This is a genomic window from Streptomyces sp. NPDC003038, from assembly GCF_040611115.1.
Taxonomy (GTDB): Bacteria; Actinomycetota; Actinomycetes; order Streptomycetales; family Streptomycetaceae; genus Streptomyces.
Window position 1 is genome coordinate 1 of sequence record NZ_JBEXNN010000021.1, and the last position, 110735, is coordinate 110735.

General features: G+C 71.4%; 109 protein-coding genes and 1 pseudogene (1 of these 110 running past the window's edge). 48 read left to right on the plus strand and 62 right to left on the minus strand.

All coding sequences use genetic code 11. The features are described from left to right. Positions 1–105 precede the first annotated feature (105 nt). Positions 106–624 carry a DUF4245 domain-containing protein gene (locus ABZX75_RS23755; RefSeq protein ID WP_355413907.1) on the minus strand — a complete coding sequence of 173 codons (519 nt, stop codon included), beginning with the start codon at positions 622–624 and terminating at the stop codon, positions 106–108. Positions 625–861: 237 nt separating this feature from the next. Here ABZX75_RS23755 and glpX point away from each other — a divergent pair, with 237 nt between their 5' ends. Continuing rightward, on the plus strand, positions 862–1893 hold the full coding sequence (glpX, locus tag ABZX75_RS23760; protein WP_355413709.1) for a class II fructose-bisphosphatase: 1032 nt from the start codon (positions 862–864) through the stop codon (positions 1891–1893). A 222-nt stretch (positions 1894–2115) separates the two neighbouring features. On the opposite strand, the gene ABZX75_RS23765 is transcribed toward glpX, so the two are convergent. Both ABZX75_RS23765 and ABZX75_RS23770 read right to left on the minus strand, forming a co-directional pair. Next, positions 2116–2451: a WhiB family transcriptional regulator gene (locus ABZX75_RS23765; RefSeq protein WP_355413909.1), complete on the minus strand. Its 336-nt coding sequence runs from the start codon at positions 2449–2451 to the stop codon at positions 2116–2118. A 196-nt stretch (positions 2452–2647) separates the two neighbouring features. After that, positions 2648–3325 carry a DUF1707 domain-containing protein gene (locus ABZX75_RS23770; protein WP_355413911.1) on the minus strand — a complete coding sequence of 226 codons (678 nt, stop codon included), beginning with the start codon at positions 3323–3325 and terminating at the stop codon, positions 2648–2650. A gap of 201 nt (positions 3326–3526) precedes the next feature. Here ABZX75_RS23770 and ABZX75_RS23775 point away from each other — a divergent pair, with 201 nt between their 5' ends. Further along, entirely contained in the window at positions 3527–5215 is a 1689-nt protein-coding gene (locus ABZX75_RS23775) for a fumarate hydratase (RefSeq protein WP_355413711.1), read from the plus strand. A 206-nt stretch (positions 5216–5421) separates the two neighbouring features. Beyond that, the gene (locus ABZX75_RS23780) at positions 5422–6195 is read left to right on the plus strand and encodes a glycerophosphodiester phosphodiesterase family protein (protein ID WP_355413713.1); all 774 of its coding nucleotides are present in this window, start codon (positions 5422–5424) and stop codon (positions 6193–6195) included. 76 nt (positions 6196–6271) lie between these two features. Here ABZX75_RS23780 and ABZX75_RS23785 read toward each other — a convergent pair whose 3' ends face one another. Beyond that, complete coding sequence (locus ABZX75_RS23785; protein ID WP_355413715.1) at positions 6272–7798, minus strand: ricin-type beta-trefoil lectin domain protein; 1527 nt, start codon at positions 7796–7798, stop codon at positions 6272–6274. A gap of 107 nt (positions 7799–7905) precedes the next feature. Between ABZX75_RS23785 and ABZX75_RS23790 the strand changes: the two genes are divergently transcribed. From ABZX75_RS23790 to ABZX75_RS23800, 3 genes are all read left to right on the plus strand, one after another. Next, positions 7906–9309 (plus strand): class II fumarate hydratase, encoded by a 1404-nt coding sequence (locus ABZX75_RS23790; protein ID WP_355413717.1) that lies wholly within the window; start codon positions 7906–7908, stop codon positions 9307–9309. A 112-nt stretch (positions 9310–9421) separates the two neighbouring features. After that, positions 9422–10180, plus strand: coding sequence for a DUF402 domain-containing protein (locus ABZX75_RS23795; RefSeq protein WP_355413719.1), 759 nt, complete (start codon positions 9422–9424; stop codon positions 10178–10180). A 536-nt stretch (positions 10181–10716) separates the two neighbouring features. Further along, positions 10717–12918: a SpoIIE family protein phosphatase gene (locus ABZX75_RS23800; protein ID WP_355413913.1), complete on the plus strand. Its 2202-nt coding sequence runs from the start codon at positions 10717–10719 to the stop codon at positions 12916–12918. 78 nt (positions 12919–12996) lie between these two features. Here ABZX75_RS23800 and ABZX75_RS23805 read toward each other — a convergent pair whose 3' ends face one another. Further along, a complete protein-coding gene (locus tag ABZX75_RS23805; RefSeq protein WP_355413721.1) occupies positions 12997–15270 on the minus strand; it encodes a transglycosylase domain-containing protein in 2274 nt (757 codons plus the stop codon). Between the two features lie 231 nt (positions 15271–15501). On the opposite strand from ABZX75_RS23805, the gene ABZX75_RS23810 reads away from it, so the two are divergent. Beyond that, positions 15502–16425, plus strand: a complete 924-nt coding sequence (locus ABZX75_RS23810) for an SPFH domain-containing protein (RefSeq protein WP_355413723.1) — start codon at positions 15502–15504, stop codon at positions 16423–16425. Next, entirely contained in the window at positions 16422–16655 is a 234-nt protein-coding gene (locus ABZX75_RS23815) for a hypothetical protein (RefSeq protein ID WP_355413725.1), read from the plus strand. Before ABZX75_RS23810 ends, ABZX75_RS23815 begins: the two co-directional genes overlap by 4 nt. Positions 16656–16856: 201 nt before the next feature. Here the strand turns inward: ABZX75_RS23815 and ABZX75_RS23820 are convergent, their stop codons facing one another. Together ABZX75_RS23820 and ABZX75_RS23825 are read right to left on the minus strand one after the other, a co-directional pair. Next, positions 16857–17816 (minus strand): hypothetical protein, encoded by a 960-nt coding sequence (locus ABZX75_RS23820; protein WP_355413727.1) that lies wholly within the window; start codon positions 17814–17816, stop codon positions 16857–16859. 311 nt (positions 17817–18127) lie between these two features. Then, positions 18128–18466, minus strand: coding sequence for a hypothetical protein (locus ABZX75_RS23825; protein ID WP_355413729.1), 339 nt, complete (start codon positions 18464–18466; stop codon positions 18128–18130). Positions 18467–18923: 457 nt separating this feature from the next. Between ABZX75_RS23825 and ABZX75_RS23830 the strand changes: the two genes are divergently transcribed. The 4 genes from ABZX75_RS23830 to ABZX75_RS23845 all read left to right on the plus strand — a co-directional run bounded on the left by ABZX75_RS23830 (position 18924) and on the right by ABZX75_RS23845 (position 22968). After that, positions 18924–19187 (plus strand): hypothetical protein, encoded by a 264-nt coding sequence (locus tag ABZX75_RS23830; protein ID WP_355413731.1) that lies wholly within the window; start codon positions 18924–18926, stop codon positions 19185–19187. A 228-nt stretch (positions 19188–19415) separates the two neighbouring features. Next, complete coding sequence (locus tag ABZX75_RS23835) at positions 19416–19940, plus strand: PadR family transcriptional regulator (protein WP_355413733.1); 525 nt, start codon at positions 19416–19418, stop codon at positions 19938–19940. After that, complete coding sequence (locus ABZX75_RS23840; protein ID WP_355413735.1) at positions 19937–20623, plus strand: ABC transporter ATP-binding protein; 687 nt, start codon at positions 19937–19939, stop codon at positions 20621–20623. Before ABZX75_RS23835 ends, ABZX75_RS23840 begins: the two co-directional genes overlap by 4 nt. Next, a complete protein-coding gene (locus ABZX75_RS23845) occupies positions 20620–22968 on the plus strand; it encodes an FtsX-like permease family protein (protein ID WP_355413737.1) in 2349 nt (782 codons plus the stop codon). Before ABZX75_RS23840 ends, ABZX75_RS23845 begins: the two co-directional genes overlap by 4 nt. Before the next feature lie 39 nt (positions 22969–23007). Here the strand turns inward: ABZX75_RS23845 and ABZX75_RS23850 are convergent, their stop codons facing one another. After that, the gene (locus ABZX75_RS23850; protein WP_355413739.1) at positions 23008–23982 is read right to left on the minus strand and encodes a hydrogen peroxide-inducible genes activator; all 975 of its coding nucleotides are present in this window, start codon (positions 23980–23982) and stop codon (positions 23008–23010) included. Positions 23983–24117: 135 nt separating this feature from the next. Between ABZX75_RS23850 and ABZX75_RS23855 the strand changes: the two genes are divergently transcribed. Next, entirely contained in the window at positions 24118–24672 is a 555-nt protein-coding gene (locus tag ABZX75_RS23855; protein WP_355413741.1) for a peroxiredoxin, read from the plus strand. A 2-nt stretch (positions 24673–24674) separates the two neighbouring features. After that, a complete protein-coding gene (locus tag ABZX75_RS23860) occupies positions 24675–25211 on the plus strand; it encodes an alkyl hydroperoxide reductase (protein ID WP_355413743.1) in 537 nt (178 codons plus the stop codon). A 104-nt stretch (positions 25212–25315) separates the two neighbouring features. Here the strand turns inward: ABZX75_RS23860 and ABZX75_RS23865 are convergent, their stop codons facing one another. The 5 genes from ABZX75_RS23865 to ABZX75_RS23885 form a co-directional block, all read right to left on the minus strand. Then, complete coding sequence (locus ABZX75_RS23865) at positions 25316–26044, minus strand: hypothetical protein (protein ID WP_355413745.1); 729 nt, start codon at positions 26042–26044, stop codon at positions 25316–25318. Continuing rightward, positions 26041–27417, minus strand: coding sequence for an AI-2E family transporter (locus ABZX75_RS23870; RefSeq protein WP_355413747.1), 1377 nt, complete (start codon positions 27415–27417; stop codon positions 26041–26043). Before ABZX75_RS23870 ends, ABZX75_RS23865 begins: the two co-directional genes overlap by 4 nt. A 124-nt stretch (positions 27418–27541) precedes the next feature. Beyond that, the gene (locus ABZX75_RS23875) at positions 27542–28270 is read right to left on the minus strand and encodes a transglycosylase SLT domain-containing protein (RefSeq protein WP_355413749.1); all 729 of its coding nucleotides are present in this window, start codon (positions 28268–28270) and stop codon (positions 27542–27544) included. Positions 28271–28678: 408 nt separating this feature from the next. Then, positions 28679–29995, minus strand: a complete 1317-nt coding sequence (locus tag ABZX75_RS23880; RefSeq protein ID WP_355413751.1) for a PhoH family protein — start codon at positions 29993–29995, stop codon at positions 28679–28681. A gap of 320 nt (positions 29996–30315) precedes the next feature. Further along, positions 30316–31077 (minus strand): isoprenyl transferase, encoded by a 762-nt coding sequence (locus tag ABZX75_RS23885; protein ID WP_355413753.1) that lies wholly within the window; start codon positions 31075–31077, stop codon positions 30316–30318. Between the two features lie 126 nt (positions 31078–31203). Here ABZX75_RS23885 and mgrA point away from each other — a divergent pair, with 126 nt between their 5' ends. Then, positions 31204–32241, plus strand: a complete 1038-nt coding sequence (gene mgrA / locus ABZX75_RS23890) for an L-glyceraldehyde 3-phosphate reductase (protein ID WP_355413755.1) — start codon at positions 31204–31206, stop codon at positions 32239–32241. Positions 32242–32389: 148 nt separating this feature from the next. On the opposite strand, the gene ABZX75_RS23895 is transcribed toward mgrA, so the two are convergent. Continuing rightward, positions 32390–32641, minus strand: a complete 252-nt coding sequence (locus ABZX75_RS23895; protein ID WP_355413757.1) for a hypothetical protein — start codon at positions 32639–32641, stop codon at positions 32390–32392. Between ABZX75_RS23895 and ABZX75_RS23900 the strand changes: the two genes are divergently transcribed. The 3 genes from ABZX75_RS23900 to ABZX75_RS23910 all read left to right on the plus strand — a co-directional run bounded on the left by ABZX75_RS23900 (position 32640) and on the right by ABZX75_RS23910 (position 35410). Continuing rightward, complete coding sequence (locus tag ABZX75_RS23900) at positions 32640–33086, plus strand: DUF192 domain-containing protein (RefSeq protein WP_355413759.1); 447 nt, start codon at positions 32640–32642, stop codon at positions 33084–33086. The two genes, ABZX75_RS23895 and ABZX75_RS23900, sit on opposite strands and share 2 nt — an antisense overlap. 59 nt (positions 33087–33145) lie before the next feature. Further along, the gene (locus tag ABZX75_RS23905) at positions 33146–33763 is read left to right on the plus strand and encodes an SMI1/KNR4 family protein (RefSeq protein WP_355413761.1); all 618 of its coding nucleotides are present in this window, start codon (positions 33146–33148) and stop codon (positions 33761–33763) included. Positions 33764–34141: 378 nt separating this feature from the next. Further along, positions 34142–35410 (plus strand): extracellular solute-binding protein, encoded by a 1269-nt coding sequence (locus tag ABZX75_RS23910; protein ID WP_355413915.1) that lies wholly within the window; start codon positions 34142–34144, stop codon positions 35408–35410. Positions 35411–35692: 282 nt separating this feature from the next. Here the strand turns inward: ABZX75_RS23910 and ABZX75_RS23915 are convergent, their stop codons facing one another. From ABZX75_RS23915 to ABZX75_RS23930, 4 genes are all read right to left on the minus strand, one after another. After that, positions 35693–36319 (minus strand): hypothetical protein, encoded by a 627-nt coding sequence (locus tag ABZX75_RS23915; protein WP_355413763.1) that lies wholly within the window; start codon positions 36317–36319, stop codon positions 35693–35695. Between the two features lie 229 nt (positions 36320–36548). Next, entirely contained in the window at positions 36549–36872 is a 324-nt protein-coding gene (locus ABZX75_RS23920) for a nuclear transport factor 2 family protein (RefSeq protein WP_355413765.1), read from the minus strand. Positions 36873–36970: 98 nt separating this feature from the next. Beyond that, the gene (locus ABZX75_RS23925; RefSeq protein ID WP_355413767.1) at positions 36971–37852 is read right to left on the minus strand and encodes a polysaccharide deacetylase family protein; all 882 of its coding nucleotides are present in this window, start codon (positions 37850–37852) and stop codon (positions 36971–36973) included. Between the two features lie 258 nt (positions 37853–38110). Then, positions 38111–39724 carry an MDR family MFS transporter gene (locus tag ABZX75_RS23930; RefSeq protein WP_355413769.1) on the minus strand — a complete coding sequence of 538 codons (1614 nt, stop codon included), beginning with the start codon at positions 39722–39724 and terminating at the stop codon, positions 38111–38113. 135 nt (positions 39725–39859) lie between these two features. Between ABZX75_RS23930 and ABZX75_RS23935 the strand changes: the two genes are divergently transcribed. Further along, positions 39860–40438 (plus strand): helix-turn-helix domain-containing protein, encoded by a 579-nt coding sequence (locus tag ABZX75_RS23935; RefSeq protein WP_355413771.1) that lies wholly within the window; start codon positions 39860–39862, stop codon positions 40436–40438. A 42-nt stretch (positions 40439–40480) separates the two neighbouring features. Here the strand turns inward: ABZX75_RS23935 and ABZX75_RS23940 are convergent, their stop codons facing one another. Continuing rightward, complete coding sequence (locus tag ABZX75_RS23940) at positions 40481–40948, minus strand: nuclear transport factor 2 family protein (RefSeq protein ID WP_355413773.1); 468 nt, start codon at positions 40946–40948, stop codon at positions 40481–40483. Between the two features lie 96 nt (positions 40949–41044). On the opposite strand from ABZX75_RS23940, the gene ABZX75_RS23945 reads away from it, so the two are divergent. Continuing rightward, the gene (locus ABZX75_RS23945; protein WP_355413775.1) at positions 41045–41596 is read left to right on the plus strand and encodes a TetR/AcrR family transcriptional regulator; all 552 of its coding nucleotides are present in this window, start codon (positions 41045–41047) and stop codon (positions 41594–41596) included. Here ABZX75_RS23945 and ABZX75_RS23950 read toward each other — a convergent pair. The 14 genes from ABZX75_RS23950 to ABZX75_RS24015 all read right to left on the minus strand — a co-directional run bounded on the left by ABZX75_RS23950 (position 41571) and on the right by ABZX75_RS24015 (position 52782). Continuing rightward, entirely contained in the window at positions 41571–42206 is a 636-nt protein-coding gene (locus ABZX75_RS23950; RefSeq protein ID WP_355413777.1) for an OmpA family protein, read from the minus strand. The genes ABZX75_RS23945 and ABZX75_RS23950 overlap by 26 nt on opposite strands. Positions 42207–42210: 4 nt before the next feature. After that, positions 42211–42783, minus strand: coding sequence for a hypothetical protein (locus tag ABZX75_RS23955; RefSeq protein WP_355413779.1), 573 nt, complete (start codon positions 42781–42783; stop codon positions 42211–42213). A gap of 46 nt (positions 42784–42829) precedes the next feature. After that, the gene (locus tag ABZX75_RS23960) at positions 42830–43429 is read right to left on the minus strand and encodes a pilus assembly protein TadG-related protein (protein WP_355413781.1); all 600 of its coding nucleotides are present in this window, start codon (positions 43427–43429) and stop codon (positions 42830–42832) included. Further along, entirely contained in the window at positions 43426–43626 is a 201-nt protein-coding gene (locus ABZX75_RS23965) for a hypothetical protein (protein ID WP_355413783.1), read from the minus strand. Before ABZX75_RS23965 ends, ABZX75_RS23960 begins: the two co-directional genes overlap by 4 nt. A gap of 110 nt (positions 43627–43736) precedes the next feature. Next, a complete protein-coding gene (locus ABZX75_RS23970) occupies positions 43737–44420 on the minus strand; it encodes a response regulator transcription factor (RefSeq protein ID WP_355413785.1) in 684 nt (227 codons plus the stop codon). After that, complete coding sequence (locus ABZX75_RS23975; protein WP_355413787.1) at positions 44420–45727, minus strand: histidine kinase; 1308 nt, start codon at positions 45725–45727, stop codon at positions 44420–44422. The genes ABZX75_RS23970 and ABZX75_RS23975 overlap by 1 nt, the downstream gene beginning before the upstream one ends. Before the next feature lie 3 nt (positions 45728–45730). Next, positions 45731–46621: a DUF5936 domain-containing protein gene (locus ABZX75_RS23980; protein ID WP_355413919.1), complete on the minus strand. Its 891-nt coding sequence runs from the start codon at positions 46619–46621 to the stop codon at positions 45731–45733. A 16-nt stretch (positions 46622–46637) separates the two neighbouring features. Then, entirely contained in the window at positions 46638–47576 is a 939-nt protein-coding gene (locus tag ABZX75_RS23985) for a type II secretion system F family protein (protein ID WP_355413789.1), read from the minus strand. Beyond that, positions 47573–48919, minus strand: coding sequence for a CpaF family protein (locus ABZX75_RS23990; RefSeq protein ID WP_355413791.1), 1347 nt, complete (start codon positions 48917–48919; stop codon positions 47573–47575). Before ABZX75_RS23990 ends, ABZX75_RS23985 begins: the two co-directional genes overlap by 4 nt. Further along, positions 48916–49290: a TadE/TadG family type IV pilus assembly protein gene (locus tag ABZX75_RS23995; RefSeq protein WP_355413793.1), complete on the minus strand. Its 375-nt coding sequence runs from the start codon at positions 49288–49290 to the stop codon at positions 48916–48918. The genes ABZX75_RS23990 and ABZX75_RS23995 overlap by 4 nt, the downstream gene beginning before the upstream one ends. A 1-nt stretch (position 49291) precedes the next feature. After that, positions 49292–49708 carry a TadE/TadG family type IV pilus assembly protein gene (locus ABZX75_RS24000; RefSeq protein WP_355413795.1) on the minus strand — a complete coding sequence of 139 codons (417 nt, stop codon included), beginning with the start codon at positions 49706–49708 and terminating at the stop codon, positions 49292–49294. A 3-nt stretch (positions 49709–49711) separates the two neighbouring features. Continuing rightward, on the minus strand, positions 49712–51004 hold the full coding sequence (locus tag ABZX75_RS24005) for an AAA family ATPase (RefSeq protein WP_355413797.1): 1293 nt from the start codon (positions 51002–51004) through the stop codon (positions 49712–49714). 7 nt (positions 51005–51011) lie between these two features. After that, positions 51012–51713, minus strand: a complete 702-nt coding sequence (cpaB, locus tag ABZX75_RS24010; protein WP_355413799.1) for a Flp pilus assembly protein CpaB — start codon at positions 51711–51713, stop codon at positions 51012–51014. A gap of 52 nt (positions 51714–51765) precedes the next feature. Continuing rightward, positions 51766–52782 carry a hypothetical protein gene (locus ABZX75_RS24015; protein ID WP_355413801.1) on the minus strand — a complete coding sequence of 339 codons (1017 nt, stop codon included), beginning with the start codon at positions 52780–52782 and terminating at the stop codon, positions 51766–51768. A 460-nt stretch (positions 52783–53242) separates the two neighbouring features. On the opposite strand from ABZX75_RS24015, the gene ABZX75_RS24020 reads away from it, so the two are divergent. Both ABZX75_RS24020 and ABZX75_RS24025 read left to right on the plus strand, forming a co-directional pair. Beyond that, entirely contained in the window at positions 53243–54943 is a 1701-nt protein-coding gene (locus ABZX75_RS24020) for a glycoside hydrolase family 18 protein (RefSeq protein WP_355413803.1), read from the plus strand. Between the two features lie 125 nt (positions 54944–55068). Beyond that, positions 55069–56406, plus strand: a complete 1338-nt coding sequence (locus tag ABZX75_RS24025) for a M14 family metallopeptidase (RefSeq protein WP_355413805.1) — start codon at positions 55069–55071, stop codon at positions 56404–56406. A gap of 113 nt (positions 56407–56519) precedes the next feature. Here the strand turns inward: ABZX75_RS24025 and ABZX75_RS24030 are convergent, their stop codons facing one another. Both ABZX75_RS24030 and ABZX75_RS24035 read right to left on the minus strand, forming a co-directional pair. Beyond that, positions 56520–56957, minus strand: a complete 438-nt coding sequence (locus ABZX75_RS24030) for a RidA family protein (protein WP_355413807.1) — start codon at positions 56955–56957, stop codon at positions 56520–56522. Further along, a complete protein-coding gene (locus ABZX75_RS24035) occupies positions 56954–57712 on the minus strand; it encodes an IclR family transcriptional regulator (RefSeq protein ID WP_355413809.1) in 759 nt (252 codons plus the stop codon). The genes ABZX75_RS24030 and ABZX75_RS24035 overlap by 4 nt, the downstream gene beginning before the upstream one ends. Before the next feature lie 297 nt (positions 57713–58009). Here ABZX75_RS24035 and ABZX75_RS24040 point away from each other — a divergent pair, with 297 nt between their 5' ends. Genes ABZX75_RS24040 through ABZX75_RS24050 form a run of 3 tightly spaced genes read left to right on the plus strand, consistent with a single transcriptional unit; the run spans position 58010 to position 61939 of the window. Then, complete coding sequence (locus ABZX75_RS24040; protein ID WP_355413811.1) at positions 58010–59293, plus strand: amino acid deaminase; 1284 nt, start codon at positions 58010–58012, stop codon at positions 59291–59293. A 31-nt stretch (positions 59294–59324) separates the two neighbouring features. Further along, positions 59325–60914: a D-aminoacylase gene (locus tag ABZX75_RS24045; RefSeq protein WP_355413813.1), complete on the plus strand. Its 1590-nt coding sequence runs from the start codon at positions 59325–59327 to the stop codon at positions 60912–60914. 17 nt (positions 60915–60931) lie between these two features. Beyond that, on the plus strand, positions 60932–61939 hold the full coding sequence (locus ABZX75_RS24050; protein ID WP_355413921.1) for a YdcF family protein: 1008 nt from the start codon (positions 60932–60934) through the stop codon (positions 61937–61939). A gap of 95 nt (positions 61940–62034) precedes the next feature. Here ABZX75_RS24050 and ABZX75_RS24055 read toward each other — a convergent pair whose 3' ends face one another. After that, positions 62035–63378 (minus strand): carbohydrate-binding protein, encoded by a 1344-nt coding sequence (locus tag ABZX75_RS24055; RefSeq protein ID WP_355413815.1) that lies wholly within the window; start codon positions 63376–63378, stop codon positions 62035–62037. Between the two features lie 191 nt (positions 63379–63569). Here ABZX75_RS24055 and ABZX75_RS24060 point away from each other — a divergent pair, with 191 nt between their 5' ends. Further along, a complete protein-coding gene (locus ABZX75_RS24060; protein ID WP_355413817.1) occupies positions 63570–63755 on the plus strand; it encodes a hypothetical protein in 186 nt (61 codons plus the stop codon). 105 nt (positions 63756–63860) lie between these two features. Here ABZX75_RS24060 and ABZX75_RS24065 read toward each other — a convergent pair whose 3' ends face one another. Beyond that, on the minus strand, positions 63861–64922 hold the full coding sequence (locus ABZX75_RS24065) for a LysR family transcriptional regulator (RefSeq protein ID WP_355413819.1): 1062 nt from the start codon (positions 64920–64922) through the stop codon (positions 63861–63863). A gap of 107 nt (positions 64923–65029) precedes the next feature. On the opposite strand from ABZX75_RS24065, the gene ABZX75_RS24070 reads away from it, so the two are divergent. After that, on the plus strand, positions 65030–65506 hold the full coding sequence (locus ABZX75_RS24070; RefSeq protein ID WP_355413821.1) for a nitroreductase/quinone reductase family protein: 477 nt from the start codon (positions 65030–65032) through the stop codon (positions 65504–65506). Here ABZX75_RS24070 and ABZX75_RS24075 read toward each other — a convergent pair. From ABZX75_RS24075 to ABZX75_RS24085, 3 genes are all read right to left on the minus strand, one after another. Next, positions 65503–65856: a hypothetical protein gene (locus tag ABZX75_RS24075; protein WP_355413823.1), complete on the minus strand. Its 354-nt coding sequence runs from the start codon at positions 65854–65856 to the stop codon at positions 65503–65505. The genes ABZX75_RS24070 and ABZX75_RS24075 overlap by 4 nt on opposite strands. Positions 65857–66019: 163 nt before the next feature. Then, entirely contained in the window at positions 66020–66253 is a 234-nt protein-coding gene (locus ABZX75_RS24080; protein WP_355413825.1) for a hypothetical protein, read from the minus strand. Between the two features lie 29 nt (positions 66254–66282). After that, entirely contained in the window at positions 66283–66426 is a 144-nt protein-coding gene (locus ABZX75_RS24085) for a hypothetical protein (RefSeq protein ID WP_355413827.1), read from the minus strand. 371 nt (positions 66427–66797) lie between these two features. Here ABZX75_RS24085 and ABZX75_RS24090 point away from each other — a divergent pair, with 371 nt between their 5' ends. Further along, positions 66798–68009, plus strand: a complete 1212-nt coding sequence (locus tag ABZX75_RS24090; protein WP_355413829.1) for a pyridoxal phosphate-dependent aminotransferase — start codon at positions 66798–66800, stop codon at positions 68007–68009. Between the two features lie 88 nt (positions 68010–68097). Next, the gene (locus ABZX75_RS24095; protein WP_355413831.1) at positions 68098–68490 is read left to right on the plus strand and encodes a hypothetical protein; all 393 of its coding nucleotides are present in this window, start codon (positions 68098–68100) and stop codon (positions 68488–68490) included. Positions 68491–68658: 168 nt separating this feature from the next. Here ABZX75_RS24095 and ABZX75_RS24100 read toward each other — a convergent pair whose 3' ends face one another. Further along, entirely contained in the window at positions 68659–69081 is a 423-nt protein-coding gene (locus tag ABZX75_RS24100) for a hypothetical protein (protein WP_355413833.1), read from the minus strand. A gap of 260 nt (positions 69082–69341) precedes the next feature. Continuing rightward, positions 69342–71177: a phosphoenolpyruvate carboxykinase (GTP) gene (locus tag ABZX75_RS24105; RefSeq protein ID WP_355413835.1), complete on the minus strand. Its 1836-nt coding sequence runs from the start codon at positions 71175–71177 to the stop codon at positions 69342–69344. Between the two features lie 313 nt (positions 71178–71490). Between ABZX75_RS24105 and ABZX75_RS24110 the strand changes: the two genes are divergently transcribed. Next, entirely contained in the window at positions 71491–72108 is a 618-nt protein-coding gene (locus ABZX75_RS24110) for a hemolysin III family protein (RefSeq protein ID WP_355413923.1), read from the plus strand. 59 nt (positions 72109–72167) lie between these two features. On the opposite strand, the gene ABZX75_RS24115 is transcribed toward ABZX75_RS24110, so the two are convergent. Beyond that, positions 72168–74219 (minus strand): thioredoxin domain-containing protein, encoded by a 2052-nt coding sequence (locus tag ABZX75_RS24115; RefSeq protein WP_355413837.1) that lies wholly within the window; start codon positions 74217–74219, stop codon positions 72168–72170. Positions 74220–74553: 334 nt separating this feature from the next. Here ABZX75_RS24115 and ABZX75_RS24120 point away from each other — a divergent pair, with 334 nt between their 5' ends. After that, positions 74554–75120, plus strand: a complete 567-nt coding sequence (locus ABZX75_RS24120; RefSeq protein ID WP_355413839.1) for a Uma2 family endonuclease — start codon at positions 74554–74556, stop codon at positions 75118–75120. A gap of 171 nt (positions 75121–75291) precedes the next feature. Next, positions 75292–78639, plus strand: coding sequence for a tetratricopeptide repeat protein (locus ABZX75_RS24125; protein ID WP_355413841.1), 3348 nt, complete (start codon positions 75292–75294; stop codon positions 78637–78639). Positions 78640–78761: 122 nt separating this feature from the next. Here ABZX75_RS24125 and ABZX75_RS24130 read toward each other — a convergent pair whose 3' ends face one another. Together ABZX75_RS24130 and mca are read right to left on the minus strand one after the other, a co-directional pair. Next, positions 78762–78983 (minus strand): hypothetical protein, encoded by a 222-nt coding sequence (locus ABZX75_RS24130; protein WP_355413843.1) that lies wholly within the window; start codon positions 78981–78983, stop codon positions 78762–78764. A gap of 2 nt (positions 78984–78985) precedes the next feature. Further along, positions 78986–79867: a mycothiol conjugate amidase Mca gene (mca, locus tag ABZX75_RS24135; RefSeq protein WP_355413845.1), complete on the minus strand. Its 882-nt coding sequence runs from the start codon at positions 79865–79867 to the stop codon at positions 78986–78988. 119 nt (positions 79868–79986) lie between these two features. On the opposite strand from mca, the gene ABZX75_RS24140 reads away from it, so the two are divergent. Both ABZX75_RS24140 and greA read left to right on the plus strand, forming a co-directional pair. After that, positions 79987–80391: a DUF4307 domain-containing protein gene (locus tag ABZX75_RS24140; protein WP_355413847.1), complete on the plus strand. Its 405-nt coding sequence runs from the start codon at positions 79987–79989 to the stop codon at positions 80389–80391. A gap of 236 nt (positions 80392–80627) precedes the next feature. After that, positions 80628–81125, plus strand: a complete 498-nt coding sequence (greA, locus tag ABZX75_RS24145; protein ID WP_355413849.1) for a transcription elongation factor GreA — start codon at positions 80628–80630, stop codon at positions 81123–81125. 72 nt (positions 81126–81197) lie between these two features. Here greA and ABZX75_RS24150 read toward each other — a convergent pair whose 3' ends face one another. The 3 genes from ABZX75_RS24150 to ilvA form a co-directional block, all read right to left on the minus strand. Beyond that, positions 81198–82055, minus strand: coding sequence for an ABC transporter permease (locus ABZX75_RS24150; protein ID WP_355413851.1), 858 nt, complete (start codon positions 82053–82055; stop codon positions 81198–81200). After that, complete coding sequence (locus ABZX75_RS24155) at positions 82052–83095, minus strand: ATP-binding cassette domain-containing protein (protein ID WP_355413853.1); 1044 nt, start codon at positions 83093–83095, stop codon at positions 82052–82054. Before ABZX75_RS24155 ends, ABZX75_RS24150 begins: the two co-directional genes overlap by 4 nt. Before the next feature lie 132 nt (positions 83096–83227). After that, entirely contained in the window at positions 83228–84460 is a 1233-nt protein-coding gene (ilvA, locus tag ABZX75_RS24160) for a threonine ammonia-lyase (protein WP_355413855.1), read from the minus strand. Positions 84461–84653: 193 nt separating this feature from the next. Between ilvA and ABZX75_RS24165 the strand changes: the two genes are divergently transcribed. From ABZX75_RS24165 to ABZX75_RS24175, 3 genes are all read left to right on the plus strand, one after another. Further along, positions 84654–85175 carry a MarR family transcriptional regulator gene (locus tag ABZX75_RS24165; RefSeq protein ID WP_355413857.1) on the plus strand — a complete coding sequence of 174 codons (522 nt, stop codon included), beginning with the start codon at positions 84654–84656 and terminating at the stop codon, positions 85173–85175. Between the two features lie 99 nt (positions 85176–85274). Then, the gene (locus tag ABZX75_RS24170; protein WP_355413859.1) at positions 85275–85712 is read left to right on the plus strand and encodes a sigma factor-like helix-turn-helix DNA-binding protein; all 438 of its coding nucleotides are present in this window, start codon (positions 85275–85277) and stop codon (positions 85710–85712) included. Further along, a complete protein-coding gene (locus tag ABZX75_RS24175; protein WP_355413861.1) occupies positions 85709–85963 on the plus strand; it encodes a hypothetical protein in 255 nt (84 codons plus the stop codon). Before ABZX75_RS24170 ends, ABZX75_RS24175 begins: the two co-directional genes overlap by 4 nt. Before the next feature lie 164 nt (positions 85964–86127). Here ABZX75_RS24175 and ABZX75_RS24180 read toward each other — a convergent pair whose 3' ends face one another. Then, the gene (locus ABZX75_RS24180) at positions 86128–87285 is read right to left on the minus strand and encodes a cystathionine gamma-synthase (RefSeq protein WP_355413863.1); all 1158 of its coding nucleotides are present in this window, start codon (positions 87283–87285) and stop codon (positions 86128–86130) included. 69 nt (positions 87286–87354) lie between these two features. Here ABZX75_RS24180 and ABZX75_RS24185 point away from each other — a divergent pair, with 69 nt between their 5' ends. Then, positions 87355–88461, plus strand: a complete 1107-nt coding sequence (locus ABZX75_RS24185) for a hypothetical protein (RefSeq protein ID WP_355413865.1) — start codon at positions 87355–87357, stop codon at positions 88459–88461. 110 nt (positions 88462–88571) lie between these two features. Continuing rightward, a complete protein-coding gene (gene msrA, locus ABZX75_RS24190) occupies positions 88572–89234 on the plus strand; it encodes a peptide-methionine (S)-S-oxide reductase MsrA (RefSeq protein ID WP_355413867.1) in 663 nt (220 codons plus the stop codon). A gap of 59 nt (positions 89235–89293) precedes the next feature. Here the strand turns inward: msrA and ABZX75_RS24195 are convergent. From ABZX75_RS24195 to ABZX75_RS24205, 3 genes and pseudogenes are all read right to left on the minus strand, one after another. Next, positions 89294–89413: pseudogene (locus ABZX75_RS24195) on the minus strand (alcohol dehydrogenase); the annotation flags it as partial. Positions 89414–89542: 129 nt separating this feature from the next. Next, the gene (locus ABZX75_RS24200) at positions 89543–90814 is read right to left on the minus strand and encodes an Ig-like domain-containing protein (protein ID WP_355413869.1); all 1272 of its coding nucleotides are present in this window, start codon (positions 90812–90814) and stop codon (positions 89543–89545) included. 132 nt (positions 90815–90946) lie between these two features. Then, on the minus strand, positions 90947–91249 hold the full coding sequence (locus ABZX75_RS24205; protein WP_355413871.1) for a hypothetical protein: 303 nt from the start codon (positions 91247–91249) through the stop codon (positions 90947–90949). A 154-nt stretch (positions 91250–91403) separates the two neighbouring features. Here ABZX75_RS24205 and ABZX75_RS24210 point away from each other — a divergent pair, with 154 nt between their 5' ends. Next, positions 91404–91688: a hypothetical protein gene (locus ABZX75_RS24210; protein ID WP_355413873.1), complete on the plus strand. Its 285-nt coding sequence runs from the start codon at positions 91404–91406 to the stop codon at positions 91686–91688. A gap of 68 nt (positions 91689–91756) precedes the next feature. Here ABZX75_RS24210 and hutH read toward each other — a convergent pair whose 3' ends face one another. The 5 genes from hutH to ABZX75_RS24235 all read right to left on the minus strand — a co-directional run bounded on the left by hutH (position 91757) and on the right by ABZX75_RS24235 (position 97859). Beyond that, on the minus strand, positions 91757–93298 hold the full coding sequence (gene hutH / locus ABZX75_RS24215; protein WP_355413925.1) for a histidine ammonia-lyase: 1542 nt from the start codon (positions 93296–93298) through the stop codon (positions 91757–91759). A gap of 205 nt (positions 93299–93503) precedes the next feature. After that, complete coding sequence (locus ABZX75_RS24220; RefSeq protein ID WP_355413875.1) at positions 93504–94619, minus strand: GGDEF domain-containing protein; 1116 nt, start codon at positions 94617–94619, stop codon at positions 93504–93506. A gap of 207 nt (positions 94620–94826) precedes the next feature. After that, positions 94827–95633, minus strand: coding sequence for an enoyl-CoA hydratase-related protein (locus ABZX75_RS24225; protein ID WP_355413877.1), 807 nt, complete (start codon positions 95631–95633; stop codon positions 94827–94829). Between the two features lie 23 nt (positions 95634–95656). Further along, positions 95657–96751 (minus strand): adenylate/guanylate cyclase domain-containing protein, encoded by a 1095-nt coding sequence (locus ABZX75_RS24230; protein WP_355413927.1) that lies wholly within the window; start codon positions 96749–96751, stop codon positions 95657–95659. A 241-nt stretch (positions 96752–96992) separates the two neighbouring features. Further along, entirely contained in the window at positions 96993–97859 is an 867-nt protein-coding gene (locus ABZX75_RS24235; protein WP_355413879.1) for a biotin--[acetyl-CoA-carboxylase] ligase, read from the minus strand. Positions 97860–97990: 131 nt separating this feature from the next. On the opposite strand from ABZX75_RS24235, the gene ABZX75_RS24240 reads away from it, so the two are divergent. The 4 genes from ABZX75_RS24240 (at position 97991) to ABZX75_RS24255 (ending at position 100696) form a co-directional block, all read left to right on the plus strand. Further along, a complete protein-coding gene (locus tag ABZX75_RS24240; protein ID WP_355413881.1) occupies positions 97991–99577 on the plus strand; it encodes an acyl-CoA carboxylase subunit beta in 1587 nt (528 codons plus the stop codon). Positions 99578–99595: 18 nt separating this feature from the next. Further along, entirely contained in the window at positions 99596–99805 is a 210-nt protein-coding gene (locus ABZX75_RS24245) for an acyl-CoA carboxylase epsilon subunit (protein WP_355413883.1), read from the plus strand. A 92-nt stretch (positions 99806–99897) separates the two neighbouring features. Further along, positions 99898–100032 (plus strand): hypothetical protein, encoded by a 135-nt coding sequence (locus tag ABZX75_RS24250; RefSeq protein WP_355413885.1) that lies wholly within the window; start codon positions 99898–99900, stop codon positions 100030–100032. Between the two features lie 43 nt (positions 100033–100075). After that, positions 100076–100696, plus strand: coding sequence for a nucleoside triphosphate pyrophosphatase (locus tag ABZX75_RS24255; protein WP_355413887.1), 621 nt, complete (start codon positions 100076–100078; stop codon positions 100694–100696). Here the strand turns inward: ABZX75_RS24255 and ABZX75_RS24260 are convergent. Then, positions 100677–101189: a hypothetical protein gene (locus ABZX75_RS24260; RefSeq protein WP_355413889.1), complete on the minus strand. Its 513-nt coding sequence runs from the start codon at positions 101187–101189 to the stop codon at positions 100677–100679. The two genes, ABZX75_RS24255 and ABZX75_RS24260, sit on opposite strands and share 20 nt — an antisense overlap. A gap of 380 nt (positions 101190–101569) precedes the next feature. Here ABZX75_RS24260 and ABZX75_RS24265 point away from each other — a divergent pair, with 380 nt between their 5' ends. Then, entirely contained in the window at positions 101570–103330 is a 1761-nt protein-coding gene (locus ABZX75_RS24265) for a biotin carboxylase N-terminal domain-containing protein (protein ID WP_355413891.1), read from the plus strand. A 163-nt stretch (positions 103331–103493) separates the two neighbouring features. Here the strand turns inward: ABZX75_RS24265 and ABZX75_RS24270 are convergent, their stop codons facing one another. Next, the gene (locus tag ABZX75_RS24270) at positions 103494–104444 is read right to left on the minus strand and encodes a DeoR/GlpR family DNA-binding transcription regulator (protein WP_355413893.1); all 951 of its coding nucleotides are present in this window, start codon (positions 104442–104444) and stop codon (positions 103494–103496) included. A gap of 175 nt (positions 104445–104619) precedes the next feature. Then, positions 104620–106059, minus strand: a complete 1440-nt coding sequence (locus ABZX75_RS24275; protein ID WP_355413895.1) for an NAD(P)H-quinone dehydrogenase — start codon at positions 106057–106059, stop codon at positions 104620–104622. 173 nt (positions 106060–106232) lie between these two features. Between ABZX75_RS24275 and ABZX75_RS24280 the strand changes: the two genes are divergently transcribed. From ABZX75_RS24280 to ABZX75_RS24290, 3 genes are all read left to right on the plus strand, one after another. Beyond that, positions 106233–106670, plus strand: coding sequence for a gamma-glutamylcyclotransferase (locus tag ABZX75_RS24280; protein WP_267012594.1), 438 nt, complete (start codon positions 106233–106235; stop codon positions 106668–106670). A 132-nt stretch (positions 106671–106802) separates the two neighbouring features. Then, positions 106803–107609, plus strand: a complete 807-nt coding sequence (locus ABZX75_RS24285; RefSeq protein ID WP_355413897.1) for a purine-nucleoside phosphorylase — start codon at positions 106803–106805, stop codon at positions 107607–107609. Between the two features lie 47 nt (positions 107610–107656). After that, the gene (locus ABZX75_RS24290; protein WP_355413899.1) at positions 107657–109312 is read left to right on the plus strand and encodes a phospho-sugar mutase; all 1656 of its coding nucleotides are present in this window, start codon (positions 107657–107659) and stop codon (positions 109310–109312) included. Positions 109313–109573: 261 nt separating this feature from the next. On the opposite strand, the gene ABZX75_RS24295 is transcribed toward ABZX75_RS24290, so the two are convergent. Both ABZX75_RS24295 and ABZX75_RS24300 read right to left on the minus strand, forming a co-directional pair. Further along, on the minus strand, positions 109574–110185 hold the full coding sequence (locus ABZX75_RS24295; RefSeq protein WP_355413901.1) for a hypothetical protein: 612 nt from the start codon (positions 110183–110185) through the stop codon (positions 109574–109576). Next, positions 110172–110735 carry the end of a HAMP domain-containing sensor histidine kinase gene (locus ABZX75_RS24300; protein WP_355413903.1) on the minus strand. It continues 921 nt past the right edge of the window, so 564 of the gene's 1485 nt are visible here — the last part of the coding sequence; its start codon lies beyond the right edge, outside the window — the gene reads right to left on this strand; the stop codon is at positions 110172–110174. Before ABZX75_RS24300 ends, ABZX75_RS24295 begins: the two co-directional genes overlap by 14 nt.

The following is a 110735-nucleotide window of genomic DNA, read 5'->3' on the forward strand; positions in this document are numbered from 1 at the left end:
CCGGGCGTTGGGGCGCCCCCCCCCACACCCCCCGTCCCGCCCGGGGCGCCCGGCCGCCCGCCCCCCCCCCCGCACGGCCCGTTACGCATGGTGAGGCGACGAGTGCTAGCCGCCCTGCTTGAACTCCAGCGCCGCCGCCATCGCGCCCAGCTGCTCGAAGGACGCCGTCCCGGTCACCACGGTGACGTGACCCTGTTCCTGCCGGACGAGGGCGTCGTACTTCTCGCCGTCCCAGCGCTCCCAGGTCAGCTCGCCGATCTGCTCCGTCTGCCCGGTGGCCTTCGCCTGCCGGGTGACCTTGCCGATGTACTTCGCCGAGACGTCGCTGGACTGCTCCACCGCCACGTACTGCTGCTGCGGGTCGAGGAAGCCCAGGTGCCAGGCGTTGGCGTTCTTGCGCTCGTACGTCACCGAGGTCGCCCGCCACTCCGCCGGAAGTCCTGCGGGCGCGGCCACCGGGTACGGCGCCGCGCGCCGGGCGGTGATCGTCTCGACGCGGTAGTCGACCGTGCGCGTCGGATCGGCCTTCTCGTCATGGGGGACGAAGAGGTAGATCCCCGCCACGACGACGCCGATCACCGCCAGCGACCGGACCATGTCCCAGACCGTCTGCTTGCCTTTCATACCTGCCACGGGACCATCGTCGCGCATCAGCGGGGGGCGATCATTCCCGGGGTCGTCGCAGGGGTCGGCGCGGCGCCCCCGCACCCGCCCCCCGAGAGCCGCAAGATGTCCGCTCAGGCCAATCGACTGACCGATATTCCGCTCATACGTGACCCGCCCTGCTCAATTTATCGACGTACCGATAGAGTTCAAGCACCCTCACTTCCCGGCCGTCGCCGTACAGAAAGGTGCGCTCCGATGACCGAGCACAACCTGCCGCCCCAGCTCGAAGTCTCTCCCGAAGCCCCCGACCGCAACCTCGCCATGGAACTCGTCCGTGTCACGGAGGCCGCAGCCATGGCCGCGGGCCGGTGGGTCGGACGCGGCGACAAGATCGGCGCGGACGGCGCCGCGGTCAACGCGATGCGGACCCTGATCTCCACCGTCTCGATGAACGGCGTCGTCGTCATCGGCGAGGGGGAGAAGGACGAAGCCCCCATGCTCTTCAACGGCGAGCGGGTCGGCGACGGCACCGGTGCCGAGGTCGACATCGCCGTGGACCCGATCGACGGCACCACCCTGAACGCCAAGGGCATGCCGAACGCGATCGCCGTACTGGCGGCCGCCGACCGCGGCACCATGTTCGACCCGTCCGCGGTCTTCTACATGGACAAGCTCGTCACCGGTCCCGAGGCCGCCGACTTCGTGGACATCAACGCCCCCGTCTCGGTCAACATCCGCCGGGTCGCCAAGGCCAAGAGCATGGCCGTCGAGGACGTCACGGTCGTCATCCTGGACCGCCCCCGCCACGAGGGCATCGTCAAGGAGATCCGCGAGACCGGCGCGCGCATCAAGTTCATCTCGGACGGCGACGTCGCGGGCTCGGTCATGGCCGTGCGTGAGGGCACCGGCGTGGACCTGCTCCTCGGCATCGGCGGCACCCCCGAGGGCATCATCTCGGCCTGCGCCATCAAGTGCCTCGGCGGCACGATCCAGGGCAAGCTGTGGCCGAAGGACGACGCCGAGCGCGGTCGCGCCCTCGACGCCGGCCACGACCTGGACCGCGTCCTGACCACGCACGACCTGGTGTCCGGCGAGAACGTCTTCTTCGTCGCCACCGGCATCACGGACGGCGAGCTGCTGCGCGGCGTCCACTACCGCTCGGAGACCGCGACGACGTCCTCGCTGGTCATGCGCTCGAAGTCGGGCACGATCCGGCAGATCGACTCGACCCACCGCCTGGCGAAGCTCCGCGCCTACAGCGCGATCGACTTCGACCGCGCCCAGTAGAGCGGGCGGGCGGCAGAACAGAGGGGCGGTCCCCGCGTGCGGCGGGGACCGCCCCTCTGGCGTTCTTCCTACGGGACTTCCCTTGGGGACTTCCTTCGGGGCGTCTTACGAGGGCTCGCGCGTACGGGCCGAGGGCGCGGGCCCTGGCCCGTACGGTGACCCCGCAGGCCCGGGCTCAGCCCGCCCGGGATCAGCCCGCCCGGGATCAGCCCAGCCCCGGGCTCAGCCCGCGGCCGCTATCGGCTCGGCTCCCGGGCCCTGGCGCAGCTCCGCCGACCTGCGCCGCATCCGCGCCAGCACCACCCGGCGCTCGGCCGCGGTGAGCCCGCCCCACACCCCGTAAGGCTCCGGCTGGAGCAGCGCGTGCTCGCGGCAGGCGACCATCACCGGGCAGCGGGCGCAGACGCGCTTGGCGGCCTCCTCGCGGGAGAGACGGGCCGCGGTCGGCTCCTTCGAGGGCGCGAAGAAGAGCCCCGCCTCGTCGCGGCGGCACACCGCCTCCGCATGCCATGGGCCGTCTTCCACCCTGGCCGGCACCCGTGGCTTCGGCACGGCCAGCGCGCGCCCCTGAAGGCTCTGGACGGCGGCGACCTGCAGGGACTGATGCGGCGGATGCGGCACGGTCTACTCCTGACGACGTATACGCGAGCGAGAGACGATGCACCTGTCCCTACCCGCTGTGCGCGCCCCTATGCGCCCCGTGCCACCGGGCGGGAGGTTCGACCGAAATACGACGGGGGCCGTGGCCGGAGGGCTACCCTTCCCCGCGCTTGCGCAGCTGGAGGGCCAGATCGACCAGCCGCGCGCCGCGCTTGGGCCGCGCCTCGATGTTGCCGAGCAGCGAGAAGCCACGGACGATCACGACCGGAGCCTGCGGATCGGTCTCCGCGCGGCCCTCGCCGCCCACCTCGAAGTTTCCGAGGACTCCGCTGCCGTAGCCGCGGAGCGTGACGTTCTCCGGGACCACCACCTCGACGTTCCCCAGGACGCAGGTCACGGTGATCTCCGTGACCTGCTGCTCGAAGACCGCTTCCGTGAGGTCGATGGTGATGTCGCCCATGACCGAGACCGCACGGGTCTGCGCCCCCGGCCGCCAGCGGCCCTTGCGGGCGGAGCTGCTGCACACGGCGACCACGGTCTCGGTGGGGCCGACGGCCGCGGCGGGCGCACCCGGGGCGGCCACGGGGTACTCGTCCCAGGCGCGGGCGCCGCCGGGCGCGGGCAGGTCGCGCACCAGCACGTCCAGCTCGCCGACCGTCTTGAGGGCGTACAGCGAGTCCAGGCGCTCGGAGTGCTCCTGGGCGGTGAGCCGGCCCTCGGCCAGGGCGTCACCGAGGGTCTGGACGATCCGGTCCCGGTCGGCGTCGGAGGCACGCAGTCCGGCGGGCGGGGCTGCGGGCGCGGGCGCGGCAGCCGGCACGGGCGCCGGCACGGGCGCGGCTGCGGGAGGCTGCGCGGGGGCGGTGGGGTGCTTTTCCAGGTCCACGCCACCCAGCATAGCGAGACACGATAGATCGCGATACTGCTGAGTGAGCCTTACCTCACAGACACGCACGCGCCGGGAGGTCCTACGCTGGTGGACTGCGCTGCCAATTGGTCGTCAGCGCTGTCTGCCGAGTGAGGAATGGCCCCCATGTCCCTTAGCCCCCGCCCCCCCGGCCCGGCGTTCGCGTACACCGACCTGCTGCCCCTGGGCGAGGACACCACCCCCTACCGGCTGGTGACCGCCGAGGGCGTGTCCACCTTCGAGGCGGACGGCCGTACGTTCCTCAAGGTGGAGCCGGAGGCGCTGCGCAAGCTCGCCGAAGAGGCCATCCACGACATCCAGCACTTCCTGCGTCCCGCGCACCTCGCGCAGCTGCGCCGCATCATCGACGACCCCGAGGCCTCCTCGAACGACAAGTTCGTCGCGCTGGACCTGCTGAAGAACGCGAACATCGCGGCGGCCGGCGTCCTGCCGATGTGTCAGGACACGGGTACGGCGATCGTGATGGGCAAGCGCGGTCAGAACGTGCTGACCTCGGGCGGCGACGAGGCGGCCCTGTCGCGCGGCATCTTCGACGCGTACACGCGGCTGAATCTGCGCTACTCGCAGATGGCTCCCCTCACCATGTGGGAGGAGAAGAACACCGGCTCCAACCTGCCCGCGCAGATCGAGCTGTACGCGACCGACGGCGGCGCCTACAAGTTCCTCTTCATGGCCAAGGGCGGCGGCTCGGCCAACAAGTCCTTCCTCTACCAGGAGACCAAGGCGGTCCTCAACGAGGCCTCCATGATGAAGTTCCTGGAGGAGAAGATCCGCTCGCTCGGTACGGCGGCCTGCCCGCCCTACCACCTCGCGATCGTGGTCGGCGGCACCTCCGCCGAGCACGCGCTGAAGACCGCGAAGTACGCCTCGGCCCACTACCTGGACGAGCTGCCGACGGAGGGCTCCGCCCTGGGCCACGGCTTCCGCGATCTCGACCTCGAGCAGCAGGTCTTCGAGCTGACGCAGAAGATCGGCATCGGCGCCCAGTTCGGCGGCAAGTACTTCTGCCACGACGTCCGCGTCGTGCGCCTGCCGCGCCACGGCGCGTCCCTTCCGGTCGCGATCGCCGTGTCCTGCTCGGCGGACCGCCAGGCCACCGCGAAGATCACCGCCGAGGGCGTCTTCCTGGAGCAGCTGGAGACGGACCCGGCGCGCTTCCTGCCGGAGACCACGGACGCGCACCTGGCCGAGGCCTCCGACGTCGTCTCCATCGACCTGAACCAGCCGATGGACGACATCCTCGCCACGCTCACCAAGCACCCGGTCAAGACCCGCCTCTCGCTGACCGGCCCGCTGGTCGTGGCGCGCGACATCGCGCACGCCAAGATCAAGGAGCGGCTGGACGCGGGCGAGGGCATGCCGCAGTACCTCAAGGACCACCCGGTCTACTACGCCGGTCCCGCCAAGACCCCCGAGGGCTACGCTTCGGGCTCCTTCGGCCCCACCACGGCCGGCCGGATGGACTCGTACGTCGAGCAGTTCCAGGCGGCGGGCGGCTCCAAGGTCATGCTGGCCAAGGGCAACCGCTCGCAGCAGGTGACGGACGCGTGCGGCTCGCACGGCGGCTTCTACCTCGGCTCGATCGGCGGCCCGGCCGCGCGTCTCGCCCAGGACTGCATCAAGAAGGTCGAGGTCCTGGAGTACGAGGAACTCGGCATGGAGGCGGTCTGGAAGATCGAGGTCGAGGACTTCCCGGCCTTCATCGTCGTTGACGACAAGGGCAACGACTTCTTCCAGAACCCGGCCCCGGAGCCGACCTTCACCCACATCCCGGTGCGCGGTCCCGGCCTCTGACGCTCTTTCCCCGAGGGCCTCTCTCCCCTTCGGGAGAGGGGCCCTTGCTCATGTCCACGGTCTCCGCCGAGGGCGGCCTCAAGGCCACCGTCGTCGGCTCCGGCACGGCGTCGCCCCGTCCTGCCCGGCAGGGCGTCCGCATCCGGTTAACGTCGGGGTCACAGCCCCCTGCCTGTGTGTTCACCCCGGTTCGCAAGGATTCCCGTATGGCAGCGACGACGCCCTCCCTCCGCACCGCCCGCGCCACGCGCGTGGTCGCGCATCGCGGGGCCTCCGACGAGCATCCCGAGCACACCCTCGCCGCCTATCGGCAGGCCATCGCCGACGGGGCCGACGCCCTCGAATGCGACGTACGGCTCACCGCCGACCACCGGCTCGTATGCGTGCACGACCGGCGCGTGGACCGGACCTCCGACGGGCGGGGCCTGGTCTCGGCGATGACCTACGAGGAGCTGTCCGCCCTCGACTTCGGGGCGTGGAAGGGGGCCGCGCACGCCGGCTCCCGGGTGCTGCTCTTCGAGGATCTGCTCCGGGAGGCGCTGGCCGCGCCCCGGCCGGTGGGGCTCGCCGTCGAGACCAAGCACCCGACGCGTGCGGGCGGCCGCCTGGAGGCCGAACTGGTGCGGATGCTCCGGCAGTACGGGCTGGCCGACGGCTCCACCGGCCGCGTCGAGGTGATGAGCTTCTCGCGGGGCGCCCTGACCCGCATGCACCGGCTCGCGCCCGGCCTGCCCGCGGTGTACCTGATGGAGCGCAGGATCAGGCCCGTACGCCCGCCCTACGCCGGCCACGCGGGCCCGGGCATCGACCTCGTACGCGGGGACCCGCGGCTGGTGGCCCGGCTGAAGGCGAAGGGGCTGGCCGTACGGGTGTGGACCGTGGACGAGCCGGAGGACGTCGAGCTGTGTCTGCGCCTCGGCGTGGACACGATCATCACCAACCGGCCGCGCGCGGTGCGCGAGCAGCTCGACGCGAGGTGACATGGAGACACCCGGCCGGGGTGCGCCGGCCGGGTGTGGGGGGTCTGGGTGTGGTGGTCCGGTGGGAAAGGGGCGGTTACACGAAGCGCTGGTTCGCGGATCCGTTGCAGGTCTGCAGGCGCAGCGGGTCGTGGGCGGCGGCGACCGTCAGGCACATGCCCGGTGCGGCTGCGGGGCGGAGGGTGGCGCCGTCGCGGACGAACCGCTGGTTCGCGCCGCCGTGGCAGTTGTAGAGGATCAGGCCGGTGCCGTTGCCGTAGGCGGCGCCGGGGGCGTCGAGGCAGCGGTCATGGGTCAGCTCGATGTGGACGGACTTGCGGGCGGCGTCGTACCACCAGCCCTGGTTGCGGCCGCCGTGGCAGTCCCAGCCCACGACCTTGGTGCCATGGGCGCTGGAGCCGCCGAAGGAGTCCAGGCAGTTGCCGGTCGCCTCGTTCTTCAGGGGCCTGTACAGGTCGTCCCAGGCCCCGGCCTGCAGGACGGGGGTGCCGGTGCTCGCCGGGTCGGCGCAGGAGGCCTCGCGCAGGCCGGAGTCGTAGAGCTGGGTCAGGCACGCCGCGAACGCCCCGTGGCCCCGGGAGTTGGGGTGGAACGACTGGCGCGCGGTGTTCTCGTCCCACGGGAAGTGGTCCGCGAGGTCCAGGTAGAGACCGCGGGCCCAGGCGTCCTCCATGCACACCTCGTGGCCGTGGAACAGCCGCGAGTTGTCCAGGTAGAGGGCGCCGGAGTTGCGGGCGGCCTGGCGCATGCCCTTCTCGAAGGCGGGCACCGCGTAGTCGCGGCCCCAGCGGGCGTCGGAGTCGTAGCCGGCGCAGCCGCCGGGCAGCTTGCCGGGGAAGTTCGGGTTGTCGTAGAAGTCGGGGCCGATGGGGCTGGGGTAGCCCATCACGACCAGCTTGTAGTCGGAGTCGGCGTAGCCGGCGCCGCGCATGACGGTCTTGAGGTCCGCGACGGTGGATTCCACCTTGGGCCTGAGGCCGTCGACGCGGGCCTGCCAGCCGGGGGCGTACTTGGGCTCGCAGGCGCCCTGGCTGAGCACCCAGCGGGTCACGCAGTCCGTCATGACCGGGCCGAACTGCAGGTCGTCGTTGGCCCCGGCGACCAGCAGCACCATCTTGATCCTGGTGTTGCGGGCCTTGATCGCGAGGCTGTCGCTCTGCACCAGCTCGTCGGCGTACTGCTTGGTGCCGCCTATCTTGATGTTGCCGCTGTACGCGCCGGAGCAGGCTACGTTGAAGGTCAGGTCGGCCTGGATGCCGGTGCGGTGGATCGCCGTGTCCGGCGAGCGGTGGCACTGGTTGGTGGGCGTATTGGTCGCGGGGTCGTAGGTGCCGACGCCCTCGCCCGAAATCTCGCTGTCGCCCAGCGAGATCAGGCCCGTCTTGCGTTCGTTCAGTGGACGGATGGCCGCATCACCGTAGATCTTGGTGGCCTCCGCGGCGCGGATCGCCTCCAGCTCTGGCGAGAGGGGGGTGACGGCGCCGGCGGGGGTGGCCGCCTGGGCCATGGGGGTGATGGCGGTGACGCCCCCGAGGGCGGCCGCGAACGCCGCGACCGCGGCGAAGGTAGATCTGAGCCCGGGCTTCGTACGTGCACGTGCCATGAACGCCTCCCCGATGTCTGTGTTACCCCCGGTATTTACTGGCCGGTAAGGGACTTGGGAACACTTCGAACAAGACAATTGCTCAACTTTTAGAGGAGGCCATGAAAATGACGGAAGATCAGCAGGCCGACGCCTACCGCGTCGAGCACGACTCCATGGGCGAGGTACGCGTCCCCGCGCACGCCAAATGGCGGGCTCAGACCCAGCGCGCGGTGGAGAACTTCCCCATCTCGGGGCAGCGGTTGGAGGACGCCCACATCCAGGCGCTGGCCCGGATCAAGGCCGCGGCCGCCGTGGTCAACGCGCGCCTCGGCGTGGTGGACCAGGACATCGCCGACGCCATCCGGTCCGCCGCCGACGAGGTGGCCGAGGGCCGCTGGTACGAACACTTCCCGGTGGACGTCTTCCAGACCGGTTCCGGGACCTCCTCCAACATGAACGCCAACGAGGTCATCGCCACCCTGGCCACCGAGCGCCTGGGGCGCCCGGTCCACCCCAACGACCACGTCAACGCCTCGCAGAGTTCCAACGACGTCTTCCCCTCCTCCATCCACATCGCCGCCACCGCCGCCGTCACCGGCGAGCTGATCCCGGCCCTGGAGCACCTCGCCGGCGCGATGGAGCGCAAGGCCGCCGAGTTCCAGCAGGTCGTCAAGGCCGGGCGGACCCACCTGATGGACGCCACCCCGGTCACCCTGGGCCAGGAGTTCGGCGGGTACGCGGTCCAGCTCCGCTACGGCGTCGAGCGGCTGCGGGCGGCCCTGCCCCGCCTCGCCGAACTGCCGTTGGGCGGCACCGCGGTGGGCACCGGGATCAACACCCCGCCCGGTTTCTCCGCCGCCGTCATCGCCGAGGTGGCCGCCACCACCGGCCTGCCGCTGACCGAGGCCCGCAACCACTTCGAGGCCCAGGGGGCACGGGACGCGCTGGTGGAGACGTCGGGCATGCTCCGTACCGTCGCCGTCTCGCTCACCAAGATCTCCAACGACCTGCGCTGGATGGCCTCCGGTCCGCGCACCGGATTGGCCGAAATCAATCTCCCCGATCTCCAGCCGGGGTCCTCGATCATGCCCGGGAAGGTCAATCCGGTCGTGCCGGAGGCCGTCCTGATGGTCGCCGCCCAGGTGATGGGGAACGACGCCGCCGTCGCGGTGGCGGGAGCGGCCGGTAATTTCGAACTCAACGTGATGCTCCCGGTGATGGCCAGGAACCTCCTGGAATCGATCCGGCTGCTCGGCAACGCGAGTCGCCTGCTCGCCGACCGCACGGTCGACGGAATCACCGCCAACACGGCGCGGGCCAGGCAGTACGCGGAATCCTCACCCTCCGTGGTGACCCCGCTGAACCGCTACATCGGCTACGAGGAGGCGGCCAAGGTCGCCAAGAAGGCCCTCGCGGAGCAGAAGACGATCCGGGAGGTCGTGCTGGAGTCGGGTTACGTCGACCGCGGCGACCTCACCCTGGAGCAGCTGGACGAGGCCCTGGACGTGCTGCGCATGACGCGCCCCTGAAACTCCCCCCGCGCGGCGCCCCCAGGGTCCGGATTCGGTCGATTACCGTCCCCCGACGCCTCCGTGACCTGCACCGCAGCGGGCGCGAGGGCCCCCGCCCTAAGATCTGCGCATGACAGGTACCTTCAGGCCAGCGGGGGGCGGCGCGGCGCGGGGCGAGGCACGGGGTGACGTGCGGGGCGAGGCACGGACCACCGTGCGGGGCAAGGCGCGGGCCGTGCGCTGGGCGCCCGGGGAGCAGATCCTCTGGCGCTACCGCGACCACGCCCCGGCGGCGAAGGGCCAGGTGCACATCTGCCGTCCGGTGACCGTGGTGCAGGACACCGCCGAGCTGCTGGCCGTGTGGATGGCCCCCGGTACCGAATGCGTCAAACCGGTCCTCGTGGACGGCACCCCCGTGCACGCGGAACCGCTCGCCACCCGCTACACCGCGCCGCGGACCACCGTACGGTCGCGCTGGTTCGGCACCGGTGTGCTGAAGCTGGCCCGGCCCGGGGACCCGTGGTCGGTGTGGCTGTTCTGGGAGCGCGGCTGGCGGTTCAAGAACTGGTACGTGAATCTGGAGGAGCCGCGTGCCCGCTGGGCGGGCGGGGTCGACTCCGAGGACCACTTCCTGGACATCGCCGTGCATCCCGACCGCAGCTGGAAGTGGCTGGACGAGGACGAGTTCGCGCAGGCCCAGCGCTCCGGTCTGATGGACCGGGAGCAGGCGCGGCGGGTGCAGGCCGCCGGGCGGGCGGCGGTCGATGTGATCAAGGCCTGGGGGGCGCCGTTCTCCGACGGGTGGCAGGACTGGCGGCCGGATCCGGCCTGGACGGTTCCGGTCCTGCCGGAGGACTGGGACCGCACCCCGGCGCATATGACGTCATGAGACCCTTGATGTGCCCCCGGGGTTCAAACGTAGGATCGTCCTCCGCGAGGTCGCGCGCCCGAAGTGGTGCGCTCGGGCCGTAGATCCGTAAGTGTCGTGCCGTATGCGGGACTTGACCGGAGGTCAACCCAGAACGAGGTAACGAGGGGGAAGCGGTATCGCGGGCGATGGTGCCCCGGCCGCTGAGCGGGTATACCGCGACTGACCGAGTTGTGTGCAGCGCACATCGAGCGCAAACGGACGGAATTCCACGCGTGACGGAGTACCCCACCTCCCAGGAGGGCCCGCAGCCTGCCGCGGCCGCCGCGACACCGGCACCGGGCGGCTCCGAGCTGCCCTCCGGTTCCGGCCCGGCCCGCGCCGACCTGGCCCGCGCCGACCTGGCCCGTGCCGCGGCCCTCGCCGCCTCCGGCGCGGGTACGGACGAGCCCGGCCACGGCAAGGCCCCCGTCCCGGCCGTCGAGGCCACCCGCCCCGGCATCCCGGCGGCCCGCAGCCGTGACGCCGCCGCGCTGGGCGCGGACCCGGCGGTACGGGTGACCGTGGAGGCCTCCCGCCGGCCCGGGTCCGGACTCGGCGCACAGGACCGGGCCGCCGGGACGGGAGCCTCCGGAGCCGAGGCCGTGCGCAGCGCCGGCGAGCCCGCCGGCACCCAGGGCGCGGGCACCGCACCCTTCGACCGCGAACCCTCCGGCCACGAACCCTCCGGCGCCGCACCGTCCGGCCCCGCCGAGGATGCCGCCGGCGCTCGCGGTGCGCAGGGCCGCGACGCCGAGGCCGCACGCGCCGCCGCCGCGGGAAGCGCGCGGGAGCCCGACGGGCAGGCCGGCACCCTCCCCGGGCCCGCGCGCGGCCCGCAGGGCTCCGCCGGCCAGGAGCAGGAGTACGTACTCTCCGCCGCGGCCGGGCGCCACGGCGGCGGGACCGGGATACCGGTCGCCACGACCGGGGACACCGTCGCGCGCCGCGAAGGCGACCGGCTGCGCTTCGTCGGCGCCGCCACCCGCCGCATCGCCCGCGGCATCGACCTCGACGAGATCGTGCTCGGCCTGTGCCGGGCCACCGTGCCGACGTTTTCCGACGCCATCCTCGTGTATCTCCGGGACCCGCTCCCGGTCGGTGACGAGCGCCCCGTCGGCCCGGTCGTTTTAAGGCTCCGCCGGACCGACCGGCTCCGGCCGATCGACGATCTCACCGACAGCGGCGGCACCACCAGCGCGGGCACGGACCCCGCCGGGGCCGCGGGGGCCACCGGCGAGCTGGATTTCAGCCAGTTGCCGCTGGTCGGCCCGCAAGGTGACCTGCCCGCAGCCGAGTTGTGCGAGATCCGGCCCGGCGGCGCGCTCGCCGAGGTGCTGCGCGGCGTACGGCCCGTCTTCGGGTCCTCCCCCGGCGCCAAGGCCGCGCTGCCGGAGCTGCTGGGCGCGGACCATCCCCTTCCGCGCGGCCAGCGGGCCATCCTCGCGCCGCTGCGCGGGCGCCGCCGCGTGATCGGAGCGGCCGTCTTCCTGCGCAGCCCGGAGCGTCCCGCCTTCGAGCAGAACGACCTCCTGGTCGCCGCCCAGCTGGCCACCCACACGGCGCTCGGCATCGACAAGGCGGTCCTGTACGGCCGCGAGGCGTACATCGCCGACGAACTCCAGCGCACCATGCTGCCCGACAGCCTCCCGCAGCCCACCGGGGTGCGCCTCGCCTCCCGCTACCTGCCCGCCGCCGAGACGGCACGGGTCGGCGGCGACTGGTACGACGCGATACCGCTGCCCGGCAGCCGGGTCGCGCTCGTCGTCGGCGACGTCATGGGCCACTCCATGACCTCCGCCGCGATCATGGGCCAGCTCCGCACCACCGCGCAGACCCTGGCCCAGCTCGACCTCCCGCCGGCCGAGGTGCTGCACCACCTGGACGAGCAGGCCCAACGGCTCGGCTCCGACCGCATGGCCACCTGCCTCTACGCCGTCTACGACCCCGTCTCACACCGGATCACCATCGCCAACGCCGGCCACCCGCCGCCGGTACTGCTGCACCTGGGCGGCCGCGCCGAGGTGTTGCGCGTGCCGCCCGGCGCCCCCATCGGCGTCGGCGGCGTGGACTTCGAGGCCGTGGAGCTGGACGCGCCCGCCGGGGCCACCCTGCTGCTCTACACGGACGGGCTGGTGGAATCCCGCCTGCGCGACGTGTGGACCGGCATCGAGCAGCTCCGCGAGCGGCTGGCCACCACCGCCCAGCTGACCGGCCTGGACCATCCGCCGCCGCTGGAGGCCCTCTGCGACGACGTCCTGGACATGCTGGGGCCGGGCGACCGCGACGACGACATCGCGCTGCTCGCGGCCCGCTTCGAGGGGATCGCGCCCAGTGACGTGGCGTACTGGTTCCTGGACCCGGAGGAGACGGCTCCGGGACGGGCCCGCCGGTTCGCCCGCCGCGCCCTGACCCGGTGGGGTCTGGAGGAGCTCAGTGACTCCCTGGAGCTACTGGTCAGCGAGGTCGTGACGAACGCCGTCCGGTACGCGGAGCGGCCCGTGACCCTGCGCCTGCTGCGGACGGACGTGCTGCGCTGCGAGGTCGGCGACGACTCCCCGCAACTGCCCCGCCAGCGCCGGGCCCGGGACACCGACGAGGGCGGCCGTGGCCTGTTCCTGGTCAACCGGATGGCCCGCCGCTGGGGCGCCACCCGTCTGAGCAGCGGAAAGGTGGTCTGGTTCGAGCTCGCCTTGCCGGGGGCGCACGAGCGGCGTTGACACGCCGGGACCACGCACGACAGAGCGCCGCCCCGCAGTGTGAACACTGCGGGGCGGCGCTCTGTCCGTGTCCGCGGCCTACGAATCCGGGAACAGCGGCGGCGGGTCCTGCGGCTTCGGTGAGCTCTTGCTCGGATCCGGCTTCGGCGAACTCTTGCTCGGGTCGGGCTTCGGCGAACTCGCGCTCGGGTCCGGCGACTTGGAGGTGCTCTTGCTCGGGTCCGGGGTGTTCTCCGGCGACCGGCTGATGCTCGCGGGAGCGCTGGACGAGGACTGGCTCGGCGACGGGCTGGGGGACGCGCTGCGGGACGGCACGACCACCGCGCCCATGTCCGCCTCCGACAGGTCGAACTTGCCCGTCTTCTCGCCCTTGAGCGCGGCCAGGGTGTAGGCCTTCCAGATCTCGGCGGGGAAGCTGGAACCGCCCGCGCGCCCCAGGCCTGCGGTGCCGGTCAGGGTGACCTGCCTGCCCGTGCCGGGCTCCTCGCCGAACATCGCGACGACCGTGACGAGCTCCGGGGTGTACGCGGTGAACCAGGCCGCCACGTTGGACTCGGTGGTACCGGTCTTGGCGGCGGCCTCGTAGGCGCTGCTCTTGACCTTCGAGCCGGAGCCGTCGTTGACGACGCCGGTGAGCACCTTGGTCACCGTGTCGGCGGTCTCACGGCTGATCGCCTGACCGCCGACCGCCTCGACCGGCGTGAACTCACGGTCCTTGTGCTCGGCCTTCTTGACGATGGTCGGCGTGACCTTCTTGCCGTGGTTGTCGAAGGTGGCGTAGACGGCGGCCATCTCGACGGTGTTGGCGCTCATGGTGCCGAGCGACATGGCCGGCTTGTCCTCGGGCCAGCCCTCACGGTCCTGCATGCCGAGGGCGAGGGCCGTCTTCTTCACGTTGGGCGGCTTGACGTCCACGATCATCTGCGCGTAGACGGAGTTCACGGAGGAGTTGGTGGCGTCCTGCACCGTGATCCACGGGTCGCCGTAGTCCTTGTCGTCCTGGTTCTGCGGGTTGAAGGGGATCTTGCTGCCGACGACCTGCCGCTTGCTGGTGCCGTCGTAGAGCGCGTTCGGCGTGATCTCCTTGCCGTCCTGGGTGGTCGCCTTGTTCTCCAGGGCGGAGGCGAGCACGATCGGCTTGAAAGTCGAGCCGGGCTGGTAGTCGGTGCGCAGGGCGTTGTTCGACCAGTGGTCGGCGATGCCCGTGCCGCCGTACATCGCGACGATCTCGCCGGTCTTCGGGTTCACCGAGGTGGCGCCGGCCTGCACGTTCTGGTCGACGGGGCGCTTGGCGGTGTCCTTGCGGTCGAGCTTGGACTCCAGCTCGTCCTGGACCGCCTTGTCCAGCGCCGCCTGCTTCTCCTTGTCGATGGAGAGGGTGATCGTCCAGCCGCCGGCCGTGATCTGCTCGGGGAGGATGTTCTGCTTCTTGAGCTCGTCGTTGGCGGCCTGGACCAGGTAGCCGACGGTGCCCTCCATGCCGGGGGCGGGCTTGGGCTTGATCGGCTCCTGGAGCTTGAGCTCCTTGCTCTTGGCGGCGTCCAGCTTGCCCATGTCGACCATGTTGGCGAGGGTGCCGTTGAAGCGGACCATGACCAGGTCCCTGGCCTTCGGGCCGGCGACGGCCAGGTCGTACTGGCTGGGGGCCTGGAGGACGGCGGCGAGGTAGACGCCCTGCTCCAGGGTCAGCTTCTCCGCGTCGACGCCGTAGTAGGCCTGCGCGGCGGCCTGGATGCCGTAGGCGCCCCGGCCGTAGTAGCTGGTGTTCATGTAGCCGGCGAGGATCTCGTCCTTCTCCATGTCGGCGTCGACCTTGAGGGAGATCACCAGCTCTTTGAGCTTGCGGGACGCCGTCTGGTCCTGGTTCAGGTAGTAGTTCTTGACGTACTGCTGGGTGATCGTCGAACCGCCGGCCTTGCCCTGGCCGCTGACCGTGTTCCACACCGCACGGGCCAGGCCCTTGACGTCGACTCCGCGGTCCTCGTAGAAGGACTTGTTCTCGATGGCGATGAACGCCGCCTGAACGTCCTTCGGGATCTTGTCGATCGGCAGGATCTCGCGGTTGACCTCGCCGGTGCGGGCCATGATCGACCCGTCGGCGTACTTGTACACGTTGCTCTGGAGCGTCGCGTGCTGGTTGGGGTCGGGCTTCTCCACATAGAAGTAGAGGCCGACCAACGCGGCCATGCCGAGCAGGATCATCCCGAAGAACGTGCCGAGGATCTTCTTCCACGTGAAGAAGCGGCGTATGCCGGAGCGTTCGCCGGAGCGCTCCCTGCCCTTGGTGCGTCCGCTCGGCGCCCGCCGCGCACCGCGCTGCTGCTGCGCCTTACGTGCTTCTGCTCGGCCCATCGCTCCCGCTCCGCTCGATTTCCCCCGACGTCAGCTGAGAAAGCTAACACCACAGGCTGTGACAAAGGTTGGCCAAGCAAGGCCAATATCGGTCAATTCGGACGTGAGAATCAGCACCCACATCAAGGGAACCGACGCAGGAGGGGGCCGAACGGTTGCCGGACGCCAAAAAAGTGATATCACTTTGCTAGGCGGTCCGATGGGCCGCGACCGACAGACTCGGGGGAACAGATGACGAATCCAGTCGCCACGGCAGTCGCCACACCGGACGGGGTACGGGAATTCACCGCGCGCAGCGTGGGCGGCGGCCTGGCGCTGCTGCTCGGACTGGCCGGCGTGCTCGCGGGCGTGGGCCTGATCACCGTCGGCGCGACGTCGGCGATCACCGTCGGCTTCCAGGCGGCACTGGTAGCCGGCGGCCTCCTGGTGATCATCGCCTCCCTCATAGCGATGACCGGACTGAACACCGTGGCGCCGGGCGAGGCCCGGGTGGTCCAGCTGTTCGGCCGCTACCGGGGCACGATCCGCATCGACGGGCTGCGCTGGGTCAACCCGCTGACCTCGCGGCAGAAGATCTCCACGCGGGTCCGCAACCACGAGACGGCCGTCATGAAGGTCAATGACGCCTACGGCAACCCGATCGAACTGGCGGCGGTCGTGGTGTGGCGGGTCGAGGACACGGCGCGGGCCAGTTTCGAGGTCGAGGACTTCACGGAGTTCGTCGAGACCCAGACCGAGGCCGCGGTCCGTCACATCGCGATCGAGTACCCCTACGACGCGCACGAGGAGGGCGGCCTGTCGCTGCGCGGGAACGCCGAGGAGATCACCGAGAAGCTGGCCGTCGAACTCCACGCCCGGGTGGAGGCGGCCGGCGTCCAGATCATCGAGTCCCGCTTCACGCATCTCGCGTACGCTCAGGAGATCGCCTCCGCGATGCTCCAGCGCCAGCAGGCGGGCGCGGTCGTGGCGGCCCGCAAGCAGATCGTGGAGGGCGCCGTCGGCATGGTCGAACTGGCCCTCAAGCGCCTGGCGGAGGAGGACATCGTGGACCTGGACCCGGAGCGGAAGGCCGCCATGGTCTCGAATCTGATGGTGGTCCTCTGCGGGGACCGCTCGGTCCAGCCCGTGGTCAACGCGGGCACCCTCTACCAGTGACCTCCGGCGGCGAGCAGAGCCCTGCGGGGCGACAGGCGCGCAAGCAGGTGCTGCTGCGGCTCGACCCGCAGGTGTACGAGGCGCTGGCCCGCTGGGCGGGCGAGGAGCTGCGCAGCGCCAACGCCCAGATCGAGTTCCTGCTCCGCCGCGCCCTGTCCGAGGCCGGCCGCCTCCCGTCCGGCCCGGCGCCGATCCCGCGCCGCGGCCGGCCCCCGAAGTCCACGGACTGAGCCGGCGCTGCCGGATGACGCCGCATGCGGGGCTGGATCGCGCCGAGCACGGTCCAGCCCCGTCGGCGCTTGAGGCGCGGGGTCGGGGGCGGAGCCCCGGCCACGGACCGCCAGAGAACCGTGACAAACCCACTGACCTGTGACTGAGCGCGTTAATGGTTCTGACCGCTCCTCCGTGGCGGCTACGCCAGAAGCCGAGGGCTATGGAACGGTCAGCACCCACCACTGCCGCAGCGTGCGGAGAGTACGCAGGAAGACGCGCGGACCCCGGCAGACGGGGCGGGCGTAGCGTCTGACGGGGTCACCGTTCGGGAAGACGAGGCCCTCGCGGCCGGCGACGACCGCTCCGTCGTCCGTCAGTCGGAGGTGGTGGACGGCATCCACCCGGGTAGCGGTGTGGCCGCCCCGCTCGTCCCCTCCGAGCAGGAGCAGCCGGTCACCGCGGATCGCGAGGCCCAATGGGTCCGAGACCGGCAGGGCGCGGATGCGGAGCGCCCCGCTGGGCCCCGTTTCGACGAGCGGTGCGCCGGGCCAGTACATGGCGTGGACCGCGGAGTCGGAGACGTTGATGGTGCTGACCTCCGCCACGTGGTGGTAGGGCTCCGGGGGGCGCAGGGCCCATGCGGGGTTGCCCCTGTCGTCCCAGCGGACCAGGCCGCCCGCGCTGACGCGGTCACCGCTGTAGATCCCTTCGTCGGCGTACCCGGTCCAGAAGCCGGCCCGGCGGTCCGCGACCAGGTGCTTGAGGTGCGTTCCCAGCGGGAACCGGCGCCGAGAGTGGCCGTCGGGGCCGAAGATCTGGCCGGACCGTGCGTTCGGCCCTCCGTTGCCGGAGAGGACGAAGCCGCCGCCCGGGAGGGCGTCGAAGGCGTCCGGGTCCACGGCCACTCCGTGCAGGGTCCGTTCCCGGACCTCGCCCCGGTCACTCATGACGACGAGGGCGTCGAAGGGCAGATTCACGGGCGCCGGTACGTCCCGGCCGGCCCACCTGTAGGGAAAACGGGTGTCAGGGCAGATCAGCCAGAGAGCCCGGCCCCACGGATCGATCGTGGAGGCCAGCACCTTCCGTTCGTCGTACTGCCGAGGCAACAGTGCGTAGGAACGCAGTGCCACCTTCGTCAAGAAGATCACCTCGCGGGCGAAGGAATGCGACTCCTCCATGATCACACGGTTGCGCGCTCGGCCGCCCGGGCGTCGCGGGCCGGGCGGGCCCGCCGCGGCCGGTCGTCCCGAACGTGGCCCCCGCCCGACGGGGTCCTGGTTTTCGGGCGGGGCCGGTGGCGAACGACGGTGCTGTTCGGAGTGCCTGCCCGGAGATCGCCTTCGCCTGTGACCTCGCGTGGGAGTTCACGGACATGCTCCGCCATCGCCGCGGCCACCTACGCCGGACGCCCTTGGGGGCGTCCGGTCAGGCGCCCGTGATCGTCTGGAGCGACGGGGCCTCCGTGAAACGCCCCGGCGCAAGCGCTCAATCAGGCATCCGGTAGCACGAGCCAGATCTCGGAGAAGGAGAGGCCGTGCTTGTTGATCACCACCCCGCAGGGGCAGCCCAAGGTCGCCCGACGCCAATCGCAGGTCACGGTCCACGGGCCGTCCTGGCCCCCGCACACCGGACAGCCGACGGCTTCAGCCGTCCACACCCCCGGCGCGGGTCTGGCATGGCGACGGAATCGGCCCCCGTACCGGACCTGCCAAGGCTCGATGGACGGTGTGCGCGGGATCGTCCCGGGTGCGCTCGTCGCGGCGAGGGCGGTGAAGAGCGCGATCAGGTCGGAGAGCAGAGCTTCGCCCGCCTCGGTCGGCGGGGCCATGCCTTCCACAGTCCCCGGCGCGGCTCCGTACCTTGGGGCCGCCGCCGCAGGGGGTGGGTTCGGAGCAGCGTGCCAGGGCAGTAGGGCGCGCGCGACTGCGGCCAGGAGGGCGGCGGCTGGCGGGCTGACAGCGCCCGCGTCGAGGTGGTGGACGGTCGTGCGCAGAATGCGTTGAAGCCGTCGGTCCCGGTCCGTCACCGGGATCCGTGCCGCCGAGCCCCGCCGGGCCGGGAGCGGGGCGGTGAGACGTGCCAGGACGGCCGCCGCAGCCGCGGCGTCCGCCGAGGGGAGACGCCATTCCCCTGCGGCGAGGAGGTGCCGGGCTCGCCCCGATTCTTGGGTGAGGGCGCGCGTCGACAAGGGGCTCGGTGTCCCCACTGGCCCTCCGCGAACGGCAGTCATCGCCTCTCCGTCCGTGTCCCGTCCCGGTTCCTCGCGATCTGCCCACGCGCCCTCTATGAGCGCCGACGAACACCCACATCCCACCACACGAGCGGACCGCCCCGAAACGGCATCGGGGGCCGGTGTGCTCTTCGCGGTCGGCTACTTCACCGCCCGCCTGGTTTTCGACCTGTCCGAGCAGCGGAGCATGGTCGTCGGCGCGGCGCTCCCGGTGGTCTGTGGAGCCGGCCGCCTCATCTGGCTGAAGTTGAGGCTGCCCACGCCGTTCAGCGACCACGACCGCTGGCGCAGCCAGGACCACCGGGACTACTGGAGCTGACGGACCACCGAAACGGGATGCAGCTGCGCCACCAACAGAGCACCAGTGCCAGTACCACCCGGATGGACCGGTCACCGGCGGCTTCCAGCGTGTTCGGGGCCGCCGACTGAAACGCTCACCCGCCAACTGTCGCGCTCAGTCACATGACCTGCGGGAACAGGTCCATACCGGCCAGCTATACACACCGCGTATACAGCGCGGGTATACACCGCGTGTACAGTCGGCCGCATGTCCATCGGTCACACTCTGCTCGGCCTCCTGGAGGCCGGCCCGCGCCACGGCTACGACCTCAAGCGCGCCTTCGACGAGAAGTTCGGCCACGACCGCCCCCTCGCCTACGGGCAGGTTTACTCGACCATGTCCCGCCTCCTCAAGAACGGCCTCGTCGAGGTCGACGGCGTCGAGAGCGGCGGCGGCCCCGAGCGCAAGCGGTACGCCATCACCGACGCCGGCATCACCGACGTCGAGACCTGGCTCTCGCAACCCGAGAAGCCCGAGCCCTACCTCCACTCGACCCTCTACACCAAGGTCGTCCTCGCCCTGCTCACCGGCCGCAGCGCGGGCGAGCTGCTCGACACCCAGCGGGCCGAGCACCTGCGCCTCATGCGCATCCTCACCCAGCGCAAGCGCAAGGGCGACCTCGCCGACCAACTCGTCTGCGACCACGCCCTGTTCCACCTGGAGGCGGACCTGCGGTGGCTGGAACTCACCACCGCCCGCCTCGAACAGCTCGCCCAGGAGGTACGCCGATGACCCCGGCCGGCACCCTGCTCGCCGCCACGGACCTCCGTAAGGCGTACGGGACCACCCACGCGCTCGACGGCGCCGAGTTCTCGATCCACCCCGGCGAGATCGTCGCCGTCATGGGGCCCTCCGGCTCCGGCAAGTCGACCCTGCTGCACTGCCTCGCCGGGATCGTCACGCCCGACTCCGGCTCCATCACGTACGCCGGGCGCGAGCTGTCCGCCATGAACGACGCCCAGCGCAGCGCCCTGCGGCGCGGCGACTTCGGCTTCGTCTTCCAGTTCGGGCAGCTCGTACCGGAACTGACCTGCGTGGAGAACGTCGCCCTCCCGCTGCGCCTGTGCGGCGTCAAGCGCAAGGAGGCCGAACAGAGTGCCCGGCACTGGATGGAGAAGCTCCAGGTGGAGGACGTGGGCGGCAAGCGTCCCGGAGAGGTCTCCGGCGGTCAGGGCCAGCGCGTCGCCGTCGCCCGCGCCCTCGTCACCCGCCCGCGGGTCGTCTTCGCCGACGAGCCCACCGGAGCCCTCGACTCGCTCAACGGCGAACTCGTGATGCAGCTGCTCACCGAAGCCGCCCGGTCCGCCAACGCCGCCGTCGTCCTCGTCACCCACGAGACCCGGGTGGCCGCGTACTCCGACCGCGAGATCGTCGTACGCGACGGCCGGTCCCGCGACATGGAGCGCCTCGTATGAGCACGCTGCGGGCATGGGCCCGCGACCTCGCGATGGGCGGCCGGTTCGCCTTCGGCGGCGGCCGCGAGGGCTGGACCCGCACCCTGCTCACCGGGGTGGGCGTCGGCCTGGGTGTGGCGCTGCTGCTGATCAGCACCGCACTTCCCAGCGCTCTCGCCGCCCGCTACGAGCGGGATGACGCCCGCTCGACGCTCGCCTCGCCCACCGCCGAGGCGCCCGGCCGCGACACCCTGCTCATCGCCGGGGCCAACCAGACGTTCCACAGCCAGGACATCGGCGGCACCCTCCTCAAGGCCGAGGGCCCGGACGCCCCGGTTCCGCCCGGCCTGAAGAAGATCCCCGGCCCGGGCGAGATGGCGGTTTCCCCCGCCCTGGCCGAGCTTCTGGAGTCCACGGACGGACGGCTTCTGCGCGAACGCCTCGACGGGAAGATCACCGAGACCATCGGCGACGCGGGCCTCGTGGGCCCTGGTGAGCTCTTCTTCTACGCCGGCTACGACGCTCTCCAACAGAGCGGCCCGCAGGACTACCGGGTCAAGCGCATCACCGGCTTCTCCAACGTCGAGCGGGAGGAGCTCGACCCCGTCCTCATGCTGTTGGTGGTGCTGACCTTCGTCGCCCTGCTGCTGCCCGTCGCCGTCTTCATCGCGACCGCCGTCCGCTTCGGCGGCGAGCGCCGCGACCGCCGGCTCGCCGCGCTGCGCCTGGTCGGCGCCGACAGCCGCATGGTCCGCCGGATCGCCGCCGGGGAGGCGCTCGCCGGGTCCCTGGTCGGCCTGGCCCTCGGCGTCGGCTTCTTCGTGATCGGCCGCGAGCTCGTCGGCAGCTTCAGCATCCAGCAGCGCAGCGTCTTCCCCGCCGACCTGGACCCGTCGGTGTGGCTGGCCGCACTCGTCGCGGTCGCGGTGCCCGCGGCGGCCGTAGCGGTGACCCTGTTCGCGCTGCGCGGCGTCGTCATCGAGCCGCTGGGTGTCGTCCGCACGGCCAAGCCGAGCAGACGCCGCATCTGGTGGCGGCTGCTGCTGCCGCTCGGCGGACTCGGCCTGCTCGCTCCGATGTCGGGCCGCGGCAAGGAGCACGGCGACTTCAACCAGTGGCAGGTCAGCGGCGGCGTGGTGCTGCTGCTGGTCGGCATCACCGCCCTGCTGCCCTGGATGCTGGAACGGTGCGTCGGCGGGATGTCCGGCGGCCCGGTCTCGTGGCAGTTGGCGGTCCGCCGCCTCCAGGTGAGCAGCGGCAGCGCCGCCCGGCTGGTCAACGGCATCGCGGTCGCCGTCGCCGGGGCCATCGCCCTGCAGATGCTGTTCGCCGGCGTCGAGGGCGACTACACCGAGGAGACCGGCCAGGACCCGTCCCGGGCCGCGGTCTCGATCCTGCTGCACCGGGGCACCGAGGCACAGGTCGATGCCGACGCCCTCGCCAAGACGGTCTCCGAGAGCGAGGGCATCGCCAAGACCGTCCCGCTGACCTCGGTCGGCGCCGCGCACCGGGTCCCCGAGCCGGATCGGATCATCAGTGTCACCATCGGCACCTGCGAGGCACTGCGCGAGGTCGCCGAGCTGGGCTCGTGTCAGGACGGCGACGCCTTCGTCCTGACGGGCGCCCCCGCCGGCGGACGCGGCACGTATGGTGCCACGGCAGCACCGGGCGACAAGCTGTTCGTCGGCAACGTCTACGGCTTCGAGCACTTCGGCAAGGCCGTCGAGTGGACCGTCCCGGCCGCCGCCCGTTCGGTCGCCAGCCGCGAGGACCCGGCCGGCAGCCTGCGCGACGGCCTGCTGGTGACCCCCTCGGCCGCACCCAAGGGCATGGACGCCGCCCAGTCCGCCCAGGTGTTCGTCCAGCTCGACGAGTCCGTGCCGGACGCCCTGGAGCGGGCCCGGACGGCCGCCTTCAAGGTGGACCCGTTCGCCACCGCGATGACGCTCACGTCCACCCAGCAGCTGTCCGGTTACTCCTCCGTCCGGACCGGGCTGTTCTTCGGCGCGACCGGCGTCCTGATCCTGATCGGCACGAGCCTGCTGGTCTCGCAGCTGGAGCAGTTGCGCGAGCGCAGGAAGCTGCTGTCGTCCCTGGTCGCCTTCGGTACCAAGCGCTCCACGCTGAGCCTGTCGGTGCTGTGGCAGACGGCCCTGCCGATCGGGCTGGGCCTGGGCCTGGCGGCGATGGTGGGCGTGGGGCTGGGCGTCGTCCTGCTCCGGATGACCGGCCGCCCCGTCCGCGTCGACTGGTCCTCGGTCGCCGCGATGACCGGCGTCGGCGGGGGCGTGGTCGCCCTGGTGACCCTGCTCAGCCTGCCGGTGCTGCTTCGCCTGATGCGCCCGGAGGGCCTGCGTACGGAGTAGCCCCGACCGCGGTGGTCCGTACGCCCGCTCCCGCCTTCCCTAGTCGGTGGGCCAGACGGGGAGCGGGCGTACGGCTTCGCGCAGTGCGGCCGCGATCGCCCGGAACTCCTCCTGCCGGGCGGTCCCGGTGCGCATGGCCAGCGCGATCCGCCGCGAGGGGGCGGGCTCGGTGAAGTACCCGGTGGCGAGGTATTCGTTGCGGGCGGTCTCCAGCCTCAGCGCGCTGCGCGGCAACAGCGTCACGCCCAGTCCCCCGGCGACCAGCTGTACGAGGGTGGACAGTCCGGCGGCGGTCGTGGTGACGTCAGCGCCCGTCGTGCGCCCCGCCTCGCGGCAGATGTCGAGGGCCTGGTCCCGCAGGCAGTGCCCCTCGTCCAGCAACAGCAGCTGCAGTCCCCGTAGTTCCTCACGCGGGATGTTCCGGCGTCCGGCCAGCGGATGATCCCGGGGCGCCAGCAGGACGAAGTCCTCGTCGAAGAGGGGTAGTTCGGCGATCCCGGGGACACCGAGCGGCACCGCGAGGAGCAGCAGGTCCAGCCGCCCGCCGGCCAGCCCCTCCAGCAGCGAGGCCGTCTGCTCCTCGTGCACCTGTAGGTCCATCCGCGGGTAGCGCCGGTGGAAGAGCCCGAGCACGGTCGGCAGCAGGTACGGCGCCACCGTGGGGATCACCCCGAGGCGCAGGGCTCCGGTGAAGGGGGCCCGTACGGCTTCGGCCTCCTCCAGCAGCCCGCCCACGGCGTCGAGCACCACCCGCGCGCGGGCCGCGATCCGCTCGCCCGCCGGCGAGAGCAGCACCTTGCGGGTGGTGCGCTCCAGCAGCTGCACGCCGAGGGCTTCCTCCAGCGCGGAGACGGCTCCGGAGAGCGCCGGCTGGCTCATGCCGATGGCCGCGGCGGCGTCCCGGAAATGCAGGTGCTCGGCGACCGCGGCGAAGGCGCGCAGCTGCGCCAGCGTCGGCTGCTTGGTCGCACCCTGCTTCGTACCCCTATTGCCGACACCATTACCGACAGCCACTGATAGGCACCTCCGATCACTCCCTTCAAGAGTAGCTATTTCCGTAATCAATGCAGCTGTGTCAGCATGTGAGATCCGTCCAACCCCCTCGGAAGACGACCAAAAGGGTCGTTTTCCCTCCAGCAAGGAGAGCACGTGCTCACTGTCGGCGACCAGTTCCCCACCTACGATCTGACCGCTTGCGTCTCGCTCGAAGCCGGCAGCGAGTTCGCCCAGATCGACCACAAGACCTATGAGGGCAAGTGGCGTGTGGTGTTTTTCTGGCCGAAGGACTTCACTTTCGTCTGCCCGACCGAGATCGCTGCCTTCGGCAAGCTGAACGACGAGTTCCTCGACCGCGACGCCCAGATCCTCGGCGTCTCCGGCGACTCCGAGTTCGTCCACCACGCCTGGCGCAAGGACCACGCCGACCTGCGTGACCTGCCCTTCCCGATGCTGGCCGACTCCAAGCACGAGCTCATGCAGGACTGCGGCGTCCAGGGCGCGGACGGCTTCGCCCAGCGCGCCGTCTTCATCGTCGACCAGAACAACGAGATCCAGTTCTCGATGGTGACCGCCGGTTCCGTGGGCCGTAACCCCAAGGAGGTCCTGCGGGTCCTCGACGCCCTGCAGACCGACGAGCTGTGCCCCTGCAACTGGACCAAGGGCGAGAACACGCTCGACGCCGGCGCGCTGCTGGCCGGTGAGTGACGATGTCCCTCGACTCCCTCAAGTCCGCCATACCGGACTTCGCCAAGGACCTGAAGCTGAACCTCGGTTCGGTCATCGGCAACAGCGACCTCCCGCAGCAGCAGCTGTGGGGCACGGTCCTGTCCTGCGCGATCGCCGCCCGCTCCCCGCGCGTCCTGCGTGAGCTGGAGCCGGAGGCGAAGGCGAACCTCTCGCCGGAGGCGTACACCGCCGCCAAGTCCGCAGCCGCGATCATGGCGATGAACAACGTCTTCTACCGCACGCGGCACCTGCTCTCCGACCCGGAGTACGGCACCCTGCGGGCGGGGCTGCGGATGAACGTCATCGGCAACCCGGGTGTGGAGAAGGTCGACTTCGAGCTGTGGTCGCTCGCGGTCTCCGCGATCAACGGCTGCGGGCAGTGCCTGGACTCGCACGAGCAGGTCCTGCGCAAGGCGGGCGTCGGCCGCGAGACGGTCCAGGAGGCCTTCAAGATCGCCTCGGTGATCCAGGCCGTCGCCGTCACCCTCGACGCCGAGGCCGCCCTCGGCGCCGAGTAGCAGCACCCCGTACGAGGACCCGTACGACGATCGGGGCCCCCGCAGCCGTACACCGGCGGCGAGGGCCCTGCGCGTTGCTCCTTCTGGAGTCCTTCAGGAGTCCTTCAGGGCTTCTTCAGGGCGGCCATCAGCGACCGCATGTCCTCGATCATCGCGGTCTTCAGCGTTTCCCGGTCGGGCCGGGGCCGCGCCGGCTGCACATCGCTCACGCCCCCCTGGTCGTCCCGTCCCCGTATGTCGAGGAAGACCAGCCGGAGGATGAAGACGGCGCCGCCGTCGCGGACCCTCAGGTGGAGATCCCCGTCGGTCGAGGACGTGGTCAGGAGCGCCTGCTCGCCGAGGCCCGGCACCGGCTCCCAGGGGATCTCGCCCTCGCTGTCCTCGGCGGCCATCCGGTCGTGCTTCGTGCCGACTTCGAACTCGACTGCCGGGTCGGCCTTCTTGTGCAGTTCGTACTCGGCCTGGATGAAGTACGAGTCCTCGCCGACCGGAGTGTCGCTGGAGCGGCTGCACATCGCCCAGTCCACGGCCGGATGCCGGCCGTCCAGGCGCGGATCCGCGGAGTCGGCGAGATTGCCCAGCGCCTGGTTCAGGGCCTGCGCCTTCAGCTGCCCGCACAGGTCGTCCGAGGCCCGGTAGCGGATATCGGGCGCCGTCAGCCGGTCCCCGTAGGCGTAGAGGCCGCCCGCCCACACCGCGGAGGTGGCCACCACCGCTGCCAGGACCCACCACCACGGCCGGCCAGGCCCCGGCCCGCCGTCCGCGGGCGGCCGCGCCACCTCGGCCGGCCGCGCGGACTCCCACGCCCCGTCCAGCTCGGGCTCGCCGATCATCCCTGTCCCCCTGTTTCGCCCGCCGGTGAGCTGCCGAGGGCCGTGGAGCCGTGCGGCGCCGGTCCCACCACTCCGGAGCCGTGGTGGAGCCGCTCACGCGAGTACGCCTTCAGATAGCCCACCACCGTGTTGGTGACGGCGACCAGCGGGACGGCGACGACCGCTCCGCCGATGCCCGCGACCATTCCGCCGGCGGCCACCGCGAGCACCACCGCGAGCGGGTGCACCCGTACCGCCCGGCCCAGGATCAAGGGCTGGAGCACGTGCCCCTCGATCTGCTGCACCGCCAGGACCACCACGAGCACCATCAGCGCGCTGAACACACCCTGCGTCACGAGCGCCACGACCACCGCGAGGGCGCCGGACACCACCGCGCCGACCAGCGGGATGAAGGCGAACAGGAAGATGAAGACGGCCAGCGGCACCGCCATCGGCACGTTGAGGAAGTAGATGCCGAGGCCGATGAAGGTGGCGTCGATGAGCGCGACGAGGACGGTGCCCCGTACGTACGCGGTCAGCGTGCGCCAGGCCCGGGGGCCGGCGCCCGCCACGCCGGGGCGGGCGGCGGCCGGGACGAGGCCGAGCGCCCAGGTCCAGATGCGCTTGCCGTCGTAGAGCAGGAAGAGCGTCGAGAACATCGCCAGCAGGATGCCCGTCAACACCTCGACCAGCACCGTCACGCCTTGCAGGCCGGCGGTGGTGATCTGCTCGGTGTTGGTGCCGATGGTCTCGCTGAGGTTCTTCGCGATGTCGTTGATCTGCTTCTCGGTCACGTGGAACGGACTGTCCAGTGCCCACAGTTTGAGCTCGTCGATGCCGTCGCGGACCCGGTCGGACAGGTCGTCGAGGTTCTCCATGACCTGCCAGACCACGAACCAGCCGACCAGTCCGATGACCACGAACCCGAGGACGGCGGTGACGGCGGTGGCCAGGCCGCGCGGCAGGCCCAGCCGGCGCAGCCGGACCACGAACGGCTGGAGCAGCGCGGTGACCAGGAGGGCTGCGGCGAAGGCGAGGACGACCAGGCGGACTTCGCTGATCACCCTCATCAGCACCCAGAGCATCCCGGCGAGCAGCAGCAGCCGCCAGCTGGCCTCGGCGGCGACGCGCACGCCCCAAGGGATCACGCTCGCGGGGTCGGGCCGCCCCGGGACGGCGGCCGTCGTGACGGTGGACCCGGCGGGTACGGGAGATCCGGCGGACGCGCCGGTGCCCGGCGTCACTTGGGGCGCTCCGGGCTCGCCGGGCGTGACCGGGCCGGGCAGGTCGCCTCTGGCCTCGGCCTCGACCTCGGCGCGCCGCTCGTGGAGCCGCGCCTCCATCCGGTTGAACCTGCTCCCGAGCCGGCCGAGCCAGCCTGCCCTCTTCGCCATGTCGTTCCCTTCCCCCCGCCCGTTCTGCCGGTTACGCCTCGAAAGACCGTACACGCGAGGAGCCCCGCACCGGAGGACGGTGCGGGGCTCTTCGAGGTCGAACGACGCGGGGCGCCGAGTGTGTCTAGTACCAGCCGTTGTTCTGGTGGAAGCTCCAGGCGCCGCAGGGGCTGCCGTAGCGCTCGTTCATGTAGTTCAGACCCCACTTGATCTGCGTGGCGGGGTTGGTGCGCCAGTCGGCACCGGCCGAGGCCATCTTCGAACCCGGAAGCGCCTGGACCAGGCCGTAGGCGCCCGAGGACGGGTTCACGGCCTTGTAGTTCCAGGTGGATTCCTGGTTGATGATGTTCGAGAAGCACTGGAACTGGCCGGACGGCACCATCTGCTGGGCCATGGCCTTGACCTGCGCGACCGTGTACGAGCTCTGGACCGCGAAGTCGCCGGCGTCGCGGGCGGCGGAGCGGCTGGCGGCCTGCTCCTTCTCCTCGCGTTCCTTCTTCGCCTTGGCGTCGGCTTCGGCCTTCGCCTTCTCCGCCTCCGCCTTCTTGGCCTTGGCGTCCTCGGCGGCCTGGATACGGGCCGCTTCCTCGGCCGAGCGCTTGGCGTCGGCGTCGGCGGCGTGGGCGATGGTGTCGGCCTGCTGCGTCAGGGACGCGCTCTGGACCTGCGCCTGCTCGCCGACCGGAATGTCTGCGAGGAGGGTCGCGCCGGACGCGGTCGTCTCGAGGTCGTTCGAGGAGGGGTCGCCAGTGGCAACGCCCACGACTGCGCCAACGGTGGTGACCGCGGTGGCCGAAGCCACAGCGAACCCCCGGACCGAGATCCGGCTCACACGGTGTCCTTCCAGCAGCATCCGCAGTGACCGGGCGGACGCAAAAGTGCCCCTCGACACTGGCCTCCGTGCTGCGCGGTCACTGGAGGCGCGGACCCGTGGGCAACTCCCTTCCGGGGGCTGCCGCGTGATGCTCCGGGCGGCATACGGCGAACGATGGTGGAGTTGTGGTGCTGCGGGTGTACCTCACGGGAGATACAGGTGTGCCGTATGCGGGGCCTGACGGAAAACAGACTCTGCCGGACCCCGACGCCGCAGGGCAATTCTCCGTTGCGTGGGAAAGGTCACACCTGCCATGTCGCCGCTGTTTTCGGCAAAGGCCTGTGCAGCACGACGCCGCCCGGCTAGGCTCCTGGGCCTTTGCCGGGCGGCGTCAACTCACCGTCCCACTATGGGGTTTTTGACTCCTTTACGGCCTGCGCAGCGCCGCTAGAGGTTCTCCAGCATCTCGGTCACCAGCGCGGCGATCGGGGAGCGTTCGGAGCGGTTCAGCGTGACGTGCGCGAAGAGCGGATGGCCCTTCAGCTTCTCGACCACGGCGACCACTCCGTCGTACCGGCCGACCCGCAGGTTGTCCCGCTGGGCGACATCGTGGGTCAGAACGACCCGCGAATTGGCCCCGATCCGGGACAGAACGGTCAGCAGGACATTGCGCTCCAGCGACTGCGCCTCGTCCACGATCACGAACGCGTCGTGGAGCGAACGGCCGCGGATGTGCGTGAGCGGCAGGACCTCCAGCATCCCGCGGTTCAGCACCTCCTCGATGACCGAGCGCCCCGCGACCGACGAGAGGGTGTCGAAGACCGCCTGCGCCCAGGGGCTCATCTTCTCGGCCTCGGTGCCGGGCAGGTATCCGAGCTCCTGCCCGCCCACCGCGTACAGCGGCCGGAAGACCATCACCTTCTGGTGCTGCCTTCGCTCCAGCACCGCCTCCAGGCCCGCGCACAGCGCCAGGGCCGACTTGCCGGTGCCTGCCCGGCCGCCCATCGACAGGATGCCGATCTCGGGGTCGAGGAGCAGGTCCAGCGCGATGCGCTGCTCGGCGCTGCGGCCGTGCAGCCCGAAGGCCTCGCGGTCACCCCGTACGAGCTTCACATTGCCGTCCACCGTGACCCGCCCGAGCGCCTTGCCGCGCTCGGACTGGAGGACCAGCCCGGTGTGCACGGGCAGTTCGGCGGCCTCCGCCACGTAGATCCGCTCCTCCGAGAAGAGCAGGTCCACCTGCTCCCCCGAGAGGGCGAGCTCGCTCATGCCGGTCCAGCCGCCATCGGTGACCGCGAGCTCCGCGCGGTACTCCTCCGCGATCAGCCCCACCGAGGAGGCCTTGATGCGCAGGGGGAGATCCTTCGAGACGACCGTGACGTCGTAGCCCTCGGCCTGGAGGTTGCGGGCGACCGCGAGGATCCGCGAGTCGTTGTCCCCCAGCCGGAAGCCCGCGGGCAGGACGCCCGGATCGGCGTGATTCAGCTCGACACGCAGGGTGCCACCCAGATCGCCCAGCGGGATGGGGGCGTCGAGGCGTCCGTACCGTACCCGGAAGTCGTCGAGCAGGCGCAGGGCCTGGCGCGCGAAGTAGCCGAGTTCGGGATGGTGCCTCTTCGCCTCCAGCTCGGTGATCACCACGATCGGGAGCACGACCTCGTGCTCGTCGAAGCGGGAGATCGCGTTCGGGTCTGCCAGCAGGACGCTGGTGTCGAGGACGTAGGTGCGCCTGTCGGGCAGGCGGCGCTTTGTGCTGGTCACCACGGAAGGACGTACCCCCTCGGAAGAGGTCGGGCCATGAAGACCGGACCGGTCATCGGCACCCATGCCAGGGCCGATTTCCGGCCCTCCACTGCGTCCGTGCGAACCGCACGTGCGTCCTGGTGCAAAGGGCCTCCCGGGCGGACGACCCCATGCCGTCCGCTGAGACTCGACACCCGTGGATCGGGCATCGACCTGCATGGGGTATTCCCCGAACAAGCCAGGACATGCCTTGGCATATGACGGACGCTCGGTTAATCCCTGGTGAAGGATGGGGGGAGGGGGCGGGCGCCGGGGCCGAGGGGGCGTCAGGGGAGCCGGGATCAGGTGCCGTAGCGCCGGTGGCGTGCCGCGTAGTCCCGCAGGGCCCGGAGGAAGTCGACCTTCCTGAAGGCCGGCCAGAAGACCTCGCAGAAGTAATACTCCGAGTGCGCGCTCTGCCACAACATGAATCCGGACAGCCGCTGCTCGCCGCTGGTGCGGATGACGAGGTCCGGGTCGGGCTGGCCGCGCGTGTAGAGGTGCTCGGCGATGTGGTCGATGTCCAGGATCTCGGCGAGCTCCTCGAAGGAGGTGCCCTTCTCCGCGTGCTCCAGCAGCAGGGAGCGGACCGCGTCGGCGATCTCCTGGCGGCCTCCGTAGCCGACGGCGACGTTGACCAGTATCCCGTCGACGTCGTGGGTGGCCTGCTCCGCCTCCTTGAGGACGCTCTGGGTCCGCGCGGGCAGGATGTCGAGATTGCCGACGTGGTGGACGCGCCAGCGGCCGTCGGCGGCGAGGCCCCGTACGGTGTTCTCGATGATGTTGAGCAGCGGGCGGAGCTCGACCTCCGGCCGGTCCAGATTGTCCGTGGACAGCATCCAGAGGGTGACGACCTCGACGTCCGTCTCGGTGCACCAGCCCAGCATCTCGGAGATCTTGTCGGCTCCGGCCTGGTGGCCCTGCTCCGTCGTACCTCCGGACGCCTTCGCCCAGCGCCTGTTCCCGTCCAGGATGACGCCGATGTGCTTGGGCGCCGCATCATGGTCGAGGCGGCCTTCCACCCGGCGTGCGTAGAGCCTGTACACCAGGTCGCGCAGCTTCACGATCTTCCAGCCCCTCCGTGCAATGCCCCCGTGCGAATTGCGGTCTCCCCGAGGTCGCCACATTACTGCGCGACGGGATCCGGTACCCAACTCGGTCTGTCACAGGTCCGTGATAGGGAGGACAACGTGACTGATAACAATCCCTATCGGGCAGAGCCCTCGCGCTACGACTCCATGGAGTACCGGCGCACCGGCCACAGCGGCCTCAAGCTCCCCGCCATCTCCCTCGGCCTCTGGCACAACTTCGGTGACGACACGTCACTGTCGTCCCAGCGCGCGATCCTGCGCCGGGCCTTCGACCTCGGCGTCACCCACTTCGACCTGGCCAACAACTACGGCCCGCCCCCCGGTTCGGCCGAGCTCAACTTCGGAAAGATCTTCGCGCAGGACTTCGCGTCCCACCGCGAGGAGCTGGTCCTCTCCACCAAGGCCGGCTACCTGATGCACTCCGGGCCGTACGGCGAGTGGGGCAGCCGCAAGTACCTGCTCGGCTCGCTCGACGCCTCGCTGAAGCGGATGGGCGTGGACTACGTCGACATCTTCTACTCGCACCGCTTCGACCCGGACACCCCACTGGAGGAGACCATGGGCGCCCTCGCGTCCGCGGTCCAGCAGGGCAAGGCGCTGTATGCCGGCGTCTCCTCCTACACGGCGGAGCAGACCGCCGAGGCGGCGCGGATCCTGCGCGAGATGGGGGTACGGCCGCTGATCCACCAGCCCTCGTACTCCATGATCAACCGCTGGACGGAGGAGGACGGGCTGCTGGACACCCTGGAGGAGGCCGGCATGGGCTGCATCTCCTTCGCTCCGCTCGCCCAGGGACTGCTGACCGGCAAGTACCTGAAGGGCATCCCGGCGGGCTCGCGCGCCACGCAGGGCAAGTCCCTCAACCCCGACCTGCTGTCCGACGAGGTGGTCCGCCGGCTGAGCGGGCTGAACGACATCGCCGCGCGCCGCGGCCAGTCGCTGGCGCAGCTGGCGCTGAAGTGGGTGCTCCGCGACGAGCGGATGACCTCGGCGCTGATCGGCGCGTCGAGCGTGAAGCAGCTGGAGGAGAACGTGGCCGCGCTGGCCGGTGCGCCGCTCTCGGAGCAGGAGCTGAAGGAGATCGACTCCTACGCCGTCTCCACCCCCGGCACGAACATCTGGGCCCAGCGCGGCTGACCTGCCTGCGCTTTCGGCGCGGCACCAGACCGAAGGGGCGAGGAAACGAAAAACGGGCCGGTCCGTGGGGGGGATACGGACCGGCCCGAGGGGGGGGGTTCCACCATAACCCTTCGTAAAGCGTGATGCGTGCATTGCCGCGACACGATTACGCTCCGGAGCCGCCCAGGGGCAGTCCGGTGAAGGCACCGGCGGCCATGAAGGGTCGAAGGCATCCCTGCCAGCGGGCGGCGGAGCCGCGCGGCACAAGGGCGAGGCCGTAGTGGGAGCCGTAGAGCGCGCCCGGGAAGGCGCCTGCGGCCCATACCCCCCGGCCGTACCACCCAAGAGTGATGCCCGGCGAGAGCGCCGGCTTGACGTCGCCGGGTGCACAGACCCCACCGCCTAAGGTGGCGGCCATGGCGCACTGGCAGGACGGCGAGGCCACCCTCAGGATCGGCGGCCACCCCATGGCGACTCCACCGGAGGCCTCGCCGCAGATCCCGCCGGAGATCCCGCTGGAGATCCCGCTGGAGATCCCGCTGGAGATCCCGCTGGAGATCGCCTCCTCCTACCGGGCCCGGACCTGCGGGCTGCTCGGCCGGGACGGCATCGCCGGGGCCATGCTGCTCACCCCCGCGGCCGGCGTCCACACCTTCCGGATGCGGTTCGCGATCGACGTGGCCCACCTGGACCGCAATCTGGACGTGATCGCCCTGACCACCATGGCGCCCGGACGGCTCGGGCTGCCGCGGCTCCGCTCCCGGCACGTACTGGAGGCCGAGGCGGGCGCGATGGCCCGCTGGGGGCTGCGGGTCGGAACCCGAGTGAACGTGGACGTACCCGGGCGTCTCGCGCGCGGCTAGGCGGTGTCGCCCCCCGGCGGTAGGTTGGGGCGGTTGAGCTGGGGTGGGAGGGGAGCGGCATGACGGAGAACGCGCGGATCAAGGCGCTGGAGCAGATCATGCCGGCGACGCACGGCGCCGACGAGGACATCGACTGGCAGGCGGTCGAGGCGGCCTGGGGAACCCGGTTCCCGGCCGACTTCGTCGCCTTCATGGGCCGCTTCGGCGCGGGCTCCATCAACGGCGAGGCCAGCATCCTGCTGCCGCTGCCCAAGCCGGGGCTCCAGTGGGAGCCGGCCGGGATGGCGGAGGAGACCGAGAACGCCCGGCAGGCCTGGATCGCGGCGGGCGGCCGGTCCGCCTTCGACGTGGACCCGGAGTCGATCATCGCCTGGGGCGTCACCGGCGGGTCGGACATCCTGTGCTGGCTCACCACCGACCCGGACCCGGACCGGTGGCCGGTTCTGGTGTGCGGGCGGCACACCGCCGACTCCTTCGCGGTGTACCCGTACGGCATGGCCGAGTTCCTCCACCTCCTCTGTTCGGACGAGTTCGACATGAGCCCCGTCGGCATCACCTTCTGGGACGGCGGCCACCTCAGCTTCGTGCACTGGCGCAAGGCCCAGCGCCGCTGGCAGGAGGGCCGCAATCCGGAGACGGGCGAGCCCGACCCGTACGCCGGCGAGTTCGCCGACTAGGTAGTGGACCGGCCGACCGGTCCGACGACATCTGGCCGACTCGCTCTCCCCGGCCTCTGAGCCCGTTTCCCCGCCGGAAACGGGCTTTTCGGCATGTCTCGCCGCGTCTCGCCCCCTCTCCGCCCGTCCCACGGCATCTCACCGCTTCTCGCCGCGTCTACGCGCGTCCACGGTGTCGATCACATATCGGAAAACACCAGTGGGAAAGGCCCCAGTTGGAGCATTGACCACAAGTGCCGCCCCAATGGAATCAACTACCCCTCCGTCAGGAGAGAATTCCGGCCAACGGGCCCACGGAGGGACACCTCAGCCCGGAGCAACTCATAAGTAACAACGAGATCCAAAAGAAAACCAGGGGACACACCCGTGCGACGAAGAATGTTCGGCACGGCCGCCACCACGGTCGTACTAGGTCTGCTGATACCTCTGTCCGGATGCGGAGGTTCCGATGACGACGCGGGTGACGCCGAGACGCTGCGCCTGGTCGCGGCGGAATACGGCGACACCGAGGCCACCAGTTCCAAGGCCTTCTGGGACAAGGTGACGGGCGATTTCACCGCCGCCAACCCCGGAATCAAGGTCGAGGTGCAGCTCCTGCCGTGGGCCGACATCGACCGCGAGGTCTCCCGTATGGTCAAGGCCGGCAATGCGCCCGACATCGCCTTGATGGGCTCCTATTCGGACTTCGCGGCCCAGGGCAAGCTCTATTCGGCGGACGAGCTCCTCTCCGTCACCACCGAGGCGAACTTCCTCCAGCCGCTCGCCGAAGCCGGCTCGTTCCGCAGCACCCTCTACGGTCTGCCCTTCGTCGCCAGCAGCCGCCTCCTCTTCTACAACCAGGGACTGTTCGCCAAGGCCGGCGTCAGTGCGCCCAAGACCTGGTCCGAGCTCAAGTCCGCGGCCAAGGCACTCAAGGACAAGGGCGTGAAGTTCCCGTACGCCATGCCGCTCGGCCCGGAGGAGGCGCACGCCGAGGCGATGATCTGGGAGCTGAGCAACGGCGGCGGATACGCGGACAGCAGCGGCAATTACAGCCTGGCCTCGGACCAGAACATCCATACGTGGCGCTGGGTCAAGGAGAACCTCGTCGGCCCCGGTCTGACCGGCCCCGTCCCGCCGGCCCAGCTCAACCGTGCCGACGCCTTCGCCGCGTTCCTGCGCGGTGAGGTCGGCATGCTCAACGGTTACCCGTCCCTCGCCCACGAGGCGCGCGCCAAGGGCATCGGCGTCGGCACGGTCGCCATGCCGCTCTCGGACTCGCTCGCCGGGGAATCGGCGCCGACCGTGGGCGTGGCCGACTGGATGATGGCCTTCAAGCAGAGCGGCAACCGCGAGGAGATCGGCCGGTTCCTGGAGTTCCTCTACCAGGACAAGAACCTGACGGACTTCGCCGGCCGCTACCACCTGCTGCCGTCCACCGTCACCGCCGCGCGCAACCCCGCGGGCGGCGGCCTCGACAAGACGGACGAGCAGTTCCTGACCGCGCTGCGCGGCGCCCAGCTCTACCCGGTGAACGACCCGTCCTGGGTGACGGTGAGCGACACCATCAAGCGCAACATCGGCCGCGCCGTGGAGCCGGCCGGGGACCCCAAGCTGGTCCTGGAGGAGATCGCCGTCAAGGCGCGCGAGGCCGGCAAGAAGCACTGACGAAGAAGACGCGAGGACGAGAAGCTCGGAAAGGCCCCTTCGACACGGGACTTTCGCCCCCTGCCGCACCCCACCCCGTGCGGCACCATGGCTGCTACGGCACTTGATCCGAGGCCGTGGTCCAGTCGCCCGCCGAGCACCCACAAGGTGCGCGGGGCGGCCGGCCGCAGTGGTGGCCCGTGACCGGGCTGCCGTCGTCGGCCCGCCCGTCGCCTATCTGCCCGTCGTCGGCCCGCCCGTCACCCGCCCGTCGTCGGCCGGCTCCTCACCGCTCTGCTTCGGTCACTGCTGTCCGATGGTCGGAGAAAACGCCGTACGGTGCTGCTCGCAACTGGAGTTCCAGCCCAGGGTGCCCGTGAGCGTCCCGTAACCGGAACGTGTGACCGACCATTCCACCGTGTACTCGCCGGTGTCACACGCGATCCGCTTGCCGCCGGCCACCTTCGCCCGCCCCGTCGCCGGCTTCCCGCTCAACTCCTGATGCACCTCCCCCACCTTGGCCCGGTCCGAGCCGCGTCGCAGCACGGCGTGCACGACGATCGGGTGACCGCCCTTCTTGGTGGTCACCGCCTTCTTCACCACCGTCGAGTCCGAGACGGCCCAGGCGAACTCGTACGAGGGCTGCCACGCCAGGGTCTTGGGGTCGGGGGCCTGCCGCTCCCGTTCCGGGGCGCCCGGGGGGCCGGGGCGGGTGACCGTCTTGTACTGGATCCCGGGGTGGAATCGGAACTGCCCTTCCACCTTGTGCATCTCGTCCTTGGTCCACATCGACTTCATGGTCTTTTCGCCGCCGGACGGGTCCTGGAGGTACTCCGTTCCCTCCGCGGCGGTGGCGGCCTGACCGAGGGCGGGGGCGAGGGCTGCCGCGGTGGCGGCGAGGGCGAGAGCGGCGGTGCGAATGCGCTTCATGCCGGGTCCAACGGGCTCCCCGGCAGGGCGGAACGACGCCCGGCGCGCTTTCACCCGTACGGGAGGCGCGTCGCCCACGGCGACCTGACGAAACCCCGCCGGTCTGAAATATCAGCTGATCAACTGCCGCCGGGCCGTGCGGAGACGGCACGACGAAAGCGATCAACGCGGGGATCAGATGAGCGTGAACGGCGCGGTGATGCGGCGGCCCGGTAGCGGGCTCCGCGCATCAGGCCTGACCGGTCTCGAAGCGGCTGACGCGCCCGTCGGGGGTGACGTCGAAGCGCCAGGCGGTGCGCATCGCGCCCCAGGTGTCGTTGCGGTAGTCGACGATGAGGGCGCGGCCGCCGTCGGACTCGGATTCGACCGCCATGTGGCCGCCGGAGGAGAAGATCTCCTTCTCCGCCCACTGGGTGAGGTCGCGGTCCGAGCCGTCGTCGGACATGGTCGCGTCCGGGGTGAGTGCGGCGGCGAAGGCGTTCTGGTCGCCCGCGTTCACGGCGGTGACGAAAGCGCGGACGGCGGGGTCGGAGAGCCGGCTCGGGTCGATCACGGGGACCTCCTGGTCGTACGGGGCTGCGTGCGCGACCAGGGAACACCGTGGACGGCGCTGCGGCGTCGACCCTCACCCGTTCGCCGCCGGACGGCGTGTCACGACGGGTCGGCAGCGGTGCGGACCGGGAAACCGGTCGGCCGGCCCTGGTCCTTCAGCCAGGCCAGCACCTGGTCGAGCGCCTCCACGGTCTGTGCGCGGTTGCCGCCGCCGTCGTGGAAGAGCACCGTCGGGCCGTTGCCGATCTCGCGCTTCACGGTGTCGACGATGGCGCCGACGCCCGGCTTGCCGAAGTCCTTGGTGTCGACGTTCCAGCCGAGCGGCCGCATGCCGTTCGCGGCGGCGGTGCGCCGGCTGCCGGGGGTGAACGCGCCGCCGGGGGCCCGGTAGTAATCGACCGTCGCGGAGGCGCCCGCGGCCCCTTCGATGAGCTTCTTCGCATCCAGGATCTGCTGCTCCTGGTAGGCGAGGGGCTTCTGGTCCATGGCGGTGTCGTGGTCCATGGTGTGGTCGCAGAGCCGGTGGCCGGCCGCGACGACCTTCTTGACCAGGTCCGGGTTGGCCGAGGCCTGCGGGCCGACCATGCAGAAGGTCACCTTCACGTCGTACTTCGCCAGTACGTCGAGCGCCTTCGGGGTCCACCGGGGGTCGGGGCCGTCGTCGATCGTGATGTTGACGGCGTCCGCGCCGTTCTCCGACGCGTGGGCGATGCCCTCGGGTATCTGCTCCCGCTCCTGCGGTGGCGGCGCGTCATCGGCGTGGCCGCCCGTACCGCCGGTGCCGCCAGGGCCGCTGTTCCCGCCGTCCCCGCCGGCGTCGTTCTGGCGGGACACCATCCGGTGGGAGGCGGCGTGGTCCGGGTCCACGACGGCCACCAGTCCCCCGATCGCCGCTGCCACGACGGCAACCGCCGCCACGACGGACATCCAGGTCCGGATACCCCTTCGCCTGCTCGTACGCGCCTTGTGCCGCTTCTTCATTCGGGCGTCCACTCCCCATCCGCCTTGTGAGCGTTCTGTGGGTCAGACGTTCGGTGCCATGGGAAGGTTCCCGGCAATTCCCCCATAAAATCCCTGTAATGGGACTTTAGTCCTCGACCACCCCGAATCCGTGCGCCGGCCCGTCGTCTCAAACACCCCCGACCGGCTCGGAGTTCCTCAGCCCCACCACGCCGAAAAGGCCCGGCCCCCGGTGGATTCGCACACCCACCGGGGGCCGGGCCGACTGTCGCGGAGCACTCAGTGCGCGACGGTCTCCTGCGGAGTGCGGGCCGCCTTGCCGCCGCCGTCGCCGTCGGCCTCACCGCTCGCGCCGCCGGCCGGGGCCGGACCCGCGCCCCGCAGCGGGACCTCCTTGACGAACCAGGCCGCCACGAAGCCCAGTACCGCGATGGCTGCACCGAGCAGGAACGCGGAGTGCGTACCGGCGGCCACCGCGTACTGGTAGGCCTCGCGTACGGCCTCCGGCAGTTTGGCGAGGCTCGCCGCGTCCAGCTGGGCGGAGCCCGCGGCTCCGGCGGCCTCCGGGCCCAGGCGGTCGGACATGGTGTGGGTGACCTGGGTGGTGAAGAGGGAGCCCATGAGGGCCACGCCGAAGGAGCCGCCGAGCGTACGGAAGAGGGTCGCCGAGGAGGACGCGACGCCCATGTCCTTCATGTCGACGCTGTTCTGCGCGACCAGCATGGTGATCTGCATCAGGAAGCCGAGCCCGGCCCCGAGGACGGCCATGTACACGCCGGACACCAGGCGCGAGGTGCTCGTGTCCATCGTCGCGAGCAGGAACAGTCCGACGACCATGAGCGCGCCGCCGACGATCGGGAAGATCTTGTACTTGCCGCTACTGGTGGTGATGCGGCCCGCGACGAGCGAGACGGCCATCATCGAGAGCAGCATGGGCAGGAGCAGCAGGCCCGAGTTGGTGGCGGAGGCGCCCTGCACCGACTGCTGGAAGAGCGGGAGGTAGAGCACGCCGCCGAACATCGCGAAGCCGACCAGGAAGCCGATCACGGACATGAGGGTGAAGTTGCGGTTGCGGAAGATGTGCAGCGGCATGACCGGCTCGGCGGCCTTGGTCTCGGCGTAGAGGAACCCGGCGGTGGACAGGACACCGACGGCGATCAGCGCGAGTATCTCGCCGGAGCCCCAGGCGTACTCGGTGCCGCCCCAGGTCGTGACCAGCACGGTGGAGGTGATGGCGACGGTCAGCAGCGCCGCGCCCAGGTAGTCGATGCGCGGGCGCTTGCCCGGTTCCGCCTTCTTGGGCAGGTGCAGGACCGCGGTGACCATGGCGAGGGCCACCGCGCCGAGCGGCAGGTTGATGTAGAAGGACCAGCGCCAGCCCCAGTGGTCGGTGATGGTGCCGCCGACGAGCGGGCCTCCGATCATGGCGAGGGCCATTACGCCGGCCATCATGCCCTGGTACTTGCCGCGCTCGCGGGGCGGTATCAGGTCGCCGATGATCGCCATGACGCCGACCATGAGACCGCCGGCGCCGAGGCCCTGGATCGCGCGGAAGCCGATCAACTGGCCCATGTCCTGGGCCATGCCGCTGAGCGCCGAGCCGATCAGGAAGATGACGATCGAGGTGAGGAAGGAGCCCTTCCGCCCGTACATGTCGCCGATCTTGCCCCAGATGGGAGTGGAGGCGGCGGTGGCCAGCGTGTACGCGGTGACCACCCAGGAGAGGTGTTCGAGGCCGCCGAGCTCACCGACGATCGTGGGCATCGCGGTGCCGATGATCATGTTGTCGAGCATGGCCAGCAGCATGGCGATCATGAGCGCCATGAGGACGACACGCACGCTGCGGGGCTTCACCTCCTTGGAGGTTGCCGCCGTCTTCACTGTCTCGCCCATGTCCGCTCCCCTGGCACTGCTGACCGGTCCTTCTTCCCCGCACCGGCACCTACTTGCCGACCGGCTAGTTCACTACACTGGGGACGGTAGACCCGTAACTAGCCGGGCGTCAAGTAAGTAAGTTTGGGGAGAGCCATGTCCAGCAGCAGTCCGCAGCAGCGCCGTGGAGACACGCGTCAGCGCATCCAGGACGTCGCGCTGGAGCTTTTCGCCGAGCAGGGGTACGAGAAGACGTCGCTGCGCGAGATCGCGGAGCGGCTGGGGGTCACGAAGGCGGCGCTGTACTACCACTTCAAGACCAAGGAAGACATCATCATCAGCCTCTTCCACGACCTGACGCGGCCGATCGACGAACTGATCGCATGGGCGGAGGAGCAGCCGCGCACCCTGGAGACGAAGCGGGAAGTGCTGCGCCGCTACAGCGAGGCCATGGCGGTGGGCGCTTCGCTGTACCGCTTCATGCAGGAGAACCAGGCGACGATGCGCGAGCTGAGCATCGGTGAGACGGTGAAGAAGCGGCTCTTCCGCCTGGTGGAACTCCTGCGCACGGAGGACGGCCCCCTGAAGGACCAGGTGCGCTGCGTCAGCGCCCTGTTCACGCTGCACGCCGGAATGATGTTCCTCCAGCACGTGGAGGGCGACCCGGAGGAGACCCGCCAGGCAGCCCTGGAGGTCGCCACGGAACTCATCACCCAGGCGCACGGCCGCCCCTGAAGGGCCGGCCGCCCGCAGCGGCGGGATCCCGCGGCGCCGCCCTCACCGTCCGCGGGGTGAGCCGGCGACTGGACCCCCCGCCGCCCCATCCCGCAGACGGCGCTCGGATTCCGCGATGGGGACGTCGTTGATGCTGGCCTCGCGGCGGCGCATCAGGCCGTCGGGGGCGAACTCCCACTGCTCGTTGCCGTGGCTGCGCCACCACTGGCCGGCGGAGTCGTGCCACTCGTACTCGAAACGCACGGAGATGCGGTTGCCGGTGTACGCCCAGAGCTCCTTGCGGAGCCGGTAGTCGAGCTCGCGCTCCCACTTCTCGGCGAGGAAGCCCCGGATCTCGGCGCGGCCGGTGAGGAAGCGGTCGCGGTTCCGCCAGACCGAGTCCTCGGTGTACGCGAGGGCCACGCGCTCGGGATCGCGGGTGTTCCAGGCGTCTTCCGCCGCCTGCACCTTGGCCCGGGCGGACTCCTCGGTGAACGGCGGCACGGGCGGACGTACTACGGCGGCGGTCATGACGAACCCTCTCGCGTCCCGGCTGGAAGAACGATCGTCCTCACAGTAGAGAACGACCGTTCTCTCCACAAGTGACGACTGGACTACGCTGCCTCCATGGACGACGAAGAGGCCCGCACCCGACTGCTCGACGCCGCGGAGGCGCTCTTCTACGCCCACGGCATCCAGGCCGTCGGCATGGACCGCATCCGCACCGAGTCGGGGGTCCCGCTCAAACGGCTCTACCGCGTCTTCCCGGCGAAGGAATCCCTGATCACGGCCTACCTGGAGCGCCGCGACCGCCGCTGGACGGCCGGCCTGCGGGATGCGGTGACGGGCGCCCCGGACCCGGTGGCGGCGGTCTTCGACTGGCTGGCGGACTGGTTCTCGGAGCCGGACTTCCGGGGCTGCGCGTTCTTGAACGCGTACGGGGAACTGGGCACGGGACCCGCCGGAGTACTGGACGTCGTACGCCGCCACAAAGCCGAACTCCACGCCCTGCTCACCGACCTGGCCGGCCCCGGCCACGAGACCCTGGCGGACCAGCTCATGATCCTGGTGGAAGGCGCCACGGTGGTGGCAGCCCTGAACCCCGGCCCCGAACCGGCCCACCGCGCCCGCGAGGCGGCCGCGCTGCTCGTGGCTACTTGTCGCTGCGCGGGAAAGTGATCTCGACGCGGCGGTTCTTCTTGCGGCCCTCTTCGGTGCTGTTGTCGGCGATCGGATAGTCCTCGCTGTACCCGCGGACGTCGAAGACGACGCTCGGGTTCACCACGGTCTTGGCCAACTCCGCCTGCACGGCATCGGCGCGCTGCTTCGACAGCTCCTTGCCGTGCTCGTAACTCCCCTGGTCGTCGGTGAACCCGAAGACCCGCACCCGGGTGGCCTTCTGCTGATTGATCTCGTTGGCGACGGCCTGTATCCGCGCGGCCGCCTGCGCGTTGAAGACAGCGCTGTCCTCCGGGAACAACACCTCGGACTGCAGCGCCGTCATGACGGTCTGATTGGTCTCCTGCCGCCGCTGCTCACCCCCGAGGTCCTCCACCACCTCGGCGATGTCGAGCACCTTGGCGGGGGCGAGCGTCCCGCCTTGCGGGATCTTCAGCCCGGGCGAATTGGAGTCGATGGGCACGGGCGCGGAGGCCGACGGCTCGGCGCCGGGGGGTACGGAGGGCTTGACTTCGTCGGCGTGTGCGCTGCTCGCGCCCATGAGGTGGGCCCCGGCGACGACGAGACCGACGATGGCCGTGGCTGCGGAGGCGCGGAGGTGTGTGGTCATGGGGTCACCCAGAGATTTTGATGGTGGCCGTGGCGAAGGTGGGGAGGTTGAAGTCGACCTCGGTGGTGGTGGTCGGTGGCGCCGGGAACTGGGCGAAGAAGGGGATGGTCGCGCCGCGCTCGATGAGGGCGATACCCGTGGTGCACAAGCACCTGCCGTCTGTGTCTCGCAGTACGTAGTAGCGCTTCTTCCCAACCTTGTCGATCACAGTCACTCCCGCAATCGACGTCCCGCTCTGCGTCAGTTCGTTGCCTCTCCAAGAAGAAGTCTTCACATAGTCGGCGGCGCCGCCATTCTTGAGCTGGCCGCTGACGGTCAGGAATCCGCCCGAATCACGAGACGCCGAATTGACCGTCAGCACCATGCCGTCCTCGCCGTTCGCAACAGCCAGGACCTGCGTCGGCGCAGGGCTCGCGCTGCCGTCCGGGCTGGGCGCCTGGGGAGCACCGCTCTGCGGCTTGGCCTCGGCAGATTTCTGAGGCACCTGCGACTTGCCGTCATCGCCACCGCCACATCCGGCCAGCCCGAGGGCGAGGACCGCCACAATCGCAGCGGCGACTCCCCCACGAATCTTCACCCTGTGCCGAATCCTCATCTACGCAGCTTCCTTTTCTCGTTCACCATCAGTCGACCAGTCGGACATCGAAGAGACTCTTAGCCAACGTGCCCCACGGCTCAGGCTTCAAGGGATCTATGACAACGTCCGCACCTCGACAATCAAGGTGTACAGACGCCGGCTTCGGCTCCTCAGCGGGCAGCGACCCGAGCGTGCATCGCGGTTCGACCACTGCCGTGGCGGTGGCCTTGCCGTGGATAGCGCCAGTTCCCGGGATGACCGAGTCGCCGACCGTTCCCTTCGTCTCCGCCTCAACCGTGAACCGGAGAAGCGCACGCTTGCAACTGACCGTGGCGTCGTTTCTTGCGGCGAAGTCCTCTGCCTTACCGCAGGCACGCTCCGGGTGGTCAAAACGACCACCCAGGAGGAAGTCCTCCCAGTCCTTCGGCTGGAAGGTTGCGAAGTCCATGCCTGGCGTCAGATGGCTCCTGGCATCTCGGGCAGCCGCGAGCGCAGCCGCATCAGCAGCACCCTGCGCATTGCTACGCGTCACTCCTGCGCGGCCGACAACGAAGAGGGCGAACGCAGCAAAGAGCAGACCCGCCACCACTACGACGTAGATGGGGAAAGCCTGCCCTCGGTCGTTCAGTGTGCCGTCGTCTGTCACTTGCCGGCTGTGATCGAAGCGATCTGGGCCGTGATCTTGGCGGTGATCGTCTGCCCGATGCCCGTGCCGACGATCGCTCCGATGATGACCACGACCACCAGGATGATGCCCAGGTATTCGAACGCCGTCTGGCCGCGATCCCTCGCGCCCTTGCCCGCGTACCGCTTCCGCGTCCTCGCCAGGGTGTTGTGCAACATGGGGGTTCCCTCCCGGGCCGGTGCCGCTGTTGGTCTGCGGACGGTACGGCGTGTCACGGGTGGTTACCAAGGGTCCCGGGGCCCAATTACGGACCCATCGCGCACGCTGTCTACCCATGACCGGTCACTCCTGGACGGGCGGTTCCCAGCCAGCGGGCTATCGCCTCGCTGCGGGTGGTGCTCTGGAGCTTCGCGAAGATGCGGTTGATGTGGTTCTTGACCGTCTTCTCGCTGATGAAGCACGCGGCGGCGATCTGCTGGTTACTCATTCCGGACGCGATCAGGTCCATGATCTCCACCTCGCGAGAACTCAGTCCGAATGCAACGGAGTTGTGCACGCGCTCAGAAGACTGTGCCACAGTTCGTTGCGGATGCGAAGAGGACCGCAGTTCCGCGAGGAGTGCGCTCGCGGCCGTCGGGGTGAAGTGGGGGCGGCCCTCGCGGACGTCGCGGACCGCGCGGAGCAGGTCGTCGGCCGTGAACTCACCGTGGACGAGGTAGCCGCCCGCGCCCAGCAGCAAGGCCTCCCGTACGTGGTCCGCTTCCTGGCTGTACGTCAGCATCAGTACGGGAGCCAGCTGCACCAGGTGCGGGAGCGCCGAGATGCCGTCCACGCCCGGCATCCGGACGTCCAGCAGGATCACGTCCGGGGTGTGGAGCCGGGTGAGGTGCAGGGCCTCGCGGCCGTCGGTCGCCACCGCCGCCACCTCGATGCCCTCGGCGGTGGCCATGAGCGCGGCCAGGCCGGCTCGTACGACCGGGTTGTCGTCGGCGATCAGGACTCTGAGCGGCATCACAGGCCCCTCTCCGAAGCGACGGCCGCCAGCGGCAAGGCGACGCGCACTCGGGTCCCCCGGCCGGCCGGGCGGGGGCCGATGTCGATGCGGGCTCCGATCGCGGCCGCGCGTTCCGCCATGCCGATCAGGCCGAAGTGGCCCGTGCGTCGGAGTGCGGCCGGGTCGGCCCCGGTGTCGGGCAGGCCGTGCCCGTCGTCCTCGACCGTCAGGGTCAGGTGGGGGCCGTCGACGGCCGCCTCGACCACGACGCGGTCCGCGTCCGCATGACGGCGGGCGTTCTCCAGCGCCTCCGAGGCCACGCAGACGACGTGGCGTGCCACCGTGGCCGGGACGACCGGCATGGCTCCCGAAACGCGGAACTCCGCACCGGCGGCGGAGCACAGGGCGCCTAGTTCCGATGCGAGCGAGACGGGGACGGTCACGAGCACGGGCACGGGGACGCTGACGCTGACGCCCGGAGCGTTCGGATCCCGGCGCAGGTCCGTCAGGAGTTCGCGGGATTCCGCCGCCGCGCGGCGGGCCGCGTCGGCGATCAGGTCGGCCTGGCGGCGGACGGCCGCCGGGTCGGTGGTGCGGGACAGGGCTTCCGCCGCCAGGGCCAGGCCGTGGAGGGTCTTGGACACCGAGTCGTGCATCTCCCGGGCCAGGCGGGCTCGTTCCTCGCCGACCGCCTCCGTCACGGCGAGCCGGGCCCGCGTCTCGGCCAGAGCCCGGCTCGCCGTGCCGAAGCGGAAGAGGAGGTCGCGCACGCAGACTCCGGCCGCTCCCGCCAGGACGCACAGCAGTGGCAGGGCCAGCCCGTCGGCGACGGCCGCCACCGTGACCGCTTGCGCGGCCGCGTAGAGCGCCGAGCCGCGCCAGCCGTGAACCAGACCGGCCAACAGCGGAGTGCAGAGGGAGACGAGGCCGAGGGGGGACTCGGGCGTGGCCGTCACCAGGAGGAGGGTGCTGAAGGCCATGTCCACTGCCAGGAGCCACCGGCGGCGAAGCAGCAGCGGTCCGATGCGCTCCCAGTCGCGGAAGAGGACGTACGACAGCGTGAAGGTGAGCAGGATCGCGCCGCCCACGAGGTACGTCGGCGCGCCCGGAGCGGTCCGGCCCAGTGCCAGCGGCGCACCCGAGGCGATCATCACCAGCCGGAACGCGAAGACCTGGCGGCACAGCGCCTGGAGCGCGTTCGCCTGGAGCGCGTTCACCTGGAGCGCGGGCGAGGGCGAGGGCGAGAGCGAGGGCGAGGGCTCCGCTGAGCGTACGGAGGCCCGGTCCCGCACGGTGAACGCGGTGAAGCCCGACGAGGTGGCCATGGGTCACCCGCCCCCGAGCATCGCGCCGAAGTCGACGTTCGTGCCGTAGACGAAACCGCACACGAGGAGGATCAACGTGCCCGGCAGCATGAACATGGTGACGGCGAAGGTGGCTTTCGGGACGGCGCGCGCCGCTCGGCGCCGGGCGTTCTGGGCGTCCGTGCGGCGCATGTCCTCGGCGATCGCAATGAGGGTCTCGACGATCGGGGAGCCGAGTTCCTCGCCCTGCTGGAGGGCGGTCACGAACTGGGCGACCTGTTCGGAGTCGTTGCGGCGCCGCAGTTCGTCGAAGGCCTGGCGGCGGCTGACGCCCATGTCCATCTGCTGGAGCGTGATGCGGATCTCGTCCGCCCACGGGCCCTCGTACTTGCCCGCCACCCGGTCCAGCGCCTGCCGGAAGCCGAGGCCGGCGCTCACGACCACCGCCAGCACGTCCAGGAAGTCGGGCAGGGTGCGCTCGATGTGGTCGCGGCGGATACGGATCGCCGACCACAGGCCGACTTCGATCCAGAACAGGCCGAAGGCGACCATGAGCAGGGCCGGTACGAGCTGCCCGTTGATCAGCATCGAGAAGGCGCCGAGCGCGCCCAGCAGGCCGTACACCGCGCGCCGCGCCGCGTACCGGTCGATCGTCAGTCCGGCCGGGTTGCCGGCCATGTCGATCTGGCGGCGCTTGCGTGCGACTTGGTTCGGACCCATCAGGCGCAGGATCAGCGGCGCCCAGCGGATGCCGAGCCGGTCCACGACCGAGCCGACCGCCGTCGTACGGGTGGCTCCGACTTCCAGCGCCAGCGCGAGGTCGGTCGGGAGTTTGACGTCGGCCCGGTAGAGGCGCAGGCCGTGGAAGGCGCCGAAGACCGATGCGGCCAGGGCCGCGGCGAGGAGCAGAGCGATCATGACCGGCGGCCCCTCACACGTCGATCTTGGACAGGCGGCGGATGAGGATGAAGCCGAGCGCGAAGAGCCCGAGCGAGATCAGGACCGCCGTCTGGCCGATGAAGGCTCCGGTCATACGGTCCAGCGCGCCCGGCATCATGGTGTCGACCAGCAGCAGCGAGCCGAGCCCGATGGCGGGGACGAGGTACGCCGTCACCGTCACCTGGGACAGCTGCGTGCGGATCTCGCGGCGGGTCTCCTTGCGCTGCTCCAGGGTCACCGTCAGGTTGCGCAGGCTGTCCACGATCGCGCCGCCCGCGCGCGCGGACAGGACGAGGGTCGAGACCAGGACGACCAGTTCCCGTGACGGGAGGCGTTCGGTCAGCTCGCCCAGGGATTCCTCGATGGAGTGGCCGACGGCGAGGCGGTCCGCGACGCGGCCCAGTTCCTCGCCGGCCGGGGCCTCCAGTTCCTCTGCCGCCATGCTGATGGCCGTACGCAGGGCCAGGCCCGCCTGGGTGGCGTTGGCGAGGATCCGGGCCAGGTCCGGGAGCTGGTTGATGAACCGTTCCGTGCGCCGGGTCCGCTGCCAGTTGAGGAAGGCGTTGGCCGCCCAGATGCCGATCGCGCCCGCCACCGGCCCGAAGAAGGGGGCCAGGAAGCTCGACGCGACCAGCCAGGTCCCGGCGACGGACATCAGCATGTAGACGAAGAATTCGCCCGGCGTGAGGTCCAGGCCGGTGGTCGCCAGTTTGAGTTCGATGCGGCGGCCCAGCTTCGTCTTCCTCAGCCGCCGGTCCACCCCCCGGAAGCGGCGCCGGCGGCCGGCCGGCTCCGGGGCGGCGCTCGCCGTGAGGCGCTCGATGAGGGCTGCGCGCTGGGCGCGGCCCGCCGCGTAGGCGTGTACGCCGAGGACCACGAGCAGGCAGGCCAGCAGCGTGGCGGCGAGGGTGATGAGTACCAGAGGGTTCACGGGGCGGTCCGGGTGATGCGGGTGGCGAGGGGGCCGTCCGAGAGGGCGACGCCGAAGGCCTGCGGGATCGGCTGGTTGTTCATGTAGAGGCGGTCCGCGATGCGGCGCGGCAGCGGGTGGTACTCGAAGTAGCCGTGGACGCGGGAGTCCGGCCCCATGGGCTGGGCGACGTAGCGGCAGACGGTCGTGATCCGGAAGGGCTCGCGGCCGTGGGAGTCGAGGATGGCGATCTCGGTGATGCGGCGCGAGCCGTCGCCGAAGCGCGTGAGCTGGACGACGACGTTGACCGCGCTGTTGATCTGGTCCTGGAGGGCTTCGAAGGGGACTTCCACCTCGGACATGGACGCGAGGGTCTGCAGACGCATCAGGGCGTCCTCGGCGCTGTTCGCGTGGACGGTGGCCAGGGAGCCGTCGTGGCCCGTCGACATCGCCTGGAGCATGTCGAGGGTCTCGCCGCCGCGGACCTCGCCGACGATGATGCGGTCGGGGCGCATGCGCAGGGAGTTGCGTACGAGGTCGCGGATGGTGATCCGGCCCTTGCCCTCCACGTTCGCCGGGCGGGATTCGAGGCGGATGACGTGCGCCTGCTGGAGCTGGAGTTCCGCCGAGTCCTCGATGGTGATGATGCGCTCGCCCTCGGGGATCAGGCCGGAGAGGGCGTTGAGGAGGGTGGTCTTGCCGGTGCCCGTCGCGCCCGAGACGATCACGTTCATCTTCGCCTGGACCAGGCCGGAGAGGAGCAGCAGCATCTGCTCGTCGAGCGAGCCGAGGGCGATCATCTCGTGCAGGGTGTAGGCGCGCGGGAAGCGGCGGATCGTGAGCGTGGCGCCGGTCAGGGAGAGCGGCGGGATGATGACGTTGACGCGCTCGCCGCTGGGCAGGCGGGCGTCGACCATGGGATTGGCCTCGTCGACACGGCGGTTGACGGTGGAGACGATGCGCTCGATGGTCTGCATCAGCTGCTCGTGGGAGGCGAAGCGCAGCGGGAGCTGTTCGACCCGGCCGCCCCGCTCGACGAAGATCTGGTCGGGCCCGTTGACCATGATCTCGGAGATCGAGGCGTCTTCGAGGAGCGGTTCGAGGACGCCGAGGCCCAGTGCCTCGTCCACGACGCGGCGGATCAGCTGCGCCCGCTCGACGGTGGACAGGACGGGTCCCTCGCGGCTGATGATGTGGCCCAGTACGCGTTCCAGCCGCGCCCGGCGCTCGGCGGGTGCGAGCGCGGACATCTCGGCGAGGTCGATCTCCTCCAGCAGCTTGGCGCGGTACGAGGAGACCAGGCGGCCGTCCTCGCGGGGGCTGTGGCGGTCGTCGGGGGTGTTGACCCGGGAACGCAGGCTCATCGTGAGGGTCCCTTCGGGTCCGGGTCGTCGTTGGGCATGATGGCGGTGGCTTTGGCCTCCGGGATGTCGAGCCCCGGCACGATGGAGTTGATCCGGATCGTCGCGACGGCGGTGACGGCGTCCTCCGTCGTGGACACCTCCACGCTCGCGTCGAGTCCCGCCCGGACGGCGCTCTCACCCGCCGCCTCCCCGCCCGAGCCCTTACGGGCTTCCACGCGCGCGGCGGTACGGGCTGCCGTGTCGGCCTGCTCGTGGACGTACGCGACCCAGCCGAGCTGGATCCCGCAGAGTGCGACGAACAGGAGGATCGGCACGAAGCCGATGTACTCCAGGGCGACTTGTCCCCGGTCGGAGCGCGTACGCCGGTTCATGTCACTGCGCCTCCCTCTCCATCGCCGCGCCGCCCGTGCCCTCGATCGAGCCGAAGTTGAGCGCCGGGTGGAGGACGGGGATGCTGAGCTTGACCTCGGCCTTGTAGATGTCGCCCGAGGGGCGACAGTCCACCGTGAGGTTCCAAGCCGCGGAGATGTGCTCCCCCGCCGCCGCCCGGCACTCCGCCTCCCCGTGCACCGCGCCCGCGCGCGCCGCCTCGTCCGCCGCGTTGCCCGCCAGGGAGAAGGCGTAGCCGATCAGGACGCACTCCCAGACCGCCGCCACGAGCAGCAGGATCAGCGGGACCGTGCCGACGAACTCGATCGCCACCTGGCCGCGGTCACCGCCGCGGCCACCGCCCTGGCCACCTCCCTGGCCCCCGCCGTGGTCACCGCCGCGGGCTCTGCGCGCGAGCATCCGTCAGCCCTCCCGGCCGCGGCGCAGCCGCGCCACCGGGCCGGACGCGCGGACCGCCAGGGCGGCGCCCCTGCCGGTCAGGGAGGTCGGCGAGCCCGGGGCGGCGGCCGTCGCGGGGGTGTCCGGGGCGGAGAGGAGGCCCAGTTCGCCCGCCAGGGTCCACAGGGCCTGTTTCACGGTGGAGCGGTTGTCGAGGTCCTGGAGGCGGCCCGCGTCCACCACCGCCTGGAGTTCCTTGAAGGCGGCCGGGACCGGGGTCCGGGTGGCGCGGGTCTTGGTGATCTTCTCGATCAGGCCGGGGTGGATCTCCGTGTGCCTGCTCCAGCGGTTGACGACCATCGCGGTGTCCTGCGCCTTGCGCACCTGGAGCCGTTCCCACATCCGCACCATCCGCTTCGCCGCCCGCACGGCGATCACGTCCGGGGTGGTGACGAGCACCGCCACGTCCGCCATTTCCACGGCGGCCGCGTTCGCGCCGGTCATCTGGGTGCCGCAGTCGATGACGACGAGCTCGTAGCGGCTGCGCAGGGCGCCGATGACGTGCCGGGCGGCCCGGTCGTCGACCTCCTCGCCCCGTTCTCCGTCGGCCGGGGCGAGCAGCAGCGCGAGACCCGTCCGGTCGTCGTAGACGGCGTCCTGGAGGACCCGCGGCGAGATGTCCTGGATCCCGGCGAGGTCGGCGATGGAGCGCCGGAACTGCACGTCGAGGTACGAGCCGACGTCACCGGCCTGCAGGTCCAGGTCGACCAGTGCGGTACGCCGTCCCGAGGCGGCCGCGGCCAGCGCGAACTGCACCGCGGTGAGGGTGGTGCCGACGCCGCCCTTGGCTCCGGTGACGGTGACCACCCGGCCGCCGGGGCCGGTGAACACGTCGGCTCCCCGCCCCAGGTGGCGGCGTACGCCCACGGCCCACTGGGCGGCGGCCTGCACGCGGGCGGCGAGCTCCTCGTAGGACGGCGGGAGGCCGATGAGTCCCCGCGCGCCCGAATCCATGGCGGCGGAGAAGAGCGCCGGTCCGGCGTCGGAGGAGACGAGCACGACGCCCACCGCCGGGAAGCGCAGGGCCACCTCCCGGATCAGCTCCAGGGCGGGCACCGGGCCGATCCGCTCGTGGACCAGGACCACTTCGGGCAGTTCGTCGATGGACTCGGCGGCGAGCCGCCCGAGGGTGTCGAGCAGGGTGGTGGAGTCGGGGACGGGCACGGCCGGCTCGGCGGCCGGGAGCTGGCTGAGGAGGGTGGCGAGGGCGCGCGCGGCGTCCGGGTCGGCGACCGCGGGAAGGATTCGGGTGCTCATCCTGGCCTCACTTGTCCCCGTCGAGGGTGTACGTGCGGTCGCCCGGGCTGGGCGCCGAGTCGGTGCCGGGGGCGACCAGGGCGAGGCGTACGTGCTCCGCGAAGGACTCGGCGTAGGCGACGCGCTGGGTGTCCTTGGTGTTCAGGGCGAAGGTGATCGGGACGGCTTCGGCGGGGCCCTTGCGGTCGCTGTCCTTGTCGAGGGCGGTCAGTTTGCCGACGCCCAGGACCCGGGCGTTGGCGACGATGATCACCGAGCGGGACGGGTCGGTGTCCTTGGCGCCCTTGAAGGTGGCGATGATGTTGACCTTGGCACCGGAGGTGATCTTGCCCGCGACTCCCGTCGCGGCGTCGATCATGATGGCGATCTCCTGCTCTCCCGGCTGGAGCTGCGGCTTGTCGACGAACATGTCCGCCTGGAGCAGGGAGCCCTTCTTCAGGGTGGTGAGCGCGATCTTGTCCTTGAGCGCGCCGAGGTCGGTGACGGCGGTCTCCGACAGCCAGCGCTTCGGGATGCGGACTTCCTCGAACTGCGCCGCCGTCAGGGCGCTGTACGGCGCGATGTCACCCTTGGCGCGGTACGCGACGACCTCGGCCCCGACCTTGGAATTCACGTCGCCGATCACCACGAGGACGCCGGCGAAGGCCCCGAGGGCGCACAGGACCGACAGGAGCAGCAGAATGACGCCGCGGCGCTGGCGTGAGTTCATGGGCCGTACTACCTCGCCATTCTTCGTTCGTTCATGCGTGCGTTCGGGTCGGTCAGGGTCTTGAGCGGGCGGTACGGGCCGCTGCGGCCGATGCTCCCTGCGCGGCCGCCGCTGGCGGCAGCGGTGGCGCGGCCAGCGGGGCGGCGCAGAAGCCGCAGCGGTCGCCGATGAGTTCCAGGCCGCACCAGCGGCACTCCTCGCGCCGAACCGAGGCGACCAGCTGGTAGAGGACGGACAGGTCGGGGATGCCGGCGGCGAACTCGACGAGCTTCGGGGTCGCCCACCAGCCGGCCGAGGCGGCGGGCAGCGGGTGCTCCATCACGCCCTGCACCTGCCACGCGGGGGCGAGTTCGGCCGCGACCCAGTCGGAGGCGAGCTGGCCGCGGGCGAAGGTGAGGTGCGTGGCGAACTCGGGCCCGGGCGGCAGACCCGCGCCCGCGCGCGCACCTCCGCCGCGAGCACCGCCACCGCCGCCGCCGCGAGCAACGGCCGCGTGGACCGGGCCTCCCCGAGCACCGCCCCCGAGGCCGCCCCGGTGGGCAGCGGGCTGCGTGCCCGGCGCGCCCAGCCGCACCAGGTGGGGCGTCGGGTGGGCGAGGACGGCGAACTGCGCGTTCGGCGACCAGGACCTGGCGTGCGCCTTGAGCCCGACCGGGACCCGGTCGAGCTTGGCGACCGAGCCGAGCAGGGCGCCCGCGTAGATGTAGTGGGACAGCAGCCGGGCCGCGGAAGCGATGATTCCGGGGCTGAAATCGCAGACGCTGAGCTGGCGCAGCTGACGGACGAGCAGGGCCGTCCCCAGGGGCGGCAGATCGATGTCGATGAGCGCTATCCGGTCGGTTTCGAGAATGGCCCGTACGGTGTGCAGCCGCCGGGCCGTGGCGGCGGGCAGCCAGGGCGGCACGACGGCCACGAGGTGGCCGTGGCCCTCCAGCAGGGCGCTGGTCGCGGCGAGCGCGCCCTCCAGGTCGAGCTGCTCGGGCGGGTGCAGCACGGCGGCGCCGGGTGTGTGCCGGTCCGGGGCCGGAAGTACCAGATCGGCGCTGGTGACTGCGATGGCGGTCGGCACGCGAATCCCCCCGTTCACCCCGTTGACCCCGTACTCCCCCGGCTACCGCGGGGCGGTGCCCCCTGCGGACGTCAGGCGCTCGTCCCGTGCTCGTGACGTGCTCGTGCCGTGTCGGACGCCGGCTCGTCGCCCGCTCTTCACCGGCTCGCCGCCTGCCCGTTCAGCGCTCGCTCCGTGCCCGTGACCTACGTACGCACACTGCGCGACCGCAAACGATCGACGCACGTCCCCCCTTGCTCCAGCACCATATCCGCGTCCTCCCTGGCAGGGCAGGGCCTTGGTGATTCCCGTGCCACGAGCACATGTCACAGGTGACCGGAAACCCGGACAACAGGGATCGGCAGTCCGATCAGTTCAAGCCACATCGCACAGAACCTTGACACCAGGATTGGTCTGGACCAACTTGGCGGTGGGGCACCCCACTTGCCCCCTCCCACACCTTCCCCCCACCGGAGCCTCCGTGAACCGCATACGCTCCCTCGCCCTGCTGGGCGCCGCCACCCTCACCGCGGGCGGCCTGACCGCCCTCGCCACCGGGACCGCCCAGGCCGCCGACGTCAACGTCGCCCGCAACGGAGGCTTCGAGTCCGGCCTCGCCGGCTGGTCCTGCTCCGGCGGGACCGGCGCCGCCGTCTCCTCCCCCGTCCACTCCGGAGCCGGCGCCCTCAAGGCCACCCCGGCGGGCCAGGACAACGCACGCTGCAGCCAGACCGTCACGGTCAAGCCGAATTCGACGTACACGCTGAGCACGCAGGCGCAGGGCAGTTACGTCTACCTCGGCGCGACCGGGACCGGCACACAGGACGTGACCACCTGGACCCCGGGCTCGGGCAGCGGCTGGCAGAAGCTCTCCACCACCTTCTCCACCGGCGCGAACACCACCCAGGTCACCGTCTACACGCACGGTTGGTACGGCCAGTCCGCCTACGTCGTGGACGAGTTCAGCGTCTTCGGTCCGGACGGGGGCGGCGGCACGGACCCCGGCCCGAGCGTCCCCGGCTCCCCCGCCGGGACCGCCGTTTCCGGCCAGAGCGCGAACGCGCTCACCCTTTCGTGGAACGCGGTCGGCGGAGCCGCGGGCTATTACGTGTATCAGGACGGCGCCCGCGTCCAGACCGTCACCGGCACCTCCGCCCAGATCACCGGGCTCACCGCCGCCACCTCGTACTCCTTCCGGGTGAGCGCGTACAACGCGGCGGGCGAGGGGCCCAAGTCGGCTCCGGTGACCGGCACCACGACCGGCGGCAACGGTCCGGACCCGAATCCGAATCCGGCCGTCCCCAAGCACGCGCTGACCGGCTACTGGCAGAACTTCGACAACGGCGCGACCGTCCAGAAGATCTCCGACGTCTCCGCGCAGTACGACATCATCGCCGTCTCCTTCGCCGACGCCACGGCCACACCCGGCGCCATCACCTTCAACCTGGACTCGGCGGGCCTCGGCGGCTACACGGTGGCCCAGTTCAAGGCGGACATCGCCGCTAAGAAGGCGGCGGGCAAGTCGGTCATCCTCTCCATCGGCGGCGAGAAGGGCACGATCTCGGTCAATGACTCCGCCTCGGCGGACAACCTGGCGAACTCGGCCTGGGCGCTGATGCGGGAGTACGGCTTCACCGGCATCGACATCGACCTGGAGAACGGCCTCAACCCCACCTACATGACGCAGGCGCTGCGCTCCCTGTCGCAGAAGGCCGGCCCCTCGCTCGTCATCACCATGGCTCCGCAGACGATCGACATGCAGTCGACGTCGGGCGCGTACTTCAAGACGGCGCTCAACATCAAGGACATCCTCACCGTCGTCAACATGCAGTACTACAACAGCGGCTCGATGAACGGCTGCGACGGCAAGGTCTACTCCCAGGGCTCGGTGGACTTCCTCACCGCCCTCGCCTGCATCCAGCTGGAGGGCGGCCTCGCCCCCTCCCAGGTCGGCATCGGCGTCCCGGCCTCGCCGAGCGGCGCGGGCAGCGGCTACGTCTCGCCGACCGTCGTCAACAACGCCCTGGACTGCCTGGCCAGGGGCACGAACTGCGGCTCCTTCAAGCCGTCGAAGACCTACCCGGGCCTGCGCGGTGCGATGACCTGGTCGACCAATTGGGACGCCAAAGCGGGTCACGCCTGGTCCAACTCGGTGGGTCCCAAGGTCCACGGCCTCCCGTAGGCGGTAGGTGTGGGGGTGGCCGATTCGGTTCGGCGGGCATGCTCGGGTTCTTGACCGGAACATGCCATGAGAGCACGCTGTGCGCGTCCGCACGGCTACCCCCACACTCCCACCCAGGAGAACGCATGCGGCTCATCCACACCCGACGAAGGGCCGCCGTCACGGCGGCCCTCCTGGCGCTCGCACTCGGCGCACCCGCCTACGGCATGAGCGCCACCGCGTCACCACCGTCCGCCCCGTCCACCGCCACCCAGGACGAGGCCGTCGTCCAGTACCGGATCCACGGCCCCTCCACCGCCGCCGACCGCACCGCCCTGCTCCGTACGGGCGTGTCGATCGACGAGGTGGACGACCACACCGTCGTGGTCAGCGCCGACACCATGCAGGCGAAGGACCTGCGCGCGCTCGGCTACCGGCTGACCGCCCTGCCCGGGCCCCCGGACCGCTCCGAGCCCGGGATCGCGGCGGGCGCGATGGACTTCCCCTCCGCCGACTCGAAGTACCACAACTACGCCGAGATGAACACGGAGATCAACCAGCGCATCGCGCAGTACCCGAACATCATGAGCAAGAGGGTGATCGGGAAGTCCTACCAGGGCCGGGACCTGATCGCGATCAAGATCAGTGACAACGTCGCCACGGACGAGGCCGAGCCCGAGGTGCTCTTCACGCACCACCAGCACGCCCGCGAGCACCTGACCGTCGAGATGGCGCTGTACCTGCTGCGCGAGTTCGGCGAGGACTACGGCTCCGACTCCCGCATCACCAACATGGTCAACGGGCGCGAGATCTGGATCATCCCGGACCTCAACCCGGACGGCGGCGAGTACGACATCGCCACCGGCTCCTACCGGTCCTGGCGCAAGAACCGGCAGCCCAACGCCGGGTCCTCGTACGTCGGCACCGACGAGAACCGCAACTGGAACTACAAGTGGGGCTGCTGCGGCGGCTCCTCGGGCAGCAAGAGTTCGGAGACCTACCGGGGACCGGCCGCCGAGTCGACGCCCGAGGTGAAGGCGGTCTCGGACTTCGTCCGCAGCCGGGTGGTCGGCGGCAAGCAGCAGATCAAGGCCGCCATCGACTTCCACACCTACAGCGAGCTGGTGCTGTGGCCCTTCGGCTACACGTACAACGACACGGCTCCCGGCCTCACCACGGACGATCTGGGCGCCTTCAAGGCGGTCGGCCAGAAGATGGCGGCGAGCAACGGCTACACGGCCGAGCAGTCCAGTGACCTCTACATCACGGACGGCAGCATCGACGACTGGCTGTGGGGCGACCAGAAGATCTTCGGGTACACCTTCGAGATGTACCCGGCGAGCTCGAGCGGCGGCGGCTTCTACCCGCCCGACGAGGTGATCGAGCGCGAGACGAGCCGCAACCGGGACGCCGTGCTGCAGTTGCTGGAGAACGCGGACTGCATGTACCGGTCGATCGGCAAGGAAGCGCAGTACTGCGCCTGACGAGCCGTCTGACGACTCGTCTGGCGAGCCGTACGGGGCGCCCCACCGCCAGGGGGGCGCCCTCGCACCCGTCGGCGCCGTCAGCCCGGCCCCGCGCCCCGCGCGCCGCGCGCTCAGCCGAGGACCGCGAGGGCGTCGATCTCGATAAGCAGCCCGGCGGGCAGGCCGACGTACACGGTGGTGCGGGCCGCGGGCGCCTCCTTCAGTCCCAGCTCCTCGAAGTAGGCGTTGTAGAGCTCGTTCATCTCGGCGAAGTGCGCGGTGTCCGTGAGGTAGACGCGGATCATCATCACGTCGTCCCAGTCCGCTCCGCCGGCCTCCAGGACGGAGCGGACGTTCTCCAGCGTCTGGAGGGTCTGCTCGCGCAGCGTCGTCCCGGCGGGGGTGGGCGGCTGCCCGTCGACGTGCGGGAGGAAGCCGACCTGGCCGGCGACCTGGAGGATGTTCCCCTTGCGCACGCCGTGCGAGAACCTCGCGGGCGGGGTGGTGTGGGTGCCGGGGGTGATGGCGGTCTTCCCGGCCTTGCCGCTCTTGCCGGTCTCGTCGGTCATGCCGTGCCCTTCCTTGGGGAGCCCGAGTACTCCCGGCTGATGGTGTCGGCGGTACGCAGCACCAGGGGCAGCAGTTCGAGCAGCCCTTCGGCGGTGACGACCACACTGGGGGCGGAGACGGACAGGGCGGCGGCGACCCGCCCGTCGGGCCCGTACACCGGCCCGCCCAGGCAGTTGACGGACTCCTCGTGCCCACCGAAGTCGGCGGCCCAGCCCTGTTCCCGTACGAGCGCCAGCTCGCGGAGGAAGGCGGCGGCGTCCGGAGTCGAACGGGGGGTGTGGCGGGGGTACTCGATGCGGTGGGCGAGGGCCTCGCGTTCGGCCTCCGGGAGGTCGGCGAGGAGCAGCTTGGCGACGGCGGCGACGGTGAGGGGGACGGGCCGGCCGATGCGGGAGTACATGCGGACGGGGTAGCGGCTGTCGACCTTGTCGATGTACACCACCTCGTCGTCCTGGTGCAGGGCGAGGTGGACGGTGTGACCGGTCGCCTTGTTCAGTTCGACCAGGTGGGGGTGCGCGATCTCCCTGACGTCCAGGTTCTCGATCGCCTCGGCGGCGAGCGCGAAGAGCTGCGCGCCGAGGCGGTAGCGGCCGTCGGGCTGGCGGTACACGAAGCCGCGCTCCTGCAGGGTGCGCAGCAGGCGCAGGGCGGTGCTCTTGTGCACGCCGAGCTCCTCGGCGACCTCCCCGAGGCCCGCGGGGCCGCGTGCGAGCAACGGCAGGACACCGAGTGCCCGTTCCACGGACTGGCTCATCCTCGTCCTCTCGTACCGCCGGCGGGGGTGGAGACGTTCAGCCCCGCCAGGGGGCCCCTCCCAGCGGTAGCTGGGGGAGTTCGAGGCGCGGGGCCGGGCGGTCCGGGGCACCGCCCCCGGCGACGGCGACGGCGACGCGCCGGCCCGGGCCACCGGCCAACGGCGCGGCCGCAACCCCAGCCCGCAGCCCGAGCCGCCCGACATTGACCCGTCATCACCCGGGATGTTAGACAGCACGCAGCGGCACACGCAACGCCAGTTGCACCCAGCGCAACGCAATCCCCGGGAGGCACCCGCATGGCCAGCGACCCCCTCAAGGACCTCTCCGACGAGCCGGTCGACCACCGGTTCAAGGGCCTCCCCCCGGACGCCGAGGCGCTCGGCCTCACCGTCGGCCGGCTCGCCGCCCAGCGGCGGGACCTCTTCGACGGCGGGTTCACCACCCCCGTCCTGACCCTCGACGCGGACGCGCTGGAGCACAACCTCACCGCCCTCGGCGCCTACGCCGCCCGCCACGGCCTCGCCTTTGCACCCCACGGCAAGACCTGCATGTCCCCCCAGCTCTTCCGGCGCCAGCTGGACCACGGCGCCTGGGGCATCACCGCCGCCGTCCCCCACCAGGCCCGCGTCTACCGCGCTTTCGGCATCCAGCGGATCTTCCTCGCCAACGAGCTCGTCGACGCCGCCGCCCTGCGCTGGGTCGCCGCCGAGCTCGCCGCCGACCCCGGTTTCCGCTTCGTCTGCTACGTCGACTCCGTGCGCGGCGTGCGGCTGATGGACCGCGCCCTCCAGGGCGCGCCCGGCCGCCGCGTCGACGTCGTCGTGGAGCTCGGCGCCGGCGAGGGTGCCCGCACGGGCGCCCGTACCGACGAGGACTGCCGCGCCGTCGCCGACGCCGTGGCCGCCACCGCCACCCTGCGCCTCACCGGCATCGCCGGCTACGAGGCCGAGGTCCCGGACGCCACCCCGGAACGCGTGCACGCGTACCTGCGCCGCCTCACCGGCCTCGCCGCCGAGTTCGACAAGGCCGGACGGTTCTCCCCGGACCTGGACGAGATCATCGTCAGCGCGGGCGGCTCCGCCTGGTTCGACGCCGTCGCGGACGTCTTCGCGGAGATCCCGGAGCTCTCCCGGCCCACCCTGAAGCTGCTGCGCTCCGGCGCGTACATCTCGCACGACCACGGCTGGTACACCCGTCTCACTCCCTTCAACCGGGTCCCGCAGGAGGGCGGCCTGCGCCCCGCCTTCCGGCTCTGGGCGCAGGTGGTCTCCCGCCCCTCCCCCACCCAGGCCTTCGTCAACGCGGGCAAGCGGGACATGGCCTACGACCTCGGCCTCCCGGAGCCGGAACTGGTCCGCGACCCGCTCGACGGCGCCGAACGCCCCGCGACCGGCGTCCGCGTGGTCAAGCTGTCCGACCAGCACACCTGGCTGGAGACCGATTCCGCCGACGACCTCCAGGTCGGCGACTGGGTGGCGCTCGGCATGTCCCACCCCTGCACGATCTTCGAGAAGTGGCCGCTGATCCCGGTCGTGGAGGCCGACGGCACGGTCACCGACTACGTCCGGACCTTCTTCTGAGCGGCCCTCTCACTCCCGCAGCGCACAGCCCATGGACCTGGTCATCCGCGGGGCCCGCGTCGTCGACGGCACGGGCGGCCCCTCGTACATCGCCGACATCGGCGTCCACGAGGGCCGGATCGCCGGGATCGGCCGGATCCCGGCGGGCGGGCGCACGACCGTCGACGCGCACGGCCTCGCTCTCGCCCCCGGCTTCATCGACATGCACGCCCACAGCGACCTCGCCCTGCTCCGCGACCCGGACCACAGCGCGAAGGCGGCCCAGGGCGTGACCCTCGAAGTCCTCGGCCAGGACGGGCTGTCCTACGCGCCCGTGGACGACCGGACCCTCGGCGAGGTGCGGGCCGCCATCGCGGGCTGGAACGGCGGTGCGCCGGGTAGTACGGACGTCGACTTCGGGTGGCGCACGGTCGGCGAGTACCTCGACCGGCTCGACACCGCCTTCGGCGGCCGGGGCGTCGCCGTCAACGCCGCGTACCTCGTCCCCCAGGGCACCGTCCGCGCGTACGCGGTCGGCTGGGACGACCGCCCCGCCACCCCCGCCGAGCTGGACCGCATGCGCGCCCTCGTCGCCGACGGCCTCGCCCAGGGCGCGGTGGGGATGTCCTCCGGACTCACCTACACCCCCGGCATGTACGCCTCCGGCTCCGAACTGACCGACCTGTGCCGGGTGGTGGCCTCCTACGGCGGCTACTACTGCCCGCACCACCGCTCGTACGGCCACGGGGCGCTCGCCGCCTACGCCGAGATGGTCCGGCTGACGCGCGAGGCGGGCTGCGCGCTGCACCTCGCGCACGCCACCATGAACTTCGGCGAGAACCGGGGCCGGGCCCCCGCACTGCTCGCCCTCCTCGACGCGGCGCTGGCCGACGGCGCCGACATCACCCTCGACAGCTACCCGTACACCCCCGGCTGCACCACGCTCGCCGCCCTGCTCCCCAGTTGGGCGGGCGAGGGCGGCCCGGAGGCCGCCTTGGCCCGGCTGCGCGACGACGCCGAGGCCGAGCGGATCCGGCACGCGCTGGAGGTGGAGGGCGCCGACGGATGCCACGGTGTTCCCGTCGACTGGTCGACGGTCGAGATCTCCGGGACCGCGGACCCCGCGTACGGGGCGTACGTCGGCACGCGCCTCGACGGCTGGGACACCGCCCGGCGGCTCCTGCTCGGCGACCGCCTCGCGCCGACGATCCTCCAGCACGTCGGCCACGAGGAGAACGTGCGGGCGATCATGCGCCACCCCGTCCACACCGGCGGCTCCGACGGCATCCTCCAGGGCGCGAAACCGCACCCGCGGGCATACGGCACCTTCCCGCACTACCTCGGGCACTACGTGCGGGAGCTCGGCGTGCTCACCCTGGAGGAGTGCGTCGCGCACCTCGCCGGCCGCCCGGCGGCCCGCCTGCGCCTGCCCGACCGGGGCCTGGTCCGCGAGGGCCACCGCGCCGACCTCGTCCTCTTCGACCCGGACACGGTCGCGGCCGGGTCGACGTACGAGAACCCGCGGGAGCTGCCGAGCGGCATTCCGCACGTGCTGATCGACGGACGGTTCGTGATGCGGGACGGCCGCCGCACCGACGTCCTGGCGGGACGCTCCGTACGCCGTACTCCGGCTCGATCATGACAACTTACGATGGCCGGATGGTCGCCTTCGCCCTCGCAGCCCTGTTTTTCGTCACCTTCTGCGCCAGTGTCCGAAAAGACCGCCGCCGTTTCCGCAACGCCGTGCTGCTCGGCCTGACCTTGATGACCCTGTCGTTCGCCCTGCTCCTCCAAGTGGGGGCCCTGCCGGGCTGGGCGCCGGCCGCCGCGGTGCTGCTCGTCTTCGCCGTGCCCGCCCTCGGCATCCTCGCGCTCGGGGTCTTCCTCATCGCCAACGGCGTGACCATGGTCCGCAAGGAGGGCCGCAGCCCGGCCAATCTGCTGTCCCTCGCGGCGGGGGTGGGCATCTTCGCGCTGATCACGCTGATCCTCGCGGTGTCCGACCGGGGCTCGCACCTCCTCGACTCCCTCGTCGCGGGGCTGGTGCTGCTGGTGGCGTACGTGTCGTTCCTCTTTCTCTGCTTCCTCGCCTACGCCTTCCTGTACGGGCGGATCAAGGTCCGACGCGACGTCGACTACGTGGTGGTGCTCGGCGCCGGCCTGATCGGCGGGGAGCGGGTGCCGCCGTTGCTGGCCTCGCGACTGCGCAAGGCGCAGCGGATCTACGAGGCCCAGATCGCCCGGGGCGGACCGGCGCCGCTGCTGCTCCCGTCGGGCGGGAAGGGCGACGACGAGAGGCTTCCTGAGGCGCGGGCGATGGCCGACTGGCTCATCGCGGCAGGGGTACCGCGGGAGCACGTACGGCTGGAGGACCGCTCCAGCACGACGGAGGAGAACCTCTCCTTCAGCCAGGTGATCATGGCGGAGGCCGATCCGGGCTACCGGTGCGTGGTCGTCACGAACGACTTCCACGCCTTCCGGGCCGCGATGATGGCCCGCAAGGCCGGGGTGAACGGGCAGGTGGTCGGCTCACCGACCGCGAAGTACTTCTGGCCGAGTGCCACGATCCGCGAGTTCGTGGCGGTGTTCTGGGAGCACAGGGCGGTCAACCTGAGCATCTGCGGCGCGATAGTCGCCATGACGGCGGCGCTGGCCCTCGGCACCTGAGCACACGGGGGTGCCGTGGCTCCCCCCTCGGAAGCCACGGCACCCCCTGGAACCGGTCACGGTGGTCGCAGTGGCCACCGCGGTGGTCGCTGTGGTCAGAGCCGCTGCCAGAGCGCCGGGACGTTCGGGGGCTCCCAGCCCGTCTGGGCCTGGTGGCCCTGGAGGCAGCGGTAGCTGGCCCCACCGTAGGTGACGGTGGCGCCGGTCGCGTAGACCGTGCCCGCCTTCCAGGTGCCGCCCGGCTCGGGGTCACCGGGGCCGGGGCCCGGGTCGCCGCCGCTCACCTTGAGGGTGAGGCCGTACGCGGACAGGATCGGGTTCAGCGGCTGGAAGAAGGTGGTCCCGCCGCTGGAGCAGTTGCCGGAGCCGCCGGAGGTCACGCCCTGGGCCTGGCTCCCGGAGATGTAGGAGCCTCCCGAGTCGCCCGGTTCGGCGCAGACCGTCGTACGGGTCACGCCGGAGATGGTGCCCTGGGGGTAGGTGACGCTGGTGTTGTGCTGCTGGATCGTCCCGCAGTGCCAGCCGGTGGTCGAGCCGGACCGGCACACCGAGGCCCCGACGGGCTGCAGCACCGAGCCCGTGACCTGCACGTTCGCTCCCCCGCTGCCCTTGACGTACGGAGTCGCGGTCCACTGGCCGTTGGCGGCGACCCAGGCCATGTCGTTGCCGGGGAAGACCGAGGCCTGGAAGGACCCCTGGGCAACCTGGTTGAAACCGGAGGTGGTGGTCCCGGCGCGCCCGCAGTGCCCGGCGGTGGCGAAACCGTTGACGGCTCCCTTGGTGACCGGGAAGCCGACCGAGCAGCGGCCGCTGCCGTTCATGTAGTAGGCGTCGCCGCCGCGCAGGTCGTAGAGCGGGCGCGGGGCCTCGGCCGTACGGACCACCGTGACCAGGGCCGCGTCGGTCCCGGTGGCGGCCAGCAGCCGGGCGGCCGCACCCGGCTCGGCCTCCTCGACGACCAGGGTGTTGGAGCGCGGGTCCACGTACCGGACCGGGGTCGCGGCGGTGGCGGCCCGGTCCAGCGCGGCCCTGGTGGTGTCCAGCTCGGCCAGGGTGCGGGTGACCACGGCGGCCCGGGCCCCGGCGGCCCGTATCGCGGCGGTGTCGGCGGCCCGGGTGGTGGCCACGGTCAGGGTGCGGGCCTCGGCGCCGTCCACCCACGCTCCGGCGAAGGCGGCGCCGAGCCGTGCCTGGAGCCGGGCGGCGGTGGCGCCCGCCTCGGCCTCGTGGACGAGGCGGGCCTTGGCCTGCGTGGGGGTCAGGCCGAGGTCGCGCTGCAGGGCGGTGAGCAGCGCGGGCGGGGCGTCGGCGGTGCGCAGGGTGGCGGCGGCCGAGCGGGCGGCCGGGTCGGAGTCGGCGGTGGCGCCGCTCGTCCCGGCCAGCAGCAGCCCGGCGGCGGCCAGGGCGGTACACGCCGCGCGGGCGTGTCGCTTGAGCATGGGGATCTCCTCGGTTTCCGGTGGGGGGTGGGGCGGGGGGTCTGCGGAAACCGTAGAAATCCGAACGATCGGGCGGGAGCCGTCAGTTGGCCCCTCCCCCGGTGTTATGGCCGTCGTGGAGGTCCGGCCGACGTGCGTTCATGGGGCCGCCGCCGGAGGATGGGGGCCAGGAAGCACTGGAGGAGGTACGCATGGACAGTGAATCGGACCAGCAGCCCACACGGTCGGACCGGCTCTTCACCGGCGGGGAACGGCCGTACGACCCCGAGGACCTCGTGATGGTGCAAGGCCAGGAGCCGACTCCGGAGCGGCTCGAGAAGGCCCGCAAGCTGATCGCGAAGGAGGGCCCGCAGGTCATCGAGCGCTACCTGCCGTAGCCCCGGCACAGCGCACCGGATGCTGCTACCCGCTCCGACCCGCCCCCGGGCCGGAGCGGCGCGCCGTTACGCCGGCTTCGGCGCGGGGGCCGGAGCGGCGCGCCGTTACGCCGGCTTCGGCGCGGACGCCGAGGACCACGCCGTGGTGGGCTCCGCAGACGCCGACGCAGACGCAGACGCCCCGGGCACTGGCAATGGCACCGGCACCCGCCCCGCCTGCGGGGGCGCAGGCAACGTTCCGCCCCGGCCGGCCAGGCCACCGGCCCGCGCCAGCGCCCCCGCGTGCGCCGCCCTCGCATGCGCCAGCACCCCCGCCGCCCGCCCTGCCGCCCGCCCCGCGGGATGCCACCCGAGCAGGTGCCGCCAGACCAGCGGGGTCCCGGCCAGCGGCCGGGTGACCACCCCCGGGGTCGGCGGGAAGGTGGCCCGGCAGAGCCCGACGGCCCGCCCGACCTGCACCAGGTGCACGCAGGACGCGGTATCGGTCTCGTACACGCACGCGGGAGTGAATCCGGCCCGCACACAGGCCGCGGCGAAGCAGTCCCCGAAGCACCCGTCCCCCGGCACGTCCGTCCACGCCTCCGCGGCCAGCTCGGCCAGCTCGATGCCTCCGCGCGGAGCCGCCGCGAGCGGATGGTCCTCGGCCAGCATCACGTACACCGGATCCCGCGCCACCTCCCTCCACGCGAGCCGCCCCGGCTCGGGCGGGGCGCTCTCCCCGCACACCCCGACGAGCGCGAAGTCCAGCCGCCCGGCGGCGACGCTCCCGGCGACCTCCTTCTCGGACCAGGACGTGTACGTGGTCACCGCCGCCCCGGGGTCCGCCCGGGCGAGCCGGTCGACGAGCCCGCCGAGCAGCGGCCCGTGCGTCCCGCCGAGCCGGTAGCCCGCCGCCCCCTGGCGGGCGAACCGCAGGGCCTCCTCCTGTAGTTCGCACACCGCCGGGAGCACGACCCGCGCGCGTTCCAGCACCATTTCCCCGAGCGCGGTGGCCCGTACGCCTTCCCGCCCGCGTACGAAGAGTTCCCCGCCCAGCGCCCGCTCGATCCGCTTCAGCTGCGCGCTGAGCGCGGGCTGCGCGAGCCCGAGCCCGGTGGCTGCCCGGGTCAGGCTCCCGGCGTCGGCGACGGCCCGGACGATCTTGAGGTGCCTCAGCTCCAGATCCATACGACGAGCTTGGTCCAGACCAGTGCGCATGCGCTACGGGTCGACCGCATCCAGAATCGGTGAGTGCTCGTTAGCCGCCCGGGGGCCGAAACCCTAAGGACAGGTAAATGCACGCACTCGATGTCGACTGGGACCACCCCACGGACCCGCGGCCCGGCCCACGCCTCGACCACGTCCGCGCGTACGTGACCACCGCGGGCGCCGACGGACACCTCTGGCACGGGGTCCCCACCTTGCTGCTCACCACGCTCGACCGCACCGCCGGCCGCACCGTCCGCACCCCGCTGATCTACGGCGAGGACACGGGCCGGTACATCGTCCTGGCCGCCGCCTACGGCGCGCCCGACCACCCCGCGTGGTACCGGAACCTCACCGTCCACCCGGAGGTCCGCCTCCAGGTGGGCGCCGCGGCCTTCCCGGCCACGGCGCGCACGGCGACCCCGCTGGAGCGGGAGACGTACTGGGAGGCCATGACGGCCCTGTGGCCCGCCTACGACGACTACCAGGAGGCCGCCAGACCCCGGGAGATCCCCTTGGTGATCATCGAGGCTGACGGAGGAGGCGGCCCGCCCGTACGCCGCTAGCCCGGGAAGCCGAAGCGCACCGAGCGCACTTCGAGGTCGTCCCGCGCGGGCTTGCCGTGCGGCCGCAGCCTCCACTCGTCGCCCTCGCAGTTGACGTCGAGGTAGACGGTCACCATGGAGTCGGTCTCGTTGTGCGGTCCGTAGCCGGGCAGCGCATCGTCGTCGCCGACGGCGTAGAGGTTGATGCACTTGCCGCTGTGCGGGTCGTGCAGGGTGACATGCTGCTGACGACCCATGTCGTCGACGTACTTGTAGTGGAAGTGGCCCTGGGCGGCGACGGCCGACCCGGACATCGACAGGGCCAGCGCGAAGGCCGCCACGGTCGCGGCGGCGGCGTTACGGAGCTTCATAACGGGTGATTCCCTTCCGAAGGGGGCATGTCGGCACGACCCTAGGAGGGCCCGGACGGGGCGAATCGATCCTTCACGCAGGCTCGGCGCGGCGTGTCGCGCGAAGCGGTTCCGGCGCCACCCGTTCGGGGCATTGATCACCGAACCGGTGGCCCGGCCGGGCTCAGAGGTATTCGCGGGCGAACTCGATCGCCCATTCCACCGCGGCCACGGGGACGCTGCCCGAGTGGGGGTCGATGGCGAGGCGGGCGGCCTCCCACCCCTGCTCGTACTCGCGGTAGATCGCGAAGCATCCCGTCTCGGTGCCAGCCCGGGGCGTCACCAGGAACTCGATCACCCGGTCGTCGCCGTCCGTCCCCGCCGTACTGATCGCCATGTCGCCGACTACGAACTCCACTGCTCCGCCACCCTCTCCGTCGACGCCGCTCAGGCCCGGGCCACCAGCAGCAACAGCAGCACCGCGAGGAGCGCCGCCGCCGCCATGACGGCCCCGGCCAGGGCCACGATGACCGTGCCGACGCGCTCCGTGCCGCGGCGGTAGTCCGCCGGCTTCCACTCGCCCTGGTTCATGGGGGCAAGCATGTGCGCGGGAGTGGCCCGCCGCATGAGTGCGCGTACTCATGCGGCGCAGCCGGGCCGCACTCACCCGGACCCCGCGACCGCGGGCCCCCGCACCCGACTCCGCGCTCAAGCTCCGCACCCGGACCCGCGCCCAGGCCGTCCGCGCCGTCTTCCTCCCGACCGAGGTGACGAGCGCAACACCCGCGCTCCCGGCCACCCCGAGCCCAGCCATTCCGCAGGCCGCGGCGCGGGCCCGGCCAGGATTCCAAGGGCGGACCGCATCGCCACCCACCCATCACGCGATAACGGGACATACCACTCCCCCGGTCCCCCGCTCTAATCGCTCGGCAAGCCCGCGCGCGGGCCCGTAAGCTCCCGTCATGCAGGTGATCCAGTCAACGAAACTCGCCAACGTTTGCTACGAGATCCGCGGCCCCGTGCTCGAAGAGGCCATGCGGCTCGAAGCAGCAGGTCATCGCATCCTCAAGCTCAACACCGGCAACCCCGCGGCCTTCGGCTTCGAGTGCCCGCCGGAGATCCTTGAGGACATGCTCCGCAACCTGGGCAACGCCCACGGGTACGGGGACGCGAAGGGTCTGCTCTCCGCGCGGCGCGCGGTGATGCAGCACTACCAGACCAAGGGCATCGAGCTGGACGTCGAGGACATCTACCTCGGCAACGGCGTCTCGGAACTGATCCAGATGTCGATGCAGGCGCTGCTCGACGACGGCGACGAGGTGCTCGTCCCCGCACCGGACTACCCGCTGTGGACCGCCTCCGTCTCGCTCGCGGGCGGCACGGCCGTGCACTACCGCTGCGACGAGCAGGCCGACTGGATGCCGGACCTCGCCGACATCGAGCGCAAGATCACCGATCGCACCCGCGCCATCGTGATCATCAACCCGAACAACCCGACCGGCGCCGTCTACGACGACGCGATGCTGCGCGGGCTCACGGACATCGCGCGCCGCCACAACCTGGTCGTGTGCTCGGACGAGATCTACGACCGGATCCTGTACGACGGCGCCACGCACACCAACACCGCCGCCATCGCGCCGGACCTCCTCACCCTCACCTTCAACGGGCTCTCCAAGAACTACCGCGTCGCCGGCTACCGGGCCGGCTGGATGGCGGTCTGCGGCCCCAAGAAGAACGCCTCGTCGTACATCGAGGGCCTGACGATCCTGGCCAACATGCGGCTGTGCGCCAACATGCCGTCGCAGCACGCCGTCGCCACCGCCCTGGGCGGGCGTCAGTCCATCGAGGACCTGGTCCTGCCGGGCGGGCGGCTGCTGGAGCAGCGCGACACGGCGTACGAGCTGCTCACGCGGATCCCCGGCATCAGCTGCGTGAAGCCCAAGGGGGCGCTGTACCTCTTCCCGAGGCTCGACCCGTCGGTCTACAAGATCAAGGACGACCGGCAGATGGTCCTCGACCTGCTGCGGGCCGAGAAGATCATGGTGGTGCACGGTACGGGCTTCAACTGGCCCGAGCCCGACCACTTCCGCATCGTCACCCTGCCGAACAGCAAGGACCTGGGCGATGCGGTGACGCGGATCGGGAACTTCCTGAACGGTTACGGACAGCCGTAGGGCCATCGGCGAGGCCCGGCAGGATCCAGCTCAACTTTAGAACGAATCCAATGTAGGATGGTCTCCTGACCACGCAGGAGGCCTCCTCATGTACGAGCCGATCCGCACCAAGTCGGTCGTCCATCGCATGGGCGGCAACGGCAACGACTACCCGCACAGCAGCCGCGGCGAAGCCCTCGGCATCCAGCTCGCCGGGCATCTCGCCGCCCTGCTCGCCGTCACGGACGAACTCGGGCTCGAAGAGGCCTCCGCCCGGATCGCCGCGCAGGTGGCCCGCCTGGGTGGAGCGCAGCCCGCCCGGGCGCCGCAGCGGGCCGCCGGGAACGCCGCCGCCCTGCACCAGCGCGCACACGATCTCGCCGCCCGGGCGCTCCTCGTCGCCGCGTCCCGCGCGGACACCACCGTCGCGATCCTCGCCGCCGAGCGCATGGACGCCCACGCCGCCGCCCTGGAGTCCCTGGACCTGGCCGGCGCCCTCTGAACGGCCCCGGTCCGGGGCCGCGGAGGCTCCGGACCGGGTGCCACACACCCTGCGGGTGGCTCGGCAGGGTCGCGGGGCCGGCCTGCGGTCGATGCGGCCTGCGATCCGGCCCGCGGTTGATCCTCGCCGCCCCGCGCCCCGCTTTCCGCGCGTCCGCCGCGCGGAGGGCTACCGCGTGAATTCCGCCGCCGCCACACCGCACCAGGGCACCGTCGCGACCGGCCAGACCGGACCGACCGCCTCGGCGTATTCGGTGCCGCCGGGGACCACGCCCGGGACCTTGACCAGCGCCTGAGCGGCCCGCCGTGCCGGATCCGGCACGGCCTGCTCGCGGAACTCCACCGTGACGACGTAGGCGCCCGGTTCCCGCTGCCGCCCCGTCACCTCCAGCGCCGCCACCACCCGCCTGCTCGGGGGATCGACGCGGCATCCGGTGACCCGTACGTCCTCCAGCGCCGCCCGCGACGCCGCCCCGGGCGGCTCGCCGCCGCTGGCCCATACGTACAGCCCCAGCGGGGCGAACACCAGAAGTCCGGCCAGCACCACCAGACCGACCAGCCAGCCCTGCCACTTCGACGCGCTCACGCCCATGCCACGATCCTCCCCGGCGGCCGCCCCGCCGACCAGCACCTACGGGCCCACACAGCATTTCGAAGTAGGACCGCCTGGACACTGCGGCGATCTACCGGCGCCACGCGACCAAGCTACGTGCAGAACCGCACCGGGGACGGGCTGGCCGAGCGGCTGGGGGCCCTCGCGCACGGCGCACTGACGTGCATGACGAACGCCCGGCGGATTCCCGCCGGGCGTTCGTCATGCGTCCGGAAAGCTCAGGCCTCGGAGGCGGAGCTTCAGCCGAGGCGCTCGACCAGGGCGCGGTGCTGGTCCCACAGCTCCTTGGGGGTGTGGTCGCCGTAGGTGTTCAGGTGCTCGGGGACCAGGGCGGCCTCCTCGCGCCAGACCTCCTTGTCGACCGTGAGGAGGAAGTCCAGGTCGGCGGCCGGGAGGTCCAGGCCGTCGATGTCCAGGGAGGCGACGGTCGGCAGGATGCCGATGGGGGTCTCGACACCCTCGGCCTTGCCCTCCAGGCGCTCGACGATCCACTTCAGGACGCGGCTGTTCTCACCGAATCCGGGCCAGACGAACTTGCCCGCGTCGTTCTTGCGGAACCAGTTGACGTAGTAGATCTTCGGGAGCTTGGACTGGTCCCTGCCTTCGCCGACCTTGATCCAGTGACCCATGTAGTCGCCCATGTTGTAGCCGCAGAACGGCAGCATGGCGAAGGGGTCGCGGCGCAGCTCGCCGACCTTGCCCTCGGCGGCGGCGGTCTTCTCGGACGCGATGTTCGAGCCGATGAAGACACCGTGGTTCCAGTCGAAGGACTCGGTGACCAGCGGCACGGCGGAGGCGCGGCGGCCGCCGAAGAGGATCGCGGAGATCGGGACGCCCTTGGGGTCCTCCCACTCGGGCGCGATCGTCGGGCACTGGGAAGCGGGCACGGCGAAACGGGCGTTGGGGTGGGCCGCCGGCGTCTCGGACTCCGGAGTCCAGTCGTTGCCCTTCCAGTCGATGAGGTGGGCGGGCGCCTCCTCGGTCATGCCCTCCCACCACACGTCGCCGTCGTCGGTGAGCGCGACGTTGGTGAAGACGGTGTTGGCGTACATCGTCTTCATGGCGTTGGCGTTGGTGTGCTCGCCGGTACCGGGGGCGACGCCGAAGAAGCCGGCCTCGGGGTTGATCGCGTAGAGGCGGCCGTCCTCGCCGAAGCGCATCCAGGCGATGTCGTCACCGACGGTCTCGACGGTCCAGCCGGGGATCGTGGGCTCCAGCATGGCCAGGTTGGTCTTGCCGCAGGCGCTCGGGAACGCGGCGGCGATGTACTTGGGGCCCTCGGCCTCACCCTGCGGCGGGGTGAGCTTGAGGATCAGCATGTGCTCGGCGAGCCAGCCCTCGTCGCGGGCCATCACGGACGCGATGCGCAGCGCGTAGCACTTCTTGCCGAGCAGGGCGTTGCCGCCGTAGCCGGAACCGTAGGACCAGATCTCGCGGGTCTCCGGGAAGTGCGAGATGTACTTGGTGGTGTTGCAGGGCCACGGGACGTCGGCCTCGCCCTCGGCGAGCGGAGCGCCGAGGGTGTGGACGGCCTTGACGAAGAAGCCGTCGGTGCCCAGCTCGTCCAGGACGGGCTTGCCCATACGGGTCATGGTGCGCATGGCGACCGCGACGTAGGCGGAGTCGGTGATCTCGACGCCGATCGCGGAGAGCTCGGAGCCGAGCGGGCCCATGCAGAAGGGGACGACGTACATCGTCCGGCCCTTCATCGAACCGCGGAAGATCCCTTCCGGGCCGGTGAAGACGTCCTTCATCTCGGCCGGGGCCTTCCAGTGGTTCGTGGGGCCCGCGTCCTCCTCCTTCTCGGAGCAGATGAAGGTGCGGTCCTCGACGCGCGCGACGTCGGAGGGGTCGGAGGCCGCGTAGTACGAGTTCGGGCGCTTGGCCGGGTCGAGCTTCTTGAACGTGCCCTTGGCGACGAGCTCCTCGCACAGGAGCTCGTACTCGGCCTCGGACCCGTCGCACCACACGATGCGGTCCGGCTGGGTGAGGGCCGCGATCTCGTCGACCCAGGAGATCAGCTCCTGGTGATTCGTCGGGACGGAAGTGGTGGGAGCCGCGTTGTCGCGCGCCACGATTGCTCCTTGTTGAGGGATTCGTTTGGTGTATGCCCCGTGGGGGCTGCGACCCGGACGCTTCGCGCTCCGCTCATCCGGTGCCGACCGCACTCATCTGATCATCCGGTGCGTGTGCGCATATGTCCAGGGGGCTTCTCACGTGAGCATCGCCACTCACGTCAATCTTCCGTAAAGAGGACTAACGGAAACCTACGGGCGCGTAGCTACCATGTGGTTCATGACTTCTGACGCCGCCGCACCGGCCGCCGAGGCCTCTCCGGTCGTCCAGGCCTTGGAGGCCGCCGAGGCCTCCTTGGAGGCCAAGCCGCTCATGCGCGGCTGGCTGCACACCGGGATGTTCCCCGCCGTGGTGATCGCGGGCCTGGTGCTGATGGCCTTCACCGACTCGACCCGGGCACGGGTGGCCTGCGGGATCTACGTCCTCACGGCCTGCCTGCTCTTCGGCGTCAGCGCGGTCTACCACCGCGGCACCTGGGGACCGCGCGGAGAGGCCATCCTGCGCCGCCTCGACCACGCCAACATCTTCCTGATCATCGCGGGCACGTACACGCCGCTGACCGTCCTGCTGCTCCCGCCCTCCACCGGCCGGACCCTGCTGTGGGCCGTGTGGATCGCGGCCGCCGCCGGCATAGCCTTCCGGGTCTTCTGGGTCGGCGCGCCCCGCTGGCTGTACACGCCCTGCTACATCGCCATGGGCTGGGCGGCGGTCTTCTTCCTGCCCGACTTCATGCGGACCGGCGGCATCGCCGTCCTGGTCCTGGTGATCGTCGGCGGCCTGCTCTACAGCGTGGGCGGCGTCATCTACGGCATGAAGCGCCCCAACCCCTCGCCGCGCTTCTTCGGCTTCCACGAGGTCTTCCACTTGCTGACCCTCGCGGCCTTCGTCGCCCACTACGTCGGCATCTCGCTCGCCGCCTACGCGCACTGACCTCGACTGGCCTCGTACGGACCCGGCACGACCGGAATCGACGGCACTGCCCCGTCGTCTCAGGGGTGAACCGTCCCCAACTGCTCCCGGAGCTCGACGGGATCCGTCGTGGGCCGCGCGCACACGAAGTGCCGGCAGACGTAGGCCGTGGGACGGTCGTCTACGAGTGTGCGCTCGGCCAGAAGCGGGAACTCACCCCCGCTGCCGTCCGCTTCACGCGGAAGACCCATCGCCACCACAGCCCCCGGAGCCGTCCCCAGCAACGCGGCCCGGTGCAGCTCCGCCAGCGCCGGATCCTCCGGATGCCCGACGACCGCGACCTCCCGCGGCCCGTCGAGGAGCGCCTCGGCGACCGCCAGCCCGTGCCCGATGAAGCGAGGGGCGCGCGGCCCCAGGGCGCCCACCACCCCGAGCGCCCGCTCCGCCGCCGTGCGGTGGGCCTCCGAACCGGTGTGCGCGGCATACGAGAGCAGCGCGCCGGCCGCGGCCGTCCAACCGGACGGGGTGGCCGTGTCGGTGGGATCCTGCGGCCGCCTGATCAGCTTCTCCGCGTCATGCGCGGTGTCGTAGAGCGAGCCGTCCGGCGCGGTGAACAGGTCCAGGACCAGGTCCACCAGGAACCCGGCGAACTCCAGCCAGACCCCCTCACCGGTGACGGCGGCGAGAGCCAGGAACCCCTCCGCCACGTCACCGTAGTCCTCCAGCACCCCCGCGTTCGCCCCGGCGTGACCGTCCTTGCTCGTCCGCGCCAGCCGGGCCCGCCCGTCCATGTGCACCCGTACCAGGAGGTCCGCGGCCTCGGTGGCCCGCTCGACCAGGTCGGGCCGGTCGAAGTACGCCCCGCACTCGGCGAGCGCGGCGACGGCCAGCCCGTTCCAGGCGGCGACGACCTTGTCGTCCCGCCCGGGCGCGGGCCGCCGGTCCCGTGCGGCGAGCAGCCGCGCCTTGATGTCCGCGATCCGCCCGGCGTCCACGGCGGGCCCGTCCTGGGGCAGCTGGAGCACGGACTTGCCGTGCTCGAAAGTGCCCTCCTCGCTCACCCCGAAGCAGGCTGCGGCCAGATCCCCGTCGGCCTCCCCCAGCACCTCCCGCAGCTCGGCGGGCGTCCAGGCGTAGTACGCCCCCTCCACGTGCTTGCCGCTCATCGGGTCCTCGCTGTCGGCGTCGAGCGCGGAAGCGAAGCCGCCCTGCTCCGTCCGCAGCTCGCGCACGATGAAGTCGGCCGTTTCCAGCGCGACGCGCCGCGCGAGGTCGGAGCCGGTGGCCCGCCACACGTGGGCGTACACCCGGCACAGCAGCGCGTTGTCGTACAGCATCTTCTCGAAGTGGGGCACCACCCACTCCCGGTCCACGGAGTACCGCGCGAACCCGCCGCCGAGCTGGTCGTAGATCCCGCCGCGGGCCATCGCCTCGCAGGTGTCGACGGCCATCTGCAGCGCACCCTCGGATCCCGTCCGCGCGTGGTGGCGGAGCAGGAACTCCAGCACCATGGACGGCGGGAACTTCGGCGCCCCGCCGAATCCGCCGCGCGTGGCGTCGTACTCCCGCGTCAGTGTGAGCAGCGCCTGCGCCAGCTCCTCGGCGCCGGGGGGCTGCGCCTTCCCGTAGTCCAGCTGCCGCCCGGCCAGGTCTCGTACGATCCGCTGCGCCACGTCGGCGACCTCCTCGCGCCGCCCCTCCCAGGCGGTGCGCACTCCTTCGAGGACCTGCGTGAAGGAGGGCATCCCGTGCCTGGGCTCGGGCGGGAAGTAGGTCCCGAAGTAGAACGGCTCGGCGTCGGCCGTGAGGAACACCGTCATGGGCCACCCACCGTGCCCGGTGGCGGCCTGCACGGCCTCCATGTAGACGGCGTCGACGTCGGGGCGCTCTTCGCGGTCCACCTTGATGTTGACGAAGTGTTCGTTCATGTAGGCGGCGGCCAGCTCGTCCTCGAAGGACTCGTGCGCCATCACATGGCACCAGTGGCACGCGGAGTAGCCGACCGACAGCAGCACGGGTACATCACGCCGCCGCGCTTCCTCGAACGCCTCGGGCGACCAGGGCCACCAGTCGACGGGATTCTCAGCATGCTGAAGCAGATAAGGCGAGGTCACACCAGCCAGCCGGTTCATACGACCCAGCCTCTCACAATGCCCAACCCCGTCGGCGAGACCCGCACAGGCTCTGCCTCGCTTGGTCGACTGCGCTTGTGCGCCATCACGTGACGGACGAAGCCTCCCCTCGTAACAACTCACTTCGGACAAGCATTGAGTCGAGGCTGTTCACTGGGCGGGCTTAACGCATCCTGCCCAGCGAGCTATGCGGGTTGGGATGTGCCTTGGGCGAGGCGGAGGCGGCGTCCCGCATCTCCTGGCACTCTTCCGAATCGGGCGCCCCGGCACCCCAGGGCAGTAGGCTGAGCCCAGCAGCGCCGGACCTGTCAAGGCTCCTCGAAGGAGGTACACCATGACCGCCGAGATGGTGGCGCCCGCGTGGATGCATACGCAGATCAGCGCGGAGCAGTACGACTCCTGGTCCGAGGAGCAGTGTGCCGGCATCGAGATCGTGGACGGGATGGTCGCCGTGAGCCCGAGCGCGTCCAAGCGGCACAACCGGCTGGCCCGGATCCTGGCCAATGCCCTGGACGCCGCCGCAGGCCCGGACTGGAACGCCGACACGGACTTCGACGTCCGTTTGCAAGACGTTCCGCTCACCAACCGCCGTCCGGACGTCGTCGTCTACCAGGCGGAGACCATCGACCTCACGCCCACCCGCCCCGAACATGTACTCCTGGTCGTCGAGATCGTGTCGCCCGGCTCGGAGACCACCGACCGGATCGTGAAGGTGGACCAGTACGCCAAGGCCGGCATCCCCTTCTACTGGCGGATCGAACAGGCCGCCACCGGTGTCCCCATCGTCTACACCTACGTTCTCGACCCCGCCACCAAGGCCTACAGGGACGGCGAGATGTTCACCGGCGTGATCAAGGCTGCGGCGCCCTTCTCCGTCACCGTCGACCTGGGAGCCATCTGACAGCGCTGGAAGATCACTTCCTCATGGCTGAGCACAAGGGAAAGCGAAGTGGCCGGGGGAGTTGCCTCGACGACACTGCCCAGCTCTGAACTAGCTCAGATTCCCTCGCGCTCGCCACCGTCCCGCAGGACACTTGGCGCACGTTGCCGGAGCTCTCTGAGGGGGATGCCGATGCGGGACAGCCATCGCGGCGAGGCGGAGCGGCTGTTGGGGCGGGCCGTGGAGGAGGAGGCCCGGCGGGGGGCGGGAGTGGCGGGCGCGCCGGGTGCGGTGGTGGACCGGTCCGCCCTGCTGGCGCGCGGCAGGGAGGCGCTGGACGCGCTCGCGGAGCGTGCGGCGCCGGAGTACGAGGCGTACGTGCGGGCCTTGGACGAGGCGGCGGCGGGGAACGTGTCGCTGGGTGAGGCGTTCCGGCGGGCCAACGCGTCGACGGCCGTGCTGGTGGCAGCCGTTACGGCGGCCGCTGCCGTCGGGGCGGACCTGGCGCTCGGTGTCGCGTCGGGTACGGCGCTGACCGCGGGGGCCGTGGCGGGCGTCGCGGGGGCCGCCGCGACGGTGGCGAAGGTGACGGCGGTGTACCTGCCGGCCGCGAACCGGCGGGCGGGAGAACTGGGCCGTCCGGGCGGGGCGGAGCAGCTGAGGCTGCAGTGGCTGTCGGCGCTGGAGGTGCGGGGGATACGGCCGTTCCTGGAGCAGCAGCGTGCGGTGGCGGCCGCTGTGCGGGCGCCCCGGCCGCCGGTGCGTCCGCCCGCGCCACAGCTGCGCGGGACGGACCGGAGCGCGGAGGCGCGGCGGCGCAGTGTGCTGGAGCAGTCGTTCGGGCAGCTTCCGGATCCGGCGGGCGGGTTCGTGGGACGGCGGGCGGAGTTGACCCGGATCGCGCAGTGGGTGCGGGCGGCGCGGGCCAGTACGGAGACCCGTCCGGTGGTCGTGGTGTTGCACGGTGAGCCGGGGGTGGGGCGTACGGCTCTGGCCCTGCGGGCGGCGCACGGGCTGCGGGACCAGTTCCGGGGCGCGTGCGTGGTGGACCTGCGGGGCGGCCGGCCCGGTGGGGAGCCCGGGCCCGGGGACGTAGCGGGGGAGGCGCCCGGGGAGGCGCCGCTGTCGACGCGGGAGGCGTTGCTGCACCTGCTGAACCGGCTCGGCGCGCCACGCGAGCAGTTGCTGTTCCGGGAGGGAGCTTCGGCGGAGCAGCAGGTACGGCGGCTGGGCGAGCTGTACCACCAGTACCTCCAGGGGCTTCCGGTGACGGTGGTGCTGGACGACGCGGTGGACGCGGCGCAGGTCCGGATGCTGGTTCCGGAGCGCTCCGAGAGCCTGGTGCTGGTGACGGCGCGGGAGCCGCTGGAACTGCCGGCGGATCTGACGGCGTGGGTGTACCAGCTGCCGGTCGAGCGGCTGGCGCCGGCGGAGGCTGCCGAGCTGGTCCGGGCCGCCGCGCCAGAGGCGGGGACGGAGGCGCAGGCGGAGGCCGGGGCCGCGCCGGAGGCCGGGACGGGGGCTCCTGAGGCCGTGGACGCGGTGGTGGAGCTGAGCGGCGGGCTGCCCCTGGCGCTGCGGATGCTGGCTCCGCTGGCGCGCGCCGGCCGGGAACCCGACGGCGCGGAGACCGCCGGCCCCGGGGCGCACCCCGTGGAACGCGCGCTGCACGCGGCCGACGCCCGGCTGGCGGAACCGGCCCGGCAGCTGCTGCGGCGGCTGCCGCTGGCCGGGCGGGCCTCGCTCGGCGGTGCGGCCGCGGCCGCGCTGGCGGACGTACCAGAGCAGGCCGCGCTGCGCACGCTGGAGGAGCTGTGGGAGGCCGGGCTGATCGAGCGGGTGCGCGGCCAGCGGTTCCGCATGCACGACGCGGTGCGCGCGTACGCGGCGGAGCGCCTCGCGGCGGACGAGGACCGGGCGCAGGCGGCCGCGGCGCACGAGCGGCTGATCCGCACCTACGCGCAGCTCGCGGACTCCGTGATCCGGATGGTCGACGGGAAGATGTCCACGCGGGCGGACCACTTCGACGGACACGGCTTCACCTCGCTGGACGCGGCGCTGCGCTGGCTGGACGACGAGTCGAGCTTCATCACCGCGGCGCTGCGGCATTCGGAGGGCGTGGACCAGCAGGCCGTGCTGGATCTGCTGGGGGCGCTGTGCGACTTCTGCCTGTTGCGCGGCGACCTGTACCGGCTCGGTGAGATCGATGAACTGACCCGGGCGGTGGCGTCGGCGGCGGCCGGGAATCCGGGGGCCCAGGGGCAGCCGGGGCGGCTGGTGCGCTCGGTGCAGTGGCGTACGGGCATCGCGGCGCGCCAGCTGGGTGAGCTCGACAAGGCGCGCACGACGCTGACGTCGGTGGTGGACCAGTACATGGAGGCGCATCAGGAGGCGGGGGCGGCGATGGCGCTGATCTCGCTGGGCATCACCCTGCACCACCAGGGGAACCTGCCGGAGGCCGCGGCCCGGATCCGGGAGGCGCTGGTGCTGCAGGAGCCGCCGGAGCTGGCGGGCGACCGGGCCTGGGGGCTGCACGCGCTGGCGGCGGTGGAGCGCGACCTCGCCCACCTCGGGGAGGCGATGGCGCTGCTGGAGCGGTCCCTGGCCCTGCATCGGGAGAGCGAGAGCGTGCACGGGGAGGCGTGGGCGCATTTTCAGCTGGGCCAGGTGTACCTGCGGCTCGGTGACGTCCCGCGGGCGGAGGAGGAGCTGCGGCTGGCGCTCGACTTGTACGGCCGTACGCGCGACGACCGCGGCCAGGCGTGGGCGCTGACCCAGCTGGGCCGGGCTCGGGTGGTGGACGGCGATCCGGAGCCGGCGGTGGAGCGGCTGCGGGAGGCACTGGTGCGCCACCGGGACGCGGAGGACGCGCGCGGCGAGGCGTGGACGCTGTACTACCTGGGCCAGGCGCTGGAGGAGGGCGGCGAGCGCGACCGGGCGGTACGGGAGCTGGAGCGGGCCCGGACCATGTTCTCGCGGATGCGGGACGTGTACGGGCTGGCGCACGCCCGCCACCACTCGGGCCGGGTGACGCGCGACCAGCGGGCGGCGCAGACGGGGAACCTGAAGAACTCCGGGTTCGCGCGTCAGCTGCTGGTGGACGCGCGGGCGGACTTCCGGAGGATCGGGCTGGCGCACGGCGAGGCGTGGACGTGCCTGGAGCTGGCGGTGGTGGACGCGGGCAACGGCCGGGTCTCGCAGGCGCTCGGCCTGTGCGAGGAGGCGGTGCGGCTGTTCATCTCGTACGGGGACCGGCGCGGGGAGGACTGGGCCCGCTTCCTGCGCTGCACGCTGCTGCCCTACGCCGACCTGACCGCCCCGGGCGCCTACGAGGAGGCGGGGGCGGAACTGGCGCGGCTGGTCGCGGCTCCGCATCCGGCGCGGGACGGGCGGCTCGCGGACTGCCTGGAGACGTACGGGGTGATCCTGGGCCGCGGGGTGGACCCGGCGGAGGGCTGGCAGGCGTGGCGGCTCGGCCTGGTCCCGAACCTGCACGCGCGGGAGATCATGGGCGTGCCGGTGGCGGCTCCCCCGGCGTAGCCGTGCGCGCGGGAGCCGGCCTGCCTGCCGGCCGCTCGCGCAGCGCGTTCGGCTGGTCACACCCGCGCGGAGACCGCCGCCCCACCCGGTGTACGGGCGGGGCGGCGGTCACGCGGAGGATCTCAGGTGGTCCGCTCGGGCGCGGGGGCCGGCGCCCGGTCCGGGGTCTCCTCGAAGTTCACCCGGCCCATGTGCCGGCTCATCGACTTCATCAGGGCCCACACCCCGAGGGCGAGGGCCGCGAACACGAGGAAGCCCAGGATTCCGGGGGTCACCTTGTTCTTGTCGAAGGTGTCAGCCGCAAGGGGGAGGACCTGGCTCAGTGCTGCGTGCGTAGCGCTCATAGCTACGCATTCTCCCGGATGCCCGCGAAGAGGTCGGACTCGGGGAGGGAAGTGTCGACGAGCGACTTCACGAGCTCGTACTCCTCCGTCGGCCAGACCTCCCGCTGGATGTGCATCGGGACGCGGAACCATCCGCCGTCGGGGTCGATCTGCGTGGCGTGCGCGATGAGGGCCTTGTCACGGATCTCGAAGAAGTCCGCGCAGGGCACGTGCGTCGTCAGGGTCCGCTCCTTGCGCTCGAACTCGTTCCAGCGGTCGAGCCACTCCCCGTAGGGGGACTCCAGGCCGCGCGCGAGCAGCGCCTCGTGCAGGGCGATGGTGCGCGGCTTGTTGAAGCCCTGGTTGTAGTAGAGCTTCTGCGGCTGGTACGCGGGGCCGAATTCGGCCTCCGGGTACTTCTGCGTGTCGGCCGCGCCCTCGAAGGCCACCATCGAGATCTTGTGGGTCATGATGTGGTCGGGGTGCGGGTAGCCGCCGTTCTCGTCGTACGTGGTGATGACCTGCGGCCTGAAGGCGCGGATCTTCTTCACCAGGCGTCCGGCCGCCTCGTCCACGTCCTCCAGGGCGAAGCAGCCTTGGGGCAGCGGGGGCAGCGGGTCGCCCTCCGGGAGGCCGGAGTCGACGTAGCCCAGCCATTCCTGCTGGATGCCGAGGATCTCGCGCGCCTCGTCCATCTCCCGCGCGCGGACCTCGTGGATGTTCTCCTCGATGTACCTGTCGCCCTGGAGCTTGGGGTTCAGGATCGAGCCGCGCTCGCCGCCGGTGCAGGTCACGACGAGTACGGGCACCCCCTCGGACACGTACTTGGCCATGGTGGCCGCGCCCTTGCTCGACTCGTCGTCGGGGTGGGCGTGGACGGCCATCAGTCGAAGCTGCTCGGTCAAGACAGGATCCTCTGTGATTCGTCGGGGCGGCGGCTTCTATAGTGACCGAATCGGGGGACGGAAAATTCCTGGGGTGGGCCCGCACGGGCCCGGCCCCGCCCTCTCGGAAGGAACGATCGATGAGCACGGTGCGCGAGGGGCTGCCCGAGGGCCGGTACGGCCGGTCGGCGGACGAGCGTGCGGACCGGAAGCTCAAGATCGTCGGATCGGTGCTGGGCGTCGGTCTGCTCGGTGTGGTGGGCTGGATCGGCTGGGGCTACGTCGCGGGCCAGAGCGTCAGCGCCGAGGTGATCAAGTTCCAGGTGGTTTCGGACACCGAGGTGAAGGTGCACCTGGAGGTCCGCAAGGAGACCTCGGTCACCGGTGTCTGCACCCTCGGTTCCCAGGACAAGGACCACGGCGAGGTGGGCCGCGCGGACTTCACCTTCGCGCAGCCGGGCTCGCGGGTGGACGAGGTCGTCTCGCTGAAGACGACCGGCCGCGCCGCGACGGTCGAGCTGATCGGCTGCCAGCCGGCGCCGTGAGCGGTCGGCGGGCACCGTGAGCGGCCGGCCGCGACGGCGCGCGCGTCGGGGCGCCTGGGCCGGGGCATCCTTGAAGTGCGGGAGCCCGCCACCGGCCCTGCGGCGCGAGACGTCGTGACGCGTTCCGCACCCGATCAGCGGCTGGGGTCCTCCCCCTTTTCTTCCCGAATTGTTAGGCTCGTGGTTTCGTCCGCCGCTGGCGGCCTTGTAGTCCCCTGTACCGACGAGGAGCACCCGTGACCCAGACGAGCGAAAGCGTCACCTGGCTGACCCAGGCGGCGTACGACCAGCTGAAGGCGGAGCTGGACTACCTCTCTGGTCCCGCACGCACGGAGATCGCCACGAAGATCGCAGCCGCCCGCGAGGAGGGCGACCTGCGTGAGAACGGCGGTTACCACGCGGCCAAGGAGGAGCAGGGCAAGCAGGAGCTCCGCGTGCGTCAGCTGACGCAGCTCCTGGAAAACGCGAAGGTCGGCACCGCGCCCGCCGCCGAGGGCGTGGTCGCTCCCGGCACCCTCGTCAAGATCGCCTTCGACGGCGACGAGGACGACACCATGGAGTTCCTGCTGGCCTCCCGTGAGTACGCGTCCTCGGACTTCGAGACGTACTCCCCGCAGTCCCCGCTGGGCACCGGCGTGATGGGCAAGGCGATCGGCGAGGACGCCCAGTACGAGCTCCCGAACGGCAAGAAGGCGTCGGTCAAGATCCTCGACGTCAAGCCCTTCACCGGCTGATCACCCCCCTTCCTGCTTTTCACGCACGATGCCCGGCCGGGTGCTCCCGGCCGGGCATCGTACGTACGGGCGCTACGCGGTCGCCGAGCGGTACTTGCGCACGGCGAGGGTGCGGAAGACCACGATGATCAGCAGCGACCAGAGGACGGACGCGAGGATCGGGTGCTGCATCGGCCAGGCCGCGGGAGCCTCGTACCCCGGTGGCAGGTTGCCGAAGAGCTCGCGGGCCGCCTGGACGGTCGCGCTGAAGGGGTTCCACTCCGCGATGTGACGCAGGAAGGTCGGCATGTTGTCGGAGGGGACGAAGGCGTTCGAGATGAACGTCAGCGGGAAGAGCCAGATCAGCCCGCCTGAGGTCGCCGCCTCGGGGGTACGCACCGACAAGCCGATCAGGGCGCCGATCCAGGAGAAGGCGTAGCCGAGCAGGAGCAGCAGGCCGAAGCCGGCGAGCACCTTGCCGAGGTTCTCGTGGGTCCGCCAGCCGACGATCAGGGCGACCACCGCGAGGACGATCACGGTGAGCGCGGTCTGGACGAGGTCGGCGAGAGTGCGGCCGGTCAGGACCGCGCCGCGGGCCATCGGCAGCGAGCGGAAGCGATCGATCAGCCCCTTGTGCATGTCGTCGGCGATACCCGCGCCCGCGCCGGCCGTGGCGAAGGTGACGGTCTGGGCGAAGATGCCCGCCATCAGGAACTCGCGGTAGGCGGCGGGCGAGGTGTTGCCGCCGACGCTGATCGAGCCGCCGAAGACGTAGCTGAAGAGGACGACGAACATCACCGGCTGGATCACGCCGAAGATGATCATCTCGGGGATGCGGGACATGCGGATCAGGTTCCGCTTGGCCATCACCAGGGAGTCGTTAACGCCCTGGACGAGGCCGCCGCGCGGGCGGGGTGCCGCGAGCTCCGGGGGCCGGGAGGTGATGGTCACTTCGCCGCTTCCTTCCGCGCCTTGTGGCCCTTGGACCTGGTCTTGGCCTGGGGCGTGCCGGCGCCGCCGTCGGCCGTCGCGTCGTTCTCCTCCGCCGCGCGTTCGGCCGCGTGGCCCGTCAGGGAGATGAACACGTCGTCGAGGGTGGGACGGCGCAGGCCGATGTCGTCTATCTCGATGCCCCGGGCGTCGAGCTCGCGGATGACCTCGGCGAGCAGCTTGGCGCCGCCCGACACGGGCACGGTCAGCTTGCGGGTGTGCTCCTCGACCGCGGTCTCGCCCTTGCCGAAGCCGGCGAGCACCTCGCGCGCGGTGCCTATGTGCTCGCGCTCGTGGACGACGACCTCCACGCGCTCGCCGCCCGTCCGGGCCTTGAGCTGGTCGGAGGTGCCGCGGGCGATGACCTTGCCGTGGTCGACCACGCAGATGTCGTGCGCGAGGTGGTCGGCCTCCTCCAGGTACTGGGTGGTGAGCAGCAGGGTCGTGCCGCCGGCCACCAGTTCCTGGATGATCCCCCACAGCTGCTGACGGTTGCGCGGGTCGAGTCCGGTGGTCGGCTCGTCCATGAACATCACGGGCGGGCTCACGACCAGGGCGGCCGCGAGGTCGAGACGTCTGCGCATGCCGCCGGAGTAGGTCTTGGCGGTGCGGTCCGCGGCGTCGCCGAGGTTGAAGCGCTCCAGCAGCTCGTCGGCGCGGGCCTTCGCCGCCTTCGCCTTCATCTGGTAGAGCTGGCCGACCATCTGGAGGTTCTCGCGGCCGGTCAGGTACTCGTCGACGGCCGCGAACTGACCGGACAGCCCGATGGCGCGGCGGACCTCGTTGGGGTGCTTGAGTACGTCGATCCCGGCGACGACGGCCTTGCCGCTGTCGGGCTGGAGGAGGGTGGTCAGCACGCGCACGGTCGTGGTCTTGCCCGCGCCGTTGGGGCCGAGCAGGCCCAGGACGGTGCCTTCGGGGACATCGAGGTCCACGCCGTCCAGAGCCCGTACCTCACCGAACGTCTTGACCAGGCCTTCGGCATAGATGGCACCTGGCATATGGATTCTCCCAGTGTGAATCGGGTGTTTCCTCAGCGAATGCTAGGGGCGCAGGGCAGCCCCCGCCCGGCCGAACGGGGGATTCCCCCCGGTCACCCGGGAGCCGACGGTATCGCGTTATATCGCGTATCGCTAGCTCATGACCTTGTACCCCGCGCTGTGGAGCGACCGCGCCACCTCGGCGCAGTGCTCCGGGCCCTTCGTCTCCAGGTGCAGCTCCACCTCCACCTCCGTGAGCCCGAGCCGCGGGTCGGTCCGTACGTGGCTCACGTCCAGCACGTTCGCGTCCACCACCGACAACACCGCCAGCAGTCCGGCCAGGGCCCCCGGCCGGTCGGTGACGCGCAGCCGCAGCGACAGGTACCGGCCCGCCGCCGCCATGCCGTGACGCAGGATCCGCTGGAGCAGCAGCGGGTCGACGTTGCCGCCGGACAAGATGGCCACCACCGGGCCCCCGCCGTACAGGCCGGGTTCGCTCAGCAGGGCCGCGACAGGGCTGCACCCGGCCGGCTCGACCACCATCTTGGCCCGCTCCAGGCACAGCAGCAGGGCGCTGGAAAGGGCGTCCTCGGAAACCGTACGCACGTCGTCGAGCAGCTCGCCAATGATTTTGAAGGGGATGTCTCCGGGGCGGCCCACCTTGATGCCGTCCGCCATGGTGTTCGGGTTGTCGATCGACACCGGGTGCCCCACCTTGAGCGAGGGCGGGTACGCGGCCGCGCCCGCCGCCTGCACCCCGATGACCCGTACGTCCGGCCGCAAGGCCTTCACCGCGACCGCGACACCGGCCGCGAGACCTCCGCCTCCGATGCCGACGAGGATGGTCCGCACCTCCGGGCACTGCTCCAGGATCTCCAGGCCCACCGTGCCCTGGCCCGCGATGATGTCGCGGTGGTCGAAGGGGTGGATGAACACCGCGCCGGTGCGGTCCGCGTACTCCTGGGCCGCGGCAAGGGTCTCGTCCACGACCTGCCCGTGCATGCGCACCTCGGCGCCGTACTCCTGGGTCGCGGCCACCTTGGGCAGCGGCGCCCCGAGGGGCATGAACACCGTCGAGCGGACCCCGAGGAGGGAGGAGGCCAGCGCCACGCCCTGCGCGTGGTTGCCCGCGCTGGCGGCCACGACGCCTGCGGCCCGCTGCTCGGGACGCAGGCCCGCGATGCGTACGTAGGCCCCCCGGAGCTTGAAGGAGCCGGTGCGCTGGAGGTTCTCGCACTTGAAGTGGACCGGGGAGCCCGTGAGCGAGGAGAGGTGCCGGCTGCCCTCCATCGCGGTGACCCTGGAGACGCCGGAAAGCATCTTCTGAGCCCCCCGGATGTCGTCGAGGATGACCTGCGGGACGGGCTGGGGCACGCGGTAGTTCATGCGGCCAGTCTCGCAGCCCGCGCGCGGTGCGGCTCCGGACGGCGGGAGGGGTGAAATCCGGCCATCCGGGACAGCCGCGGGAGGGCCGTGCGCATGGGCCGTATCAGTTCTCGTACGAGCCGTACGAGCCGCCGCACGGCCGCGTACTCTGTCCCCCGTCCTTGTCGGCCCCACGCGAAGAGAGCCCACGGCCATGCCTTCCACCCCGGCCAATTCCGATCTGCCCTCGGCGGCCGAAGCGTCCGCCGGAGCCGGTCTCCTCGACGCGCTCCAGCACCAGGTGGCGGTCTTCGCCCGCCGCGCCGAGCAGACCCGCCTCGGCGGTGTCGGCCAGGCCCGCAACTCGATGGACCGCGCGGCGTACCTGCTGCTGAACCGGCTCGACCTGGAAGGCCCGATGGGCGTCAAGGCGCTCGCCGGCGGCATGGGTATCGACTCCTCCACCGTCACCCGGCAGGTCGCGCCGCTGGTCGACAGCGGTCTGGTCAAGCGGACCTCGCACCCGGAAGACGGCCGGGCCGTGGTCCTCGCGCTGTCCCCGCGGGGGCTGGCGCGGCTGGAGGAGGTCCGCTCCTCGCGGCGCGAGCTGATGGCCCGTGTGACGGAGGGCTGGACCCCGCAGGAGCGCGAGGTCTTCACCGCGCTGCTGACCCGCTTCAACCTCTCGCTGTCCGAACTGATGTCGTCGGTCACCGAGGCCGGTCCGGCGTCCTGAGCCGGGTAGACCCGGTCAGACCCGGGTCCGGACCGGGTCTGAGCCGGGTCCGTCCGACCCCTTGACCGGGGTGGTCCCGCAGACCGCACCATGTGGGCTGTGGAGAACCACCGATCGGGGATCTCGGCGCCCTACGCGGAGTTCGAGGCCTTCGTCGCGGGCGCGGCGGGGCGGCTGCTGCGCGTCGCGGTCCTGCTGACGGCCGAGCCGGAGGCCGGGGCCGCCGCCGCACGCCGGCTCCTGGCGGGCGCGCTGGCCCGTACGTACGCGAACTGGCGGCGCCTGCGCGGTGACGACCCGTACGACTTCACCCGCCGGGAACTGTGCACCGCCTTCGCCCGGACCGGCTGGCGCCACCACGGAGGCGGCGGCCTCCTGGGGCGCTTGAGCCCGCTGGAGCGGCTCGTCCTCGTGCTGCGGGTCTACGAGGGCGTCGCGGAGGAGGTCACGGCGGCGCAGCTGGGGCTGCCGGTGGAGCGGGTACGGGTGCTGTGCAATCGGGCCGTCGCCGCGCTGAGATCCCGGGAGGCGGCGTGAGCGGCCTCCCGGACCGCAAGGAAGCCCAGGTCAGACGGCTGCTGGAGGGCCCGTACCCGGCGGTGCCGGCCGGGTTCGCGGCGGATGCGGCCGCGCACGGGGACCGCCTGCTGCGCCGCCGGCGGGCGCTGCGCCGCGTCGGCTGGGCCGTGCTGTTCGCGGCGGCAGCGGCGTTCACGGTGTGGGCCTGCCTGACCCGGCCCTGGGCCGCGCCGCCGACCGGGATCTCACCGCCGCTGGAGGGCTGGTGACCCGGCCGCCCGGGCCACGCATCCTCAGCCTCTACAGGCGCGCCCTCGGCGCCGCCCGCGAGGGAGGAGCCGGGGGTGCGCGGGCGTTGCCCCCGCACCCCGTCCGGGGTCCGCGAAGTCCTACGGTGCGGCGCCGCTGCCGGGCGCTGCCCCGGACCCCGCGGCTAGCCCAGCGCCTGGGTCAGGTCCGCCAGGAGGTCGTCGATGTTCTCGATGCCCACCGACAGCCGCACCAGGTCCGCCGGAACCTCGAGCAGTGAGCCCGCCACCGACGCGTGCGTCATCCGGCCCGGGTGCTCGATGAGGGACTCCACCCCGCCCAGGGACTCGCCCAGCGTGAACAGCCGCGCCCTGTTGCAGACGGCGACCGCCGCCTCCTCGCCCCCGGTGACCTGGAAGGAGATCATCCCGCCGAAGGACCGCATCTGCTTCGCGGCGACCTCGTGCCCGGGGTGCTCCGGCAGTCCCGGGTACAGGACGCGCGTGACCTTCGGGTGCCGCGTCAGGAGCTCGGCGACCTTCGTCGCGTTCTCCGAGTGCCGGTCCATGCGGACGGCCAGGGTCTTGATGCCCCGCAGCACGATCCACGAGTCGAACGGCCCGGCCACCGCGCCCATCGCGTTCTGGTGGTAGGCCAGTTCCTCGCCCAGCGCCGCGTCCCCGGTGACCAGCGCGCCGCCGACCACGTCGGAGTGGCCGCCCATGTACTTCGTCAGCGAGTGCACGACGACGTCGGCTCCGAGCGCGAGCGGCTGCTGGAGGTAGGGGGAGGCGAAGGTGTTGTCCACGACCAGCTTGGCGCCGGCCGTCCGCGCGATGTCGGCGACGACGGCGATGTCGGTGATGCCGAGCAGCGGGTTGGAGGGCGTCTCGACCCAGATGACCTTGGTCTTCGGGGTCAGGGCGGCCCGTACGGACTCCGCGTCCGAGGTGTCGGCGACCGACCACTCCACGCCCCAGCGGGAGACGACCTTCGCGAAGAGGCGGAAGGTTCCGCCGTAGGCGTCGTTCGGGATGACCACGTGGTCGCCCGGGGAGAGCAGCGTACGCAGCAGGCAGTCCTCGGCGGCGAGCCCGGACGCGAAGGCGAGCCCGCGCCGGCCGCCCTCCAGCGCCGCGAGGTTCTCCTCCAGCGCGGTCCGGGTCGGGTTGCCGCTGCGGCTGTACTCGTATCCGCCGCGCAGGCCGCCGACCCCGTCCTGCTTGTAGGTGGACACCTGGTAGATCGGCGGTACGACCGCGCCGGTCAGCGGGTCCGCCTTGTTGCCCGCGTGGATCGCGCGGGTCTCGAAGCTCTGGTGCTCGTGGCTGTCGTCGCTCATGGGGAAGAGCCTATGCCCCGCCTGGTCTCCATTCGCCTTGGGCCGGGTGCGTCTGGTTCGCTTGGTCGCATGGAGATTCTGTGGTTCTTGTTGACGATCGGCCTGCTCGTGGCCGTCATCGGTCCGTACATACGGCGCAAGCGTGGCGGCATCCGTCAGGTCGCACCGGGCAGCCCGGACGCGGCCGACCCCGAGAACTACGGATTCGTCCGCCAGGAGCAGCTCGACATCCGCCTGCCCGGGCCCGACCAGGACCTGATGGACGCCCTCGACAACGTCCAGCGCAGCGGCACGTGGCAGGCCGCTTCGCAGCTCCTCGCCGGGACTCCGCGGGAGGGCGAGCTGCGCTGGCAGCGCGTGCAGGCCTTCGCCGGGGCCGCGGCGCTGGACCTGGTGCGGCAGCCGGGTGTGGGCGCGCAGTGGCTGAAGGCGTGGCGCCTGGAGGCGGAGAAGGACGCCGGCGGTGCGCAGGTGCACGCGGAGCTGCTGGTGCAGCAGGCGTGGCGGCAGTCGGGCGGGGTGGGCTCCACCGATCACCGGATCATCCTGGAGGAGGCGCGGGAGGCGTGCCGCAGGTCCGCGCTGCTGTCGCCGGGTGATCCGGTCCCGTACATCACGGAGCTGGCGATCGCGCGGGCGCTGGCGTACTCGGAGGCGGAGTTCGACGCTCTGTGGGCGAAGGTCATCGACCGGGCGCCGGAGCACATGGGCGCGCACCTGGCGGCGCTGCACTACTGGTGCGAGAAGTGGCACGGCTCGCGGGAGAAGGCGGACGCCTTCGCGCACGCGGCCGCGGCGCGCGCTCCGCAGGGTTCACTGCTGGCGGCGCTGCCGCTGTTCGCGGTCTACGAGCACCTGCCCGAGGTCAATCTGGTGCAGAGCTTCTACCGGAGCGCGGTCGTGACGCGGGCGGTGGAGGGCGCGCTGTACGCGGTCCACTCGGCGCGGGCGGACGACCCGATGCTGGCGCACGTACGGCATCTGCTGCTGGTGTTCCTGGTCAACATGGAGCGCTGGGCGGAGGCGATGGAGCAGGTGCGGCACGTGGACGGGTACGTCGGCGCGCTGCCGTGGTCGACGGCGCCGGACCCGGCGGCGCAGTACGCGGTGTACCGGGCGCTGGCGGTGGCGGGGTACGAGGCGAACGGCGGATCTCCGGCGACGCTCCCGCGCTGACCGGCGGAGGGCGGGAGCTGCGGGCGCGGGGGCGCGGGGCGCGCGCGGGCGCGGGGCAGGGAATCCCGGTCCGCCCCCGTCCGTTGTCATCCGTGACAAGGAGGGAACCCATGTTCTCGTACCGCCGTACGCCCGAGCTCCCCACCCGTGAGGAGGCCCTGACGGGCCGCTCCGAGCCGCTCTTCGCCCTGCCCGAGAAGCACACCGTGCTGGGCAACCCGCTGGCCGGCCCCTATCCGGCCGGTCTGGAAGTGGCCGACTTCGGCCTGGGCTGTTTCTGGGGCGCGGAGCGAAAGTTCTGGCAGACCCCCGGGGTGTGGACCACGCTGGCCGGGTATCAGGGCGGCTTCACGGAGAACCCGACCTACGAGGAAGTCTGCTCGGGTCTGACCGGGCACACCGAGGTCGTCCGCGTGGTCTTCGACCCCTCGGCCGTCTCCTACGCGGTCCTGCTGAAGCTGTTCTGGGAGTCCCACGACCCGACGCAGGGCTTCCGCCAGGGCAACGACGTGGGCACCCAGTACCGCTCGGCGGTCTACACCCACTCCCCCGCCCAGCAGGCGACGGCCGAAGCCTCCCGCACGGCCTACGAGCAGGTCCTCACCGCCTCGGGCCACGGCCGGATCACCACGGCCGTCCTCCCGGCGGCCGAGCGGCCGTTCTGGCCCGCGGAGGCTTACCACCAGCAGTACTTGGACAAGAACCCGGGCGGCTACTGCGGCATCGGCGGCACGGGCGTCTCCTGCCCGATCGGCGTGGCGCCGGCGGAGTGAGCGGGCGGAGTGAGCGGGCGGCCGCAGGCGCGGCTCCGCCCGGCGGGGCCTGATCCGGATCAGATCGTGGATGCGTCGATCACGAAGCGGTAGCGGACGTCGCTCGCCAGGACCCGCTCGTACGCCTCGTTGATCTGGTCGGCGTCGATCAGCTTTATCTCCTCCGCGCCCAGCGCGTACGCGATCTTCACGCCCATGTGGCCGAGGCCGCCGAGGCCGACGACCGCGCCGAGCATCATGAGAAGGCGGACGGCGGGGAACCGATCAGGGTTCCCCGCCGTCCGCCGGGTCTTGCTTCACGCGGTGGGTCAGACGGCCGAGCCGGCCTTCCACTCCGCCCAGCTCATGTTCCAGCCGTTGAGGCCGTTGTCCGCCTTGATCGTCTTGTCCGGGGAGTTGACCACGGTGACGACGTCGCCGATGAGGGAGTTGTCGAAGAACCAGGCGCCCGGCTGGTTCGGGTCGTTCGCACCCTTGGCGTCGTTCAGGCCGACACAGCCGTGGCTCGTGTTGACGCTGCCGAAGATGGAGTCCGCACCCCAGTAGTTGCCGTGGATGAAGGTGCCGGAGGTCGACAGCCGCATCGCGTGCGGGACGTCCTTGATGTCGTACTCGCCCTTGCCGTCGTCGTCCGTGAAGCCGACGGTGGCGCCGTTCATCCGGGTCTCCTTGAACTTCTCGGAGATCACCATCTGGCCGTTGTACGTCGGGGTCTCCGGGGAGCCCGCCGAGATCGGGATGGTCCGCAGGACCGCGCCGTCCCGGGTGACCGTCATCTGCTTCGTCTTCGCGTCGACCGTGGACACCTGGCTGCGGCCGATCTGGAAGGTGACGGTCTTGCTCTGGACGCCCTGGACGCCGGGAGCGCCCTGTACGCCTTCCAGCGCCAGCTTCAGCGTGACGGTGGAGTTCGCCTTCCAGTACTGCTCCGGGCGGAAGTCCAGCCGCTGCGGGCCGAACCAGTGGCCGACGACTTCCTGGCCGCTGCTGGAGGAGACCGTGATGGCCGACTGGACGGCCTTCCGGTCCTTGATCGGCTTGTTGAAGGTGATCGAGACCGGCATGCCCACGCCGACGGTCTGGCCCTCGTCCGGGATGAACGACCCGACGAAGCTGTTCTCCGGTGAGACGGTGGTGAAGGAGGCGTTCTCGTGCGCCTCCCGGCCGTCGGCGTCCTTCGCCGTCGCCGACAGCGAGTACTTCGTGGAGCGCTTCAGCGCGCCGTCGGGCTTCCAGCTCTTGCCGTCGGCGGCGATCTTGCCGGCCACGGCCGCGCCCTCGGAGCTCTTCAGTTCGACCTTGGTGAGCGTGCCGTCGGTGACGGTGACGCCGGCCGCGTCGTTCAGACCGACGTTGGTGGCGCCGTCCTTCGGCGTCATGGCTATTCGGGCCTTGGAGGTGTCCTTGGCCGCCGCCGCGTCGACCTCCGCCTGGGACTTGCTCGCCTCGCCGTTGCCCTTCGGCTGCCCGCCGCCCCCGTCGTTGCACGCCGAGAGCATCAGTACGCCGCCGAGCACGGCGGATATGGCCACCAGGGACCTTCTCCGCCGCATGCTGTCCGTCCTCACACGCCACTCCATCGTTGCCGGAAACCCCGGGGCTGCCGTCCCGGGGCTGGCCGGGCAGGGGGACTTGCCCCCTGCCTCGCCCTGACAACGCGTTAACGCCGGCGATCGGTTCCACATTCCGTTCGAATGTGGGCAACCCCACGGTCAGGCGTTGTCGGTCTCTTCTTCGAAGTCCCCATCTTCCTCGTCCAGGTCCCACTCCATGGACTCGGGGTCGTATTCGACGGGCTCGCTGCTCCAGGAGGCCTGCGCGAGCTCCACGCCGGGGATCTCCGCGACCAGGTCAGTGGGGTCGACCAGGTACGCCAGGGCCTCCGACTCGTCCTCCCGGACGGCGGACTCGGCGTGACTGCGCTCCTCGTCCGGCATGAACTCGTCAGCCTTGATGTGCGCGAGCGCGGCGCCGGTGAGTGCTTGCGTGTCCGGTACCTCAAGTACCAAATCCACCCGAAGCCGGACGTAACGTGATGTCTCAGAAGGGTTCATACGACGGAGAGTAAGCCCGAGGAAGCCCCGACTTTCCCACGACCCGCCCCTTTCCGTAGCATCACCGCATCACCGCACACGGCCAAGTCGCCGCTGCCGCAAGGGGGATCGCACCGTGTCCGCACGTCGACCGCTGCTCACCGCTCTCGGAGCGACCACCCTCCTCGCCGCGCTCTGGTTCGTCCCCTCGGCCAATGCCACCGCACCGCCGCCCCCGGCAGGCCGTACGGACCTTTCCGCGGGCTCGGACACCGCCGGCGCACCCGCCCCGCAGGCCCCGCTCCTGCTCGCCGACAGCGGCTCCGTCGACACCACCCCCTACCTGCTGGGCGGCACCCTCTGCCTGGGCCTGGGGGCCGGATTCGTGACCTTCTCCGTACGCCGTTCCCGCGTCCTGTAGCAGGAAGAAGGGCCGCCCACGGGGCGGCCCTTCCAGGTGTCCGACGCCCAGGTGTCCGACGTCGGCCGTCAGGCGAGCGGGCCCGTCTCCGGTTCCACCGCGGCCACGAGAGCGCCCGTACGGATGAACGCGTCCGCGGCGGCCAGGTCGGGGGCGAGGAAACGATCCGGCCCGGGACCCTGTACGCCCGCCGCCCGGGCCGCCGCGATGGCGGCCCTGCTGGCCGGGGCCGGGGTGAGCCCGTGGCGCAGTTCGATGGCGCGGGTGGCCGCGTACAGCTCGATGGCGATGATCCGGGTCAGGTTGTCGACGGCGGTGCGCAGCTTGCGCGCGGCCGACCAGCCCATGGAAACGTGGTCCTCCTGCATGGCGGAGGAGGGGATCGAATCGGCGGAGGCCGGCACGGCGAGCCGCTTCATCTCGCTGACCAGGGCGGCCTGCGTGTACTGCGCGATCATCAGCCCGGAGTCCACACCGGCGTCGTCCGCGAGGAACGGCGGCAGCCCGTGCGAGCGGTGGGAGTCGAGCAGCCGGTCGGTGCGCCGCTCGGTGATGGAGCCGAGGTCGGCCGCCGCGATGGCGAGGAAGTCCAGGACGTAGGCGACCGGGGCTCCGTGGAAGTTGCCGTTGGACTCGACGCGCCCGTCGGGAAGGACCACCGGATTATCCACGGCGGCGGCCAGCTCGCGGGAGGCCACCAGGGCCGCGTGCGCCATGGTGTCGCGGCCGGCGCCGGCGACCTGCGGGGCGCAGCGCACGGAGTAGGCGTCCTGCACGCGCGGGGCGGTCTCCTGCTGGTAGTGCCGGGTGAGCCCGGAGCCCTTGAGCACGGCGGCCATGTTGGCGGCGGAGGCGCCCTGCCCGGGGTGCGGCCGTATGGCGTGCAGCTCGGGCGCGAGCACCTTCTCGGTGCCGAGCAGCGCCTCCAGTGTCAGGGCCGCGGTGATGTCGGCGGAGGTGTACAGCTTGCGGAGATCGGCGAGGGCCATGATCAGCATGCCGAGCATGCCGTCGGTGCCGTTGAGGAGGGCGAGCCCCTCCTTCTCGCGGAGCACCACCGGCTCGATGCCGGCCTCGGCGAGCAGTTCCCCGGCGGGCCGGACCGCACCGTCGGGTCCCTCGGCGTCGCCCTCGCCCATGAGCGCGAGCGCACAGTGGGACAGCGGCGCGAGGTCGCCGGAGCAGCCGAGCGAGCCGTACTCGTGCACGACGGGCGTGATTCCCGCGTTCAGTACGTCGGCCATGGTCTGGGCGACGGAGGCACGCACGCCGGTGTGCCCGGAGGCGACGGTCTTGAGCCGCAGGAACATCAGGGCGCGCACGACCTCGCGCTCGACGCGCGGGCCCATGCCGGCGGCGTGCGAGCGGACGATGTTGCGCTGGAGCTGTACGCGCAGTTCGGGACTGATGTGCCGGGAGGCGAGGGCGCCGAACCCGGTCGACACCCCGTAGACGGGCTCGGGCTTGGCGGCGAGCGCGTCCACGATCTCGCGGGCGCGGCCGAGTGCGGCGAGCGCCTCGCCGGACAGCTCGACCCGCGCGTTGCCGCGGGCGACCGCGATGACGTCCTCGGCGGTGGTTCCGGACGGTCCCACCACGACAGTGTGCATATCCATATTCAGCACCCTACGGATTGAATCCCTTCATGTCACTAGCGAGCTCTGTCACGAGCGAGTCCCCTGCGGGCCCCTTACCCGGCGGTCACTTCCGCAGGCTCCGGCCACCCGCCGCTCGTCTGCCCGCCCGCCCGTCTGCCCACCCGTCCACCTGCCCGCCCGTCCATCGGCCCGCCCGTCCTTTCTGCCCGCCCGTCGCCTATCCGCGGCCGCGGAACCGCCGCCGCTCTCCCGGCGCCTCCTGCGCCGTGGTGTCGGCCAGCCGCACCACGGCGGTGTCCCGCCCCGCCACGACCGGTTTCGCCGAACGCGCGGCCTTGGCCTTGTACTGGGCGGCGTCGGCCAGCCGGAACAGCCGCCGGGAGGACTTGACCGGCCCGATCGGGTCCCCGGTGGACGCCACCCCGCAGGCCACCCCCTCCCCCAGCTCCAGCTCACCGGCCCGGGCGCACAGCTCCTCGCTGACCCGGACCACCTCGTCGGCGGTCGGACCGACCCCGACCAGGCAGAACTCGTCGCCGCCGAGCCGCGCCACCAGCGCGCCGGGCAGCATGGCCCCGCAGAGACTGAGCACCGACCCGAACCGCTCCAGCAGCCGGTCGCCCATGGCGTGCCCGAGGGTGTCGTTGACCTTCTTCAGGCCGTTCAGGTCACAGACCGCGAGGCTGACGACGACGCCGGTGCGCCGGTGCTCCTCCAGCGCCTCGTCGAGCCGCATGTCGACCGCCCGCCGGTTGGCGAGGCCGGTCAGCGGGTCGGTGAAGGCCAGCCGGCGGGCCTCGGCCAGCCGCTCGTTCTGGGCGAGCCCGGCGGCGACCACGGCGGCCAGTACGGTCGCGAACTCGGCGTCGTCCTCGTCGAAGTCGGGCAGTCCCTCGTCCCGGGCGACGTACAGCTCGCCCCAGGCGCGCCCGCTGAGCACGATGGGCGCGACCACGCACGTCCCGCGACCGCGCCGCCGCAGGGCTTCTCCGCGCCGTCCCGGCCGGTCGCCGACGGCGCTCTCGACCCAGGCGTGCGGACCGGAGCCGCCCACCCAGCGCTCGTGCAGGAACTCGGTGATCTCGGGAAAGTCGTGCACGGGATAGGACTCGTCCTCGGGGAACTCCTCCTCACCGGCCCGCCGCTCGCCCTCGTTCACGAGCACGCGCAGGCGCCCCCGCTCGCGCTCCCAGGCGGAGATCGCGGCGAACGACCCGTCCATCGCCACCCGCGCCCCCCGCGCGGCCGCTCGCACACTGTCCCGCGGCGCACACGCCGCAGCCATCGCCTGCGCGAGGCTCACCACGGCTCGCAACCGCCCGTCGACTCCCATCACCCCAGGTTAGGGAGTTTCGTCCGATTTGGTATCCATGGGCGCGGCGCCACCCCGTCCCCGCCGGGCCACCGGCGAGGGGTCCCCCGGACGGAGTCCGGGGGCGGAGCCGGGGCGGTGGCCGGGGGCGGAGCCGGGGCGGTGGCCGGGGGCGGTGGCCCGGGGCGGAGCCGGGAGAGGCCGAGGCGAAGGGGCGCGGCCGACGCGCTACCGCCCCGGCCAGTTCGGCTTGCGCTTCTCGTTGAAGGCCGCCACACCCTCGGCCCTGTCGCCGGAGAAGGCCACCGTCCGCCAGGCCGCGTCCTCGATCTCCAGCCCGGCCGTCAGGTCCATCCCGTGCCCCAGCCGCAGCGCCCGCTTGGCGGCCCGCAGCCCCACCGGTGAGTTCGCCGCCATCCGGGACGCCAGGGCGAGCGCCTCGGCCGTGTCCCGGCCGGCCGGGACCACCGAGTCCACCAGGCCGAGCGCCAGGGCCTCGGCCGCCTCCACGCGCCGCGCCGTGAAGATCAGCTCGGCGGCCCGCGCCGCACCGACCCGGCGCGGCAGCAGCTGCGTGCCGCCGCCGCCCGGGATCACGCCCACCGACACCTCCGGCAGGCCGACCACCGCCGTCTCGTCCGCGACGATCACGTCGCAGGCCAGGGCCAGCTCGAAGCCGCCGCCCAGGGCGAAGCCGTGCACGGCGGCGACCGTGGGCATCGGCAGGTCCAGTACGCCGCCGTAGGCGCCCCGCGTGGTCGGCCGCTGCCGCACCAGGTCGGCGTCCGACAGCGCGTTGCGCTCCTTGAGGTCCGCCCCGACGCAGAACGCCCGCTCGGCGGCGGAGGAGAGTACGACCACGCGTACGGAAGCGTCCGCGGCCAGCTCGGCGCAGGCGGCCCCGATGGCGCGGGCCATCTGCGTGGAGACGGCGTTCATCGCCTTGGGGCGGTCCAGGACCAGCTCGGCGACCCCGCCCTCGTGCCGACGTACCGCCACGAACTCCGACTCGACTGGCTGCGACTGCACTGGCACAGGACCCTCCCGGTTAACGAACGTTACCCGGGGATCTTAGGTGCGCGGCGCGTGAGCAGCCAGGGTTCGACGACACCCAGCCCGCGTACGGGCCGCTGCCACATCGGCTGGAGCGCGAAACGGTAGGCCGCACCCTCATCGGGCGCCGCCTCCGCCTCCTTCTCCGACACCGGCGCGGCCCCGGTCCGGCCCAGTTCCTCGGCCATCGCACCGTCCACGAGCACCGCGTCCTTCGGCGCTATCGACGTCAGCCGGCTGGCCAGGTTCACCGTGGTCCCGAAGACGTCGCCCATCCGCGTCGTCACCGTGCCGAAGGCGATCCCGACCCGCAGCTCGGGCATCTGCGCGTCCGCCCCCATCGTCTCGATGAGCCGCAGCGCGATCTCCGCCGCCGTGGCCGCGTCGTCGGCGGCGTACAGCACCTCGTCGCCCAGCGTCTTGATCAGCCGGCCGCCGTGCGCGGCCACCAGGTCGGCCGCCGTCGTCTCGAAGGCCTCGACCAGCTCGCCGAGCTGCTCCTCCTCCAGGCGTCGCGTCAGCCGGGTGAAGCCCACCAGGTCCGCGAAGCCCACCGCGAGCCGCCGGTCGACCATTTCCTCGTCGTCGGCCACCTGCACCACCCGCCCGGTCGCGGCCGCCAGCTGGCGCCGCCACACGTAGACGAGGAACTCCTCCAGCTCCGGCAGCAACAGCTCCACCAGGGGGTACGTGACCTCCGTACGGGTCATCCCCGGCTCCGGCGGCTCCGTCAGCCCCTCCAGGAAGGAGTCGATCTGCCATTCGGCCAGCCGGGCGGTGGTCTGTCCGGTGGACCGCGCCACCTGCACCGCCATCGGCTCGCTCAGCAGCCCGGCCTCCACCAGACCGGCGAGCCGGCGCAGGGCCAGCACGTCCGCCTCCGTCAAGGCCTTGGCCTGGCCGATGTCGGCGAAGCCCATGGCCCGCCAGAAGCGGGAGGCGAGCTCCATCGAGACGCCGGCGCTGCGGGCGGCCTGGAAGGGGGTGTACCGGCGCTCGGCGCCGAGGATCAGCTGCTCCAGCCGGATGGCGAGGGGATCCGCCGTCGGCTGGGCCGTGTGGTCCACCTCGTGATGGGGAGTGTGCTGGTCACGCCCGATCGGGGTGACCGCACCGGATCCGGAGCCCCCGGCTCCGTTGGGCGCGCTGGACGAAGAGTCGTCGACGGTCAAGGGCCGCCTCCTGTCCATTTCCGTGCGCACTGCCCTGCCGAACCGGTAGATCACCGCGTGGACCGCGATCGCCTAAACCATACGGCAGGTGTGCCGTAGCTCACTCCGTCGGGGCTCGGTTCCCCTCCCGCCCCGCCCGCGGGCCGGGGGGCGAACCGGGCCCCGGGAATCAGTGCACCGAGCGCAGGTGCACCACGTCGCCGGCGCCCACCGCCTCGTGCTTCCCGTCAGCCGTACGGATCACCAGGCGGCCGTCCGCGTCGACCGCTTCGGCCGTTCCGGTGAGCGTGCGTCCCCCCGGCAGGTCGGCGCGGACGTGCCGGCCGAGAGTGGAGCAGCCGGCCGCGTAGGTCTGCTGGAGGCCGCTGGCGGCGGGGTCGCCGCCGGCCGCGCGCCAGTTTCCGTACCACTGCTCCAGGGAGCGCAGTACGGCCCTCAGCAGCGGGTCCCGGTCGGTGACGGTGGCCTTGGCCAGTGCGAGGGACCCGGCCGTCGACACCGGCAGCTCGTCCTCGGTCAGGGAGACGTTGAGCCCGATCCCGATGACCACGCCCCCCGGCACCCGCTCGGCCAGGATGCCGCCGGTCTTGCGCTCCTCGCCCTCCACACTGACCAGCAGGTCGTTGGGCCACTTGAGGGCGGTGTCCACGCCCGCCGCCCGGGACAGCCCGGTCGTGGTGGCCACCCCGGCCAGCAGGGTCAGCCACCCCCACCGCTCCTGCGGCACCGCGTCGCCCGGCTTGAGCAGGACGGAGAAGAACAGCCCGGACCGGGCGGGTGCGACCCAGCTCCGCTCCAGGCGCCCGCGCCCGGCGGTCTGCTCCTCGGCGACGAGCACGGCGCCCTCGGGCAGCTCCCCGGCCCGGGCCGCGAGATCGGTGTTGGTGGACCCGGTGGCGTCGACCACCTCCAGGGAGCTCCACAGGCCCCCTTCGGTGACGAGGGCCCGCTGAAGGCCCGCGGCATTCAGCGGCGGCCGGTCCAGGCTGGTCCAACGACCGGCGGAAGCACCTGCTGAGGCATCTGATGGCGTCATGCAACCCAGATTAGGTGTGTCAAACGCCGCACTGCCGAGCGCCATGCCCGCCGATACGCTACGCACCAGTAGCCAGCAGTAGTCATTTACTTGACCAGGCAGTTGACACCACGCAGGGAGCCGCGACCCCGATGTCACAACCGTCAGAGCCGATCGACATGCACACCACCGCGGGCAAGATCGCGGATCTGCAGCGCCGCATCGACGAAGCCACCCACGCCGGGTCCTCGCGTGCCGTGGAGAAGCAGCACGCCAAGGGCAAGCTGACGGCGCGTGAGCGGGTGGCCCTGCTGCTGGACGAGGGCTCGTTCGTCGAGCTCGACGAGTTCGCCCGGCACCGCTCCACCAGTTTCGGGCTGGAGAAGACCCGCCCCTACGGCGACGGCGTCGTCACCGGCTACGGCACGGTGGACGGCCGCCCGGTCGCCGTGTTCTCGCAGGACTTCACCGTCTTCGGCGGGGCCCTCGGCGAGGTCTACGGCCAGAAGATCATCAAGGTGATGGACTTCGCGCTGAAGACCGGCTGCCCGGTCGTCGGGATCAACGACTCCGGTGGCGCCCGCATCCAGGAGGGCGTCAGCGCGCTCGGCATGTACGGCGAGATCTTCCGCCGCAACGTGCACGCCTCCGGCGTCATCCCCCAGATCAGCCTGGTCGTCGGGCCCTGCGCGGGCGGCGCGGTCTACTCCCCCGCCATCACCGACTTCACGGTCATGGTCGACCAGACCTCGCACATGTTCATCACCGGCCCGGACGTCATCAAGACGGTCACCGGCGAGGACGTGGGCTTCGAGGAGCTGGGAGGCGCCCGCACCCACAACTCGACCTCCGGCGTGGCACACCACATGGCCGGGGACGAGAAGGACGCCATCGAGTACGTCAAGTCCCTGCTCTCGTATCTGCCGTCGAACAACCTTTCCGAGGCGCCGGCCTTCCCGGAGGAGGCGGACACCGAGGTCTCCGACGCCGACCGCGAGCTCGACGTACTGATCCCGGACAGCGCGAACCAGCCGTACGACATGCACACGGTGATCGAGCACGTCGTGGACGACGCGGAGTTCCTGGAGACGCAGTCGCTCTTCGCGCCGAACATCCTCACCGGCTTCGGCCGGGTCGAGGGGCACCCGGTGGGCATCGTCGCCAACCAGCCGATGCAGTTCGCCGGCTGCCTGGACATCGACGCCTCCGAGAAGGCGGCCCGGTTCGTCCGGACGTGCGACGCCTTCAACATCCCGGTGCTCACCTTCGTGGACGTACCGGGCTTCCTGCCGGGCACGGACCAGGAGTACAACGGAATCATCCGGCGCGGCGCGAAGCTGATCTACGCGTACGCCGAGGCCACCGTCCCCCTGATCACCGTGATCACCCGCAAGGCCTTCGGCGGGGCGTACGACGTCATGGGCTCCAAGCACCTCGGCGCGGACCTGAACCTGGCCTGGCCGACCGCGCAGATCGCCGTGATGGGCGCGCAGGGCGCCGTGAACATCCTGCACCGCAGGACCATCGCGGAGGCGGATGATGTGGAGGAGACCCGGGCGCGGCTCATCACCGAGTACGAGGACGCGCTGCTCAACCCGTACACGGCCGCGGAGCGCGGTTACATCGACGCGGTGACCATGCCGTCCGAGACCCGGGCGCACGTGGTGAAGGGACTGCGGCAGCTGCGCACCAAGCGGGAGTCCCTGCCCCCCAAGAAGCACGGCAACATCCCCCTCTAGGCCCTCCAGGAGGACTCTGTGGTGATCAAGGTCGTCAAGGGCAACCCGACCCCGGAGGAGCTGGCCGCCGCACTGGCGGTGGTCCAAGCGCGTGCGGCGGTGCTCGCTTCGGCGCCGTCGGACGCGGCGCGGGTGGCGGACGAGTGGTCGACGCCGACCCGGGTGGCACGGCGCCGGCTCCCGCAGCCGGGTCCGCGCGCCTGGGGCCGTACGTACTGGCCGGGCTAGGCCGGCCGGCTCCGAAGATGACGTGAACGGAGGGTGGCGCCTGAGTACGGGTACTCAGGCGCCACACCTGCACCCGGGGACAGGATCGGGGCATGCTCTGGTCCGATCCGAAAGACGAGCCGCCCAAGGACATGCGCGACGCGCAGGCGATGATCCGGCGGATGACGGTGGTGCTCGCCCTCGCCATGCTCGTGGTGGTCTACGTGCTGGGCGTGGGCCACTTCTGAGGGCTGCCCGAGCGGTGCCCGGGGCCGCCCCTACGATGGCCCCATGACCGCGAACCCTCTGCCCGAAAGCGGGCGCAAGCTCGTCCTGGCCTCCGCCTCTCCCGCCCGGCTGAATCTGCTGCGGCAGGCCGGGCTCGCCCCGCACGTGATCGTCAGCGGCTTCGACGAGGACACGCTGGACCACGACGACCCGGCCGCCCTCGCCCTGGCGCTGGCCGAGGCCAAGGCGGGCGTCGTGGCGGCTCTGGACGAGGCCGCGGGGGCGCTGGTGATCGGCTGCGACTCGGTGCTGGAGCTGGACGGCGAGGCGCTCGGCAAGCCGGCGGACGCCGAGGAGGCCACCGCCCGCTGGAAGGCGATGCGCGGTCGGGTCGGCGTACTGCGCACCGGGCACTGCGTGATCGACACGCAGAGCGGCCGTCAGGTGTCGGCGACGGCGTCCACGACGGTGCGGTTCGGGGAGCCGACGGACGCGGAGGTCGCGGCGTACGTGGCGAGCGGCGAGCCGCTGCACGTGGCGGGGGCCTTCACCCTGGACGGGCTGTCGGCGCCGTTCATCGACGGTATCGACGGGGATCCCGGGAACGTCATCGGGCTGTCGCTGCCGCTGCTGCGCTCGCTGCTCGGCGAACTGGGTGTATCGATCACGGACTTGTGGGTTTGAGCCCTCCGAACGGCGGCGGTGGCGTGTCCTGGACCTCCGGAACCTCCCGGGCCTCCCGGGCCTCCCGGGTCTGCTGGACGCCCTGATCGTCCTCGCCGCCCGGCTGGGCGGCGTAGAGCGTCAGGGTCAGTACGAGGAGACACAGGATCAGCATCAGCGCCGCGAAGGCGGGCCACCCGGCCAGGCCGACGGCGAGGGCGCCGAGCACTCCGTGGGTGACGGAGGCGGTGATGAGCAGGATCCGGGCGAAGCGGCCGGGGGCCCGGTCGCGTATGGCGGCGAGGGCGACGCACGCGGCGCACAGCAGGAGGAAGGCACCCATGCCCGCCCCCATCCCGTAGGTCGCCTTGGACATGACATCCGGATCGCTGCCCGCGATGGACATCGACTGGTTCTCCGTAGTCTTGCCCAGCACGATGTGGACGACGACGAGCACCGCCGCTTCCGCGACGAGCACGATCGCGGCCACTGCGGCCACAAGTCTGCGCAGCACCACGCCGGCCCACCCCCCCACTCGTCACAAGCGTGTTCGACGCCTGGAGGCTACTAACGGGTAAACCTGCGGACAAGGGGTCAGGGCGGCTTCGTTACCGGAGGACTCCTGGACAGTGATCACGCAAAGAAACAATGGGCCGTTCGTAGGGACTCGACAAAGAATCACCCGGGGCCGCTGACCGGGCGGACAGAGACCTTGGCCGGGTCTCGGGGTTACTGTGCAGTCGGGGATCCCCCTGACCTGGGGCGCCACAAGGGCTTTCCAGACTTGAGCCGGACTCGGACCACGCTCCGTGTGGGCAAGCTCACCACTGGAGAAGGGTCGAAAGGCCGTGTGGACTGTCCCTAAACTCAGCTTGTTTCAAGGAGGGAGCCATCGTGCGCAAGGTGCTCATCGCCAACCGTGGCGAAATCGCTGTCCGCGTTGCTCGGGCCTGCCGGGATGCCGGAATCGCGAGCGTAGCCGTCTACGCCGATCCGGACCGGGACGCCCTGCACGTCCGCGCGGCAGACGAAGCGTTCGCGTTGGGTGGTGACACCCCGGCCGCAAGCTATCTGGACATCTCCAAAGTCCTCCAGGCCGCAGCCGACTCCGGCGCGGACGCCATCCACCCCGGATACGGCTTCCTCTCCGAGAACGCCGAATTCGCCCAGGCCGTCCTCGACGCCGGCCTGACCTGGATCGGCCCCCCGCCCCAGGCCATCCGCGACCTCGGCGACAAGGTCGCCGCCCGCCACATCGCCCAACGCGCCGGCGCCCCGTTGGTCGCCGGCACCCCCGACCCCGTCTCCGGCGCCGAGGAAGTCGTGGCCTTCGCCAAGGAACACGGCCTGCCCATCGCCATCAAAGCCGCCTTCGGCGGCGGCGGCCGCGGCCTGAAAGTCGCCCGCACCCTCGAAGAGGTCCCCGAGCTCTACGACTCCGCCGTCCGCGAAGCCGTCGCCGCCTTCGGCCGCGGCGAATGCTTCGTCGAGCGCTACCTCGACCGGCCCCGCCACGTCGAAACCCAGTGCCTCGCCGACACCCACGGCAACGTCGTCGTCGTCTCCACCCGCGACTGCTCCCTCCAGCGCCGCCACCAAAAGCTCGTCGAGGAAGCCCCCGCCCCCTTCCTCACCGAAGCCCAGAACGCCGAGCTGTACGCCGCCTCCAAGGCCATCCTCAAGGAAGCCGGCTACGTCGGCGCCGGCACCGTCGAGTTCCTCGTCGCCGCCGACGGCACCATCTCCTTCCTGGAAGTCAACACCCGCCTCCAGGTCGAACACCCCGTCACCGAGGAAGTCTCCGGCATCGACCTCGTCCGGGAGATGTTCCGCATCGCCGACGGCGAAGCACTCGGCTACGACGACCCCGTCCTGCGCGGCCACTCCATCGAGTTCCGCATCAACGGCGAAGACCCCGGCCGCGGCTTCCTGCCCGCCCCCGGCACCGTCACCAAGTTCGCCCCGCCGTCCGGCCCCGGCGTCCGCCTCGACGCCGGCGTCGAATCCGGCTCCGTCATCGGCCCCGCCTGGGACTCCCTCCTCGCCAAGCTGATCATCACCGGCGCCACCCGCGAACAAGCCCTTCAGCGCGCCGCGCGCGCCCTGGACGAGTTCGAGATCGAAGGCATGGCCACCGCCATCCCCTTCCACCGCGCCGTCGTCGCCGACCCCGCCTTCGCCCCCGCGGACGGGCCCTTCACGGTCCACACCCGCTGGATCGAGACCGAGTTCGTCAACGACATCCCCGCCTTCGTCGCCCCGGCCGCGGAGGACACCGAGGACGAGCCCGGCCGCGAAACCGTCGTCGTCGAGGTCGGCGGCAAGCGCCTCGAAGTCTCCCTGCCCTCCTCCCTCGGCATGACCCTGGCCCGCACGGCAGCCGCCGGCGGCGCCAAGCCCAAGCGCCGCGCCGCCAAGAAGACCGGCCCCGCCGCCTCCGGCGACACCCTCACCTCCCCCATGCAGGGCACCATCGTCAAGGTCGCCGTCGAAGAAGGCCAGCAGGTCACCGCGGGCGAACTCGTCGTCGTACTCGAAGCGATGAAGATGGAGCAGCCCCTCAACGCCCACCGCTCCGGCACCATCGTCGGCCTCACCGCCGAAGTCGGCGCCTCCCTCACCTCCGGCGCCACCATCTGCGAAATCAAGGACTGACCCGGGCGGTCGTCCGACGACGTCGGCCCCCAGGACCCGTTCGGGTCCTGGGGGCCGATGTCATGTGCGGGGCCGGGCGGCTACCGGGTGCCGGGCGGCGGCCTCCCCGTTCACCTTCAGGACTTGCCAGGCCAGTCCATTGGTCAAGGCCGGCGGCTGGGGCTCACCGGCGGCGCAGGTCCGCCACACGTGCCCGCTCGCCGCCCGGCTGGTCCGGCATCACGCCCGCGCTGCGCAGCGGTGGGCCGCCGCGGCGTTGGACCGGCAGCGGGGACTCGCGGCGGGGCCTGCGGCCCGGGGGGATGCCGTCTCCGGACGAGACGTTCGGGATCCCCGAGCCCGCCACCGTGATCTGCACGCCCTGGTCCGCCAGCGCCTGGAGCTCCGTCGCCGCCCGGTCGTCGTGCGGCGGCGGTTCGTCCGTGACCAGGCGGGTCATGACATCGGTCGGCACGGTCTGGAACATGGTGTCGGTACCGAGCTTCGTGTGATCGGCGAGCACCACCACCTCTCCGGCGGCCTGCACCAGCGCCCGGTCCACGCTCGCGGACAGCATGTTGGACGTGGACAGCCCGCGCTCGGCGGTCAGGCCGCTCCCCGACAGGAAGGCCCGGGTGACCCGCAGCCCCTGGAGGGACTGCTCGGCTCCGCTTCCGACGAGGGCGTAGTTGGACCCGCGCAGGGTGCCGCCGGTCATCACCACCTCCACCCGGTTGGCATGGGCCAGGGCCTGTGCGACGAGCAGCGAGTTGGTGACGACGGTCAGGCCGGGCACCCGGGCGAGCCGGCGGGCCAGCTCCTGGGTCGTGGTGCCCGCGCCGACGACGATGGCTTCGCCCTCTTCGACGAGGCCGGCCGCGACATCGGCGATGGCGGTCTTCTCCGCCGTCGCGAGATGGGACTTTTGCGGAAAGCCGGACTCCCGCGTGAAACCGCCCGGCAAGACCGCACCGCCGTGCCGGCGGTCGAGGAGTCCTTCTGCCTCCAGTGCCCGCACGTCCCGCCGTACGGTCACTTCGGAGGTCTGGACGACGCGGGCGAGCTCCCGGAGCGATACCGCTCCGTTGGCCCGCACCATTTCGAGGATCAATTGGCGACGTTCTGCAGCGAACACGAAACTGACAGTAACCCCAACGACCGTCTGCTTTCAGCTCCTTGCACCGGAATACCGAAATTGTCCACATGGCGGGGCGACTAGTGGTATATGCGGTCCGAGACGAGGGTGAACCTCCGGCCACACGACGGCGCCCCGCCCCAAACCCCTTACGGTATGCGGCGGTTAGGGAGGATCAGGCCTCTCCCGCCGCCTTGCGGGTGTGCAGCTGGCGTGCCACCTCGGCGATCGATCCCGACAGCGAGGGGTACACGGTGAACGCTTTTGCGATCTGCTCGACCGTCAGGTTGTTGTCGACCGCGATCGAGATGGGATGGATCAGCTCGCTCGCCCGCGGGGACACGACCACACCGCCGACGACGATGCCGGTGCCCGGGCGGCAGAACAGCTTCACGAAGCCGTCCCGGATGCCCTGCATCTTGGCGCGCGGGTTGCGCAGCAGCGGGAGCTTCACCACACGGGCGTCGATCTTGCCGGAGTCCAGGTCGGACTGGGTGTAGCCGACGGTCGCGATCTCCGGGTCGGTGAAGACGTTCGACGAGACCGTCTTGAGGTTCAGCGGGGCCACCGCGTCACCGAGGAAGTGGTACATCGCGATGCGGCCCTGCATGGCGGCCACGGAGGCCAGCGCGAAGATGCCCGTGACGTCACCGGCGGCGTAAACGCCGGGCGCCGACGTACGGGAGACCTTGTCGGTCCAGATGTGCCCGGACTCCTTGAGCCGGACCCCGGACTCCTCCAGGTTCATGTTCGTCGTGTTGGGGATCGCGCCGACCGCCATCAGGCAGTGCGTGCCGGTCAGCACGCGGCCGTCGGAGAGGGTGACCTCGACCCGGTCGCCCACCCGTTTGGCGGACTCGGCGCGGGAGCGGCCGACGACGTTCATGCCGCGGCGGCGGAAGACGTCCTCCAGGACCGCGGCCGCGTCGGGGTCCTCGCCGGGCAGCACGCGGTCGCGGGACGACACCAGGGTCACGCGGGAGCCGAGGGCCTGGTACGCCCCGGCGAACTCGGCGCCGGTCACACCGGAGCCGACCACGATGAGCTCCTCGGGGAGCTCGTCCAGGTCGTAGACCTGGGTCCAGTTCAGGATCCGCTCGCCGTCGGGCATCGCGTCCGGGATCTCGCGGGGGTGCCCGCCGGTCGCGATCAGCACGGCGTCGGCGGTCAGGATGGTCTCGGAGCCGTCGGCGGCGGTGACGATGACGTCACGGGTGCCGTCGATGCCCTGCGGCCCGCCGAGCTTGCCGCGGCCGCGCAGCACGCGGGCGCCGGCCCGGGTGACGGAGGCGGTGATGTCGTGCGACTGGGCGAGCGCGAGGCGCTTGACGCGCCGGTTCACCTTGCCGAGGTCCACGCCCACGACGCGCGCGGCCTGCTCGATGTGCGGAGTGTCGTCCGCGACGACGATGCCGAGCTCCTCGTACGACGAGTCGAAGGTGGTCATCACCTCGGCGGTCGCGATAAGAGTCTTGGAAGGCACGCAGTCGGTCAGGACCGACGCCCCTCCCAGACCGTCGCAGTCCACGACGGTCACCTCCGCGCCGAGCTGGGCCCCTACCAGGGCCGCCTCATAGCCGCCGGGGCCACCGCCGATGATCACGATCCGGGTCACGAAGAGTCCGCCTCACGTCTACCCGACCGGCTGCCGCCCCGGCCGGCGATCCGGGGGGTCTCCCCGGGGGATGCATTCCGTGCTCCATTGTCCCGCACGCTTCAAGGTGCTTCGCGCCCGGTCCGGCCATCTGGGCATGCCGCCTCCGCCACCCCTCCCGTACCCTCGACCTCATGTCGCTCTACGCCGCGTACGCCGGCAACCTCGACCCGCGGCTGATGACGCGCCGCGCTCCCCATTCGCCGCTGCGCGGCACGGGCTGGATCAACGACTGGCGGCTGACCTTCGGCGGCGAGCAGATGGGCTGGGAGGGGGCACTCGCCACGGTGGTCGAAGCCCCGCGCCACCAGGTCTTCGTCGCCCTCTACGACATCGCACCGCTGGACGAGGACTCGATGGACCGCTGGGAGGGCGTCGGGCTCGACATCTACCGCCGGATGCGGATCCGGGTCCACACCCTGGACGGCGAGGAGGCCGCCTGGGTGTACGTCCTGAACGGCTACGAGGGCGGCCTGCCCTCGGCGCGCTACCTGGGCGAGATCGCCGACGCCGCCGAATCGGCGGGCGCCCCCCACGACTACGTGATGGAACTCCGCAAGCGTCCTTGCTAGGGCGCGGGCCGGGCGGCACGCGGGCCTCCCGCCGTCGGCGGGACAATTGGTCGGAAACGACAAGGCAACGATCCGAACACCGTGAGCTGTGCCATCTACGCGCGTAGGGATTGAGCGGCTACGCTCGTCCGCGTGAACGCATCTGTTACCGATCCCCTCGTTGCCGCCGACGCCGCCGCCGCGCGCCTGCGCGAGCTCACCGGCGCCGAAACCCACGATGTCGCCCTCGTCATGGGCTCCGGCTGGGCCCCCGCCGCGGAGGCTCTCGGCGCGCCCGAGGCCGAATTCCTCGCCACCGAGCTGCCCGGCTTCCCGCCGCCCGCCGTCGAGGGCCACGGCGGCAAGATCCGCTCGTACAAGATCGGCGACAAGCGCGCGCTGCTCTTCCTCGGCCGGACCCACTACTACGAGGGCCGCGGCGTCGCCGCCGTCGCCCACGGCGTACGCACCGCCGTGGCGGCCGGCTGCAAGACCGTCGTCCTGACCAACGGCTGCGGCGGTCTGCGCGAGGGCATGAAGCCCGGCCAGCCCGTGCTGATCAGCGACCACCTCAACCTGACGGCCACCTCCCCGATCATCGGCGCGAACTTCGTGGACCTCACCGACCTCTACTCGCCGCGCCTGCGCGCGATGTGCAAGGAGATCGACGAGTCCCTCGAAGAGGGCGTCTACGTGCAGTTCCCCGGGCCGCACTACGAGACCCCCGCCGAGATCAACATGATCCGCGTGATGGGCGCCGACCTCGTCGGCATGTCCACCGTGCTGGAGGCCATCGCCGCCCGTGAGGCCGGCGCCGAGGTGCTCGGCATCTCCCTGGTCACCAACCTGGCGGCGGGCCTGTCCGGCGAGCCGCTGAACCACGAAGAGGTCCTCCAGGCCGGCCGTGATTCGGCCGCGCGCATGGGCAAGCTGCTGACACAGGTCCTCGCCCGCATCTGAGTGACCGTACGAGAGGCACGAGAGGTACGAGAGGTAAGGCGGAAGCAGTGCAGCAACAGGACGACCTGATCACCCGGGCCCAAGCCTGGCTGGCGGAGGACCCGGACCCGGAGACGGCGCGGGAACTGGCCGGGCTCATCGACGCGGGAGCCACGGCGGAACTGTCGGACCGGTTCTCCGGCATGCTCCAGTTCGGCACCGCCGGACTCCGCGGTGAGCTGGGCGCGGGCCCGATGCGGATGAACCGCGCCGTGGTCATCCGGGCCGCGGCGGGCCTCGCGGCCTACCTGAAAGCGCGGGGACACGACGGCGGCCTGGTCGTCGTCGGCTACGACGCGCGCTACAAGTCGGCGGACTTCGCCCGCGACACCGCCGCCGTGATGACCGGCGCCGGGCTGCGTGCGGCCGTCCTGCCCCGCCCGCTGCCGACGCCCGTCCTCGCGTACGCCATAAGGCACCTGGGCGCCGTCGCCGGCGTCGAGGTGACCGCCAGCCACAACCCGCCCCGGGACAACGGCTACAAGGTCTACCTCGGCGAAGGCTCGCAGATCGTCTCCCCGGCGGACGCGGAGATCGCCGCGGAGATCGCCCGCATCGACACCCTCGCCTCCGTCCCCCGTCCGGAATCCGGCTGGGAAGACCTCGGCGACGAGGTCCTGGAGGCGTACCTGGCCCGTACGGACGCCGTCCTGACCCCCGGGTCCCCGCGGAGCGTGCGCACCGTCTACACGGCCATGCACGGCGTCGGCAAGGACGTCGTCATGGCGGCCTTCGCCCGGCACGGCTTCCCGGCGCCGGTGCTGGTCGCCGAGCAGGCGGAGCCGGACCCGGCCTTCCCGACGGTCGTCTTCCCCAACCCGGAGGAGCCGGGGGCGATGGACCTGTCCTTCGCGACCGCCGCCCGGGTGAACCCGGACATCGTGATCGCGAACGACCCGGACGCCGACCGCTGCGCGGTGGCCGTCCCGGACGCTTCGGCGGCCTCGGGCTGGCGGATGCTGCGCGGCGACGAGGTCGGCGCGCTGCTCGCCGCCCACCTGGTGCACAAGGGGGCGAGGGGCGTCTTCGCGGAGTCCATCGTCTCCTCGTCCCTGCTGGGCCGGATCGCGGAGGCCGCGGGCGTCGGCTACGAGGAGACCCTCACGGGCTTCAAGTGGATCGCCCGCGTGCAGGGACTGCGCTACGGCTACGAGGAGGCGCTCGGCTACTGCGTGGACCCCGAGGGCGTCCGCGACAAGGACGGCGTCACCGCCGCCCTGCTGGTGGCCGAGCTGGCCTCGGAGCTCAAGGAGCAGGGCCGCACCCTGACCGACCTGCTGGACGACCTGGCGATGGCCCACGGCCTGCACGCCACCGACCAGCTGTCGGTCCGCGTCTCGGACCTGTCGGTCATCGCCTCGGCGATGGCGGCGCTGCGCGCCGAGCCGCCGGTCTCGCTGGCGGGCCTGCGGGTCTCCTCGGCGGAGGACCTGAACCGGGGCACGGAGTCCCTCCCGCCCACGGACGGCCTGCGCTACTACCTGGACGGCGACTACAAGGCCCGGGTGATCGTCCGCCCGTCGGGCACGGAGCCGAAGCTGAAGTGCTACCTGGAGGTGGTGGTCCCGGTGGCGGACGCCTCCGACCTCGCCCCCGCCCGCACCCGCGGCCAGGAGGTCCTGGACGCGATCAAGAAGGACCTCGCGGCGGCGGCGGGCATTTAGCCCTTCCGGCGCCCCGCGTCCCGTCGGCCCCCGGAGCCCAGGCAGGCTCCGGGGGCCGACGGCGTGTCCGGGCCTCTGCGGACTCGCGCTCGCGCTCGGACTCGCGCTCGTGCTCGGGCCCGGCTCGGACTCTCGACCGGCAGGCCTAGAGACGGAGCCCGGCGCAGCGGCGCGAAGCCGGGGAGGCCCCCGGAGCCGAGCCGTGCGTGCGGCGCGTCCAGGAGACGTGGCGCTCTGGCGCCGAGCCGGGCGAGGGGCGCGTCAGAAAGGGCTGGGGCGCACGATCTCGCCCAGCGTCGGCACCGACTCCGGGCGGGAGCGGACCGCGTCCGTGCATTCCCACGCCCGCGGCGGATCCGCGTCCGGGCCGCCCAGAACCACCGGCCCCGGCCCCGCCGACACCGCGTCGCTGCCCGCCAGCGTGCACACGATCTGCGACAGCGCCACCGGCGGCAGGTCCTCCGGCTTGCGGCTCAGCCGGACCGTGCCCGCCGGGTCGCCCGCCCTCGGCGGGCCCGCGGTCAGCCCGGCCGGGACCCCGGTCGTGAAGCCGGCGTCCCGCTCCTCCGTGGACGGCGTCCGCTCCAGCGCCTCCAGCAGCGCCTGCGCGACCAGCGCCACGGGGTCCCGCAGGACCCTCTTCTCGGGTACCGGAACCACCCGCTCCACGCCCACCAGCTGCGATCCGCAGACCAGTTCCACCGTCGCCCTGAAGCCCTGCACCCCGCTCTGTCCGGCCGGCGGCGCCGGGGTGTCGCACGAGACCCGCGAGGGCGCCGGGCCCACGTCCACCGGCACCGTCGTGGCGCGGATCCCGCACCCCGACAGGGCGAGCAGCCCCAGCGCCGCCCACACCGCCCTACGCCTCGTCACCCGCGATCACCTTCCCCACGTCCACCGGCAGCCGCAGCGTGAACAGCGCCCCGCCGCCCGCCGCGTTGGCGGCGGTGATGTCGCCGCCGTGAATGTGCGCGTTCTCCATGGCGATGGACAGGCCGAGCCCGCTGCCGTCCGACTTCGGCCGCGACGCGCTCGCCTTGTAGAACCGGTCGAAGACGTGCGGCAGGACGTCCTCGGGGATGCCCGGGCCGTTGTCCTGCACCGTGATCACCAGCCACTCCCCCTCCACGGTGACCGACACCCGTACCGGCGAGCCGCCGTGCTTGAGCGCGTTCCCGATCAGGTTGGCCAGGATGACGTCGAGGCGGCGCGGGTCGAGCCGCGCCACGATGCCCCGTTCGGCGTCCAGTTCGACGGCGTCGAGCCAGGCCCGCGCGTCGATGCAGGCGGTGACCTGGTCGGCGACGTTCACGTCGTCGAGCACCAGCCGCGCCGTGCCCGCGTCGAAGCGGGTGACCTCCATCAGGTTCTCCACCAGGTCGTTGAGGCGCCGCGTCTCACTCACGACGAGCGCCACCGCCGG

What these genes read in the sequence shown, in the direction of transcription:
- ABZX75_RS24115 (WP_355413837.1), bottom strand. Translation starts at nt 74,219, where the DNA reads ATGAACCGGCTGGCTGGTGTGACCTCGCCTTATCTGCTTCAGCATGCT.
- ABZX75_RS24050 (WP_355413921.1), top strand. Translation starts at nt 60,932, where the DNA reads ATGGTCGCCTTCGCCCTCGCAGCCCTGTTTTTCGTCACCTTCTGCGCC.
- ABZX75_RS23870 (WP_355413747.1), bottom strand. Translation starts at nt 27,417, where the DNA reads ATGGCGAAGAGGGCAGGCTGGCTCGGCCGGCTCGGGAGCAGGTTCAAC.
- ABZX75_RS23915 (WP_355413763.1), bottom strand. Translation starts at nt 36,319, where the DNA reads ATGAAGCGCATTCGCACCGCCGCTCTCGCCCTCGCCGCCACCGCGGCA.
- ABZX75_RS24255 (WP_355413887.1), top strand. Translation starts at nt 100,076, where the DNA reads ATGACCGCGAACCCTCTGCCCGAAAGCGGGCGCAAGCTCGTCCTGGCC.
- ABZX75_RS23810 (WP_355413723.1), top strand. Translation starts at nt 15,502, where the DNA reads ATGACGAATCCAGTCGCCACGGCAGTCGCCACACCGGACGGGGTACGG.
- ABZX75_RS23940 (WP_355413773.1), bottom strand. Translation starts at nt 40,948, where the DNA reads ATGACCGCCGCCGTAGTACGTCCGCCCGTGCCGCCGTTCACCGAGGAG.
- ABZX75_RS23950 (WP_355413777.1), bottom strand. Translation starts at nt 42,206, where the DNA reads ATGACCACACACCTCCGCGCCTCCGCAGCCACGGCCATCGTCGGTCTC.
- ABZX75_RS24165 (WP_355413857.1), top strand. Translation starts at nt 84,654, where the DNA reads ATGCCTTCCACCCCGGCCAATTCCGATCTGCCCTCGGCGGCCGAAGCG.
- ABZX75_RS23945 (WP_355413775.1), top strand. Translation starts at nt 41,045, where the DNA reads ATGGACGACGAAGAGGCCCGCACCCGACTGCTCGACGCCGCGGAGGCG.
- ABZX75_RS23825 (WP_355413729.1), bottom strand. Translation starts at nt 18,466, where the DNA reads ATGGCCCCGCCGACCGAGGCGGGCGAAGCTCTGCTCTCCGACCTGATC.
- ABZX75_RS23785 (WP_355413715.1), bottom strand. Translation starts at nt 7,798, where the DNA reads ATGGCACGTGCACGTACGAAGCCCGGGCTCAGATCTACCTTCGCCGCG.
- ABZX75_RS24070 (WP_355413821.1), top strand. Translation starts at nt 65,030, where the DNA reads ATGCACGCACTCGATGTCGACTGGGACCACCCCACGGACCCGCGGCCC.
- ABZX75_RS23965 (WP_355413783.1), bottom strand. Translation starts at nt 43,626, where the DNA reads ATGTTGCACAACACCCTGGCGAGGACGCGGAAGCGGTACGCGGGCAAG.
- ABZX75_RS23990 (WP_355413791.1), bottom strand. Translation starts at nt 48,919, where the DNA reads ATGAGCCTGCGTTCCCGGGTCAACACCCCCGACGACCGCCACAGCCCC.
- ABZX75_RS23970 (WP_355413785.1), bottom strand. Translation starts at nt 44,420, where the DNA reads ATGCCGCTCAGAGTCCTGATCGCCGACGACAACCCGGTCGTACGAGCC.
- hutH (WP_355413925.1), bottom strand. Translation starts at nt 93,298, where the DNA reads ATGCACACTGTCGTGGTGGGACCGTCCGGAACCACCGCCGAGGACGTC.
- glpX (WP_355413709.1), top strand. Translation starts at nt 862, where the DNA reads ATGACCGAGCACAACCTGCCGCCCCAGCTCGAAGTCTCTCCCGAAGCC.
- ABZX75_RS24065 (WP_355413819.1), bottom strand. Translation starts at nt 64,922, where the DNA reads ATGGATCTGGAGCTGAGGCACCTCAAGATCGTCCGGGCCGTCGCCGAC.
- ABZX75_RS23865 (WP_355413745.1), bottom strand. Translation starts at nt 26,044, where the DNA reads ATGATCGGCGAGCCCGAGCTGGACGGGGCGTGGGAGTCCGCGCGGCCG.
- ABZX75_RS23905 (WP_355413761.1), top strand. Translation starts at nt 33,146, where the DNA reads ATGACGGAGAACGCGCGGATCAAGGCGCTGGAGCAGATCATGCCGGCG.
- msrA (WP_355413867.1), top strand. Translation starts at nt 88,572, where the DNA reads ATGTTCTCGTACCGCCGTACGCCCGAGCTCCCCACCCGTGAGGAGGCC.
- ABZX75_RS23835 (WP_355413733.1), top strand. Translation starts at nt 19,416, where the DNA reads ATGTCCATCGGTCACACTCTGCTCGGCCTCCTGGAGGCCGGCCCGCGC.
- ABZX75_RS23935 (WP_355413771.1), top strand. Translation starts at nt 39,860, where the DNA reads ATGTCCAGCAGCAGTCCGCAGCAGCGCCGTGGAGACACGCGTCAGCGC.
- ABZX75_RS23795 (WP_355413719.1), top strand. Translation starts at nt 9,422, where the DNA reads ATGACAGGTACCTTCAGGCCAGCGGGGGGCGGCGCGGCGCGGGGCGAG.
- ilvA (WP_355413855.1), bottom strand. Translation starts at nt 84,460, where the DNA reads ATGAACTACCGCGTGCCCCAGCCCGTCCCGCAGGTCATCCTCGACGAC.
- ABZX75_RS24060 (WP_355413817.1), top strand. Translation starts at nt 63,570, where the DNA reads ATGGACAGTGAATCGGACCAGCAGCCCACACGGTCGGACCGGCTCTTC.
- ABZX75_RS24220 (WP_355413875.1), bottom strand. Translation starts at nt 94,619, where the DNA reads ATGGGAGTCGACGGGCGGTTGCGAGCCGTGGTGAGCCTCGCGCAGGCG.
- ABZX75_RS24110 (WP_355413923.1), top strand. Translation starts at nt 71,491, where the DNA reads ATGCGCGGCTGGCTGCACACCGGGATGTTCCCCGCCGTGGTGATCGCG.
- ABZX75_RS24035 (WP_355413809.1), bottom strand. Translation starts at nt 57,712, where the DNA reads ATGAGCCAGTCCGTGGAACGGGCACTCGGTGTCCTGCCGTTGCTCGCA.
- ABZX75_RS24250 (WP_355413885.1), top strand. Translation starts at nt 99,898, where the DNA reads ATGCTCTGGTCCGATCCGAAAGACGAGCCGCCCAAGGACATGCGCGAC.
- ABZX75_RS24005 (WP_355413797.1), bottom strand. Translation starts at nt 51,004, where the DNA reads ATGAGCACCCGAATCCTTCCCGCGGTCGCCGACCCGGACGCCGCGCGC.
- ABZX75_RS24090 (WP_355413829.1), top strand. Translation starts at nt 66,798, where the DNA reads ATGCAGGTGATCCAGTCAACGAAACTCGCCAACGTTTGCTACGAGATC.
- ABZX75_RS23900 (WP_355413759.1), top strand. Translation starts at nt 32,640, where the DNA reads ATGGCGCACTGGCAGGACGGCGAGGCCACCCTCAGGATCGGCGGCCAC.
- ABZX75_RS24240 (WP_355413881.1), top strand. Translation starts at nt 97,991, where the DNA reads ATGTCACAACCGTCAGAGCCGATCGACATGCACACCACCGCGGGCAAG.
- ABZX75_RS23860 (WP_355413743.1), top strand. Translation starts at nt 24,675, where the DNA reads ATGTCCCTCGACTCCCTCAAGTCCGCCATACCGGACTTCGCCAAGGAC.
- ABZX75_RS24235 (WP_355413879.1), bottom strand. Translation starts at nt 97,859, where the DNA reads ATGACGCCATCAGATGCCTCAGCAGGTGCTTCCGCCGGTCGTTGGACC.
- ABZX75_RS24040 (WP_355413811.1), top strand. Translation starts at nt 58,010, where the DNA reads ATGGCCAGCGACCCCCTCAAGGACCTCTCCGACGAGCCGGTCGACCAC.
- ABZX75_RS24280 (WP_267012594.1), top strand. Translation starts at nt 106,233, where the DNA reads ATGTCGCTCTACGCCGCGTACGCCGGCAACCTCGACCCGCGGCTGATG.
- ABZX75_RS24100 (WP_355413833.1), bottom strand. Translation starts at nt 69,081, where the DNA reads ATGGGCGTGAGCGCGTCGAAGTGGCAGGGCTGGCTGGTCGGTCTGGTG.
- ABZX75_RS24000 (WP_355413795.1), bottom strand. Translation starts at nt 49,708, where the DNA reads ATGCTCGCGCGCAGAGCCCGCGGCGGTGACCACGGCGGGGGCCAGGGA.
- ABZX75_RS23820 (WP_355413727.1), bottom strand. Translation starts at nt 17,816, where the DNA reads ATGGAGGAGTCGCATTCCTTCGCCCGCGAGGTGATCTTCTTGACGAAG.
- ABZX75_RS24075 (WP_355413823.1), bottom strand. Translation starts at nt 65,856, where the DNA reads ATGAAGCTCCGTAACGCCGCCGCCGCGACCGTGGCGGCCTTCGCGCTG.
- ABZX75_RS23925 (WP_355413767.1), bottom strand. Translation starts at nt 37,852, where the DNA reads ATGAAGAAGCGGCACAAGGCGCGTACGAGCAGGCGAAGGGGTATCCGG.
- ABZX75_RS23975 (WP_355413787.1), bottom strand. Translation starts at nt 45,727, where the DNA reads ATGGCCACCTCGTCGGGCTTCACCGCGTTCACCGTGCGGGACCGGGCC.
- ABZX75_RS23790 (WP_355413717.1), top strand. Translation starts at nt 7,906, where the DNA reads ATGACGGAAGATCAGCAGGCCGACGCCTACCGCGTCGAGCACGACTCC.
- ABZX75_RS24180 (WP_355413863.1), bottom strand. Translation starts at nt 87,285, where the DNA reads ATGAGCGACGACAGCCACGAGCACCAGAGCTTCGAGACCCGCGCGATC.
- ABZX75_RS24155 (WP_355413853.1), bottom strand. Translation starts at nt 83,095, where the DNA reads ATGCCAGGTGCCATCTATGCCGAAGGCCTGGTCAAGACGTTCGGTGAG.
- ABZX75_RS23830 (WP_355413731.1), top strand. Translation starts at nt 18,924, where the DNA reads ATGAGCGCCGACGAACACCCACATCCCACCACACGAGCGGACCGCCCC.
- ABZX75_RS24025 (WP_355413805.1), top strand. Translation starts at nt 55,069, where the DNA reads ATGCGGCTCATCCACACCCGACGAAGGGCCGCCGTCACGGCGGCCCTC.
- ABZX75_RS24045 (WP_355413813.1), top strand. Translation starts at nt 59,325, where the DNA reads ATGGACCTGGTCATCCGCGGGGCCCGCGTCGTCGACGGCACGGGCGGC.
- ABZX75_RS24125 (WP_355413841.1), top strand. Translation starts at nt 75,292, where the DNA reads ATGCGGGACAGCCATCGCGGCGAGGCGGAGCGGCTGTTGGGGCGGGCC.
- ABZX75_RS23895 (WP_355413757.1), bottom strand. Translation starts at nt 32,641, where the DNA reads ATGGCCGCCACCTTAGGCGGTGGGGTCTGTGCACCCGGCGACGTCAAG.
- ABZX75_RS24130 (WP_355413843.1), bottom strand. Translation starts at nt 78,983, where the DNA reads ATGAGCGCTACGCACGCAGCACTGAGCCAGGTCCTCCCCCTTGCGGCT.
- ABZX75_RS24030 (WP_355413807.1), bottom strand. Translation starts at nt 56,957, where the DNA reads ATGACCGACGAGACCGGCAAGAGCGGCAAGGCCGGGAAGACCGCCATC.
- ABZX75_RS23775 (WP_355413711.1), top strand. Translation starts at nt 3,527, where the DNA reads ATGTCCCTTAGCCCCCGCCCCCCCGGCCCGGCGTTCGCGTACACCGAC.
- ABZX75_RS24120 (WP_355413839.1), top strand. Translation starts at nt 74,554, where the DNA reads ATGACCGCCGAGATGGTGGCGCCCGCGTGGATGCATACGCAGATCAGC.
- ABZX75_RS23780 (WP_355413713.1), top strand. Translation starts at nt 5,422, where the DNA reads ATGGCAGCGACGACGCCCTCCCTCCGCACCGCCCGCGCCACGCGCGTG.
- ABZX75_RS24085 (WP_355413827.1), bottom strand. Translation starts at nt 66,426, where the DNA reads ATGAACCAGGGCGAGTGGAAGCCGGCGGACTACCGCCGCGGCACGGAG.
- ABZX75_RS24200 (WP_355413869.1), bottom strand. Translation starts at nt 90,814, where the DNA reads ATGGAGTGGCGTGTGAGGACGGACAGCATGCGGCGGAGAAGGTCCCTG.
- ABZX75_RS23875 (WP_355413749.1), bottom strand. Translation starts at nt 28,270, where the DNA reads ATGCTGCTGGAAGGACACCGTGTGAGCCGGATCTCGGTCCGGGGGTTC.
- ABZX75_RS23755 (WP_355413907.1), bottom strand. Translation starts at nt 624, where the DNA reads ATGAAAGGCAAGCAGACGGTCTGGGACATGGTCCGGTCGCTGGCGGTG.
- ABZX75_RS23910 (WP_355413915.1), top strand. Translation starts at nt 34,142, where the DNA reads ATGTTCGGCACGGCCGCCACCACGGTCGTACTAGGTCTGCTGATACCT.
- ABZX75_RS24140 (WP_355413847.1), top strand. Translation starts at nt 79,987, where the DNA reads ATGAGCACGGTGCGCGAGGGGCTGCCCGAGGGCCGGTACGGCCGGTCG.
- cpaB (WP_355413799.1), bottom strand. Translation starts at nt 51,713, where the DNA reads ATGAACTCACGCCAGCGCCGCGGCGTCATTCTGCTGCTCCTGTCGGTC.
- ABZX75_RS24185 (WP_355413865.1), top strand. Translation starts at nt 87,355, where the DNA reads ATGGAGATTCTGTGGTTCTTGTTGACGATCGGCCTGCTCGTGGCCGTC.
- ABZX75_RS24055 (WP_355413815.1), bottom strand. Translation starts at nt 63,378, where the DNA reads ATGCTCAAGCGACACGCCCGCGCGGCGTGTACCGCCCTGGCCGCCGCC.
- ABZX75_RS23805 (WP_355413721.1), bottom strand. Translation starts at nt 15,270, where the DNA reads ATGGGCCGAGCAGAAGCACGTAAGGCGCAGCAGCAGCGCGGTGCGCGG.
- ABZX75_RS23845 (WP_355413737.1), top strand. Translation starts at nt 20,620, where the DNA reads ATGAGCACGCTGCGGGCATGGGCCCGCGACCTCGCGATGGGCGGCCGG.
- ABZX75_RS23995 (WP_355413793.1), bottom strand. Translation starts at nt 49,290, where the DNA reads ATGAACCGGCGTACGCGCTCCGACCGGGGACAAGTCGCCCTGGAGTAC.
- ABZX75_RS23930 (WP_355413769.1), bottom strand. Translation starts at nt 39,724, where the DNA reads ATGGGCGAGACAGTGAAGACGGCGGCAACCTCCAAGGAGGTGAAGCCC.
- ABZX75_RS24095 (WP_355413831.1), top strand. Translation starts at nt 68,098, where the DNA reads ATGTACGAGCCGATCCGCACCAAGTCGGTCGTCCATCGCATGGGCGGC.
- ABZX75_RS23840 (WP_355413735.1), top strand. Translation starts at nt 19,937, where the DNA reads ATGACCCCGGCCGGCACCCTGCTCGCCGCCACGGACCTCCGTAAGGCG.